The sequence below is a fragment of the Schleiferia thermophila genome (assembly GCF_003337435.1).
GTDB lineage: Bacteria > Bacteroidota > Bacteroidia > Flavobacteriales > Schleiferiaceae > Schleiferia > Schleiferia thermophila.
In genome coordinates this window covers 1-115343 of sequence record NZ_QPJS01000001.1, presented here as the reverse complement: position 1 = coordinate 115343, position 115343 = coordinate 1, and the positions used below count along the sequence as shown (strand labels likewise).

The following is a 115343-nucleotide window of genomic DNA, read 5'->3' as shown; positions in this document are numbered from 1 at the left end:
GATATGTAGGCCTTCATTAATGTCAATGAGCCAAAAGTACTAAAAATTGAAAGGAAATCACAACTTCCGGCAACTATATCATCCCTACCAATTGAATGTCAATGAGCCAAAAATACTAAAAATTGAAAGGAAATCACAACACAGCGATAATGCCGCTATGTTCTTTTAAAATGTCAATGAGCCAAAAATACTAAAAATTGAAAGGAAATCACAACAGAACTATGAGTGCACTTGAAAAAAAATGGAATGTCAATGAGCCAAAAATACTAAAAATTGAAAGGAAGTAATTACTTTAACAATCCAAGTACCTTATAGAATATTGTGACAATAACATTTTAACATTTTATACAATAGATTTGATGTTTAATTAATCCCTTAAGAAAACAAATATGTTTTAAAATTTCCATATTAATTCACCATCAGGTTTAATTTCAAAATCAATTCGTTCGAAAACACAATTTAATTTTCGTGCTTTTAATTTTAAACGATATTGATATTTTGATACATCAAATTCAGTATAACCATCTTTTCCATGTGAAAGTTTTTGAAATTCGTCATCTATTCTTGCGTCAATGTGATTTTGTAAATAAATATAAGGTGAACCTATTTCATTAAATTTATAAACAATGAAAACTCTATTTTGCAATTCGTTTGATTTAAGTTCTTTCAATTCCTCCTTGTTTTTTTCATAAAATATTACCTTGTAACCTACTTTTATTATAGCCCTTAAAGGTAAACCAAGTAATTGATTTAGTTCATTTTCCTTCCAAATTTTTTTTATTGAAATACCGTCACGTAATAGCTGTTGCATTTCAAATAAACTGACAATACGGGCTTCACGACATATTTTCTTAGAATCAACGTTATTTTCATATAATAAATACAAATAGTTTTCCTCATTTTGCGTCAATACAAATTGTTTATGTAATTTTTTAGGATTACTTGAATTTTTTTTCAACTCAATTGTTTTTTTCTTTGTTAAATATCCTCTGCCTGCTTTTGCTCTACATCTCAAATGTCGAATAAGCTTACCCCGAAAGTCCTTAACCGCTGTAATCTTCACACCTTTATTAATTTGATTTTGTATATGTTTTTTGAGTAACTCATCAACAATAATATCCTCATTAATATCAATATTTTGAATTGGTTTCCTATATACTATCCATACTTCATTTTCTTTCAATTTAACTTTATCATTTTCCTTAATGATGTATCCATTTTCATTTCTTTCCGGTACTAAAACCGCACCGTAAAAAGTTTCTTTATGCAACTGTCCACGTATACTATTACCTTGCATGATCATAGGTTTGCCCTCCGAAGTATATTGAACCAATCCTCTTTTACGAACTTTTTTCTTTGTTCGGACTAGTGTCTTATCTTTAACAATATGATTGACGATTATATTTTTTTCTATTTGCAAAATATGGTTAGTATCAAAATTTTGATAGGGCAGCATGTGAAATTTGTTTTTTGATTTATTTTCTTTAAAATATTGCTTTATTATTTCCTCTCGTTTTGTTGAACTTGGAATTAATGTGAGTACAGCTGCATCTATTGCATGATGACTGTGCCGGCCTCGATCTTTTTGTTCATCGCCTTTTATTCCATATATTTTTTTGAAAATGTTTACTGTCCCATCTTGTATGTCTTCAGAATTTCGTCTTGCTCTGACAACATCTACTTTAGTAAACAATGATTTCAAATATGCAGAAGAATATTTAGTAATAATTTGTGTATCGATAAGTTGACTATTCTTCCACCAATTAGGAATTTCTTTTAGTGTAAAGGTTTTTAACTTTTTATCCCAATAATCAAATTCGAACTGCAACAAATGACGCTCCCTTATCAGATAGTTTTTGCGCTCAATATTACCAATTCTAATTGCTTTTTTTGTTTCGACTTTATTATTTTCAATTCGTTCTTTCAATGTATCTCTTTTGATAAACCATTTCTTGAGGCGTGGTTTAATGGCTGAATATCCAATGGCATCCTTGTTGTAATTTTCTAACTGTGTAGGAATGCGATCTTGCTTAACATTCATATTATAGTGTGCATCACAAACGGTAAGATTTGCAAGAGAATTATCAAAGGAATCACTTAATGGAAAAGTATGTTCAAACTGAACTTTTGTACCATCAAATAAATCCGTTATGTTAATCCATTTTCCTGTATATATACATTGGCATTTTTGTTCTTTCCACAACCGATATTTCAATACATAATCTTTTAATTCTTTTACCTGCCTATAAATTTCTTCTCCATTTGGAAGTTGCTCCCACCACAAGCGAACTTTATTAATATTATCAACATCATTTTCATTTAAATTGGGATATTTCTCTTGAGCCAATCCCAATATAATTTTTGCAAATTCTTTATTTTCTTCTTCTCTTTGTTTTTGATATGTTTTTATGGCCCAACGTAAATTTGCATCATTTAATTCGCGTGCCATTTCGACTACAATTTTTGTTTGTTCATCAATCTTGCCAATTTCTAATAAATAATTGATCAGTTTTTTCAATTCATGCATTGTACGCATAGCCATTGGGTTTTTCCAACCCTTGCTCGGAGGGACCGGATCGCCTAGGCGCTTATTCTTTGCTTTTGGATATACATCAATATCTGATGGATGGTATAAATGTTTCAACCCCTCATCAGATGCAGAAAATTTTTCTGATAAAATATTCTTTACACACTCATCAAGTCGGGGTAATAAATAATAATCTATTTCTGGATTCCTTCTTAAACGTGTAGATGCTTTTTCTTCAGGTTTTTGTTTTCCATCTAAAAAGGTTAAGTATTTATCAAGTACAAATTCATAATATTCTTTTTTTTCTGTTTCGGATTTTATGTTCCAATTTTTTTCACCAAAGTACTCTTTCAATTTATTTATCACTTCGTGTTCTGCACTTTTTATTATTGTTTCATCTAAACCTTTTGCATTTTTAAATTCAACTTCACCAAAATATTTTTGTATAAGTGAATTTACTATGTGCAATTTTTCTTTATATATATCAACACCTTTAATTGTTTCGGCGATAGTTTTTAAAATGTCTTCTTTATTTGAGACAAATTTTTCTTGCCCTAGTACTTTTTCAAGATTTGCAAATAGTACCGCTTCTGAATAGATAAAACCTTGTTGTAAATAAGGGATTATTTTCTTGATTGCGTTTTTGCTCAATGACCCATAGCCCTGAGATAAGCCAATATCAACGAATAGGTCTATTCTCTCTTTATTCCACCCAAGTACATCATTACAAAATATCCTTAGTTTATCAATGTCATCTTTTGTTAATATATAATCAAAGAGTAAATGCCAGATACTTTCGTAGTCAAGCTGTCTTTTCTCTCCTTTTTTTCTTCCGTATTTAACTGTATAGTCTAACTTTAATCCACTCCAATCAATTCCAAACTTATTGTCATCAGTAATGAATTTATTTTTCCAACTTTCCCAAAATACATTCATCAAGCCCGCAATAACAGGGCAAGCAGTAATATTTGGATTTGCTTTAAGTAGGTCGGATATTTTTTTATTTTCAGAAAGTTCCGGATTATTATCCTTATATTTGGCATAATTAAACTCATATTTAAAATTTTCAGAAAATTCTTTTATGATTTCATCAAATCTAAAATAACCTCTTGTATCAATTTCACCATTCCTTTTTTTTCTAAAAAAAAGTTGTTCAAGAATTTTCTTTTTAAGTTCTATAGGTATTGGTTCAAAGGGCTTATTGCTTCCGGTTACCCTCCATTGAATCGTGTTTATATATGCCAATGCTCTAAATTCCTCAAAAACAGGATGACTGATTGGAATACGAGTTTTATTTTTTTCAAGAGTACATTTACCAACCAATCCTTTCTGACTTCTTAAAGGACGCACATAATAGACCGCATTGAACAATTTTTTAGTTAATTCTTCTTCCAATCCTTGTGTTTTACAAATACATAAAAATTCCTCTTCATAATATTTTCTTTGAATTACACCGCTTGCGCGAAATCTTCCTGACTGAATTTTTTCTATTGCATACTTTGAAATACTGTAGCTAGAATCAAGATTTTTCTTTTGTTCAATTTCTTTATTTTCTGCGTACGTTGACATCCCGCTTTTGCGACTTGACTTGAATCCCCTTCGTTGAGCAAGGTGATACAAAGCCCGACCTATCTGATATTTAGTCTTTTGATTATCATCTCGTTTCCTTTCCAACAAAAAACACCTAAGCGTATAAGGATTTTCAAATTCGGGTTTAAGTTTTTCTCCGTCAGTAAATTCAGTTCCAATTTTATCAAAATCCATTGCCAGCCATCTTAAAAAATCAGCCGACATCGGATACTTTCTCCCTTTATTACGCTTTTTTCCGTTTTCTACAACCCATTCCCCAACACTCCATAGTTTTAATTCGTCAATAGTAAGCGGACACAAATTATTATCAATGAGAACTTTAAGTAACTCCCATTTCCTGTATCGCTTAGCATTGTATAATCTTCGCTTACTTCGGTTTTTTCTTCTTTCTGCAGCCAGCGAAAATTCGCCTGATTTACCATTACCAACCCCTTTTTTAAACACAATCACTCCATAATCTACAATTTCATTTTCCAAGTCTAATAAATTATTTTTGAATAAATTAGAATATTCTTTTCGGCATACCCTGTCAGTTTCACGGATTGCCCAACCGATAGAATTGGTCCCAAGGTCAAGTCCTAAAATTTTCATTTTACTTAATTTTAAATTTTATATTATATTTGCGCTTAGGAATCACAACAAGGCTATAAGCCGAAGAGTGACACACTCTTAAGCCCCGCATACTTCTGTGGGGCTTTATTGTTTAACTATCTTTATTTGCTTCATTCTTATTGTATCTTCAATCATCAGTTTAAAACCATGAATCAGTATTTTTATATACTGCCTCAAAAATAAACGAAAATTTTTAACTTTAAAAAGTCATTAAATAATTATTTCTAAAAGCACTGTAAAGGTTAGTAAGTTGACATTCAAATATTATTATAATCTGAGGTTTACGTAATGTTATAGAAAAAAACTTTTTACTTTTAAATTTTAATTCGATATACCTAAAAGAACTAACCGCCTGGGAAAGTACAGTACCTTTTGACAGTATAAATGCAAATACATGTGCTTAGAGTAATTATGATATATTTATCCGGTAAGGATGCATTAAGATATTTAATCTAAGTAATTTTTCTTAAGCTTTAAATTTTGTTGTTTTGCCTTTGGTATTGGAGGCATAAGAAAAATGTACTGCTAGATTATTGGTATGACAAAGAAGGTGCTACTAAAGCTTCTTCGGAGGTAAACAATTAAGATGTTATGATGTCAAACACAATTTTTAAATAACCATAGCAATAGCCTTCCTTAAGGGGTTATATACCAAAAATTAATACCTTTTTTCAACTTTTTAATTTAAGACAATTTATTAATAGCATGAATTTAATCCGAAACGAGAAGCAGTAAAGAAATATGAAGTATGAGTAATCTATATCCTATTTCACTTATTTTTTTGGATAATAGATATACCAGTAGAAAAAAATTAGGAGAAATTAACTGTTTTAAAAAAATCAACTAGAAAAATGGAATGTAATAATTGTAACTAATGTTGCAAAAACATTAAAGTTGACTACCAGGAAATTCCAAAACTTTACAATTATTGATAGCAGTATACCATTATTTTTGACTTGTAATCCATCCCTCATGCTCAACCTATCACAAGTATCCAAGTCCTTCAAAAAAGGTGAATACGCCGTCAAGGAATTGAGTTTTGAACTTGACAGCGGCCAGACTGCCGGGTTGATTGGTCCTAACGGAGCCGGAAAGAGCACTACCATCAAATGCATAGCCGGACTCCTGCGACTCGACACCGGCTCCATCACCATTGCCGGATACGATCACACCTCTATCGAAGCCAAGCGAAGAATGGCCTATGTGCCGGAAATGCCGGAACCTTACCCTCTGCTGACTGCCTGGGAACACATGCAGTTCATTGCGCAGGCCTATGGCCTGAACAATTGGAAACCCAGGGCTGAAGAGCTTTTCGAACGGTTTGAGCTGACAGAGCACCGCAACAAACTCGGCCGTGAGCTCTCCAAAGGAATGCGCCAAAAAGTAAGCATCTGTACGGCATTCCTTCACAATCCTGACTTTATTATGCTCGACGAACCGCTCATTGGGCTCGATCCAAAAGCCATCAGAGAAGTCAAACTGTTAATGGCAGAAGAAAAGCAAAAAGGAAAAACCTTGCTGATTTCTACCCATATACTGGATACAGTTGAGCGCTTTGCTGACCGCTTGTTGATCATGCGCACCGGAACTTTACTGTGGAATGGTACACCAGCCGAACTGAAAACCCACTTTGGAAACGAGGTCCACACGCTTGAAGACATCTTTTTCACATTAACCCAATCTTCCCCCGTCGATGAAGCATCCATGGAAGGTTCTGCTGATTAAAGATTTATTGATCTTGAAAAACAACCTCAAGATGGCTCTGAAAAAGCCATGGAGGTGGCTTGTAGTGGTTGTGTTTTTCGGATTTTTTATCTACAGACGGGTGGTCATGGTCACCGCACCGGAAAGTGGCTATCCGGACATAGACAGCTTGTATCCCGTTTCTAATGAGGCTTTTGATAAGCTTGTGGTGGTACTAAGTGCTGTCTCAGGAATTGGGGCACTGGTGGCGCTGCTCATTGTGCTCAACAGAGCAGTGAAAAAAAATACTACCTTTTTTATCAATGCCGATACCCACTTTTTATTTCCCGGACCTTTCAGGCCACAGTCCATCCTTCTCTACCAAATGGTCAAGAGTTTGCTGCCGGCCTTATTCTCTGCTTTGGTTGTTTTGCTCTATTTTTTTGTGTTTCTAACTCCGGAACAGCTGCCTTTTGATACCGTTAAGTTGTTTGCTCTGGCATTGCCGGTTGGTCTTTTTTTCTTCAGCTTGCGGCCTATCCAGTTTTTGATCTTCAGCTATGTGGCCGGCGGGCAGTCCCAAAGGGCTGTCCGGCACATTCGGTGGGTGCGGAATCTTCTTCTGATTTCAGCACTGTTGGCTATTGCAGTAAAAATATCCGACTTCCGGGGGGTGAAGGAATTAGTGCGTGCAGTATTTGTACACGGGAGTTTTCAATTCGTTCCGTATGTCGGGTGGTTTCAGGCCAGTGTAACATCCATATTGGAAGGTCAATTGTTCAGTTTAAATTTACTGCTGTTTGCAGCAACTTCGGCTGCGCTACCAGCAGGTGTTTATGTACTTGGCAAGAATTATTACGAAGACGTACTGGCTTCCACAGAATTGCAGACCAGAGCTGAACAAATCCGCTCTGGCGAATCCCAATTGTCGGACGATGTAGAGTACAGCTGGGCGATCAATACGCGCACCATACGGCACCACAAGGAATTTGGCAGGGGCGCTGTAGCGCTCTTCTGGAAAAATTGGGTAATGAGCTTCCGACAATCGGGCCTTCCGGTTGTCGACCCTACTACGCTGGTAATGGGTGTATTGGGCGTTCTTCTTGGCTTGTTGTATGGACTAGGAGTAGTAGATGCTGACAACCTCTCAGAAATCGCCACTGTAAGCTTTATCCTGCTGATGTTCCTCTCCTTTTTTGCCGGATGGATGCGTGTGCGCATTGGTGACCTTGCCAGGCCAATATTTGCATTGATCCCTGACACCACCGCAAGGAAATTTTTCTTTTTTATTTTGTTGGATTTACTTCAGATAGGACTTTTAACCACTGTGTTTTATCTGCCAGTATGGATAGCCGGAGGCATAGATTTTTACTTCGTACTGGGCTGTGTAATTGCATCGGAAGTGGTATATCTGACGGGGTTTCTATACCAGCTCAATGTAAAATTGAGAGTTCGCAACGCGCTGGATCGCTACCTTTTTTTGCCGCTGGGCTACGTCGCAATGCTTACCTTTTGTGTTGCTCCATCTGTGTTGGTAGTGATAGCGGGCAGCGGATATTTCAACTCACTTGCTGCTGGCATTTTTTGCGGTGCATTGGTTTGGGCAGCCTGGTCTGTATTGCTTTACTTTTTTGCTGAGGAGGAAATCGCTCAGTTGGAGTTTTGAGACATCTGTAGCACCTAAATAGCTTCAGACTTCGGGTCTAACAGTGCTCATCACCAGTAAAGGTACCTTTTTTATCCAATAGCTTCTTTTGTCTTCGCCCGTTATCAGGCCATATCCGTTCGTCCCATGATACACAATTTCCAACTGTTTCTAATCCATTGAGGATTTTTCTCTGCTTTCGAAATCAATGGCGGTACACCATCCTATCTTAATGCGCCAGGCCCCTCCTGAGAAGGCATCTGAGATGTAAACCTTTTTTTCCAGTTGTATAAAAGAAAATCTAAAAATCCCTCATTACCCTGTAGCAATGCATTGGTAATGAATGTATTATCTCTTATAAATATCATTTTAACCGGAGGCACAGACGCAGATATATCTCCGACAATGATGTATGCTCAATGGCTCATATTATGGAAATCACCTCTGTGGAAAATAATCAGCGTGATGTAGGTGATCACCTTCATTGCTGATAACTCTTTGGCTGTAACATCCAGCAGAATTACGTTAGATGACGAAATACAACAGTGAAGAGAAATGTGAGTTCCGTCGTAATTCACCGGGTTATCCGCACTAAATTCTTGATGCAAAATCTGAAACTCTCTTTGACCTAGAGAAATTTCCACCAATAGGGAAAGCAAAAAAAAAGGTAAAGCAGTTGGCTTTACCTTTTTGTTAAAAATTACAACTGGAATGCTCAGGCTTTATCCTCGTTCTCGGAAGTCGAGGTGGCCTCATTGGCCGGCGAATCAGCAGGTGAAATGGTGGGAGCCTCTGCTTCAGGGGCAGCTGATTGTACCTCAACTGGAGCAGTCCCCTCTGCCTTTGATTTACTTCTCCTGCTTCTGCGGGTCTTTTTGGCCGATTTTTCATTTGTGTAAGTCGTATTGTAATCGACCAATTCAATTAATGCCATTTCCGCATTGTCACCGAGTCGATTGCCCAACTTGATAATGCGGGTATATCCTCCGGGGCGGTCAGCTACTTTTACCGAAATTTCTCTGAAAAGTTCCGTTACGGCATACTTATTTTTGAGATTGGCAAAAGCGATTCTTCGGTTGTGAGTGCTGTCTTCTTTAGAGCGGGTTATGAGAGGTTCTACAAATTTTCTCAATTCCCGGGCTTTGGCAAGTGTGGTGGTGATTCGTTTATGTAGTAACAGAGAGCTGGCCATATTGGAAAGCATGCTCTTTCTATGACCTGTTTTTCTGCCAAGGTGGTTTACTTTACGTCCGTGTCTCATTTTTATTCCTTATCTAGTTTGTATTTGGAAAGGTCCATTCCGAAGTGCAATCCTTTGGACTCTATCAGTTCATCGAGTTCGGTCAGGGATTTTTTACCGAAATTTCTGAATTTCATCAGGTCCTGTTTGGTATACGTCACCAGGTCACCAAGTGTTTCAACTTCAGCAGCTTTCAGACAGTTGAGAGCTCTTACGGAAAGGTCTAGGTCTGTGAGCTTGGTTTTGAGCAGATTGCGCATTCTGATGATTTCTTCATCAAATGTATCCGGTTCTTCCTCTTTTTTCACTGGTTCTACATTTACCAGTTTGTCGGAGAAGAGCATAAAATGTTCAATCAATATTTTGGCTGCTTCTGTCAGAGCATCTTGAGGAGATATGCTACCGTCGGTGGTGATTTCTATGATGAGTTTTTCATAGTCTGTTTTCTGCTCGACACGGTAGTTTTCGATGCTGTATTTTACATTTTTTATCGGTGTATAGATGGTATCGATAAAAATGGTGCCGAGTGGTGCATTGCTTTTTTTGTTATCTTCTGCGGGCACATAACCCCTTCCTTTATCGATCGTAAACTCTAAAGACAGAGAAACAGATGGATCGAGGTTACAGATGACCAGCTCGGGATTTAACACTTTGAAAGCTGAAATAAAACTGCCCAGGTCGCCTGCAGTAATGCGGTCCTTACCAGAAAAGTTGGCTTTTACAAGTTCATTCTCTTGCGAAGGAATTTGGTTCTTCAGTCTTACTTGTTTAAGATTGAGAACGATTTCAGTGACATCTTCCACCACGCCTTTGATGGTAGAAAATTCATGTTCTACTCCTTCGATACGGACAGAGGAAATAGCATAGCCTTCGAGACTTGAGAGCAAAACACGTCTGAGTGCATTTCCGATGGTAAGGCCATACCCTGGTTCGAGGGGTCTGAATTCGAATTGACCCTCGAAGTCGTCGCTATGGATCAATATTACTTTGTCAGGCTTTTGGAAACTTAAAATAGCCATAAAATCAGTTGTTTGAGGTGATTATTTAGAATACAACTCTACGATAAGTTGCTCTTTGATGTTTTCCGGAATTTGCTCCCTTTGAGGTACATTGAGAAGACGTCCGGATGCTGTGGCACTATTCCATTCAAGCCAATCCATTTGAGTGCCTTTTGTAAGGTTAATGGCATCCATTGAGCGTGATTTTTGGCGTACTGAAATCACATCACCTGGTTTAAGCTGATAAGAGGGAATGTTGACTATTTCTCCGTTTACTTCAATGTGACGATGAGATACCAACTGGCGAGCTGCCCTTCTGGTGGGAGCGATGCCAAGGCGATATACTACGTTGTCGAGTCTTGTCTCACAGAGTTGGAGTAGGGTTTCACCGGTAATACCTTTCAGGCGATTTGCTTTTTGAAAGAGGTTTTCAAATTGCCTTTCAAGGATTCCATAGGTGTATTTGGCCTTCTGCTTTTCTGCGAGCTGAACGGCATATTCTGATTTTTTTCCTCTTTTTCGAGCAAAACCGTGCTGACCCGGAGGATAGTTTTTTCTCTCAAGTGCCTTGTCCGGACCAAAAATTGGTTCGCCGAATTTTCTGGCTATTTTGGATAAAGGACCTCTGTATCTTGCCATTTTTTGTTTGATCTAGATAATTACAATAATTAAACTCTTCTTTTCTTTGGTGGTCTGCATCCGTTATGTGGTATGGGGGTAATATCGAGGATTTCAGTTACCTCAATACCGGTGTTGTGAATTGTTCGGATGGCCGCTTCTCTTCCCGCCCCTGGGCCTTTTACATAGACCTTCACCTTTTTCAGGCCGGCTTCCAATGCAGCTTTGGCAGCGTCTTCAGCGGCCATTTGAGCTGCATAGGGGGTGTTCTTTTTTGACCCACGAAAACCCATTTTTCCGGCTGATGACCAGCTGATAACCTGTCCGTTTAAATTGGTAAGGGAAATGATGATGTTGTTAAAAGTAGCATTTATATGCGCTTCACCAGCAGCTTCTACTTTTACAATGCGCTTCTTTACGGTTTTTGTATTTTTAGCCATAGGAGTACTTAATTATTTGGTGGCTTTCTTCTTGTTCGCTACGGTTTTTCTCTTGCCTTTGCGGGTACGTGAATTGGTTTTGGTTCTCTGTCCTCTTACCGGCAGGCCATTTCTATGTCTGATTCCTCTGTAGCATCCAATGTCCATGAGCCTTTTGATATTGAGTTGGATTTCTGATCTCAGTTCACCTTCTACTTTGAAGTTTTCTGAAATAGCACGGCGAATGGCCTGGATCTGTTCATCGGTCCAGTTTTGTACTTTGGTATCGTAGTCGACACCTGCCATATCGAGGATGGTACGGGCACGGCTCCTGCCTATTCCAAAAATATAGGTCAGACCTATTTCACCTCTTTTGTTTTTTGGTAAATCAATACCTGCAATTCTTGCCATAGCTTACGTATTATCCTTGTCTTTGTTTGTATTTAGGATTCTTTTTGTTGATGACATAAAGACGTCCTTTTCTGCGAACGATTTTGCATTCAGGACTTCTTTTTTTTAGTGATGCTCTTACTTTCATGACTGTATTAATATCTGTAAATAATTCTTGCTTTGGTTAAATCATAGGGAGATATCTCCATTTTCACTTTGTCACCGGGCAAGAGTCTGATGTAATTCATACGCATTTTGCCCGATATGTGTGCGGTCACAACGTGGCCATTTTCAAGTTCCACCCTAAAGATAGCATTTGAAAGGGCCTCGATAATGGTTCCGTCTTGTTCGATTAAGGACTGTTTCGCCATTCCTGATTTTTGTTTATTCTACTGATACCGACGATCTACCCCTGATTCTTCCGCTTTGTATCAATCCATCGTAGTGCCGTGCAAGCAAATAACTTTCAATCTGCTGCAAGGTATCGATGATCACACCTACCATTATGACCAAGGAAGTACCGCCATAGAAGTAAGCAAACTGAGTGGTAACTCCAGCGCTCATCGCAAAGGCTGGTAGGATAGCTATCAAGGCTAGAAATATAGAGCCGGGAAGTGTGATTCTGGACAAAATCAGGTCGATGTATTCAGCAGTAGGTTTTCCTGGCTTGATGCCGGGAATAAAACCTCCATTTCTCTTTAAATCTTCGGCCATCTGATTGGTGTTGATCTGGATAGCCGTATAAAAATATGTAAAGAGGATGATCAGCACTGCGAAGAGAAAGTTGTACCAAAATCCACTGATGTTGCCAAAGAGTGTTACGATCCAGCCGGTGCTTTCGGTACTGCCGGCGTAGGTCAGCACAGTGATGGGAATAAACATGATGGCCTGAGCAAAGATGATGGGCATTACTCCAGCTGCATTGACTTTGAGGGGAATATAGCTTCTGGTAATCTGATTGTCGGCCAATCTTCCACCAGCTACTCTGCGAGCATATTGGACAGGAATTTTTCTCGTAGCAGATACAAGTGCTACTGAAAGCAGAATTACAACAAACAAGGCTGCAATCTCGACCAGAAAGATGGGTAATCCTCCGGTTTGATTTTCGAGTTTGGTAATGAGCTCTTGTAGGAAAGCCTGAGGCAAGGTTGCTATGATTCCAATCATAATGAGCAGTGAGATTCCATTTCCAATGCCCTTATCGGTAATGCGCTCGCCGAGCCACATTGCGAAAATGGTACCTGTGACCAATACAATGATTCCTAAAAACCAAAAGGTGGACGGACTGATGGTGATTTCTACCTGTTGGGCTATCAGATTGGCCAGATAACCGGGCGCCTGAGCAAGAGTGATGAATATGGTAAGAAAACGTGTATAATTGTTTTTCTTTCTCCTGCCACTCTCTCCTTCTTTATCGAGTTTCTGGATGCTGGGCACTGCAATGCCCAGCAGCTGAATAACGATACTTGCAGAAATATAGGGCATAATGCCCAATGCCATTATACTGGCATTTGCAAATGCTCCACCCGTGAAAGCATTTAATATGCCCAGGAGGTTGTTGTCATCAGTTTGCTGCTGAAGTGCTGAAAGGCTTTCGGGGTTAATACCCGGCAAGACCACATTGGAGCCCAGACGGTAAACAAACAGCAATCCAAGCGTGAGCAGGAGCTTGTTTTTCAGCTCTTCGATACTCCATATATTTTTCAGTACTTCAAGAAACTTTTTCATTGGGCTGAAATTAAATGGTCACAACTTCTCCACCGGCATTTTTTATGGCCTCAATGGCAGAATTGGAGAATTTGTGTGCTACAACTTCGATTTTAGTCTTCAACTCTCCCCGGCCAAGAATTTTAATCAAGTCATTTTTTCCGGCAAGTCCCAATTTTACCAAGTCATCAGGTGCAATACGCCCTTCCACTTTTTGTTGGTCAATCAGTGATTGAATGACATCCAAATTTATGGCCCTGTATTCTACTCTATTGAAGTTTTTAAATCCAAATTTTGGAATTCTTCTTTGAAGAGGCATCTGACCTCCTTCAAATCCTCTTTTAATTCTGTAGCCAGAATGTTGCTTATCACCTTTGTGACCACGAGTAGAAGTACCGCCATGCCCGCTGCCTTCTCCCCTGCCTATTCTTTTTTCTTTGTGAGTAGATCCTTCTACAGGTTTTAGATCTTGTAATTTCATTGTTTAAATTTTTTCAACTTTGACCAGATGTTTGACTCTTTCGATGATTCCGGCAATTTGTGGTGTCAATTCAAGTTCATTGCTTGAGTTGATCCTCTTCAACCCTAAAGCTTTCATATTGAGCTTTTGGTTTTTGGAAGCTTTAATGGTGCTTCGTATCTTGGTTACTTTTATTTTTTCCACCACTGATAACGTTTAGGAGTTGAACATTTTCTCTACAGAAATTCCGCGATCTTTGGCCACCGTGTAGGCATCGCGCATTTCGGTCAGTGCTTTGAAAGTGGCTTTGACCACATTGTGCGGATTGGAACTGCCTTTGGATTTAGCGAGCACATCGTGGATGCCAAAGGATTCGAGCACAGCCCGCATAGCACCACCGGCTATTACACCTGTACCGTGGCTGGCTGGCCGTAAGAACACTCTGGCTCCACCGTATTTTGATTCCTGCTCGTGAGGTACTGTGTGATTGACAATTGGAATTTTCACCAAATTCTTTTTGGCGTCTTCCACTCCTTTGGCAATGGCTTCACTTACATCATTACTTTTGCCCAATCCATAACCGGCTACCCCATTTTCATTTCCAACTACCACAAGAGCTGAGAAGCGAAAATGACGACCTCCTTTTGTTACTTTGGTTACCCTATTAACAGCTACGAGCCGATCTACGAGTTCAAGACCACTGGGTTTTACTCTTTGAATATTGTTTTTCAGTTTCATTGTCTGTTAAAATTTTAGTCCAGCTTCACGAGCACCTTCTGCCAACGCTTTAACTCTACCGTGATAGAGATTGCCGCCTCTGTCAAAAGCACAGTGTTCAATACCTTTTTCAAGAGCTTTTGCGGCCAAGGCTTTTCCTACTTCTCTGGCTGCATCAGTTTTGGTGAGGCCATTTATCTTGTCTTTTACATCTTTTTGAAGGCTAGACGCTGCCACTAAAGTAGTTCCGTTGTCATCGTTAATCAATTGGGCATAGATCTCTTTATTGCTTCTAAAGACTGAGAGTCTGGGTCGGTCGGCTGTACCGCTGACCACTTTTCGTATTCTTTTACGAATTCGTGTTTTTCTTTCAATTTTACTCAGAGCCATGGCTTATTTTTTACCTTTACTTGCAGTTTTACCAGCTTTTCTACGTATTATTTCGCCCACGAAACGGATACCTTTACCATTATAAGGTTCAGGTTTTCGAAATGAACGGATCTTTGCACATACCATTCCCAATAATTGTTTGTCAAAAGAAGACAATTTAATAATTGGGTTTTTTCCCTTTTCGTTGATGGTCTCAACTTTGATTTCTTTTGGCAGTTCTATGACGATATTGTGAGAATACCCGAGCGAGAGGTCAAGCACCTGACCAGTCGCATTTGCTCTGTAACCGACGCCTACCAGTTCAAGTTGTTTTTCAAATCCTTGGGAAACACCGGTCACCATATTGGCCAGTAAAGCTCTGTAAAGTCCGTGAAGTGCCCTTGTGTTTTTATCATCAGAAGTTCTGGTCAAAGAAATGATATCTCCTTGTTTTTCAATTTTAACGACAGGGTTGTATTTAGTTGTAAGAGTTCCCAGTTTACCTTTTACAGTGATTTGGTCGGAACCGATGTTTACCTCTACACCGGCCGGCACTGTGATGGGAAGTTTACCTATTCTTGACATTTCGTTAGTAATTTTTAATATACATAGCAGATAATCTCTCCTCCGGTATTTTCTTTCCGGGCTTGTTTGTCGGTCATTACCCCTTTATTGGTAGATACGATGGCAATACCAAGTGAATTCAATACCCGAGGCAAATCGTTGACTCCTTTGTAAATTCTGAGACCTGGTGTACTTACTCTTTTGATACTTCTGATGGCAGGCATTCGGGTTACTGAATCGTACTTAAGCGCTATTTTAATGATTTCCGGTCCTTTATCCGGTTTCACTACTTTGAAGCTGTGAATGTAACCGTTGTCTTTGAGTATTCTGGCTATTTCCAGCTTCATTTTTGATACAGGAGCTTCTACTACTTTGTGTCCTGCTGCTACTGCATTTCGGATTCTGGTTAGAAAATCAGCTATTGGATCGCTGTACATAGAGATTGTTATTTTTTTAATTTAAAATTTACCAACTGGCTTTTTTGACACCCGGAATCAATCCATTATTGGCCATTTCGCGAAAGAGTACACGAGAAATTCCGAATTGACGCATATACCCACGTGGCCTGCCGGTGAGTTTGCATCGGTTGTGTAATCTTACCGGAGAGGCATTTTTGGGTAATTTTTGCAGAGCCTCATAGTCACCGGCTTTTTTTAAGGCCTCGCGTTTGGCGGCATATTTGGCTACAAGTTTTTCGCGCTTTCTTTCGCGCGCTTTCATAGATTCCTTTGCCATTTTTTATTTTTTAAAGGGTAATCCAAAATAAGTTAATAGTGATTTTGCTTCTTTATCGGTCTTAGCTGTAGTCACGATGGTGATATCCATTCCCCAGATCTGATTTACTTTATCAATGTCAATTTCGGGGAAGATAATTTGTTCGGTGATTCCCATATTGTAATTCCCTCTGCCATCAAATCCAGTGGTCTTAACTCCGTTAAAATCCCGGATGCGGGGTAAAGCGGCCACCATCAGGCGCTCAAGGAATTCGTACATCCGGTCTCCTCTGAGGGTAACTTTTACCCCGATCGGCATTCCTTTGCGCAGTTTAAAGTTTGCAATATCTTTTCTAGATCTTGTAGGCACAGCTTTCTGTCCGGCTATTCTGCTGATTTCATCTACAGCATATTCTATCAGCTTTTTATCGGCTGTAGCTTTACCCAGACCTTGGGATATTACAATCTTTTCGATTCGAGGCACTTGCATGATGCTTTTGTATGCATATTCTTGCATCAAAGCAGGTACCACTTTTTCTTTATATAGTTTTTTCAGTGTTGGAATGTATGTAGCTTCCATCTTAGATTATTTCATTGGATTTTTTGGATATTCGGATGGGATTTCCGTTTTCGTCGCGCTTTCTGGCGATTCGAGTTGGTTGACCGGTTTTGGGATCAATCAGCATTAAGTTAGAAATGTGAATAGGCGCCTCCATCTCTACAATTCGACCTTCAGGGTTCTGAGCTGTGGGTTTTACATGTTTTTTAACCATATTTATTCCCTTGACAACGGCTCTGTTTTTATCGCGGATAATACGCAATACTTCGCCTTCAGCTCCCTTCTCATCTCCGGCTATTACTTTTACTTTATCGCCTTTTTTTATGTGAAACTTTACCATGTTCTTTGATTTTAAAGCACTTCAGGTGCAAGTGAAATTATTTTCATGTATTGCTTATCCCTGAGCTCCCTGGCTACAGGCCCAAATACACGGGTACCTCTCATCTCGCCGGCGGCATTCAGCAGCACGCAGGCGTTGTCATCAAATCGTATGTAAGAACCGTCTGGTCTTCTGATTTCTTTTTTTGTTCTGACTACTACGGCCGTAGCTACTTGTCCTTTTTTAACGTTTCCGGAGGGTGTTGCATCTTTTACGGTGACTACTATTTTATCGCCTACGGATGCATAGCGCCTGCCTGTTCCTCCTATTACACGTATCACGAGTACTTCTTTTGCTCCGGTGTTATCAGCTACGGTCAATCTGGATTCTTGCTGTACCATGTTACTTAGCTCTTTCGATTATTTCTACCAATCTCCATCTTTTAGTCTTGCTCAGCGGACGGGTTTCCATAATTCTAACGACATCACCCACTTTACACTCATTCTTTTCGTCGTGAGCATGGTATTTCTTGGAAGTTTTCATAAACTTACCATATTTGGGGTGCTTTACCTTGCGCTCTACCAAAACCGAAATGGTTTTTTGCATTGCGGTGGAGGTTACTACACCAACTCTTTCTTTGCGAACATTTCTATTTGTAGCTACGGATTCCATTGTTTAAAAATTATGCGACTACTTCTCTTTTTCTTTTGTTTAATTCTGTGAGCATTCTGGCGATCGCTCTTCTTTTGCTCCTGATATCGGTTGGATTTTCAAGCGGTGTCAGAGCATGGGTAGTTTTAAGCTTAGCCAGAGTCCTCTTCATTTCGTAGATCTGCTCTTTAAGCTCTTCAGTAGTCATTTGGGATACCACAGATTGTTTCATGGTCATTAATTTTGTTCTAGTTGTAGATCTCTGCGTACTACGAAGGAGGTTTTTACGGGTAATTTTTGAGCAGCAAGGCGCAGCGCTTCTTTAGCTACTTCAAACGGAACCCCATCAATTTCGAACATTACTCTACCTGGCTTGACTACAGCCGCCCAGAATTCTACATTACCTTTTCCTTTACCCATACGTACTTCCAGCGGTTTTTTGGTCACGGGCTTATCGGGAAAAATTCTGATCCACAGCTGTCCTTCACGTTTCATGTATCTGGTGGCTGCTATACGAGCTGCTTCTATTTGTCGGGCGGTAATCCAGGCAGCTTCCAGCGATTTTATACCATAGCTACCAAAGGAGATTGTAGCGCCTCTGTGGGAGGCTCCTTTCATTCTGCCTTTGAATTGCTTTCTGTATTTTGTTTTTTTGGGCTGTAACATCTCTTACGCTTTTAGACTTTTGATTTTTTTCTTCCTTTTCCGGACTTTGGGGAGATAGTGGGTTTGTCAGCTGTTTTGGTCTTTTTGCTGGTTACGCCGAGGAAGTTTGACAAATCTCTTTTTCCGTATACTTCCCCTTTCATGATCCAAACTTTCACTCCTATAAGACCATAAGTAGTAAGTGCTTCACCAAGGGCATAGTCGATGTCTGCTCTAAATGTATGGAGTGGAATGCGTCCATCTTTATAGATTTCACTGCGCGCCATTTCGGCTCCGTTGAGTCGACCGCTGATTTGTATTTTAACTCCTTCGGCTCCCATCCGCATGGTGGAAGCTATTGCCATTTTAACAGCGCGTTTATAGCTGACTCTACCTTCAATCTGTCTGGCTATGTTGTCAGCAACGAGTTTGGCATCTAGTTCGGGGCGCTTGATTTCGAAAATGTTGATTTGAACTTCTTTGTCTGTAAGTTTTTTCAGTTCCTCACGTAGTTTATCGACTTCCTGCCCGTTTTTACCTATAATGACACCGGGCTTAGCCGTTGTGATGGTTACGGTTATTACTTTAAGGGTGCGCTCAATGATAATTCTCGAAACATTAGCTCTGCTGAGGCGCGCGTAGAGGTATTTGCGTATATGATAATCTTCGGCGATTTTGTCACCATATTCTCTGCCTCCATACCAGGCGGATTCCCAACCTCTAATATAACCTAACCTGTTGCCTATCGGATTAGTTTTTTGTCCCATGAGTTTGTCTTCTTAATTTAGGGCTTCAACTTCAATAAATACGTGATTTGAGCGCTTTCTTATCCGGTGTGCTCTGCCTTGTGGTGCAGGCTGAATGCGTTTAAGCATTGGACCTCCACCTACTGTTACCGTCTTCACTACCAGATTCTGTTCATCGATATTCGCATTCTGGTTTTTTTGCTGCCAGGCATTTATGGCATTTAGCAGCACTTTTTCCATGTCACGAGCCGAATGTTTTCCGGTATTTCTAAGGACAAAAAGTGCCTTTTCAACGCTCATTCCTCTAATCACATCGGCTACTAAGCGCATTTTGCGAGGAGAGGTCGGGCAGTTTCTCAATGTAGCAGTCGCCTTGGATGCTTTTTGCTGCTTTCTTGCCTCAGCACTTAATCTTTTTCGTACTCCCATGATTCGAAATCTTATCTTTTACCTTTATCTTTTCTGTTTCCGGCGTGACCTCTGAAAGTTCTGGTCGGAGCAAATTCCCCAAGTTTATGTCCTACCATATTGTCGGTAATATATACGGGTATAAATGCCTTGCCATTGTGAACAGCAATTGTTTGACCTATAAAATCCGGTGAGATCATCGAGGCACGTGACCAGGTCTTAATCACGGTTTTCTTGCCGGTGGCTTTATTATCCTGTACTCGTTTTTCCAGTTTATAGTGGATAAAAGGTCCTTTTTTTAATGAACGAGCCATGTATTTTATTTTTTACGACGTTCGATGATAAATGTATTGGAATATTTCTTCGCGCTTCTGGTTTTGTACCCCTTGGCTGGAATGCCTTTTCTTGATCTGGGATGACCTCCTGAGGCGCGACCCTCACCACCACCCATTGGGTGATCTACAGGGTTCATAGCTACTCCGCGAGTACGTGGACGGCGACCCAACCAGCGGCTTCTGCCCGCTTTTCCGCTTACAACCAGAGAATGGTCGCTATTGGATACGGAGCCGATCATGGCTTTGCAGGTGACCAGTACCTGACGAGTCTCTCCGCTCGGCATTTTGATCACAGCATATTTACCATCACGCGCTAATAGTTGGGCAAACGAACCGGCCGAACGAACCATCTTGGCTCCCTGTCCGGGCTTAAGCTCGATGCAACTGATGATGGTACCTAACGGTATATCGGAGAGAAACAAAGCGTTTCCAATGTCTGGGGTTGCTTTCGGTCCACTCATCACCTGCATTCCTACTGTCAATCCGTTAGGGGCAATGATGTAACGTTTCTCTCCATCGGCGTAATGGAGAAGAGCGATAAAGGCACTCCTGTTGGGATCGTATTCAATGGTGGCAACTTTAGCAGGGATACCATCTTTGTCTCTTTTAAAATCAATGATTCTATATTTCCTTTTATGACCACCACCGATATAACGCATGGTCATTTTTCCGTCACTATTCCTTCCGCCTGATTTCTTTAACGGCGCAATCAATGATTTTTCAGGCTCTGAAGCCGTGATGACATCAAAACCATTTATCACTCTGAATCTGGTCCCTGGTGTTACGGGTTTTAATTTTTTAAGCCCCATTGTTAAATGTTTTCGTAGATATTGATAATCTCTCCACTTCTCACTTGCACATAAGCCTTTTTGTACTTAGGCTTTTTTCCTTCAATCATCCCGGCCTTGGTATATTTTACAATTCTTTTTGCCGGCATTATTACGGTATTTACGTTTTCCACGGTGACTCCATAAGCATCTTCAATGGCCTTTTTAATTTGAATTTTATTGGCGTCAACCTGGACATGAAAACAGTATACACCGCTCTTCTCGGAGAGCAGGTTTGCTTTTTCAGTGATGATCGGCTTTATGATGATGCTCATGGTTAATTATTTAACTGGTCTTTTATTTTTCCCAAAGCACTCTCAGATATCAGCAATACTTGAGAGCTTATAATCTGATAAGTGTTTAATTCAGAGGCAATTACGACTTTAGAGCGCTCCAAATTTCGGGACGACAAATATACGTTGCTATTTTTCTCGCTAAGCACCACAAGTGATTTTTTATCAGCGATTTGCAGATTTTTTAAAATATTAAGAAAATCTTTTGTTTTTGGTTTCTCAAAAGTGAAATCCTCAACGATCTTGATAGCGCTTTCAGCTGCTTTGGTGGATAGTGCAGATTTCCTGGCCAGTCGTATAGTTTTGGCATTGAGGTTTACGACATAGTCATGGGGTCTGGGTCCAAAAACAGTTCCTCCACCTCTGTGAATAGGGCTTTTAAGGGATCCATGTCGGGCTCCACCCGTTCCTTTTTGGCGGTGGTGTTTTTTGGTGGTTCTGGCGATTTCTGCCCTTTCTTTGGTCTTATGGGTACCTTGACGCTTATGAGCGAGAATTCTCTTTACATCCAGATATAATGCCTGTCTGCTTGGTTGAATGCCAAAGATGCTCTCATCGAGGGCGACCGTTCTTCCGGTCTCTTTCCCTTCTATTGTATATACAGCGACTTCCATTACTTTTCAATAATTACGAATGAATTTTTATGACCTGGCACAGCTCCTTTTACAAGAAGGAGGTTCTTTTCAGTATCGATTTTCACGATTTTCAGATTCTGAACGGTGACGCGAGAACCTCCCATTCTTCCGGCCATTCTAAGACCTTTGAGAACATGACCTGGAAAAGAACCGGGACCTATAGAACCTGGGTGACGTGCTCTGTTATGCTGACCATGTGTGGTCTCTCCTACTCCACCGAAACCGTGGCGTTTTACTACACCTTGAAAACCCTTTCCCTTGGATGTGCCAACTACATCTACCAAATCGCCTTCTTGAAAAATTTCAACGGTGATGGTTTGTCCCAATTCATATTTCTGACCATTTACTTTAAACTCGGCCAATTTCTCTTTGGGTGATGTGTTTGCTTTTTCGAAGTGTCCCTGGAGAGGTTGAGGGGTGTTTTTAGGCTTGCGTTCGCCGAAACCAAGCTGAACAGCCTCATATCCATCAACGTCCTTTGTTTTGACCTGCGTCACAACGCAGGGGCCAGCCTCTATCACTGTACAGGGGATCATTTTTCCGTCTGCACTGAAAATGCTGGTCATTCCAACTTTTTTTCCAATTAATCCGGGCATGGTTATGCGGTACTCTTAAATTGTTACACTTTTATTTCTACTTCTACTCCGCTCGGCAATTCCAATTTCATCAGCGCATCAATGGTTTTGGCCGATGAACTGTAAATGTCGAGAAGTCGTTTGTAGGAACTTAATTCGAACTGCTCGCGGCTTTTCTTATTGACATGTGGTGAGCGGAGCACAGTGTAAATCCTTTTGTCAGTAGGCAGAGGAATAGGTCCATTGACTAGGGCACCTGTGCTCTTCACGGTTTTAACGATCTTTTCCGCAGACTTATCTACCAGATTGTGATCGTAACTTTTTAGTTTGATTCTTATTCTTTGGCTCATTGTTGAGTAATGTATTAAACTGTCTGTCCTTTTACTTTTGCAACTACTTCATCTGCAATGTTTTTTGGAGTCTCAGCATAGTGGCTGAATTCCATTGAAGAAGTAGCTCTTCCTGATGAAAGGGTTCTGAGAGTGGTCACATATCCGAACATTTCGGACAGGGGGACTAAGGCTTTGATCACCTTGGAGCCGGCCCGATCGTCCATTGATACGACCTGACCTCTTCTGCGGTTGAGGTCACCGACGATGTCACCCATGTAATCTTCGGGTGTTACTACTTCGAGTTTCATGATGGGCTCCAGAATTACAGGATTGGCCTTTCTGGCAGCTTCTTTGAAGCCAAGCTTAGCTGCAAGCTCAAATGAGAGAGAGTCAGAGTCAACCGCGTGGTAAGAACCATCGATCAGGGTTACTTTCATTGACTCTACTTCGTAGCCTGCCAACGGACCATTTTTCATGGCCTCTTTAAAGCCTTTTTCTACGGAAGGTATATACTCTTTAGGAATATTTCCACCTTTTACTTCATTGACAAAATCAAGACCGTGTTTACCGGCCTCTCCAGGTTCTAACCTGAAAATAATATCGGCATATTTACCGCGACCACCGGTTTGTTTTTTGTAAAGTTCACGGTGTTCGACAGGTGCAGTAAGGGCTTCTTTGTACTCAACCTGCGGTTGACCTACATTAACCTCGACTTTAAATTCTCTCTTCAGACGATCAACGATAATTTCCAGGTGCAGCTCACCCATCCCGCTGATAATGGTTTGGCCTGAAGCTTCATCTGTTTTTACCTGAAATGTGGGATCTTCTTCGGCCAGTTTGGAAAGCGCCATGCCGAGCTTATCCACATCGGCTTTGGTTTTGGGCTCCACTGCGATACCGATGACAGGCTCTGGAAACACCATGCTTTCCAATACGATTGGGTGTTTTTCGTCGCATAGGGTATCGCCGGTTTTTATGTCTTTAAAACCTACTCCTGCGCCAATATCTCCAGCTTCTATGAATTCGATAGGATTTTGTTTATTGGCATGCATTTGGAAGATTCTGGAGATACGCTCCTTATTTCCGGTGCGGGTGTTAAAAACATAGGATCCGGCGTCCAGTTTACCGGAATATACGCGGAAAAAGGCCAGACGACCCACATAGGGGTCAGTAGCAATTTTAAAGGCTAAGGCAGCAAAGGGTTCGGTCGGGAGAGGTTTTCTGAAAATTTCATCTCCAGTTCTGGGATCGGTACCTTTAATTGTCTCCTTGTCGAGAGGAGAGGGCAAATACATGCACACAGCATCGAGCAAAAACTGAACCCCCTTGTTTTTAAATGAACTTCCGCAAAGCATGGGCACAATTTTCATTTCAATAGTTGCCTTACGGAGTGCAGCGTTGATTTCATCTTCGGTGATGGAATCCGGGTCTTCAAAGAATTTTTCCATGATGCGGTCGTCCACTTCGGCGACGGCTTCGATGAGTTCTGCCCTGTATTTTTTTACATCTTCCACCATATCATCTGGTATGGGCACCACATCGAAGGTAGCACCCTGGGTATGATCGTGCCAGATAATGGCGCGCATTTTCACCAGGTCCACAATGCCTTTAAATGTCTCTTCGGCGCCTATGGGCAGTACAATAGGGACTGCTCTGGACTTGAGCATCTCTCTTACCTGACGGCACACATTGAGAAAGTCTGCCCCTTGACGGTCCATTTTATTGACAAAGCCCATACGAGGTACTTTGTAGTTGTCCGCAAGCCTCCAGTTGGTTTCTGACTGGGGCTCTACTCCATCTACTGCCGAGAAGAGAAATACAAGACCATCCAGCACTCTGAGCGAGCGGTTTACTTCAACAGTAAAATCAACGTGACCCGGAGTATCGATGATGTTAAAGTGGTATTCTTTGGACTCGGGAATATTTCTGCCTTGTTCGGTGGGGAAATTCCATCGGCAGGTAGTAGCAGCAGATGTGATGGTAATACCTCTCTCCTGCTCCTGTGCCATCCAGTCCATAGTGGCAGCGCCATCGTGTACTTCACCGATTTTATGCGTTTTACCGGTGTAATACAAAATGCGCTCAGTTGTGGTGGTTTTGCCAGCATCAATATGGGCGGCAATTCCGATATTTCGAGTGTAGTTGAGATCTCTTGCCATGGATATAGTTAGACTTTGAAGTGTGCAAATGCTTTGTTGGCTTCAGCCATTTTATGTGTATCAATTCTTTTTTTCACGGCAGCACCTTCTTCTTTGGCTGCAGCGAGAATTTCATTGGCCAGTCTCTGGGACATGGTTTTTTCATTTCTTTTTCTAGAGAATTGAATCAGCCATTTAATGGCAAGCGAAACCTTTCTTTCGGGACGGATAGGTACCGGAATCTGAAAGTTAGCACCACCCACGCGACGACTTCTGACTTCTACGTGTGGCATCACATTGGTAAGTGCCTGTTTCCAGACCTCAAGTCCATTGGGTTTTTCGGATTTTCGCTGTACTATATCGATGGCTTCGTAGAATATTTTAAATGCTTTTTCCTTTTTGCCTTCGTGCATCAGGTTGTTGACAAATCTTGTGACCAGTGGGTCGCCGTACACCGGATCAGGAAGTAATATTCTTTTTTTAGCTCTGCCTTTTCTCATGATTTCTAAGCATAATTATTTTTTACCTTTTCCCTTAGCTGCTGGTGCGGCTGCTGCTCCTTTCTTCGGTCGCTTCGCTCCGTACTTGCTTCTTCTCTGTCTGCGCCCTTCTACACCGGCGGTATCTAGTGCTCCTCTGACTATATGGTAGCGAACACCCGGAAGATCTTTTACACGACCTCCTCTGACCAGCACAATAGAGTGTTCCTGAAGGTTGTGGCCTTCGCCCGGAATATATGCGTTGACTTCATTGCCGTTGGTCAGTCTGACCCGAGCCACCTTACGCATAGCTGAATTGGGCTTTTTAGGGGTAGTGGTATACACACGTGTACATACCCCTCTTCTCTGCGGGCAAGCCGTTAGCGCTATCGACTTGCTCTTTTTCTTAATTTTGGTTCTTCCTTTTCTAACCAGTTGTTGAATGGTTGGCATATAGTTGTAAAAAATAAATTTCTTGTTTTACAATAAAGTATACCCCCTTTATTTGGGGCTGCAAATGTAAATAATTTTTTTTGTTGACAAATAGGTGTTTATGCTTTTTTAATCAATTGATGTTTTCTGTGAATATCCCCGGCTGAATATGACGCATTAGCAAGCTATTTTTTGCTTGATTTGTCCTTGTTGTTGTCTTTTTTTTAAGTGTTAATTAACGGAGATTGTTATCTGAACAGCGATATGATTTCTTCCTGAATAGACCGATTCACAGCAATGGCCATTAAAACTGAAATCACCAGTCCGATTAATGCAAATAATGCGTCGCGACCAACAAGCCTAAATACAAATCCGAGCTTTCTCTTTTTCACTGTTGTGTATTTTGGCGAGAGGTTCATAGCAATTTCACGACCTGCCAACAGTCCAAGAAATACCCAGGTGGTACTCATAGGCACTTTGCTGAGATTTTGGAAGAATATCAAAATCATAGAATACACAAAATCAATAACGGTAGCACCCCTTACGTCTTTTACTGCAGATTTTTCGTTTATGATGTTTTGAATTTTACCTCCGCGGAAATAGAGAAGAAGACCAAGGCCTAAAAAAATGTAAAGACTAAAAGCCAAAAACTCTCCTACCGAAAGTTTTCTGGGTAAAAAGACCGCAATATTGGCTGCATCCTGCATGAGCCATACTGCCCATAGAAGACCAGAGGTTATCCATTGAATGGCTGTCCAGACTCCATGGGCTTTTCCCTTATTCAAATTGTTAATGCCCTTAGCAAAAATCAGCCAAACCAAAATGGAAACCACAAAAGCGATCAAATATCCGAAAAGACTCTTCTGCGCTACGCCTATGATACCAGTACTGGTAGCCGAAAATGTGCTGAGCAGCAGGAAGGTGGTAGATACAGGCATTCGCAGTCTGGTCAAAATAAGTAACACGAGAGGCGAGGCAACTTGTAAAAAGTTAAAACTTTCAGGTGCCTTGTCAAAGCCTTTGGATTGAAGACGCTGAAACGATACATCTCCATCGTAAATGATCCAGCCGACCGTCATCGTTATCAGGAAAATTCCTCCAATGTAAATCCAAAGCACCCACCATTTCTTATCAAAGTTTGACGCCAGAAAAGTCCCGATGGTTTGTATCGAATCATTGGCTATGGCACTATACCCCGCAAAAGCAAATCCTAGCCACATGGCCACTGTTGGATATGGATAAAAGATACCTGCAATGATAAAAAAGATGATAATGGTCTGCAGAAATTGTCGTTCTTTCCATAAAAAAAGCCTGAGAATCCGGTATCTTCTGCCTATAAGTACCGAGCTGAAATCCATGTTCAGCAGATTGATAAGTAATGAATTTTCTTTAGGGCTTTTCTTTTGTTTTTTACTACTCTTGCCGGTGGGCATAAGTTAAAAATTTCGCGGCTAAATTATCCTGAAGAGCAACTTTCCAATGTTAAGTTTTTTAGTAGACAAAGCTCCATTGGCTTTCGATTGCCAGAAAACAAATTCCTATAAATATCAAAAGTCGAAAAGCATTATGCCAGATAGAGATCAACGTATAGCTGGCACGAACAAATGTGGATACCAAAAGCATCACTAATACCAATGCCACGCATAGCGCATAAGTTCCAGCGGAAGGTAGTGCATGATATGTATGGCGGTAAAAAAGTACAAAAACCACACAATCAACAGCCAATACAAATCTCAGGTATTTCAATGAATTCAGCTTGCCGATGACTACAGGCAGTGTTTTGTATCCGAGCAATAAATCGCCCTTCAAGGATTCGAGATCTTTGACAAGTTCCCGTGTATATAAGAGTGTCCATATCAGAAAGGTATAAAGTGCCACATAGACATTGTGCAGTTTGTAGTAAATAAATACTGCAAAAAATGGATAGATGGCCAGAAAACTCGCCATCAGATTTCCGGCCATAGGTTTTTTCTTAATTTTATGAGAATACATCCACAGCAGAAATACGAAGACCAAATAGTATACAAACGCTCTGACAGATATTGCCAGACTAATGACAAGGGCCACAGCATTGAGCAGCAGGTACAACATTACAGCCAGATCTTTGTCGAGATAGGCTTCGAATAATGTACGGTTGGGTCGGTTGATCAAATCTTTTTCTCTGTCATAAAAATTATTGATCAAGAAGCCGGCAGCCACAATCAACAGACCGGATAGTACTATCAGATGGAGGACCCAGTCGGTGATCACGGTTTTCCAGTTGCTTATATCGTTGAGTACAAAAAAGACAGCCAGATACTGCGACAAGGCCAAAACACTTATGTTATGCCAGCGAGCCTGGCTCAGCAGTGCAAGTATTTTTACAAAAGAAGGGTGCTTAGGTATGTGCGTGCGTTCACCGCGGTCCGAAGTCATCAAAATCGGTATATCACTTCCGGGTTGTAGGGTTTCAGCAGATGATGGGCCTTGTCAAAGTCAGGCGAAAAGCCAAGAATAAATCCCCCTCCACCACTGCCACAGAGCTTCAGATAGAACTGATTGGTTTCCAGACCTTGAAGCCATAGGGAATGAAGATGTTCAGGAATCATGGGGTTAAAATGAGTAAATACCCAGCGGGATAGCTTTTTGAGATTTTTAAACAGGCCGGAGATTTCACCATTTAGAAAAGCTTCTATACAGGCATCGTTGTACTTGACAAATTGATTTTTGAGCAATTTGCGGAAACCTTCGTTTTTCATTTTTTCCATAAAAAGTGTGACCATGGAATGCGTTTTTCCGGGCATACCACTATTGATGAGGAAGATGGCAGAACTGCCGGCCTTGCTTTCCGGCAATGTGATCGGGTTTAGAGAATGCCCCGATTGCAGTATCACCGGAATTTTCAAATAACAGATCAGTGGATCCATACCGCTGCTTTTGCCATGGAAGTAGCTCTCCATGACAGCCAGTTGATGCCTGAGTTTTGGCAAATTATTGATGTTGAGTGTGGTATCCGGATCTATCTTGTTTGTGGAATAGTTGTCGTAGACGGCTGCGACCAAAGCGCCGGAGCTACCCACTCCGAATCCCTGAGGTATGGAGGAGTCGAAATACAGTCCTCTAGCTATGTCTGCATCCAGACGTTCGAAATCAAAAGTTGTAAAAAATTCTTCGGTAACAGGCATTTTTTTTAAATAATCGGTAAACTGCCTGAGGTGTTGATTGGAGGTGAGTTGTTCCTCTGTGGCGCTGTCAGATGGAAAGAATTTGAAACTACCGAAAAAATTGCCATAAGGTATCGAAAGCGCACTGGAATCGTTGATGATGCCGTATTCGCCGAAAAGGAGAATTTTGGCATAGTACAGGGGTGAAGAGCTCATTTTATCCTTCGGTGATTTTACGTGGACCGTCGCCTATACAATCGCGTATGATTCGGTTTTGTTCGCAAAGGTATTGTATTTCAGGTAAAAAATCTCTTTCTACTATATGGGTCAGAGATGCAGGAAAGATGAGATGTAGGTTGGCGCCGGCATCGAGGGTAAACCCAATCTGGTAGCCTGTATCTGACCTGAATTGCCAGAGTTTTTCGATTACTGCCAATGTGTTAGGTTTCATAAGGATATATGGAGGGTCGGATGTCATCATCATGGCATGGAGGGTGAGCGCCTCTGATTCCATAAGTCGGATAAACATCTCCCAGTCACCTGAAGTCAGAATGTCTCTCAGGGCAAGAGCCCGTTGTTTTGCCTGCTGAAACCTCGGCTCTGCATAGGAATGGTCTTTCATCAGTCCATGGCCGGCACTGCTGGAAACGGTCTTTTTACCGGAGTGGAGTATCAGTATGTAATCTTTTACGTCTAAAAAGGCTGTATGGACCTGTTCCACCGGTATTGCAAAATGGTCAGACCCTGCGCCATCGGCCGTACTTCCCCACTGAACAAAACCTCCGTATATACTCCTGCAAGCACTGCCCGAGCCGAGGCGTGCCATGTGGCTTACTCTCTGCCGATCAAAAGGTGTGAAGGTCAACAGTGAATGTATATCTTCAATACAGCAGGCCAAGGCGGCCATAGCGCTGGCAGATGAAGCTATTCCGGAACTGTGAGGGAAGGTGTTTCGCGTCTCAATTTTCAGGTGCTTGCTCGCCAGCCAGGGATAAAATGCCATCGCATGGTCCAGAAATTTCAGGACTTTTGGCAAAAAATCGGGCTTTTCAACCCCTTCGTAGAAAACATCAGCTGTGGGCAATTGCTCCTTAGCTTCGGTAAGGGTGACTTTGGTATCGGTATACGATAAAGTAAGGGTAAAGCTGATCGAGGGATTGGCGGGTATTTGGTTGTGGAACTTCCCCCAGTACTTTACGATGGCAATGTTGCTGGGGGCATGCCAATGAGCGGTGATGGGTTCTGACATCGGTGGAGTGGGTTAAAAGTATTTAAGACTATCGGCGGCAGTGGGCAGATAAGTGCTTGGAGCGCCGATCAGATCCCTTTTGTCCGTATCTACTTGGATTACTTCGAGCAGCTCACCGGTGTAAGTAATCCTGAGGGCACTCAATCTTTGGCCGAGATAGGCACCTGTGTCGATGTGCCAGGCATTTTCCCTTGGTACATAGGTTGGGGTAAAGGCAGGCTGAACTACATGACCGACGACTTGTAGTTTGCTCATGAGCTTAAGTGGCTGGCGGTTGGTAAGTACATTGTGGTCGGCATATGGATTAAAGGGGTCTGTGGTTCCTCTGGCTACACCGGCATGTGTGATGAGAATGTGTCTGTTTTCCCATTTTACGGGCATTCCTTTGAGCCAGTTTTTTATGCGCGGGACCTGGAGTTTTGGATGGTTTTTAATTTGCTGATAGGTGTCACGGGTGATCAGGTTGTGCGAATTGGCCTTCATGGCGTCGTAGAGCATCTGCTCGTGATTTCCACGTATGAAATACACCAAGTACGGAAATTTCTCCAAAAGTTTAAAGGCATATCGGATCACCTTTGCCGAATATTGCCCTTTGTTTACCAGATCGCCTACTTGTATGAGGAATTCCGAATCAGGATTCCACCGTTCTTTTACCAGTGTTTTGAAGGTGTAGTAGCACCCGTGTACATCACCTACGACCAGCAGATTCATCAGAAAGAGAACTTCCGGATCAGACCAATTGTTTATGAGATCATCAGCGGAAGGATGAGCATCAGTATTTCTTCTCCCTCAGAGAGTCCGTCTTCCGGAAGAATCAGCACCGGTCTGCTGCTGGTAGATAATTCAAAGCGCACGAATTCGGAATCGTAAATGGAGAGAATCTCAATCAGATGTTTGGAATTAAACCCGACGGTCATGTCTGTTCCATTGTATTCGCAGGGAATGCTTTCTTGTGCTTTGTTTGAAAATTCGTAATCTTCGGCGGTGATGGTGAGCATATTGCCGTTGATGTTGTATTTAACCAGATTGGACGATTTGCTGGCTACGATGGAAACCCTACGCAGTGAGGCGATCAGCGACTGCCGGAGTATGTGCAAATGGTTGGGGTTGTCTTTGGGTATTACGTTTTCGTAATTGGGAAATTTTGCATCGATCAGCTTGGTGATAAAGACCTGATGCTCACCGACGAATTTAACATTAGAACTCGTAGCGTGGATTTCTACCTGTTCTGTTTCTGTGAGTAGTGATTTTAGTGTGTTTAAGGGTTTTTTTGGCACGATGAATTCTGAAGTAACTTCACTGGTAATATCTCTTCGGACGTATTTAGCCAATTTGTGTCCGTCGGTAGCGACAAAGGTGCAACCGGAGGGGGTGAGCTGAAAAAAGACGCCCATTAGAGCCAAACGAAGTTCATCCGTGCCGGTGGCAAAGAGCGTTTTGGCGATGGCGTTCAGAAGTGCTTCAGAAGACATTTTTACCACGCTATCAGGCTCTATTTCAGGCAGCCGTGGAAATTCTGCAGCATCGGCCACTGCCAGTGATGCCTTTCCGGACTCGTAAATAATGTCAAGGGTATTGGTCTCTTCTACCAGTGTACAGGTGATGGGTTGGTCGGGCAGGCTTTTAATCAGGTCCATGAAAGTTCGCCCTATTACACAGATACTGCCTTGGCTCTCCGACTCTACTTCTATTGTAGAGGTCATGGTTGACTCTGTATCGGTAGCGGTGATTTTGAGTTTGCCGTTGCTGAGCTCAAGGAGGAAATACTGGGTGAATTGGATCATCTGGCTGGTGCTGAGCAGGCCGGCTGAGCTTTGTAAGTATCTGAGTAATTTATGGCTGCTGACGATGAATTTCATTACTTCTTTTTATTAAATCGTTACTACGGCCGCAAATGTATGCTGTAATGTTTTGAAAATCGCAGTATGAGCACAAAGTGGATTTATTGTTTTGATACTTCCGCGCGTTCGATTACCCCGTCGCGGAGGCGTACAATGCGTCGTGCATGACGGGCGATGTCTTCTTCATGGGTCACCAGGATGACGGTATTGCCTTGACGGTGTATTTCGTCGAAGAGTTCCATGATGTCGTAGGAGGTTTTGGTATCGAGGTTTCCGGTAGGTTCGTCGGCCAGGATGATGGAGGGATTGTTGACCAAGGCTCTGGCAATGGCAACTCGCTGGCGCTGTCCGCCGGAGAGTTGATTTGGCTTGTGGTCCATGCGGTCGGCCAGACCTACTTTTTCGAGTACTTCGCGCGCACGTTCCAACCGCTCAGCCCTGGAAACTCCGGCGTAGATAAGGGGTTGACTGACATTTTCAAGGGCTGTGATGCGGGGCAGAAGATTGAAGGTCTGAAAGACAAATCCAATTTCCTTGTTTCGGATTTGGGCGAGTTGGTCGTCGTCCATTTTACTGACATCTTTTCCATTGAGGATGTAGGTGCCGGAGGTTGGGGTGTCCAGACAACCGAGTATGTTCATGAGCGTCGATTTGCCACTTCCTGAGGGTCCCATCAGGGCGGTGTATTCATTTCGGGCAATGGTGAGGTCTATTTTTTTGAGTGCCTCAACGAGTGTGGTTCCCATTTGAAAGACCCGCCTGATCTGGTATAGTTCGATTACATTTTCGCTCATGAAAGTTTGAGAAATAGCTGGTTGTAGGATTTTAGAGGTTGAGTTTGGCTCTGATGTCTCGTGGGAGGGCATCTTTGTGCAGCAGTATGGCAATGGTCTTGTAGCGTACGTATGCTTCGGAAGCCATCAGATAGCCATCGCGGTGCGCGTTGGGGATGAGGCCCCAGCTGTTTTTGGTGATGTAGTAGAGGGTACCGTTTTGATCGCGGGCGATTCCGGTGATGTGCATTCCGTGATCGTCGGTGGTTTCAAAATTGTCGAATGCCTGCTGTCGCTGCTCCTGGGTGACGATCATCTCCGGACGGGGGCCATCGAACATGGTTTTCTTCTCGTCATCGGTCATTTGTTCGTATGGTTTCTGTGGGACGATGGCTATTCCGTTTTTGATGGAAAAGCCTTTTTCGCTTACGTCGGTGGCCCAGGCTGCTGTAAAGCCATTGTCGATGGCATGTCGGAGGGTGCGCATCATCTCGTCGAGCGGCAGGTTGTAGCTGAGGCCCCAGGCCCAATTGTCGGGGACCTCTACGTACATGGGCTTGTAAAAGGGTTCGTGGCTAAAGGAGGTGATCTGTATGTAATCGTCGGGGTTTATGCGGAGGTAATCGGTCAGAAACGTACGTGGTGTGTATTTTTTTCCTTCCCACACAAATTCGGACGGATAGCTGCCCAGATAGGCTGTGATGATGGATTCATAGGCCGATAGCCAGGCTGTGGAAAGGCGTCCGTTGGGATTTTTTACGATGGCATCGAGGAAGTTTTTTAGTGCGGCTTCGAGTTCGGAGTGTTTGTTTTTGGTTTCGCCGTAGTTGAGTCCTTGAAATACTGCTGCTGGTACGGCTCCGTACTTTTTCATCACGTAGAGCAGGTCGGGTAGCTGACCTCCCTGGGCAAAGTTGAGGTAGCCGTTGAGACGGACGTATTTGATGCCCTTGTCGAGATAAACCTGGCGAACGGTAAACATTTCCGACAGGTCGACTACCGGACGTCCGAGTCGGCGAAGTTCGGACTCGATAAAGGAGGTGGCCGAATAGCTCCAGCAGGTGCCCGAGGAAGCCTGGTCTTTTACGGGCAGTGCTTCATGGTTTTTGATGATGGTAAATTGATACTGTTGCCCGGCTCCGGCCTGGTCGTGGCGTTTGATTTTATTAATTAGATCGTCCTGAGCACTGAGGGTGGCGGTGAATAGAAATAAAAGAATCAGGTATCGGAATTCTCTGAAGGTCATACTGAATGGCAAATTTTTGCAGATGCAATTTTAGGTTGGAAATTGAAATTTTTGGGGAGGAAATGTGGGAAAAACCAAATTCCGTAAAGGTATGCTGCGATACGGATGTGAGACCTGTGTATGGCTACTTTGCGTGAGGGATGCGAAGGGCGCCCGCAGGGCGGTGCGCAGCACGGGAGCGAAGCGTACCCCGCAGCAGCCCGACCCCGCGCGGTAAGGCCGAACGGCCGGCGCGCGGGGGCACGCCCAAATAAAATAAAAAAGCCGGCGCTAAAGGCTCCGGCAAGTAATGTGGGTATAAAATGGGGGTTCAGAGCGTATATTTTGAGTTCCAGAGCTTGTCCGAAAAGTCTTTCATACGGGAGTAACCGTAGAGCGCGCCCAGACCGCTGAGGGCGATGACCAGGTAGAAGAAGAAAATGACCCGTATGGGCAGGGCCGAAGTATCGTAAGGGCCCTTCATCAGTGAATCGGAGGGCAGCAATGCTCCTATCAGTGCCAGGGTGAGAAGGGTGGCCAGAAATGTCTCAAAACTGCGAAGGGGATACACCAGCCATTTGCGCCATATCTTCAGGTCGCGACCCCACCGGTGAATCAGGTAATACCAACCCTGGCCCAGATCGAGGAAAAGCATGGGGTCTTTGTCTTTTTGTATCAGGTGAAACATGGAGGCCGGCGCTATGATTTTAAAGCCTTCAAGGACTATATTTTCGGATTGTTGGATTTTGCGAATTTCGTCGAATGCTTCTTTTGGTATTTCGTTGGCAAATCGGGAGGCATCCAGAAATCTGAGACGATAGCTGATGCATAGCTTTCGGATTTCGTCGATGGTGTATAGGCGATCGGCATCGAGGTGATTGAGTTGGGTGTGTCTGCCGTCGGTAGTTAATATCCGCCGGAGAATGGTGGCATCGGATTCCTGGCCTGGCCCTGGTGTCGACTTGCGGCTTTTGCTGCGTATGGCTTTAAGCTCGTTTTCAAGACTTACATCTAATAGCATAGTCAATCAATTTTATGCAAATATAACTAAGCATTAGCGCAATTGTTTATTGCTCAATTCACAGAGAATTGATTTTTTGCCAGCGGTGCCAATGGCCATCGGGGTGGACAGAAGGGCTGCCAAGACTGTCGGACGGGCGTTGGGGTCTTCTCATCGCTCATCGCTTTGGTAGACAGGTTTTCCTCTCTTAAAGGTCATTTGCACACGCGTGGCTGGTATTTCGTAGGCCTGACAGGTAAGCCAATTTTTGTCGAGCACTACCAGGTCTGCCAGCATTCCGGTCCTGAGGTCGCCACGTGTATGCTCCTGATGCATGGCATAGGCTGCCCAGCGGGTCATACCTCGGATGGCGTCGAGGCGGCTGATGGCTTGGTCGCCGAAAAATCCGCCCTGAGGCTCATGGTTTTCATTTTTTCGATAAGTGGCTGCGTAAAAAGTATAGATGGGCGAGATTTTTTCGACCGGAAAATCGGTGCCCAGGGCCAGCAATCCTGCTGCTTCGAGCAGAGACTTGTAGGCGTAGGCGGTTTTCAATCGCTCTCCCAGACGACGGGGAGCCCAGGTCATGTCGCTGGTGGCGTGTGTGGGTTGTACCGAGGGGATAATTCTGAATTCTTTGAAATACTCGATGTCGACGGGGTGTAGTACCTGGCAGTGCTCAATGCGCCAGCGCAGCTGGTCTTGGTCATATCCCTTCAGCAGGTCGGCGTAAATCCGGAGAATCAAACGGTTGGCACTGTCGCCAATGGCATGGGTAGCTACTTGCAGGCCATAGGAACGAAGCTTGTCAAAGCGCGATATGAAATATTCAGGGGATCTGAGCAATAGCCCGTAATGGTCGGGCTTGTCGGTGTAGGGCTTCAGCAAACATGCACCGTACGAACCCAATGCTCCATCGCTGTAAAACTTCATGCCCCGGACGGTCAGCTCACCTTCCTCAATGGGCCCGTGGGTCAGCAGCCATTCAAAGGTCTCATCGTCGTCGGCAGCCAGGATATTGAGTCCGATTCGGAGCTGGTTACTTCGATACAGGTCCCGAAGACCCTCAATCACAGCGCGCGGTAAGCCGGCATCGGTGAGCGAAGTGACGCCTGCAGCAAAGAGCTCCTGCTCGGCCTTCTGCAACTGAGGCAGCAGATCGCCTACCGACGGACTTGGGATTTGCACCAGCTTCATGGCCTCGTCTACGAGTACACCGGCAAATCGTCCGTTGCGCACTTCGATTTTTCCGCCGGACACTTGCTCCCGGCCGGTGATCCCGTGCTGCCGTGCTGCTGCACTGTTGATCCAAAGCGCATGACCGTCGATACGCATCAGATACACCGGCACTTCTGGAAAGGCCGAATCCAGCGCTTCCACACCCGGATACTGTCCATCAGCCCAGAGGTTTTGGTCCCAACCTCTCCCCGTAATCCATGGACCGGGATTCTGGGAATGAAACACCATCAGACGCTCCACCACCTCTTCCGGTGATTCACATCCCCTCAAATCGGCCGAGAGCATATTGACAGCCAATCCATAGAAGTGCGCATGAGCATCGATCCATCCGGGCATCACAGCCGATCCCTTGACATCGATGACCTCAGCTGCCTTCCAGTACTTTTTCAACTCCCTGTACCAGCCGATAGCAGCCAGCGTATCGCCAGCCATCACCACACAATCACCGTCCAACTGCCCATCTGCCGAAATCAGCACAGCATTGGTAAGTATGTATCCGGCCTGTTCTTTACGGCCACAGGCAATCATCAGTGGAGCCACCAGCAGCAGCCAGTTAAAGCGCTTCCAATGCAGCAGCAAGTTGTGCATCTCTGATAAAAAGTTTTGAATCCGACTGCGAAAATATCATCCTCAGGTAATACGGCGTCAGTACACCAGGTTTCAACCTGTGCAGGTACGAGACACCGGGCATACCGCCCCTGCAAAGAGCATAGCCCACCAACAGCCCGCTGTAAAAAGCCAGGTACGCCTGCACTCGGTCATCCGTATCGGTGAGTCTGAGCCATCCGGTCAGGTCTCTGTCTTGTTTTTTGGCAGTGCTCAGCTCATCCAACATTGCCTTGCAACGGGTATTGTGCACTTCATCATATACTGTCAGCCGGTCGGGCGATGCCCCGCAAAGGGAAGCATTCAGTTCGTATTGTCGCACCTTGCTGAGCAAAAACTGCCTGGCCTCCTGAAAACTGAAGAACTCAGCCAATGCCACCTGATGCTTTTGCAACTTATCGATGGCAAGGCGGATGTTGCCACGGCCATCCGTGTAGCTCAGCAGACCATACCGTGTCGGCAGTTTTCTCTGTGCACTGTTAAGCCGGGGCCAGAGACGCTGGATTTCCGCATCTTCTACGATCAATGCCAGCCATTCGCTGTATGTGACCTTCCAGTGCACTCTACTGGTCACCCGTCCTTTTTCGGTATCGTTAAAGTGCTGTTTCACCCGCTGAGCAAGATTTTTTGCCTTGCCTACATATTCGATTGTGCCCACCTCATTGACGAGGTAATACACCCCTGTGGCCGCCGGCAATTCATCGCCGGAACCATCCAATCGAAACCTCTTCAGATCGCCTGCTACCGGCATCCGGCCAAGTCGCTTGCCCAGGTCGCCAAACATTCGGATAAAAGCCCTTGCCGTAGCCAGTGCATCGGGCAGCGCCCGGTGCGGCCTTTCATTTTTGACTCCAAGCGCCGAACATATATACGCCAGCGATGACCGCTTTTCGCCATAGAGCCCTTTAAACAGTCTTGAGGTACACACGCGTTCGGCTCTCAGATGCAATCCTTGCCCTCTGAGAGCCTCTTTCACAAAACCGTAGTCAAACTCCACATGATGCGCCACAAAAATTTTGTCCTTCAGCATTTCAAAGATCCTCCCTGCCACAGCGCCAAAATCAGGCGCCACCGCCACCATCTCATGCGTAATGCCCGTCAGCCGCGCAATATCCGGAGGTATGGGTTCCGTCGGTTTCAGCAGCGAGCACCACCGTTCCAGCACCGAATGCCCGTCGGTCACCACAATGGCAATTTCGGTCATTGACGCCTTGCCCGGTTTAAGCCCGGTAGTCTCCACATCCACCACTGCATACAGCACAGTTTGTCAAAATTTTTGCCTGCTAAGGTATCAAAAGATAAAGTTTAAATTTGGGCGTGCCCCCGCGCGCCGGCTACCTGACGGCAGCCTTACCGCGCGGGGTCGGGCTGCTGCGGGGTGCGCTCCGCTCCCGTGCTGCGCACCGCCCTGCGGGCGCCCTCCGCATCCCTCACGCAGGTGCCTGTAGCTTAGGCACGCACGGCACTTCACAATGGTTCTCTGATTGCTGATGATTACTTTTTTATTATTCATCACCTGCAGCGTCATTCTTAGCTAAAAAATCTGGCCGATACCGTGGCGCAAAGACCGACCCCCTTTGGCTCCTACAGAGCTATTAACGTACCGCTCTCACAGAATGCTGACTGCGTCCCTTGTCCTGATAACAGCAAGCAAATCCCATAACAATAAACCAAGGACAAGATCGTGAAAAAAGGGAGGTCTATCGTTTTTTTGATGTTTTATTTTAATCACTGCTATTGCAAAAACCTCTTACCTTTACCTACATCATGGCTGCAGAGAAAATCGAAAAGAAAGTCTCCATCCAAAACCGCAGAGCTCGGTTTGAGTACGAAATACTGGACCGCTATACCGCAGGAATTCAGCTGCTCGGAACGGAAATCAAATCCATACGGCAGGGGAAGGTTAACCTTTCGGACAGTTATTGCTATTTCAAAGGCGATGAACTCTTTGTCAAAAACATGCACATAGCCGAATATTCGCACGGCAATATCATGAATCACGAACCTCTGAGGGAGCGCAAACTCCTGCTGACTCGTAGGGAGCTGCACAAGCTACGCGAACTCATTAAAAACCAGGGGCTGACCATCGTACCACTCTCCCTTTTTATCAACGACAGGGGCCTTGCGAAGATGGACATCGCTCTGGTGAGAGGCAAAAAGCTGTACGACAAACGCGAATCCATCAAAGAACGGGACCAAAAACGCGAAATGGACCGATTGAGACTATGACCCGCCTTCATCCCCTTCAGGTCCTTATTACAGCAGGTAATGAGGAAGCAAATATTGCCCGTGTGTTACAGTCAGTACATGGATGGGCAGATTCTATTTATTTGATGCTCGATGCCAGGTCCACGGATCGCACAGAAAGCATCGCCTCTGCCTATCCCGTCACCATTTTCAGACATCCCTACGATACGCCGGCCCGCCAAAAAAACCGGGCACTCGACCAAATGCCTTCTCAATGGACGCTCATTCTCGATGCCGACGAGGAGGTAACACAGCACCTCAGACAAGCTATCGACAGCCTACTTTCCCGTCCGGCTCCTCAGCACAAAGCCTACTGGATTCGCAGAAAAAATCAATTCATGGGTCGGTGGATCCGCTACAGTGGCTGGCAAGGCGACAGTGTCGTGCGCTTAATCCTCAATGATGGTACCTGCAGATACCCTGATGTTTTGGTCCACGAGGAAATGGAATGTCCTACCCCTATCGGCAGACTCGATGGCCATATATTACATTACACCTATCAGGGACTGGATCAATACATGAAAAAAATCCATCGCTACGCCTCATGGCAAAGCCAGGAACTTTACCGCAAAGGCACAAATCCTAGTATGTTTCACTTTGTTGTGAAACCCATGTTCAGATTTATAAAACACTACTTCATTCAATTAGGTATATTAGATGGTATTCCCGGGCTGGCCATCAGCACCATACAGGCCTGGGCAGTATTTGAGAGATATTTGAAATTGCGAGATCTTTACAATCAAACCAACGCTTCATGACGGCCATTTTTATTGCCTTGTTTCTATTCATTGTCACCACTTTTTCTCTGTTTGTACTGTATTTCTTCAAAGTGTACTGGCACTTGAAACTGCTGCAGCATCAGCAAAGCCAAAAGAAGCAATACAAAACCAAACCCGTATTCAGTCCTATAGATTTGGTGATCTTCGATTGGAAAAATCCAGAGGAAAGGGCAATCCGCTCAGAAGCATTGCTGATGTATCCATTGCTATTTCCGGTAGATATGGCCGAAAGCGACGATGAAAAAAGTATCCGAATAAAAAAAACCATTAAGCACTGGAATATTGCCATATATCTGGCTCTCATTGCATTATTTCTCTCCTATATATACCTGCAGAAGTCTGGGAAGGCGTGAATATGCCGGACTCCTTTTTCACGGCAATAAGTGCTCACAGCCTTGGTCATTTTTGGTTAGGGAGCTGAAATATTCAAACGTCTGAGCTCCAAAAGATTAATCGAGTTAATAGGTAGTTCGGCCGCTCTGCGGTGTACCAATCGCACCACCTGGTCGTACATCAGTGGTATCACCACTGCTTGTTCCATCAGCAGGCTATCCATGCGACTGATCAAATACAATCGGCGGTCAGCATCTGTAGTACGAGCCAATTCGTCATACCAGCGATCGAAATTTACATCGGTAAAGCGGGCATAATTTGGGCCGGCTGGCGGAAGGTTTTTGCTGTAAAACAAACTGAGATAATTCTCTCCGTCGGCATAATCCGCTATCCAACTACCTCTGTAAAACGTTACTGCCCCGGAAGCCATATTCTGACGTAAGTTGGATGGAGGTTGTACGTCTATCTGCAGCTGTATGCCCACTTTGGCAAGGTCTTGCTGAATGAGTTCGGCCATGTCTGCATAGGCCGCAGTAGTGTTTAATATCAGCCTTAAATCATCGGCAGGAATACCGGACGAGGATATAAGCTGCCTGGCCAATTCGGGGTTAAAGGATTCTCGATAGACAACTTGTGGATTAAGTGCCGGTGGTACAAAACCTTGCCTGGCAGGTATGCCCGCTCCATTACGCAAGTAAAGTACAATTGCTTCTTTGTTGATTGCCAGATTTATCGCTTTTCTAAGTCGCACATCGCTCCACGGATTGCTTTGTTCGGTTACTTTGGCATAGTTAAATGCCAAATACTCTGTATTCAGGTAATCAGCCTTTTGCAAGACAAAGCGCTTTTGATATCTGGGATTGAGCTGACCGAGTTCATTTAAAATTTCATCTTTGTAAGAAGCATCCAGTCCGCTGATCATATCAAGTCGTTCGTTGAGCAATTCCAGGAAAGCGCTTTGTTTTTCGGTTATAAAGCTAATACGTACGGCATCGAGATAGGGCAAGTGGTGACCATATTCATCGAGTTCGAAGTATTTTGGATTTTTTCGAAGGATCATTATTTCGTTGTCTTGCCAAAGTTTCAGATAAAAAGGACCCGTACCCACGGGGTTTTTACTCAACCATCCGGAAGGCTTATTACCTACTTCTGCCGGCACGATGCTGCAATATTTCATGGTGAGAATTCCGAGAAAAGGTGGAAAAGGCTTTTTCAGGGTAATGGTCAGACTGTCTTCGGTTACGGCTTCGATCTTGTCCACATAGTTCATAGTCCAGGAACCCGGAGCAGCTAGTCTGCTGTCGCTGAGACGACGCAGTGAATACACGACATCATAAGCATTGACCATTCTCGTGGATAGTGGATGAAAGAGATGGCTTTCGTGAAAATAGACTTCCCTCCTCAACTTGAAATGGTATTGAAGTCCATCATCGCTCATGGAATATTGTATTGCAAGCGAGGGCTTAATTTGAAGCTGGTCATCATATTCCACGAGCGTGTTGTAGAGTTGATGTACGACCCAAATGTTGTTTTGTGCCCTGGCAAAGGCCGGGTCGAGCGAACTGATTCCCGCTGACTCGTTGTAGCGAAATACGGAGTAGCTGCGTGTATTAGTATCCGTTTTTTGACAATTCGTTAAAGCACTTAAAAAGAGCAAAGCTGTGAAAAACAACCAACTGCATCTAAATGTTACCTTTGCGCTCATGAATACTACCGGATTAAAAGTTGCATTTCACACCTTAGGCTGCAAACTTAATTTCGCTGAAACTTCTACGATTGCCCGAAATTTTGTAGAAAGCGGTTTTGAGAAAGTAGGATTTGATCAGCCGGCAGATGTTTTTGTAATCAACACCTGCTCTGTCACTCAAAATGCGGACAATGAAACCAGGCAAATCGTACACCGCGCTCTCAGAGCAAATCCGGAAGGTGTGATAATAGTCATCGGCTGCTATGCTCAGCTGAAACCCGAAGAAATCGCCAACATTCCGGGAGTTGACCTCGTGCTTGGTGCTACCGAAAAATTCAATATTCTCAACTATCTGACCTCCCTCAAGAAAAGCGACAAAGGAAAAGTGCATTCCTGTGAGATATCAGAGGCCAATGTTTTTGTAAGCTCTTACAGCATAGGCGACCGTACAAGGGCATTTCTGAAAGTACAAGACGGATGCGACTACAAATGCTCCTATTGCACCATCCCTCTGGCCAGAGGCATATCCCGAAGCGACACATTGGACAACATCCTGACAAAAGCCCGTGAAATAGCAGGGCAAGGCATTCGCGAAATTGTGCTCACTGGAGTGAATACAGGAGATTTTGGCAAAGGAGAATTTGGCAACAAAAAACACGAGCACACCTTCATGGATCTCATCGCAGCCCTTGATGAAGTAGATGGCATTGACAGAATCCGGATTTCGAGCATTGAACCCAATCTGCTATCGGATGAAATTATACAATTTGTAGCCCAAAGCAAGCGTTTTGTGCCTCACTTCCACATTCCCCTGCAAAGCGGAAGTGACTACATCCTCGGCCTTATGCGCCGGCGCTACAAGCGCGCACTATATGCCGACCGGGTAGCACTCATTACCTCTCTGATGCCTGATGCCTGTATAGGGGCGGATGTAATTGTAGGATTTCCAGGTGAAACAGAAGCGCATTTCATGGAAACCTATGAGTTTATTAAAAGTCTTCCCATCTCGTACTTGCATGTGTTTACATACTCAGAGCGCGACAATACCCCTGCTGCAATGATGCCGGGCAAAGTTCCGGTTTCAGAGCGCAAAGGTCGAAACAAAATGCTGCGAACCCTGTCAGCTAAGCTGCAAAGGGCTTATTATGAAAGTCAGCTGGGTAAAATTCACACCGTGCTCTGGGAAACCGAAAACAAGCAGGGGTATATCCAAGGATATACGGAAAACTACATTCGCTGTAAGACCTTTTGGAATCCTCATCTGGTCAACTCTACTCAGCGCGTAGTGCTCAACTCTATAGATGAATCAGGGATTGTAAGAGTTGTTCCGGTGGATTCTCCCAGCTACCCACCTTCTCAAAAGGACAATCCAGTGTTTCAACCATTGGATGAAACATTGAGAGTGTAGATGGCCTTAGCTACTCTTCTCTCGGTTTTTTTTCCTGTTGAGTGTACAAAAATTCGTATTTCAATATCGCCTTTTTTGTCCTTGCGGTACACATAACTTCGTACGACGAGTTTCTGATTCCGAGGGGCAGGTTCCTGATTTTGGAGCTCCACATCCCTCAGCGTAAGAGGCTTTTGATACCTGTGGTGAAGCTCTGAGAGTTGATTTCTGTATTCACACTCGACGATCTTCAGAAGCTCAAGTAGTGAATACTGTTGATCAGCCGAAATTGGCCCTGAAGTCTCAGGTGGATAGATGCTGATTTTTTCGGTCTGGTGAATCATAGGCCCGTAAAATTGCGAAGGGCGCCTTTTTGGGGCGCCCTTCTGGTTAACTCTTCGATTTAAGTCTTGTAATTATGTGCCAAAATCCATCAACCGGGCGCCAAACAGTGGGTACAGGTGATTCATCATCACCTTATTATACCTGATATTTGGACACCAGATTGTTTGCATGGGACAAATGAAAATAAAATTCTTGAATATGACAATAGTAAATCAAAAATATTTTACCGATTACACATACGCTATGCTCCAATACGAAGGAAGGACTTTTAAAAATAAAAAGACCGGCCCATAGGCCGGTCAGAGTGTCGAATTCTCTATTGTATCATTACTTTACTTTTTCCACTACAGCTCTGAAAGCTTCTGGATGATTCATCGCCAGATCTGCGAGCACCTTCCGATTGAGGTCGATGTTGGCATTTTTCAGCTTATTGATAAAAACGGAATATGACATACCGTGCTGCCTCGCTCCAGCGTTGATTCTCATGATCCAAAGAGAGCGGAAATTTCTCTTTTTGGCTTTGCGGTCGCGATATTGATAGCTGAGTGCTTTTTCAACGGCGTTTTTGGCTACTGTCCATACATTTTTTCTACGGCCGTAATATCCTTTGGCGAGTTTAAGAATCTTTTTTCTCCTGGCTCTTGAGGCTACGTGATTTACTGCTCTTGACATGTGGATTGCGTTTTTTTGTGATAGGCGGCTTGATTTTCAAGCTCTTTAAAGGCCATGCACAGGGTTTTGAAACCGTGTTGGAAGTATTTAGATGCAGAGCATCAATTTGACATTGGGAAGGTCAGCCTTGTGCACAAAAGCGTCTTTGGTGAGCGCTCTTTTGCGGTCGGTGGCCTTTTTGGTCAGGATATGGCGTTTTCCTGATTGTTTTCTCTTGATCTTGCCTGTGGCCGTGATCGAGAAGCGCTTCTTGGCGCTTGATTTTGTTTTCATCTTTGGCATAACCAATCAGTTTTTATATGAGAATTCGACGGTTTATTTTTTCTTTTTAGGGGCTATAATCATTATCATTCTCTTACCTTCGAGCTTAGGCAATGACTCAACTTTTCCTACATCTTCAAGCTCCTGCGCAAGGCGAAGCAAAAGTATCTCTCCTTGTTCCTTATACACAATACTTCTGCCCTTAAAGAAAACATAAGCTTTAACTTTAGCGCCTTCTTCGAGAAAAGTTTTTGCATGTTTCTTTTTAAATTCGAAATCGTGGTCGTCGGTCTGTGGTCCGAATCGGATTTCTTTTACAATGATTTTAGCTGCATTTTGCTGAATTTCCTTTTGTTTTTTCTTTTGCTCGTACAGAAATTTCTTGTAATCGATGATTTTGCAGACCGGTGGATTTGCTTTTTCGGTAATCATCACTAGGTCAAGGCCTTGGTCTTCGGCCATCGACAATGCTTTTTGAGTGCTGTACACGCCGTTTTCTACGTTATCACCTACTAATCGTACTTGTGGCACAGTGATTTGTTCGTTAATTCTGAAGTTAAATGCGTCTTTCGACATTCGTATTGGATTGGGTTTTTAATTATTAAATTCGGGTATGAGTTTTTTAATTTCTTCTTCTATGTATTGGACAAAAGTAATCACGTCCATTGGTCCCAGATTGTAGCCTCCGTGTTTACGGATGTTCAGGTTGTTCTGTTCTTGTTCTATTTCACCTGCAATGGCCATGTAGGGTACTTTTGCTACTTCTGCATCGCGAATTTTTCGTCCGATTTTTTCATTTCGCTCGTCTATGGAGGCTCTTATGTTATGAGCTTCCAGTTGCTGCAATACCTGGGATGCATAATTGTGATATTTTTCGCTAACGGGAAGTATTCGGACCTGCTCCGGAGTGAGCCAAATCGGAAAATTGCCTGCACAGTGCTCAAGCAAGACTGCGACAAAACGTTCCAGAGAGCCAAAAGGTGCTCTGTGTATCATCACAGGTCGGTGCATTTGGTTGTCGGCTCCTTTGTATTCCAGCTCAAAACGTTCCGGCAGATTGTAGTCGACCTGAATGGTGCCTAACTGCCACATTCTGCCCAGAGCATCTTTTACCATAAAATCGAGTTTAGGGCCATAAAAAGCGGCCTCACCATATTCCATTATTGTGGGAAGACCTTTTTCTGCTGCAGCTTCGATAATGGCATGTTCTGCTTTTTTCCAGTTTTCTTCGGAGCCAATGTATTTGTCAGGATTTTCGGGATCACGAAGTGAAATCTGGGCTTTGTAGTCATTGAAATCCAATGCCTTGAAGATGTAGAGCACCAGGTCAATTACTTTCTTAAACTCGTCTTTCAGCTGGTCTGCTGTGCAGAAGATGTGCGCATCATCCTGGGTAAATCCCCTTACACGGGTTAGGCCGTGAAGCTCACCGCTTTGTTCGTATCGGTACACGGTGCCAAACTCTGCAAGCCGGAGTGGTAAATCTTTGTAAGAGCGAGGTTTTACTTTGTAAATTTCGCAATGATGAGGACAGTTCATCGGTTTCAGGAGAAATTCTTCTCCTTCTTCCGGTGTTGTGATGGGTTGAAAACTGTCCTTGCCGTATTTGGCATAGTGTCCGGAGCACACATAGAGATCTTTATGCCCGATATGTGGAGTAATGACCTGGAGGTATCCGGCTTTTTTTTGTGCATCCTGGAGAAATTTTACCAATCGCTCTCTCAAAGCAGCGCCTTTCGGAAGCCATAAAGGCAAGCCCTTTCCGACCCGTTGACTAAAGGCAAACAATTCCAGCTCGGCACCAAGTTTTCTATGGTCGCGCTTTTTAGCTTCTTCGAGTTTTTGGAGGTATTCGTCGAGCATTGATTGTTTGGGGAAGGATATTCCATAGACCCTGGTGAGCTGTTTGTTTTTTTCATTACCTCTCCAGTAGGCGCCTGCTGCGTTGAGTATTTTTACTGCTTTTACCAATCCGGTATTGGGAATATGTCCTCCCCGGCACAAATCGGTGAAATCGCTGTGGTCACAAAAAGTAATTGAGCCGTCTTCCAGATTTTCGATGAGCTCGGTTTTATATGGATTGTCTTTGTAGAAGGCCAATGCATCGGTTTTGGAGACTTTGCGCATTTTGAACTCAGCTTTTTCCTGAGCACGCCTGAGAATTTGTTTTTCAATTTTTTCAAAATCAGACTCTCCGAAGTCTTCCTCCCCAAAATCTATGTCGTAGTAAAAACCGTTTTCGATCGGGGGACCGATGGTCAGTTTAGCCTTTGGATAAAAATCCAAAATGGCCTGTGCCAGCAGGTGGGCTGAAGAATGCCAGAAGGCTCTTTTTCCCGCATCGTCATCCCAGGTAAAAAATTTTATCTGTCCACCCTCGTACAGCGGTTCATTCAATTCTATAGTTTTTCCATTAAGCTGTGCGGAAAGCACTTTTTTAGCCAATTGGTTGCTGATGTTTTCAGCGATTTGCAGCGCTGTGATGCCTTGTTCAAATGTTTTTTTGTTTCCGTCGGGGAATATTATTTCTATCATTTGCTCATTTAAGCGGCTGCAAAAGTATAGAAAATCATACAATTAAATGCGCAGAAACAGTCCATCACTGAAACAAATATTGCCATCCGAGCCGGACTTGCGAAGTCCATCTGAGTGGGTCCAGAGGATCTTCCTGGTCGATGAGCCAATATTGCACTTTAATCATGGATTTCCAACCGTTTAGCTGAAAGGCATAAGCTCCACCAAAGCGAACCATTTTACCTGCAATCAAATCGTTGAGCATTAGCTCTTCATAGCGCACTGAGAATATGGATTTCAGGGGTTTGGAAAAATAGTTTAACTGTCCGTACATCCCACCGCCCTGAAAGAACCCTCCAGTCTGCCATTTGGGCAAGCCCATGAGCATAAAGTTGTTTGAATCACGGGGTGTGGCCCTGTAATAATGAAATTCATATTGAGCCGAGAATCCCATCCACTGAAAGGCAAGGTCAAATCCATACACATATTTCTTTCCGTCAATGACTTTAACATTGTACTCTCCACCGGCTCCTCCGGGAAGGGTTCTGTTGCCTACCGGTTGCGACTTATCGGTATATCGGGCATTAAATCCCGCTGCAAACATGGGTACAGGAGTAATTCGATCGTCTATATCCCGATAGCGGAATCTGGAGGGATATGCAACTTCAGCCCTTCCGATATATTCCAGATTGCCCGAAGGGTCATTATCGCCTCGTAAACTGAGCTCTCCCAGACCGTTGTAGATGCCACCTTCAATTTTGACTCTTTGCCTCCAGAAGGTCTTGCTGAGAGAAACCCCGATATCCCTTCTTGAAAAAATATCTCCTCTTACAATTTCGGCCCGCTGCCAATAGGGGGTATATACAAAAGGCACCAGAGAGGAGCGCGAATAGGGCAGTTTTGTGTATCCAAACGTAAGATCAACAATACCAAGTCCTTTATAATGCACGTAGGCATCCATAATTCCAGGGTTTTCAGGATCTATTACTCCAGTGAGCGATTGGCCAATGTCCGAAAAGTCTACTTGCAGTTCGTATTCTATCGTTTTTTTATAGCGGCCTTCGATCTGCAATTGGGCATCGCGCAACCTAAATCTGTTTTTTCGAAGGTTGAGTTCCCCCTCCTTCATAAACCTGTGATTGTAATAGGTGGATATCGATCCTGTAATCTCTATGGTATGGTCGCCGTTGGTCATGGTAATCTGACCTGAGCTCAATCCGGGGAACCACAAAACGCAAATGCCAAAGAAGCGTAGAAATACCTTCATCAGTCGGGATTTTTGAAATAATACATTTTCTCACGGTCATCGCTGAGAATCCGAAAGGTGTGATCAGGCATCACTACGATCCCTTCTGGATTAATAACAGGAATTTTCCACGCTTTTAAGATATCGTAGTTGGTTGGTTTTATTTTAAAAATAGTGCGGTCTTCATCGCTGAGAAAATACAAGTAGCCCAAATGATACGTAGCTGAGGAGATATCGCGGGCACCTGTAAATCTTGTCATGTTTATTTTATTGAAATTTTGGTCAAATTCCATGATGATGATGGGATCTTTTTCAGTAATCAGAATAAATTTTTCCATATCGGGTATATATGCGATGGATTCGAAACTCTTGTTTCTGCCCCCGGCATAGGGGATATAGATTGTTTGAACCACTTCAAGGGATTTGGGGTCAATTTTCAGCACATTCCTATGGCGCTCTTCCACCACATACAGGTAATTGTCCACTAAAGTTATAGCTTCAAAATCAACTCCATCTATAGGGGCTTTTCTCAAAATTTTACCGTTGAGCGATGTCTCATACAGCTCCCCGTTATCACTTACGATGAAGAAACTGTTGTTCTCCGGGTAATAGACTAAATCGCTGGGTTCTGAAACTTCAATATAATGCGAAAGGAAAGGTTTGATTTTAACTGCATTAATTTTTTGCCCTGTACAAATCAGTATTGCAATCCACGCAATGGCTATTGATAGAAATTTTTTTCCGTTCATTTACCTATTATTAATAGAAATACTTATTGGTTGGGTGCACCTGGTGTCATGATCATCTCAAAATATGTAGTACCTACTCCATCGGGTCGTAGACCAATAGACCGGGTAAAATCATACGGTGTATAAGTCATCTGATCCACTATTACCAAGGTTTCTCCCGGATTGCTGCGGTAGGCAATAACAAAGTCTTCACCGGAAGAAGAAAGTCCAAATGAAGTATTGATGGACTGATTTTCAACACCTCTTGAATTGCAGAAAAGTATTAAAAACCCACGTGGAGGAATATACCAGTCCTTTTGTACTGCATATTTGGTCGGATTATTTTTACTGTCGCTTAGAAACGTTTTCCCTCCTTCCAGCATGACCCATTTGTTGAATGCCGGATTAAAAATTTCAACCCAGTCGTTGTTTTGACCAAATTCATCGGGCAGGGTACTTCCGCTGGCCACCAACTCATTGATGCGCAGTACGCCTTCAGTCAGCACTTTGACGGTATCGGCTAACGGCGGAGGTGGCGGATCACCTCCCGGGGCCAAAGGAAGTATTCTGTCTTTCAGACAGGATACCATTACAATAGACAATACGATTAGTCCAATTTTGATTTTCATCGAATGGATTTTCTACAAATGTATTTTTTCTTTGTTACCAAATCATTAAAAATCTACTCGATTATAAAAATCTGACTTATTTTCAAAAGTTGTCAAATTTTTTTGTGGAAAAAGCTCCCAAAATATGCAGATGTAATAGCTCATTCTCAATGATGATGACTTATGTAAAAGAGCAAAATAAACCTGCTTTTAGGCTAGTTTTTTGTTCAGGTGTAAATCATCTCCCACTACAATGAGATCTATTTTTTTAGAATTGGCTTGCAATCTGAAATCTTCTATTGATTCAAGCACATCTTGATGAATATATTTTGATCTGGATAAATCAATGATTACAGAAGCATTTTCGGGCATTTTTGCCAATAGATTTTTTACAGATGCTTTGTTTAAAAATGTTACTTGTTCGGCCATTTCAATATGAAACTTATCATCGTCGCCAATGACGATTGTAAATGGATTTTTATAGTCATTGTTCAATAAATAAAACATTGATACCAGCACCCCAAGTGCCACACCAATAAGCAGGTCAAAGAATACAACACCCATCACAGTAGCCATAAACGGAACAAAATGTTCCTTTCCTTTTTTATACATTTCCGTAAAGGCGGAAGGCTCTGCAAGCTTGTATCCGATGCGCATTAAAACAACTGCCAGCGAAGCCAAGGGGATCATGTTGAGCATATCGGCCAAAAATACCACAGCTAAAAGCAACCAAAATCCATGTAGTATCGCCGACAATTTAGTTTTTGCGCCAAATTCAATGTTGGCAGAGCTTCTTATAATCACTTGAGTAATGGGTAAAGCACCTACCAGACCTGCCACAATGTTACCTGCTCCTTGAGCTATCAGTTCTCTGTTTGGATTGGTCATCCTCCTGAGTGGATCCAGCTTATCGGTGGCTTCTACACATAGCAATGTTTCCACACTGGCTATCAAGGCCAGAAAAAATCCAATCGAAATGGTTTCCTTTTTGAAAAACGAAGAGAAATCCGGAGGAATAAAAATGGAAGGCAAATCATATAGTCCGTTTATTGATGGAATAGATACCAACTCACCAGGGTTCAATGTAAATGGTAATGCGCCTTTTTTAGAAAGAAAATGTATAAATACACTCAATATAATGACAAATAAAGGGCCCTGTATATAGGTAAAAATAAAGTGTTTTTTCAAGAGATATTTATCCCAAATCACCAATACGAATAGACTGATGATAGAAATAAAAATTGAGCCGAAACTGACAAATTCAAATGCATGTAAAAGATCCGAAAATGAGATTTCGCCAGTGAACTGAAAAAAGTTTTCATTTCCTTGTACATCTGCTGCCCAACCAACGGCATAGGGCAATTCTTTACATATGATAATGATTCCTATAGCTGCCAACATTCCTTTTATCACAGCGTTGGGAATAAAATATACCAAACTGCCGAGCTTAAATACCCCCAAAACAATCTGCAGACCACCTGCAATCAATACGCTAATCAAAAAGGATTCAAATGACCCCAAAGAAGCTACACCACTGAGTATGATCGCTACAAGACCAGCAGCAGGACCACTAACCCCAACCTTGCTATCGCTTAGCAGTCCTACGAGAACACCTCCGACCACACCCGACAAAATCCCCGACATCAAAGGTACTCCGGAGGCCATGGCAATACCCAGACAAATGGGTAGCGCGACGAAAAAAACGACTATGCTGGCCGATATATCAGCTTTCAAAGCATTGGTACGAGTACTCATCGTTTGGTGGAATAAAAGTATATACTGACTTCTCTTACTCAATACACAAAAGTCAGTTGTAAATCAGATTTTATTTATTGGTTAACTTCAGTAAGAAGGCAGACATTCCTGGCATCGTGGTGTTGACCGGGGAAATTCTGTAATACATCCCCACACCCAGATTGGACAGTACACGGTTGAGCTCCAATCCCACCTCCTGAAATATCCCCCTGGGAGCTGAAGTGTTTACCAGGAAGTGCACATCTGCCTGAGATTGCAATCCATACAAAACTCTATACACAACTTCAAGATGCGGCCGATTGGGTTTTCTTCCGAAGAGCATATTCCGGGTATCATACCTCAGAAAAGTCTGAAGGTATGTGTCCATCAGATACTCATTAAACAGCATGGTTTCAAAACTGCTACGGTCGGCAAGTGAAAATCGCCTGAATCTGTCGCTTTCACCATTGTAGAGATTAGCTCGCCCGGTGTAGAGGTATCCGTAAGGCGCCCCGCCCGATACATGACCGCCCGACACTTCGGCATACAGATATCCCGTTCGCATTCTTCCCCAGCGATGCAATATTTTGAAATCCAACTTTGCAAACTGAAGCTCTCCAGGGATAGAAGTTATCGATTGCATCCAGGTAAAGTAGTAGCGTGGATAGGTGAATCGTATGGTTTGTCGCCCAAGAAAGGTTTCGGTAACTACATCGTTTGGAGCAAACTCCATAGAAGATTCCAGAAAATGTATAGCAAGACCGTTGGTAAATTGTGCAATGTCCTTTTCGGGATAGTAAAAGTAGTAGTCCTGACCATGCTTTCTAAATTCTCTAACGTACCGTATTTGATTTTTAAATCTCGGCGTCCACTCCCATGCTGCATAGCCAAAGGCTGATGAAACATAATCCCAGCCGGTCGCATAAAATTTTCTGGCAGCTGACTCCAACACATTTCTACGGGTAGAAAAGGCAAAAAATGGCTGGCCGGCTTCCATCATATCATATGAATATCCTGCACCGATTACCACATTGTAAGGCTGATATAGCTGATATGATGCTTTGTAGCCAAATTTCCAAATGCGATCCCCCCATCCATAGCCGGCAAAACCTCCGGCTGTAAATCGCGGATGAAAGCGTTCGTTGGTCGATAGACCGATTCCTGTTCTTAATCCTTCAAAAAGATTGAAGCTGAGTATCCTATCCAATTCAAGATCGATAAATTTTACCCTTATCTTACCCTCTGTAAAAGCCTTTAGCCAGAGCAATCTTCTATCCAGGTTCAGCGCATCTCCCAGTGAATCAATGACTTCGTATGTGCGTTGTTCCATTTCTGTGAGTGGGTGAACGCGAAATTGACTCCAAAATACCGAATCCTTTTCAGCAGCATCCGGATTTATTCGGATATCGATGCTTCTGAAATCTTTAAACTTGAGCCCTGGGGAGAGATTCACGTAGCTGTGATAGGAGCGCATTCGACCATACAAATGCAACCCATTGACTGCCACATTTAAAATTTTAAAATCGCTGTTCAATTGCATAGGAAACCATCTTCCCTCTATCTTTTCGTACAATTGCTGTATGGATACGTTGAAATTTTGCTCCTTGCCCGGAGATGCTATTACATTGGATATTGCATAATCGGGAGTAGCAATGTAGAGAAGTCCTTTCATTCCTTTATGCTCGTGACTAGGACGCGGTCTGAATGAAATAATGAAGGTAGTATCCGCATTGGGCAAGTTGTACAAGGTATCTTCAATTAAATAGAAGTATTGTCTTTCAGCTTTTGGCGACAGGGGATTGTCCAGTGTGATGTTAAAGAGCTCAAATTCATCCTTGTAAAATGTAAAGCTCTGCAGTTGAGTAGCTAAGATGCTAAAGAGTGGGTTTTTTAGGCCAGAAATCCTGGAAGCAATAACTGTTTCATTTACTTTATTTGGCCTGAGATAGCGTCTTTCGGATACAGATTCCGAAAGAAAAAGGTACTGTTTTCCGGCTAATTCGATAGCTTTTAATGCAAATGAATCTATTTTATCAGGTGTAAGTGAATCGGTAATAGTTTTTAGATCATTGGTGTCAAATGACATTATGAACTTGTTGTACGCCTTGTAGCTAAACGATTCAAGGTTCTCCGGATCATTTTCTTTTCTGCGAGAAGAGGCTTGTCGAATGATACGAAGGGCAGGATTTTCACCTGGAAAAACATTCACCTCACCTAATACTTGGGGTGTAGGTTTAAGAGAAATAACACAATTGGATGAACATGTATAGTGCCGGATGTCAATTTCCTTACGCTGATACCCGGCATACGATATAATCAACACTGTATCTTGCGGAAGAAGTTTGAAGGCAAAACGACCTTCAATATCGCTTGTAACCCCCCTTTTGAAATCGCTGCTACTGATATGGCCAAATGGCAGCCTTTCGCCTGTAGATGCATCGACAAGCGTCCCCGAAAAATATTGGGAAGCTCCTTTTAAAACAACAAAACAAAAACAAGTAAGTAATACAAAAGCACGACGCATCTCAATGCTGCTGACCATTCAAAAATGGTATTAGCAGCGGCAGTTTTTCTTTAGTCATAGGCTTGTCCAGAAACATTTTTACCATTTTTGCGGCAGCGGCTTTTTCCCTGTCCTCCTCGTCTACTGAAGCTGTAAACATCACAATAGGAAACTCTAATCCCTTTTCTTTGAGCCGCTCGATAAAATCCCATCCACTCATGCCTGGCATATTCACGTCCAGCAAAATAAATCTCGGAGCAGCTTTTTGTTCGACAATAGCGTTGAATGCTTCCGCTGGATCGACAAAATCAATGACTTCAGTATCTGGAATGTTCATTGTAAAAACCTTTCGGCAAATGAGATTTTGAATCTGATCATCGTTGACGACCATGATTTGTTTTTTATTTGTCATAGCTAAGCAACTACCAGCGTCAAATTTAATTTTTTTATACAAAGTACCAATTGTCAGCTATTATTTTTTCAATAAAAAGAATTCTTTTAATACCGCTTGTTTTGCCAATTTATTTGGTAATCAAATTAAGGCACATTCTTTTTAACCTTGAAATTCTTTTATCAGAAAAGCCTGAAGAAATCCGCACAATTGCTGTCGGGAATCTCTCTTTTGGGGGTACTGGCAAAACTCCCATGGTGCAACTCTTAATTCAACTGCTTTCATCAGAATACCAAATTGCTGTATTGTCGCGAGGTTATGGTCGGACTACCAAAGGATTTCGAATCGTGGAGCCTGAGGACGATTACCAGGATGTAGGTGACGAACCTTTACTCATCAAACAAAACTTTCCCGATGTCCCTGTAGCCGTATGCGAAGATCGATTGGAAGGCATACGCAAACTAAAAGGTATGTATCCAGATCTGAACCTCATTATCCTGGATGATGCACTTCAGCATCGGAAAGTACATCCGGATGTTTCTGTATTGCTCACCACCTGGGACAAACCTTATTTTTCTGACTGTCTTTTTCCGGCAGGCACCCTCAGAGACCTCAAAGAACGCGCGAAAAATGTAGATGTTACAGTCATCACCAAGACGCCTGCCGATGCTTCAATACAGCGAAAAAAAGCATTGCAATCCATACACTCCAAATACTCCGGGTCTCCGGTATTTTTTTGTACCTTTATCAATACAATAGCTGCTCTACCGCACCCAACGCATCAAAAAGTTGCAGTAGTGAGCACAATAGCCAACCCCGATCAGATGGTCCAATCCGTTCGATTGCTTGGATTTTGCGTAAAAAAAATTTATCGATTCAAAGATCATCAGACAATCGATCCGGCAAAGTGGATTGAAATTTTGGAATATTGCATGAGATTTAATCTATTTTGCATTGTTACACAAAAAGAAAAAGTAAAATTGCCAAAAGAACTTTATCAGGCCTACAGGCACTTGATCGGAATTCTTGAGATAGAATTCGTAATTGAAAACAAAACTGAGTTTATAAACATTATAAAGAAAAAACTAATGCTATGAAGAACACATACTTCGTGGTTTTTTCAGTTCTTTTCGCACTGATTTTCTCGGTACATCTCAACTCAAATTCGAATGGAGCCTTTTCTGCAGGTTACACCGGAGCTCCTATAGACAATGGGTTGAATTGTTCGAGCTGCCACAGCGAACAGCCTGTGACAGGAACCAATTTAATTCAAACCAACATTCCAGCCAGCGGATATGAACCAGGATCCACCTACACCATCACCCTCAGCGCATCTCACCCGACTTTTAATCGGTTTGGATTTATGCTCACTTCCCAGACCAATACTACAGCAAATCCATCTTTTACAGGCACGTGGACATTGACAAACAATCAGACTCAGCTGAGAATCAACAACAGATACGTATCGCATACTTTTCAAGGTACTCAGGGCTCCAACAACAGCCGCACCTGGCAAGTTGACTGGACCGCTCCTCCGGCCGGAAGCGGAGAAGTGGCTTTCTACACGGCAATTAATGCGGTAAACGACAATGGCACAACCTCTGGAGATCAAACTATACTGGGCAGCCTGATTGTGCAGGAAGCGTCTCTCGGTCAGAGAGATTATAGGCCACCATTCCAGGTAAAGTTGTTTCCCAACCCTGCAACAAACGAGTTTGTCAATATCGTGTCGGATATACCTTTTACCGATGTGGAGATTTTTACCCTCGATGGACGCAGGATTCTGGAAAAGTACTTTAATAACCAAACAGAAATTAGTGTGCAGTTAAGTGGTCTGAAAACCGGAGTCTACTTGCTGAGGGTAAAAGGTCTAAATGGCAAAGAGGTCGTCCAAAAACTATGGATCCTGTAATTTTAGGTGAAAAGTATTGGACAGAAAGATGGAGCATCGGTCAAACCGGGTGGGATATTGGATATCCGTCGCCCGCCATTGTGGAATTTGTCTTTAACAACATTTCCAAAGATTCAAAAATACTCATCCCCGGCGCCGGCAATGCCTATGAAGCTGAGGCTCTTTATAAAGCCGGATACGCTGATGTAACCGTAGTGGATATATCCAAAGTGCCTTTGGAAAATTTGAAGAAAAGATTTCCAGGTTTTCCGGAGCATCGGCTTGTTCATTCTGACTTTTTTAATCTTCCAGAAGAGCAATATGACCTGATTCTGGAACAAACATTTTTCTGCGCTCTTAATCCATCGCTCAGAGACCATTATGTCAAAAAATCGTGGTCACTGCTCAGAAAAGGCGGCCAACTGGCCGGTTTGCTCTTTGATTTTCCACTCTCGAATGAAGGTCCACCTTTCGGAGGCAGTTATGAAGAATACATGAGCCGATTTTCTAAATTTTTCAAAATTCTTTCGCTTGAGAAAACTGATAAAAGTATTCCACAAAGGGCAGGAAAAGAGTTTTTTATTCATTTGCAAAAAATTTAGTTGAACAAACTAGCCATTCCAGCCTGTAGCGATACCATCAAGTGAAGGCCTCAAATTACCTTCGCGATGGTTTTTTATTGCCAAAGATGAAGGGATTTATAAGTATAGGTTTGCTTATTTTGAGCAATACATTTATGACACTGGCCTGGTATGGACATCTGAAATTTAAAGACCTGAAAGGATTTGAAAACCTTGGTATTATCTCGGTAGTCTTGATCAGTTGGGGAATTGCTCTTTTTGAATATTTCCTGCAGGTACCTGCCAATCGGATTGGATTCAGGGAATACGGCGGCCCCTTTTCGCTTCTTCAACTTAAAGTAATTCAGGAAGTAATTTCTATTACAGTCTTTCTGATTTTTGCTTTGTTGTTTTTCAAATCCGAACACCTCAGACTCAATCATGTAATTGCTTTTATTCTACTAGTGATTGCAGTATATTTGGTGTTTAAGAAATAACCTGGTCCATGAGAGCCTATTACAAGTCGCTATTTTTTTCGCTTTGGATTTTAGGATGTACATCGGTCACCGAGCCAGGTGAAGTATATGTTTTAGATAAATCAAAGTTTGATAAAATAAGACAATCGCCAAATGTATTGATATTGGATGTCCGTACCTTGGACGAATATAAAGCTGGTCATATTCCGGGTGCTGTCAACATTGATTTTTACAGTGATGATTTTGAGCAGAAAGTGAAGCAAATCAGAGGGTACGATAGCGTATTGGTGTATTGCGCCAGCGGTCGCAGAAGCACAGCGAGCATAGACGTATTGAAAAAAGCTGGATTTTCGTACATCGGAAATCTCGATGGTGGATACAACAAATGGTCAAGGAGATGAAAAAATTTGCTGTTGTAGTAATCGGAGCAATCGTACTTCTCTGCAACCAATGTGGTCAGAGAGCCGAGAAAGAGGAGACTAGCCAACTGTTTACCGGGCAGCCGAGGACAGATGCCCGGAAAATAGTGGGTATCATGCAGGAAGCACTGCTCAACGAATTGATGAAGGGGATGAAAGATGGAGACGCTTCAAAGGCGGTCGGGTATTGCAATGAAAGGGCATTGTTTGTCACGGATTCTCTTTCAAAACACTATGGCGTATTAGTCAGAAGAGTGGCACTGAGATACCGCAATCCCGCCAACAAACCTGATTCAATTGAATCTGCTGTACTCCAGCATATGGCAGAACTTTCGGCCAAGGGTCAGATACCACCGGCTCAGACCTTGGATTTATTCGATGGTTACATCCGTCATTTTGAACCGATCATCATGAAACCTTTATGTCTGAATTGCCACGGGATCCGGGAGCGCGGTGACATCGCCGATGCAACCATGGCAGAGATACAAAAGCGATATCCCGACGACAGGGCGTATGATTTTAACTTGAACGAACTCAGGGGAGCCTGGGTTGTATATTTATCTGCAGCTCCATCAGGCTCTGCATCAAGCTCTGAATGATCAATTTGCCATCTTTTCTCGCTTGCTTACCACGATGCTTTTCAGGTCGGGAAGGTCGATGTCGTCCAGGTCTAAGGAATTGAGAGATCTTCTCAGAAGATTAAGTGCAGCAAGGGCTGTTTTGCGAATATTGCGCATTCGATCGTTTCCAAAGCGAAACAGATATGCTCGAGTTTCGGTAGGTGTAGCAATCCCAATCCATACAGTGCCTACAGGCTTTTCAGGTGTGCCTCCATCAGGACCGGCAATACCGGAAGCACTCAAGGCATAGTCTGTGTTGAATACGGAACGTGCACCGTCAGCCATCTGAATCACTACCTGACTGCTCACTGCTCCAAAATTGACAATATCGTCGTGATTAACTCCCAGCGCAACTTCTTTGGCCATATAGTCATAGGCCACTACTCCACCCATGTAATAAGCCGAACTTCCTGGAACGCTTGTTATCAGATGTGAGATATACCCGCCGGTGCAGCTTTCAGCCAGTGCAAGGGTTTTGTGGTTGGTTTTGAGTAATTTGCCTACCACTACTTCCAGTGGCTCATCGCCCTCAGCGTACAAATCAGCCCCTAGCAATTCGCGTAATTTTTTGCTTTGAGCATCCAGTATTGCCTTCAGGTCTTCATTTTTTTTGCCTCTGGCGGTGAGTCTCAGCCGTACAGCGCCAGCCGATGGCAAATAGGCTAATTTCAGCTGTGGTGGCAGATTGAGTTCCCAGTTTTCAAGTCTTTTTGCGAGTATGCTTTCCGGAATTCCCTGTGTGTGAAAAACGGCATGGACAATCTGATAATCGGGTGTCAATTTCTCCCTGATAAAAGGCTGAATGTAGGATTCAAACAGGGCTTTCATTTCGTAAGGCACACCCGGAAGGGAAAAATAGTAAACTCCATTTTTTTCAAATTGCATGCCCGGTGCAGTGCCGTACATATTTTTCAACGGGGTACAACCCGATGGAAGCCAGGCCTGGGAAGCATTCAGTTCGTTGACTTCCCTATCCAGCTTGGTAAAAATGTTGGTAATATGTCGAAGGGTCTCTTCGTGAAAGATCAACTCCTGGCCGAAGTATTCAGCAAGGGTTTTTTTTGTGATGTCATCGCGCGTTGGTCCCAGACCTCCGGTCAATATTACCAGCTTTGTATCTGGATGAATGGAGTCAAGCGCTCTGAAAATTTCATCTCTGTTATCACCTATGGCTCTGCGTTGTATCACTTCGACTCCTGACTCATTGAGCTTTTGAGCTATCCAAGCCGAGTTGGTATCGATGACCTGTCCTATGAGCAGCTCATCGCCAATGGTTATGATTTCGGCCAACATCAGCGGACAATTAGTTTTTTGGAAATTCCTGAACCAGTTACGAGAAAATATACACCCGGGGACAAAGATGCCGGAATTTGAAGTTCCTGAGTTGTTTGGTTGTTTAAATTTTCAAATTCTGCTACAACTTGTCCTGTTATGCTGAGAAGTTTCACCTTCTGTCCCAGCTCCAAAGGAGCTTCGAAAATCACGATTCCACCGCGAAATACAGGGTTTGGATACACAGAAATCTCGGATGGGGTATTCCACTCATCCTGTCCGACCACCACATCCAAATTGATATCATCTAGATAAAAATTGTTGCCTCCACCGGATGTAAATTCCCATTTAAACATGATGTCCTCCGGAAAATTTGAATAGATCCCCAAAGGAACTGTTACTTCTTTCCACTCGCTGTTGTTGGTCGGCACGAAGGAGCCGGTAGGCATATCCGGTGCCGTGATGATTTGATTGCCTAAAACGGCTCTTCTCAGAATCCATGTGCGGCCGCAATTCAGTGAAATGTAAAACCGTAAGGCATCGTTGTTAGATGGATCTCGACGGGCGTAAGCATATCTGAAGCGCATCGTCAGATTAGTGGAAAACCTTACATCGACGGTAGGTGAAATCAGATTGTGCACAGTGCCTGCCATTGTGTCCGCATTGAGTATCCGGGCAGAGCGCAAATCATTGTAGCCTGCATTGGTGGCAGTAGTCCATGAATTTCCGGTGTTGTTTACGTCTTCAACAAACCAGTTAAAACTGGGCAACCAGGTGACTGAAAAATCTTCTTTCAGGAAGTTGCCGAAATTTGCTGGTTTGGGTCTTACTGTTATGTACTCATAATTCTTGAAAGTACTTGTGCCTGCGGCATTGGTCAGTGTGAGCTCTACTTTGTGCAAGCCTGGTTGATTGAAAATGACACTCGGGTTTTCATCACTGCTGGTAGAGGGGGTGCCTCCTGCAAAAGACCACGTACGCGATAAAGCCGGTCCACCGGCTGAGATGTCGATAAATTGTAATGTGTCCCCCAGACAAGCTACTCTGCGAGGAGCAAATCCAAATGCCTTCGGAGGGCATTGAGTGTTGTTGATAAGACCCACTCGCTGCAGATTGGCCTGTGAAACAAGTTCTGCTCTGTGAGCAAAGGTTGAAAGTACATTTCGCATGTAATTGCGCTGGCCAATGGTGAAAATGTTCATACAGTTGTCATTGGCATAATCCATGTAATTTTCTATCATATCGGGCAAATCGGGAACATCATTGGTGCAAGTATTCTTTTGTAAGTCGCATCCAAAGCTTTCATTAGCAACCGGAGGCGTGTCAGCGATATCGTCACCGCCAAAGCATCCGCCGTCAAAAGGGTGCTTGAGCCCGAGGAAATGCCCTACCTCATGGGTCAGGGTTCTGCCTCTGGTATTGGAAGTGCCGATGGTTCCTACTCGGTCGTGCCTGATGACAATTCCGTCATTTATACCGGGCTGATTAAAAAAGGGTCTGTAAGCATACCCCAGAACCGTACCTTGAGCGGGCTGATTGGGCAGTTGTATGTTTTTTACGACCCATATGTTCAGATACCTGCGGTTATTCCACATAGAGAGGTTCTTGACATTGTCATTGGCATTGTTAGTTAGATTGCTAAATATTCTATTGATCCCATCTGTACAATTGCCGAATGGATCGATGCTGGCCAACCTGAATTCTATCTCAACATCTGCTCCTAGAGGCTTGAAGATCGGTCTGGTATTTACAGTATCATTATTTCTTCGGCGAAAATCATCATTTAGTGCTCTTATGGCGTCCATGATTTGCTCCCTGGAGATGTTGCTGACAGCATCATCATAAATTACGTGAAATACTACAGGAATGATGATCAAATTATTTTGTGTGCGCTTGTGGATCATTTCATATTCCTGAGCTCCCTTGGCCAATATTTGGTCGTATTCTTCGATGAGTTCTTTCAGAGAAGGATTGTTGAGTACCAATTGTTCGGTCATATGATTGGTGCCACAGCGGTGAGGAAAATTTACCTGAGCACTTATCAGTACTGGCAAAAAGAGGAAACAAGAAACTATTTTCTTCATTATAAGTGTTAAATAATCTTATCTTTTTTACAAATTTAGAAACTTAGAAAGGATAGAAATCATTTTGTTTAAAGTGTTAACTGATTTTAGCATAGTGTGAATTGTGTGCATAAAGGTGCTGGTAGTAAAGTTTGGTATTTTTGTGTTCGGGCTTTGATAGCTCGGGATCAACTTTATAGAGATTGAAAGCAGCCTCGCGCGTAATCTGAATAATATCCTGGTCGGTAGCGAGATTGGCAATCTTTAACCTTGCCAATCCACTCTGTCGGGTGCCTGAGATTTCACCCGGGCCTCGAAGCTTAAGGTCTATTTCTGCAATTTTAAATCCATCATTGGTCTGGCACATGGTTTCAATTCGCACTTTGGCATCTGATGAGATTTTATTTCCCGTCATCAGAAAGCAATATGATTTTTCAGCCCCTCGTCCAACTCTGCCTCTCAGTTGATGTAGCTGAGAAAGTCCAAAGCGTTCGGCATTTTCAATGACCATAATGGTAGCATTAGGGACATTGACACCTACTTCAATGACGGTTGTGGAGACCATAATGTTGCTAATTCCTTTGACAAATCGGTCCATTTCATGTGCCTTTACATCAGGAGGCATTTTGCCGTGTACAACGCTGAACTGGTAGTCTGGTAGGGGAAATATGCGTTGAAGGCTTTCGATACCCTCTTCCAGGGCTAGTAAGTCGAGTTTTTCCGATTCTTCGATTAGCGGATAAACGATATACACCTGACGTCCTTTGGCTATTTGCTGCTTAATGAATCCATAGAGTTTAAGCCGATGAGCTTCAGTGATGTGATAAGTGGCCACCGGAGTGCGCCCGGGCGGCATTTCATCTATGATGGACACATCCAGATCCCCGTACAGAGTCATAGCCAAAGTACGAGGTATTGGGGTGGCCGTCATCACCAAAATGTGAGGAGGCAGTCTGTTTTTGCTCCAAAGTTTAGCCCGCTGCTCCACACCGAATCTGTGTTGTTCATCAATGACTGCCAGCCCGAGGTTTTTAAATCGTACAGAGTCTTCGATCAATGCGTGGGTGCCGATTAATATTTTCAAAGATCCATCGGAGAGCATCTGACTGATTTCTTTTCTTAAGGAAGCTTTGGTATTGCCGGTGAGTAGTCTGACCTGAACTGGAAGTCCATCAAGCAACTCCGAAATGGTTTGAAAATGCTGCTGGGCCAAAATTTCAGTAGGAGCCATCAGACAGGCCTGATGCCCTGCGTCTACCGCCATAAGCATACTAATCAATGCGACTAAAGTCTTACCACTTCCTACATCGCCTTGAAGTAAGCGATTCATCTGATGACCTGAGGTGACATCAGCTCTTATTTCCCGTAGCACTTTGATTTGTGCATTAGTGAGGTTAAACGGGAGCTTTTCTCGATAAAACCTTTTGAGAAAGTTTGTTTTTTCATGGAAAACAAACCCTTTTTGGTTGTGCTTTATAAACATTTTTTGCCAAACCACTGAAACCTGGATAAAAAATAATTCTTCAAATTTTAACCGAAGTTTCGCCTGATGCAGGTGTTCCTGAGTAGTTGGAAAGTGAATCTGAGTAAATGCTTCCTCCCTATCAATTAAATTAAATTGTTCGATCACACTTTGAGGTAAAATTTCATTCCATTTGCCCTTGACGATTTCAAGGGCATTTTGAAGTATTTTTGAGATTCCTTTTGAGTGGAGCCCAATGGCAGAGAGCTTTTCAGTAGTGGAATAAATCGGTTGAAGCTTGCCAAAGGAAACTGATACCTGTTCACCTTTGACCTCCAACTCCGGGTGAATAAAAGAATAGCTTCCGTTGAAGTAATTTGGCTTTCCAAACAAAACATACTCTAGATCGGGTTTTATAAATTCTTTAATCCACTTAAATCCGTGAAACCAGGTAACTTCAACCGTTCCTGTAGCATCGTAAAAGAATGCAGAAAGTAATTTTCGTCCGTTCTTGGTTTTATTTTCTGAAAGCCCCCTAAATTTACCAATTACCTGATAATCAATATCATTACTTCTTATTTCTGATATGGTATTGAAGTTGGTGCGATCTACATATCTAAACGGATAGTACATCAGAAGATGTTCCAAGGTGTGGATATCAAGCTCTTTTCGGAGCAATTCCCCCTTTTTAGGACCGACACCTTTGATATACTCAACGGGCGTTTTAGCAAGGTCAAAGTTCAAATTCTGCTGATTTTTGCAAAATTGTGTTTTTCAACTTCGATTGATTAGAAATTGTTTTAGTTTTGGAAGATATTACAAATTAAGTTGCAATCTAATCAGAAAACAATTGTGAGATATCTACTGGCAAGTATTTTTTTTAAGGTCTCAGGATGGAAGTTGAAAGTATCTGACTATAATATGATAAAAGGGACCGTAATGGTGGCAGCTCCACACACTTCCAACTGGGATTTTCCCATTGCTTTATTTGCTTTCTGGAAGATGAAGATTCCTTTCAGGTATTTTATAAAAGACACCTACACCAAATCGATAATCGGTTGGTTTTTCCGATGGACAGGTGCTATTGGTGTAAATAGAAAAAAAATGAAGAACAATCTGGTGGAATACGCTGCCAACCTTTTGAAACAAAACCACGATATGGTGATTTTAGTGCCGGCTGAAGGAACGCGTAAACGAGTTGATCGATGGAAAACAGGTTTTTACCATATTGCTCAGCTGGCCTCTTGCAATATAACGCTGGGATTTGCTGACTATGAAAAAAAAGAAACCGGAGTACTGAAAGTTCTCAAACCCACCGGCAACTTTGAACAAGATATGAAAATCATTGAGGAGACGTATAAAGACGTTAAAGGGAAATATCCGGAACTTTATAATCCCAAGATTTACTGAGTTTTTTGTTTTCCTTAAGAACTTCTCTCTGATATAAAAGGACCCCTTCGGAATTTGAAAATTTCGGTTTTTCATCAGCATTTTCAGGGGACAGATTAATAGAAAATACCACAGAGAATTACCCGACGGATGATGTACTTTTATCATAAAATTTTTCTCCCCAAAATCCAATGCCTTTTTCTGCAATGGAGTCAGAGAGAATTCTGGTCTGGCAAGAAAGGCGAAATCCGGCTTGTAGGCCGTTTTTAAAGGGAGGAAAGTTTAAACGCCATTTTTCTTGTCGGGTGGGTGGAGTATATAGTCCGTCCACAATTTTTATAGCACAGGTACCACAGGTCCCTATTCCACGGCAATTAATGATTTCAGCTGCATAATTGTGCGGGGACACCCCATGTTTGATGAGCTGATTTCTCAAGGTTTTGGATTGGTCAATTTCAATTTTTTTGCCTTTAAAGATCAGAGTGGGCATTGTAATTTTTTTATTTACGACGCTGGCAAAAAAGGAATTGTTCATCTGTATAAAGGACGGAAAGCATTTTTAAAAAATTCTACAGAATCGGCTTTGAGCTTTTAAAGAGAATTTTTGATAAAGCTTACCGCATAAAGCTGTTTCTTGTCAGCTGGTACACCCAATGAATAAAACATAATCACATTTGACCGGGCCGTAAGGCGCTTGCAGTGCCCAATAAATGAATACGCTATCTTGTAACACTTCATCTAAGCCACGTCCGATCGGGCTATTCCATCGCGTAGCTTCCTGACTCTTAAACCGACAAAGGCTACGCCCGGCAAGAAAACTATCTCGACCGGCAATCCCTGCATAATCAGGATGCCAATAGCCTCCTGATCGAAGGGCAGTAGTCCTCAGAGGCCGGACGGAGCCTGCGGGCCTCAACCAGTGCCAAAGGCCTGTGAGGGTGGGAGCCTGTTTCCGGAATATGTGCCGGTGAAGGGCAGCCCGTCTGAAGACCGCGCAGAAGTGTGAAAAAAGAGAAAAGTGAATAAAGGGAGATGTTCAGGTGCATGAAAAGGGAAGAGATGAAAGGGAAAGGCAAGCTATAGGCAATGGGTCCGGGATGGCATTGGATAGGCCGGAAATTGGGGGATTGGCGGGCTTGCGGAGCTGAGCGAGCCGGTAGTTTTAGCACAGGGAGGCCTGATGCAGGCGTGGTTTTGTGGCTAATGAAGCAATTGGAAAGCGGGTGTGTGCGGGATATGGAAGTTCAATAAGGAGTGGTTACGCGGAGGATTGTAAGGGAGTGGGAGCCGGATTATGGGTCGGATTGGTCGGTTGAAAGGTTGGAATGTGGTGGGGGTGTGGACTTGCAGGGGGGAGTACTGCGTGAGGGATGCGGAGGGCGCCCGCAGGGCGGTGCGCAGCGCAGCGGAGCACGGGAGCGAAGCGCACCCCGGAGCAGCCCGACCCCGCGCGGAAAGGCCATCAGGCCGGCGCGCGGGGGCACGCCCAAGGGAATGAATAGGAGATGAAAGAAAAAACCCGGCTTTGGTGCCGGGTGTGTAGTAAAGGATTTGCTGATGTGCTATACATGCCAGTCATCGGGTTTGCGCCAGATGCTGGAGAGGATGAGTTCGCGCATGTAAAAGAACTCTTTCGGCATTTTGTCGTACATGGTTTCGAAGAGTTCCTGGTGGGAGAGGATTTCGGCTTTCCATTCTTTGGTGTCGATGCGCATGACTTCTTCGAATTGTTCTGGGGTGTAGTCCAGTCCGGTCCAGTCGATGTCTTTGTAGCGGGGCATCCAGCCGATGGGACTTTCTACGGCTGAGGTCTGTCCGCTGGCGCGCTGGAAGATCCACTTCAGGACGCGCATGTTTTCGCCGAAGCCGGGCCAGAGGAATTTTCCGTCTTTATCTTTTCGAAACCAGTTGACGGCGAAGATGCGGGGTGGGTTTTTGAGTTTTCGGCCGAAATTGAGCCAGTGGTTGAAGTAGTCGGCCATATGGTAACCGGCGAAGGGGAGCATGGCGAAGGGATCACGGCGGACTTTACCGATCTGACCAAAGGCGGCTGCGGTCATTTCGGAGCCCATGGTGGCTGCGGAGTAGACGCCGAAGTTCCAGTTAAAGGCCTGGTAGACGAGGGGGACGGTGGTGCTGCGCCGGCCGCCGAAGATAAAGGCTGAGATGGGTACGCCGGAGGGGTTTTCCCATTCGCTGTCGATGGCCGGATTTTGGCTGGCCGATACGGTAAAGCGTGCATTGGGGTGGGCGCAGGGTTCGCCTGAATTGGGGTCATGGACTTGTCCTTTCCAGTTGATGGTGCCTTCGGGCATGGGCCAGCCGATGCCTTCCCACCAAACATCCCCATCAGGGGTAACGCCTACGTTGGTAAAGATGGTATTCCGGCTGATGGTAGCCATGGCGTTGGGGTTGGTGTGGGCACTGGTTCCGGGGGCTACACCGAAATAGCCTGACTCGGGGTTGATGGCATAGAGGCGGCCGTCCTCGCCTTCGCGTATCCAGGCGATGTCATCGCCTACGGTGGTGACTTCCCAGCCTTCCAGTCCTTTTGGTGGGATCAGCATGGCGAAGTTGGTCTTGCCACAGGCGCTCGGGAAGGCAGCGGCTACGTACTTTTTGGAGCCTCCCGGGCTTTTGACGCCGAGTATGAGCATGTGTTCAGCGAGCCAGCCTTCGTCGCGACCCATAACGGAGGCGATGCGCAGGGCGAAGCATTTTTTGCCAAGGAGGGCATTGCCGCCGTAGCCTGATCCATAGGACCAGATGCTGCGTTCTTCGGGGTAGTGGACTATGTATTTGACTGTGGGGTTACAGGGCCACTTGGTATCCTGCTGGCCGGGTTTCAGGGGTGCTCCGACGGTATGTACGGCCTCTACGAATTCGCCATCGGCTCCTAGTTTGTCGATCACGGCTTTGCCCATGCGGGTCATGATGCGCATATTGATAACGACGTATTCGCTGTCGGTGATCTGCACACCAAACTGTGAGAGGGGTGAGTCAAGCGGACCCATACAGAAGGGTATGACGTACATGGTGCGGCCCTGCATACTGCCATCGAAGAGGGGCTGCAGTATGGCTTTCATTTTTTCAGGGGCCATCCAGTTGTTGGTCGGGCCGGCGTCTTCTTCCCGGAGACTGCATATAAAGGTGCGATCTTCTACGCGAGCTACATCTGAGGGATCGGAAAAACACGCATAACTCCCGGGTCTTTTTTCCGGGTTCAGCGGTATGAAAGTACCTTTTTTGACAAGGGCATTGCACATAGCCTGGTACTCATCTTCCGTTCCGTCACACCAGTGAACTCTATCGGGTTTGAGCAATTCCTGCATTTGGTGAACCCAGTTGAGCAGTTTCTTGTGTTTTACGTCTTTGGAATAATCGCTCATTTTAAAAGTGTTTGGTTACTAATCCGTGTGATGAAAGCTGAAGCCGGAGCTTCAAATTTCGCGGCTAAGGTAAAATTGAAACCTGCTGGTAGTGCTGATAATTGTCAATTAAGAGGGATAGGTGCATGCAGAAATTTCCAAAACTTGCTGAAATGTAGGGAAATAAAAAATCCCATGGCTCAATCAGAGCTACGGGATTTTTAGTGGTGATGTGTTGTGACAGATTAAGCTTTTTGCTTGAGCAGCTCCTGGTCGATGGCTTTTTTAAATACATTTTTTGGAAGGGCTCCCGGTTGCATCATGGGCAAGCCTTCCATAGGGATAAAAAGGAAGGTTGGGATGCTTTGGATGCCAAATACTGCGGAGAGTTCTTCTTCGGCTTCTGTATCTACTTTGTAGATATCGATTTGATTTTTGTATTCCTCGGAGAGCTCTTCCAGGATGGGTGCTACCATGCGGCAGGGGGCGCACCAGTCTGCATAGAAATCAATAAGTGCGGGACGTTGACCTTTGTATTTCCACTCTTTTTCTTTTGTATAGTCAAAGATTTTTTCTTTAAAATCTTCGGTGGTTAGTTTTATGGTTGCCATTTAGTTTGATAGATTAAAATTTAGTGTAAAGAAACGATGCTTATAACAAGGATTGCGTAACTTTTGTTGCACACCTGCCTAAGGAATATTTAATTTCATTTTTTGGTACAAATGTTCCGGGCGGTATTTAGGCTGTTATTCAGGGATTAAAGGCAAAGGGGAAATGGCGGATAATGGGGTCTTTTCCGGGAATGAGCCATACGACGATAAAATCGAAACGGACTTCGTGATCGAGGTTTTTCCATTCGAGATAGGCTTCGGAAGCCTCGGCATAGTGGGTCATTTTTGATTCGTTAAGGGTTTCGTAGGCCTCAGGGACCGGATAGCCTGAGCGTGTTTTGACTTCGGTAAATACCAGAAAGTTTGCATCGAGGGATATGATATCGATTTCGGCTTTGTCCCAGCGCCAGTTTCGCTCGAGAATTTTGTGGCCTTTTTTAAGGAGGTATTCGGCTGCTAATTGTTCTCCTCCTTTTCCTGTTTTGTGATGTAGTGCCATTGCAGTGACCAGGTTTGTTGCGGGGAAACGTCGAGGGTAGCCATAGCTCCGTGAATGAAGGCTCGCTGATCGCGATGATGGCCTATATTGGCACCGAATGCTACCGGAATGCCCATGGAGGCGAAGTGATGGAGAAATATTTCGTGTACGGTGTAGCCGAAAGAAACATCGTGGTCGCGAATGGATGTAAAGGAGCCTACTACCAGACCTGCCAAGTGTTGAAAAGCACCTGCTCTCCGAAGGGCATAGAGCATGCGGTCAATGTGATACGAGTATTCGTCAACATCTTCGAGGATTAGTATGCTGTTTTTGAGGTCCGGGAAGGAGACAGAGCCCAGGAGTGAATAAAGAACAGAAAGGTTGCCACCGATCAGGTGACCTACGGCAGTGCCCGGGATACCATCGTCTCCGAAAAGTTCACCACGGCCCGTAATCAGTTGTTGAAAGATGGAATGGATGCTTTCCGGAGTGTTGTCTTTGAAATTGATAAGCATTGGTGCGTGTAGGGAAGGCATTTTCTGGCTTTGCCATAGATGAGCCAATATACAAGTGATATCGCTAAATCCGACCAGCCACTTTGGATACTTATGCAATGGGCTGAAGTCGACATGGTCGATGATACGGACACATCCGTAACCTCCTCGTGCCATAAAAATGGCTTTGATATCAGGCCGGGCAATCGCATTGGTAAGTTCTTTTGCACGGTCAATGTCTGGTGCTGACCACTGAAGGTATTTGGTAGTGAGGGTGTTTCCAGATTCTACTTTCAAACCATGTGATGTCATGATTTCGACGGCTGCTTGAGCTATGGATGTATCTATGGCCCTGGCCGGAGCATGAAGAAATACTTTATCCCCTGGCTTAAGCAGAGGGATTATTGGTATTGTCATGGCAGTATAGGTGTGCTAAAGGGATATGATACCTTCGATTTCTGAGGCTTTTTTATACCTTTCGACAACGCTTTCGGCAGAGAGCATCATTTCTTTAGCTGATATGGTGATGTATTTGCCTTTGGAAGACCTGCGCATGCTGATGTTTGCTTCTTGTGAGTTAAACAGGGATTGCACTCTTGCGATAAGTTTGTTATCGGCTGGTACGATAAATTTGAAGTAATACACCTGAGGCCAAGGCTCTTTGCTAAGCAGTTCCATGAGTTTATCGAAATTGTATTGTTTTTTGGCCATTCTCAGGAATAATTTATCTTGCAAAAATAAAAAAGACCTTCTGAACTGAAGGTCTGGAGATAGTGTGATGTAGCGGGGCTTATTTTCTCTTTTGTTTGGTTGATTGCTGATTTTGAGCGGGAGCTTGTTGCTGGTTGTTTTGAGCTGGCTGGGCTGAGCCTGCACTGGGTGCTGAAGGACCAGTACCTCGGATATCGATAGCTGGCATTGATTCCAGTTGTTTTTTTACCAGGGGTAAGATGTCTTCTCCATTTTTGAAAAAGAGCAATCCATTGCCTTGACTTGAATCAAATACATAGGTATATCCGTTGCGATTGGCCACTTCTTCAATGGCTTTTTGAGCTTTTTGGGTGAGTGGCTGGAGGAGTTCTTGCTGACGTCGAGCGAGATTTTCCTGATTTTCCTCGGCATATTCCTGGATTTTTTGTTGCATTTCCTGGATTTCGCGGATTTTTCTTTGTCGTACAAGGTCGGTATAGCTGGCAGCTTCTTTTTCGAATTTTTGGGCTTTTTCTCTGAGCTCGGTTTGCAATTCGATGAGTTCGTCTTCCATCTCTTTTCGCATTTTTTCCATTTCTTCCTGAGCCAGTTTGTACTCAGGCATGGAGCGGACGAGCTCTGTGAAATCCAGGTGTGCAAATTTTTGTGCGTTTAGTCCGGCAAGAGAAAAAATGCAGACTATTGCGGCTGATAGGGTTTTTCTGATCATGACAATTGGTATTTATGGTTTTTGTTTATAAAATTCATCTGTAGCCTAATTTATTGAGCACCTCGTCTGAAATATCAATTTTGTCGCTGAAATACAAAACGATCAAGGCATTGGATCGGTCTATCACCAGGTCAAATTTTTTTTGGCGGCTTACTTCCTGAATGGCGTTGTATACCTGGTCTTGAATGGGTTTCACAAGGCTTTTGCGCTTTTTAAAGAGCTCGCCTTCCACACCGAAATATTTGCGTTGGGTATCGATGATTTGTTTTTCTTTTTTGGCGATAGCTTCTTCGCGTTCGCGGATCATATCGTCGGTGAGGAGAACTTTTTCGGCGTTAAGAGTGCGCTGCAGGGCCAGAAGTTCGCTTTTCAGCGCCTCTATTTCGCCTTCAAACTGGGCTGAAAGTCGGTCAAGCTCCATTTGAGCCTGATTGTATTCGGGAATTTTTTTTAGGATGTATTCTGTATCGACAATGGCAATTCGCTGAGTCTGACCGAGGAGACCGCCGATTGTCGCAAAGAATATTGCTATAAAACTAAATTTCAGCAGTTTACCGTTTTTCACAAGGCAAAGTTACTCAGATTAAAATTGCTGTCCAATGATAAAGTGTGTTCTCCAGCCGGAGGGTGAGGAAAACCCGGGCATCGGATCAAATCCGTAGCCAATATCTATACCAAGCAGCCCAAACATGGGCATAAAAATTCTGATTCCGGCACCTGTACTTCGGTACAATTGGAAAGGCCTGTATTCGTTGAACGAACCGAAATTGTTGCCGGCTTCAGCAAACAACAGGGGCCAGATCTGAGCACTGGGGTTGGGAGAAATCAAAAATCGCAGCTCGGCAGTGTATTTGCTGTAGAGCACACCTCCGTTGCCCAACTGGTTGGATCCGGCTACTCCTGAGGGAACTATGGAATTGTTCATATATCCTCTGAGGCCGATAATTTCTCTGCCGTCGAGTACGAAATTCTGCAAACCATCACCCCCGACGAAGAAGCGCTCAAAAGGACTCAAACCTATGGTACGGTTGTAGGCTCCCATAAAACCCATTTCAGCGTGGGATGAAAGGACGAGGTTTTTGTAAATTTCGGTGTACCAGGTGGTATTAAACTTAAACTTGTAATATTCAAGAAGAAAGAATTTTTCCTGAGGTGTTGCATCTGTAAAGTCGCGGCCCGACAAAAGTGAGTACGGTGGGGTAAGTTTTAGCGTAAAGATGGTGTTAGAGCCTCTGGTGGGGAAGATGGGCACATCGGTATTGTTTCTGGTCAGCACAATTCTGTAGGAGAAGTTGTTGGAAAATCCGTTTCGGAAGTTGGGAATGCCAAGCTCGAAATTGTCAAGGCGGTAGTGCTGGAATTCCAAAGCTTGATAGAGGGTGAAGTAGTCGTCGGGCCAGCGGAGGCGTCTGCCAAGTCCTACTGTTAGTCCGGTAATGTTTAATGCCTGTCGGAGGGGGTCGCCGATACGGCGGCCTCCGAAGTTTTGCACAGAGTGATAGCCTGATATGGTGAGAGAATTGGGTCGCTTACCTCCGAGCCATGGCTCGGTAAAAGAGAAGGAGTAATTCTGGAAATATCTGCCTGTACTCTGTGCTCTCAAATTGAGTGTTTGCCCGTCGCCTGAGGGTAAAGGTGTCCATGCTTTTTTGTTAAAAATGTTCCTTGCGGAGAAGTTGTTGAAGCTAAGTCCCAGAGTACCGACAATTCCAAGACCACCTCCCCATCCTCCCTGAAGTTCCAGCTGACTTGTACTTCTCTCAACGACAGTATACTCAACGTCTACAGTGCCAGTTTCGGGATTTGGTACGGGATTGACATTTAGCTGCTGAGGGTCAAAAAAGCCTAGTTGGGAGAGCTCTCTCATGGTGCGTTGAATGTCGCTTTTTCTGAAGAGGTCGCCTGGTCGGGTTCGGATTTCGCGCATGATCACGTGATCGTTTGTGCGCTCATTACCTGATACCGTCACACGATTGATGGTGGCTTGTCTACCTTCCCGAATTCGCATTTCCAAATCGATGGAGTCATTTTCGATCAGTACTTCTACGGGAGTCAGATTAAAAAACAGATACCCGTTGTCCATGTAGAGCGAGTTTACGTCGTTGCCGTTGGGGTCGGCATAAAGTCTTTCGCTAAGTCGTTTAGCATCGTAGGGGTCGCCCTTTTTGATTTTGAGTACAGAATTGAGCACCTCTGATGGATATTTGGTATTGCCTATCCAAGTGATGTTTCTGAAATAAAATTTATTGCCTTCCTCTATGGCGATGTAGATATTGATGAAGTTTTCTCCTGGTATTTTGTAGATGGAGTCCTTGATAATGCGTGCATCTCTGTGGCCAATTTCCTGGTATTTATCAATTATTTTTTCCAGGTCTTCCCTAAACTTTTCATCAATGAATTTAGAGGTTCGGAAAATATTGAAGCTTCGATGTCTTTTGGTTTCTTTCATGGTTTTGCGCAGCTGACGATCGGTGAGTGCATTATTTCCGATTAAGTAAATGTCGCGTATTTTGATTCGCTCCCCTTCGGTAATGTTAAATCCTAATATCACGGCATTGGACTCAGCGGTGTCTTTTTCGGTGACAATTTCTACTGAGGCATCGAAATATCCTTTCTCTTCGTAGTATTTTAGGATTTTATTTTTTGATGTGAGTATCAGATTGTCAGTTACTACAATGCCGCGATTGAGTTTGAGTTCTTCGCGCAGTTCGTCTCTGCGGCTTTTTTTTATTCCGGTGATGTAATATTTGCTCAGTCTTGGGAGGTCTTTCAGATAAATTTCGAGATAAATAATGCGACCGCTTTTTCCGGTTACATAGATTTGGATGTCCTCAAAAAGTTTTTGTTTCCATAGATTTTTGATGGCGCGTGTTATTTTATCGCTAGGAAATGTAACGCGGTCGCCTACATTGATTCCTGCGATGAGCAGCACCAGATTATAATCCAGGTTTTCGGCACCGGCAAGTGTAATTCCGCCAATTTCATATTCTAAACCTTCGATGATGTCCACAGGCTCGCCTGACTGTGCGCGCAAAACGTTGAATTGTAAGATGTTAAAGATTAAAAAAAGCAGTGGTAAAGTCAGATTATGAGCCCGCTTATATTTATGTATTTTCATTTAGTTGTTCTGATGTTAGTCCAAACCTTCGTTCGCGCTTTTGATATTCTGCGATTGCCTGGTAGAGGTCTTCTTTCGTAAAATCAGGCCAAAGTTTTGGAGAAAAATACAATTCCGTATATGCTAACTGCCAGAGCAGATAATTGCTGATACGATACTCTCCGCTGGTTCTGATCAACAAATCAGGGTGAGGCATTCCTCTGGTATAGAGATAGTTTTCGAACACTTCTTCGGTTATATTTTCTGGCAACAAAAAGCCTCTTTGCACATCTTCGGCGAGTAATCGGGTTGCTCTCAGAATTTCTTCTTTTGAAGAATAGCTGAGCGCCAGGGTAAGCGCCATTCGGTCGCCTTCTGATGTAAGCTGAATGACTTCTCTAAGCTGCTTTTGAATCTCGTTGGGAAGCAGTGCAATTTCTCCTATGGCTTGCAGTCTGATGTTATTGTCCAGTAAAGTAGAGAGCTCTTTTCGGAGCGCTCTGACGAGAATTGACATCAGGGCTTTTACTTCGGATTTCGGGCGATGCCAGTTCTCTGTGCTAAACGCATATACGGTAAGGTATTCGATACCAATCTCTGCGGAAGCTGTGGCTATTCGCCTTAATGCATCAACGCCATTTTCATGGCCAAGGGTGCGAACCAATCCTTTGGACCTTGCCCAGCGCCCATTGCCATCCATAATGATGGCTATGTGTCTTGGAAGACGATTTTTATCAAGTGAGATAATGGTAGAATCTGATGTTTTCTTTACTGTCTTGTTTACCAACCCCGGGTGCATTTTTCGCGCGACGAAGATAGTTTGAATATTATTTTAAAATTTGAAAAGACATACCAATCGTTGTTGTTTGGATTTCCCCTAAGTCTATCTGTTGTATCATATCTGATAATGGATCTATTGCTCAATTCAGCTGCCACTGGTCCTCTGATTTCCGCAAGCTCACCAGCATCGACATAAAATCCGCTTACATCATCGAGGTAATCCGTAGCAGTACGTCGGAATCCTGTTTCCAAATACACATTGACGATGGGAGATAGCGCAATGGTGTAACCAAAGCCAAAGAGGATAAAACTACTGGTCTCTGGATAGATCCCAGTATTGCTGAGGAGAGTTCCCTGTCCTTCTGTACCGAGGGGTCTCAATTTGACCCAGCGGTTTTGGTACCAGGCTTCCGGATAAAAGGCAAAGATTCCATATCCTAGAAAGATAAATGGGCTGTGGTTTTCTCCCTTTTTGAGCGTGACCGGGAAAAAATTGAAGTTTACTCTTCCACTGGCTTCGTACACAAAGCTTCGGAAGCTGAGATTTCTATTTTGCCTCCATTGGATGCTGCTGAGAGCATCATCATTTGAAACAACTCCGTAAATACCTGACAGCTCAATGGAATAATGAGGGTCAATGCCGTAAATGGCACTTGCACCGATGTTGTAACCTTGCGGTACATGGATGCCATAATGCCCCACATCTCCGATGAAATGCGACATTCCACCGGTAAAACCCGCACCTATAAATTGCCCAATGGAGGCTTTTGAAATCGATAAAAACAGTGTAAAAGTCTGAATAAATTTTTTCATCAAATGCTATGATAACGATGTCATTTGCCAGCTTATTTTATGTTTAATTGCGCTTATCAATGCCCCAGTAGAGTTTTTCCCTCAGAATTCGGTAGTAAGGATAACCTTCAATCTGAACCAACGAAAAGGTAACTCTGGCCTTTTGGATAATGATGTCTTTGCCACATTCAAAATTTTGAGTCCTGGAGTCGGTTGCTACCAGAAAGTGTTTTTCCCGGGCTTCGATCTGCAAACGGATCTGCGATGCATCCGAAAGTATTACCGGGCGGACATTCAAATTGTGAGGTGCAATGGGTGTGATTACAAAAACTTCACTTTGAGGGTTTACTATCGGACCCCCGCAGCTCAGGTTATAGCCAGTAGATCCGGTCGGTGTGCTTATGATAAGCCCATCAGCCCAGTAACTGGTTAGAAACTCTCCGTCGATCCATGCGTGAATGTTTATCATCGAGGCGGTATCTTTTCGGCTAACGGTGACTTCATTCAGTGCAAGATGGTCTGCTGCAAGTGAGTTAGAAGCATGCCTCACAGCCAGCATTGATCGCTCTGAAATTGAGTATTTTCCGGTGATCAACGCCCTGAGTGCCGGCTCGATTTCATTTTTCGATACGCTCGACAAGAATCCCAACCTTCCCAGGTTGATCCCGAGTACAGCTATACCACTTCCTGCTGTAAGGGTAGAAGCCTCGAGTATGGTTCCATCGCCACCAAGGCTTATCAAAAAGTCTGGCCTTTTAAGTATGAGCTCTTCTTCGTTTTCAAAAACTTCTTTGGTGTAGGATTCAATTTTCAGGTCCCTGAGAACTTTCATCAGAGGTAAGTAGATACTAAATTTAATGTCAAACATCTGCAAAAGGTCAAAAAACCTCTGCACATAGCCCCTGGCATCGCCTGGAATGTTGATCCCAAATACAGCTGCTCTCAAGAATAAACAAGTAGGCCGCGAAATTACATTTTATCCATTAATGAAATAGGCGAAAAAACTTATCGATCTTCAAACCACTCGTACCAATCCCCGCAATTACAAAAGGTTATTTATTCATTTATTGGAAAATATATGTACAATTGGAGACAATTCAGAAATTTTTTTATCTGTGACCCTTCATAGCTGCTTCATAATCCGGGGCTTCCAATGCCTCCCACCAACCGTGTACATGTTGGGTTTTCAAAAAATGTAACCAATAGGATTTTCTTGTATTCGAATCAAAATGGATTAAATAGTTTTTATACTGCCATATGTGAAACACATTGAGACTAATCAACGCCAAAAGAACGAAAATCAAACCCAGTCTAATTGGTGTTATAAACCTAAACAGTAAGTACCAAGTAGCTGCCATGGGCACCGCCAGTAGAGGCAGCATATCAATAAGTGACCGTTGACTGTAGCCTCCCCCATACCACCAGCACCACCAGCTAAAAGTGATGTACAAAAACGACAACACTACCGTCGAAAACACCAAAGACGCACCGGGATATCTGTGCCACAGCCATGTAAAACCCGGAATGACGGCTACCAGTGCAGGTGAATACACAAGCCAACCCTTCCTCCAGCTCAACAAACCATCGATTATTTTAGGGTCGTTGAAGAAAAACTTCTCTTCGCCATAAGAATATACAAGCAGTCGACCCTCAGTCGTATACCAATAGTACATCTGTGGGATCAATACGATGATAACCATCAGAACAACGACCATCGAATGCATGGGCAACTTTCTCATCACCATAGAAACTTTTTTCGGTCCCTGATTAGCGAACAAAAAACCCAATCCGGCCGGAAGTAGAACCAAGTTCACTGGTCTTACCCAGATAATCAAACCAGCAATTAGGCCCATAGCTACTGAAAGCTTTTGTGAGGGTCTGTCAATCCACTTCATACTCAAATAGAGCCACAGGGAGAATAGCGAGAAGGTATACGCGTGTGACATGGCATTTTCGACTGCAGCATAGTAGAAAAGATTGGTTCCAAAAAACACTGTAAGCAAGGAGAGAAAAGTTGCCAGGTGATTTTTTACCAGGCGGAAAACCACCTTGTAAAGCACAAAAAAACCTATCCAGAGATAAATAAGCACATTGTACTGAAGCCCGATTCTGTAGGGCAAGCTCAAGCCGTCGGGGCTAAAATCATTGCTTATCGAAGCAAATATGTGTGAAACAATAATTCCAGGCAGGTATAAAAAGGCCAGACCTCCGGTCATTTTTTCACTTTTCTCACCTTTGTATGTAAAAATCTCCATACGGTTGGAATCTACGTTCCAAACCCTTAGATATGGGTCCCCTTCAAAAAGCACTCCTTTGATGTAACTGTAATAATTGCATACATCCCATTCGATAATGGGGCTATATGTCCATCGCCTGTCGTATGTAATGTACACAATTAGGAAAACAGCAATCAGACTGGCAGGCCATGCCGGATGATGGCGCAGTTTTTCGAGCATCAGAAAGCCTGATTAAATCTCCATAGTTTTAATATCGCCTTCTACAATCAAGGTGCCCTCTGTGGCTTTGCGAACTGTTTCCACACTCACACCAGGCGCCAGCTCGCGCAGCTCGAAGCCTCGCTCTGTGATATCGAGAACAGCCAGATTGGTGACGACTTTTTTTACACATTGCAGACCTGTGATGGGAAGTGTACACTCTTTCAGCAGTTTTGAATTGCCATATTTGTCCGTATGCATCATGGCTACTATGATGTTTTTGGCACTCGCAACCAGGTCCATTGCTCCTCCCATACCTTTTACCATTTTTCCGGGAATTTTCCAATTGGCGATGTCTCCTTTTTCAGACACTTCCATTGCTCCGAGCACTGTAAGATGGACATGGCGGCCTCGGATCATAGCAAAAGAGGTGCTGCTATCGAAGAATACTCCTCCCGGAAGCACTGTCACTGTTTGTTTACCAGCGTTTATTACATCCGGGTCTTCTTCTCCTTCATAGGGAAAAGGTCCCATTCCTAGCAAGCCATTTTCGCTCTGAAAAACCACTTCAATATCTTCTGGCACATAGTTGGCCACTAAGGTTGGAATCCCGATTCCCAGATTAACATAATATCCATCTCTGAGTTCACGAGCTATGCGTTTGGCAATCTGTTCTTTTGAGAGCATCTTAATATAATATTTTTCAGGGGTAAAGATACTTTTTCTGTTTTTGAAGCTCAGAGGTCCGGGTAATTTTCTATGAGTTAAAAAGGATCCGTTTGTAGCCCGAAGATATAACTGTACAAGTGATCAACGGTCTGTGTTAGGTCGTACATCTCGGTATCCAATGTAAGGTCGGGAGCCGCAGGCGGATCAAATGGCGCTGATACTCCCGTGAAATTACTGATGAATCCTTTTTTCGCTTTTTGATAAAGTCCTTTTGGGTCTCGTTTGCTGCATGTTTCTACCGAGGCTTTTACATGGACAAGGACACAGTGTTCGGTACCAATAATCCTGGTGGCCAGCTGTCTCATTGGCTCGCGCGGGGTGATAAGTGCTGCTATAGCCCAAATGCCTTGCCGCCTGAGTAAGTCTGCCACATGGGCTGCGCGCCTTACGTTTTCCAGTCGGTCTTCATCAGTATAGCCAAGGTTGCTGTTAAGACCCTGGCGTAGATCATCTCCATCGAGTACCACAGCTGGTATGCCTTTTTCTGACAATCGGTTTTGAAGAGCAAGGGCAATCGTGCTTTTTCCAGAACCGGGCAGTCCGGTCAGCCATATTACCTTGGCCCTCGACGCCTTGGAAATTTCAGACATTTGCCATCATGTGATTGAGAAGGCTTTCAAAAATCAATCTGCCATCGGTATTGCCAAGCTCTTCATCGGCAGCCCTTTCCGGATGTGGCATCATACCAAATACATTTCTATGTATATTGGTCACCCCGGCAATGTTGTTCACCGAGCCATTTGGATTGGCATCCTCTGTGATATGACCCTCAGGATTGCAGTATCTAAAGAGCACCTGGGCATTGTCTTCTATTTCTTTTATTGTTTCAACATCTGCATAGTAACAGCCTTCACCATGTGCAATAGGAATGTTCAATACTCTGTCCAAAGGAATTGAAGCGTTGATAGGTGAAACGTTGTTATCCGCTACAATAAATTGATTTTTACATATAAAGCGGTGAGAAGTATTGTGAATCAATGTACCTGGCAGCAATTGGGCCTCGCAAAGTATTTGAAAACCATTGCACACTCCCAACACATAACCTCCTTTTTTAGCAAATTCTGTCACCTCGTTCATGATGGGGGAAAATTTGGCAATGGCACCACTGCGCAAGTAATCGCCATACGAAAATCCTCCCGGCAGAACAATCATATCCACACCCTGTAGGTTATGGTCTTTGTGCCAAAGCTTAACGACTTGCTGACCGAGAATATTCTTAAGCACATACACCATGTCTTCATCACAATTGCTTCCTGGGAATACTACTACTCCGAATTTCATTGGAAAAAATTTCAATGGCCAAAAGTAAGCAGCAGTCCAATTATCTGCACTCATTTCAAAAGTCACCGGTAGATACAATCATGTTCCCGGATAAAGACAAAAAACAATTCCTGTGATGCAAGCATATATAAATATGAGACTATTTGTAAAATGGCACATCTGCTAAAATTTACTGAAAGAGGTATTTATTGCCCAGCAGGAGATTTTTACATCGACCCCTGGCTTCCGGTGACAAGAGCTTTCATCACCCATGCACATAGTGATCACGCAAGGCAAGGAATGGGATGCTACATCAGTACCCCTATCACCGCTGCACTTATGAAGGCCAGGATTTCAGAGGATATTTCCGTTACGGCCTTGAATTATGGGGAAAAATTGACCATCAATGGAGTATCGGTAAGCCTACATCCTGCGGGTCACATTCCCGGAAGTGCGCAGATACGCATAGAAAAAAATGGGTATGTGGCCGTGGTGAGCGGAGATTATAAAACTGAGCCAGACGGATTATCAATCCCTATCGAACCTATCAGATGTCATGAATTTGTAAGCGAATGTACTTTTGGCTTGCCCATCTTTCGGTGGAAGCCATCTGAAATTTCTATTCAAGAAATAACAGACTGGTGGATGACCAATCAATCCCAGAACAAAAATTCTGTTTTAATTGCATATGCCCTGGGTAAGGCCCAGAGATTACTCAATGACCTTGCCGGGGATGGACGCATAGTGGTGCACGGATCGATTTACCGCATGAATGAGATACTCAAACATGCTGGACTTCCGATTGCATCTTGTGAAAAGATTTCCGAACTGAACAACAGGGTAAAAGACAAAAGCTTACTAGTACTGGCACCTCCCTCAGCGATAGGAAGCACGTGGATCAGGCGATTTTCACCCTTTAGCCTTGGAATTGTATCAGGTTGGATGGCCATAAGAGGAATCAGGCGAAGAAGGGCGGCCGATGCAGGATTTGTGATCTCCGATCATGCCGATTGGGACGGACTCATTCAGGTAATTCGATGTACAGGAGCCGAAAAAGTTTATCTCACCCATGGATACTCAGACCCATTTGCCAGATATTTACCCAAAATAGGAATACAGGCCGAACCCGTTCAGAGCCAGTTCTATGGAGAGGGTGAAGATCTAGAAGTTAGGGAGCCAAAGGTTGATACATGAAATTTTTTATTCTTACCTTCAGCACATTCTTTTTGTTCAGTTTCATGGGTTTTTCCCCCTTAAAAAGCCAAAGATTGATGTGAATCCTGTAAGAACCGGAACTATGCGTAAGATTTGAATATCTCTGGAATGCTTTGGCCTTTGACACGTCCGGCAACTTCAGACCATGCTTTCGGTCAAGGTAGTAAAAACTCACTTCGCCCCTGTGTTTGGCCAATATAAATGTGTGAAGGTTTGACTTTTTACTCAATTCAAAACGGTGTAATTCAGGAGTATCGGCCAAGCTATAATGGGCAAACTGAGCGTTTGGGTTATCTGGCTGACCCCATCTGGAGACTTCCACATCCGACTCATTAAAATGGGATTCCTCGTTTTCGTTGAAGGTAAACATTCCTAGTACTGCCTGCGGATGTAGTTCTCTAGCCAGGCCTTCAACTTCAAATAAGAGAAGGCCGTTTCCAAAAATGGTAAGGGAAAAAACTTCTGCACAGCTCCACAAAGAATCAACTTCTTCGATCGAAAGTACCAGATCGCCTGATTTGGAAATCGATACATTCCGATGATCCATGCCAAAGTAGTTTGGACCCGGTCCTACAGGATTTTCTTTTCGCTTCACCTGCCAGATAAATCCCTTCCAATCAAGCCATAGGCCATCAAATCCACCGGCCTTCTCTTTTCTACTGGCAGCAGTGATCAATACCATCAGATAAAAGCAGCTCGTCAGTAGATGACCTTTCATTTCGGAGTATTGTAAAGCCGATTGCAGCTCTCAATTTGAGATAAAATTTCATTGCGACCTCTACCATCCAGAGATGAGGTGACAATATGGGAGGGCAGTTCTTCCCAAAATTGCAACATAGCAGAATGATACTGTATCAAATTGGTATTGAGCTGATTTTTGCTTAGTTTATCAGCTTTTGTAAATATCATTGTAAAGGGGAGCTGATTCAAAGCCATCCACTCCATGAATTCCAGGTCAATGTTTTGGGGTGGTAATCTGGAGTCAATTAAGACATAGGTATTAACCAGGGATTCCCTTGAAAGCAAGTATTCATGGACAAGGCCGGAGAATTTATTTCTCATACTTCTGGATACCCTGGCAAACCCATAGCCCGGCAGATCTACCAGATACCAGGCATTGTTGATAAGAAAATGATTAATAAGCCTGGTTTTTCCAGGAGTGGATGAGGTTTTAGCCAGATTTTTTCGCTGGCATAAACTGTTGATTAGGGAAGATTTGCCCACATTACTCCTGCCGATAAAGGCATATTCCGGATAGTTTGACTTGGGAAGTTGCTTTACACTTTCACTGCTTTTGATGAATATGGCTGAATTGATGGTCATTTCATCAGCCGGCATTGGATCTGACGATTACCTTTTCGAGCCATTTTTCCAATATTTGGTTGAATTCCAATGGCCTTTCCATCATGGCTGCATGTCCACATTCGGGAATCCAATACAGATCGCTGTTTGGAAGCAAGTCATGAAATCTTTTGGCTACATCAGGAGGAGTTACATTGTCGTTTTCACCCCAAATAATACAGACCGGAAGTTTCATATTTACCAGATCTTTGGCCATATTGTGGCGAATGGCTGATTTGGAAATAGATAGCGTACGCAGCACTTTATTTCTGTCGTTTACAATAGAGTATACCTCATCGATAAGCTCCTTGGTTGCGACCTCTTTGTTGTAAAAAACGTCCTTTGTTTTATTGGCAACATATTGATAATCACCTCGTCTGGGAAAAGAATCACCCATCGCATTTTCATAGAGACCTGAGCTGCCTGTAAGTACCAGGGAATGTACTAATTCAGGATGATTTTTAGTAATGATCAAGCTGATATGCCCCCCCAAAGAATTACCAATGAGGGTGACCGGGGCTATCTTCAATTCTTTAATAAAATTTACTACATAGGATGCCAAAGAGCTGACATTGGTATTGAGTAGTGGTAGGGTGTACAGAGGTAATTTTGGTATCAAAACCCTGTATCCTCGCCGGCTGAAATAGTGAAATACATCGTCAAAGTTGCTCAACCCCCCCATCAAACCATGTAGCAAAACAAGCGGATGACCTTCGCCGGCTTCAGCATATTCAAATTTACCGGAATTTTTTGTTTCTATCGACATTTTGTGTATATCGCTTTGAGGCTGCAAAAATAGAATTTTGTTTTTCACAGATTATCTCCTGCTTATGCCATCGAAATAAATATATTAAAAAAATGTTAGTCTTCATCGTCCTTCGCTTCCTGCATAATACTTTTTTGCCGTTTAAGAAGTTCCAATCCTTGATACAATCCTAAAAAACAAAGTTCCTTGAAGTTTAGAATCAATTTAAATAACAAAAAGCATCGAAAATTGTGATAAAGGTTAGATTTTTCGAAATTCGGGTCATTTTAGTTTTGCCGGTGTAAAGGAAATGAAATCTGAAGATGCAATGAAGTATCTGGCAGAAGAGAAGTCATGTCAGGGATTAAACGACTTTTTTGTTTTTGGTATTAACTATCATAAAGCCTCTGCTGAGATCAGAGGCACGTTTGCCATCGGTGCTCAGCAAGCGGAAGAAATTCTATCGGAATCATTTACAAATGAAGCCGGCGATATCATTATCCTCAGTACTTGTAACAGAACGGAAATATACGGTCTGGGCAATCCTCACGTCCTGCTAAGGCAGGTCGCTTCTTATTTAGGACAGGCCGAAGAGACCTTTTACAAGTATGGGTATATCCTTACTGCTAAAGCAGCGGTAGCCCATTTATTTAAGGTTGCTTCGGGACTGGATTCTCAAATTCTCGGTGACTTTGAAATCGCCGGACAGCTCAAACAAGCTGCGAAATTTTCAAAAAAATACGGTAGATTAAGCAGTCTGACCGAAAGATTGGTAAATTATGCTCTGCAAGCCTCAAAAGAAGTAAAATCGCAGACACAGCTATCGACGGGGACTGTTTCGGCTTCTTATGCAGCCATTGAATTAATTCAGGATCGCTGCCAAAAAACAAACCCATCCATCTTATTGATAGGTCTTGGGTCTTTTGGAGAAAATGTGGCCAAAAACATTCTTCATTATCTTCCAAAAGCAGAACTTACCATCTCCAACAGGACTCAGACAAAAGCTGAGCATTTTTCCCGGTATCACCCCTGTTCAGTGCTTTCGTTTGAAAAAATCAATGAACAACTCAACCGCTTTGATATCGTAATCAACACAGCTGCAGTAGAAAAACCCATCCTCAGCCGGGAAGAAGTGAGCAGAAGTGGTATTTTCTTCTTGGATATGAGCGTTCCTGCTGGTATCTCTTCGAATGTAGTTGAAAAGGGTTGTCAATATTTTAATATTGATGACATATCACAAATTTTGGATAAAACGCTCGAAAAACGCAAAGCCGAAGTGCCTAAAGCCATGCAAATTATCCACAAGCACATCATGGAGTTTGTGGAGTGGCACAAAATATATCTTCAGAGATGGCTGATTCATAGGGTAAAAGATTTTCTGTACCAGCTCGATTGCGCAGAATCCTACGTATCAAAAGAAAAAAAGGTACAGAATGCGGTAAATCACCTGGTGATTAATTTGAAAAAAAATGACTTCAAAGGATGTCACTTTCTGGGCGCTATTAATGAATATCTTAAAAACTAATTCCACCGGAACCTACTCTTCTGATTAAAAAAGGAAAAAGCCATCCCCTGGAGAAAATGGATGGCTTATTCAGCTTTTTACGGAGTCTTCAATCTACATTAATCCACATTATCATGGAGAAATGAATTATTGGTCTTAAGTTCTGTTGAATTTCCAGTACCGCTTACAGAAAATCTGCTTTCGTCTGATTTTCGGGAGTAGAGTTCTTCATCGATACTGATACCTCTGCGCTTGTAGGCTGGCTCTACTTCTAACTCTCTCAACTTCTGTTTTTGAGTTCCAAATCGGAAATTATAAGCTCGCACTGCTTCGGATTTGATTTTATTCATTCTTTTGAATCCCTCTTCTATAGACATTTCAAATACACTGGCTTTGGTGGTATCTGAGGCATTTTGGAGAGGCTCTGATTTTTTATCTACTTTTTTCAGTTCGATACCAAAGTGTATTTCTGTATCTTCCTTAGATGAGACATAAGAGCTGTTTTGACTACTTACCTCCTCTGCATCTTCTAAAGTATATCTTTGAATGCCGGGCCTTTCAGTGGCATCAGAATCTGGAGCATGCACTTCTTTTTTACCCTCTACGGCCATCACCTTGCTGATGGGTACTTCGAAATCAAACTCAACGATTTGGGTATCGGTCCCTTGTTCGGTGGTATAGAGCAAATCAACTTGTTCCGCATCTTCTTTCAGTTCAAAAATTACTTCTTCGTCACTTTCTGTATTGAGCACTATCTGATTAGTAGGAGAGGGTTGCTGTGGTTGATTGGCTGTTGGTGAATTTTTTTGATCCTCCGCTGGAATTTTTTCTTCAAAATCCAACAAAGTGGGTTGTACGTCTTCTTTTGAGCTAGATGATTTTTGATTGATCCCGCCGGGTTTTTTGTTTACTTCAGTTAAATTTTTAGGTTTTTCATTTTCATCATCATTTAGTACAAATATGGTTTTTTTCTCTTCTTTTGGTACTATAGAAGTATATGTATCTCTTGAGAATCCAGTTGCAATGACTGTAACGGAGATGTCCTGTCCCAGACTTTCATCCTCGCCCAGTCCCATGATGATGTTGGCACTGCCGCCTGCCTGCTGTTGTATGTAGTCGTTGATATCGGCAATTTCATCTATTGTAACATCGCTGGAGCCATTGATAAGCAACAGTACATTGGTAGCTCCCTTTATGTGATTGTCGTTGAGAAGTGGAGAGTCGAGAGCTGCCCTTACGGCTTTTGCTGCCCGGTCAGTACCACTTGCTCTTCCGCTACCCATGATGGCGGTACCGCTATCTGAAAGCACGGTCCGAACGTCGCGCAGGTCTATGTTGATATTGAAATTTCGGGTTATGACCTCTGCTATCGACCGTGCTGCAGTGGCCACTACTTCATCCGCTTTGGCAAATCCTTCCTTCCAACTCAGGTTGCCGTATATCTCACGCAATTTATTGTTGTTGATAATGATTAGTGAGTCCACGTATTTTTTCATTTCCTCAATGCCGGCTTCGGCTTGCTGGAGTCGCACCCTGCCTTCGAATTGAAATGGAGTGGTGACGATTCCTACGGTTAATATTCCAAGACTTTTTGAGACTTCGGCAATCACTGGTGCAGCACCTGTGCCAGTGCCACCTCCCATGCCTGCAGTGATGAAAACCATCTTTGTATCCTGAGACAGGAGTTTTTCGATTTCAGCGCGACTCTCTTCAGCAGCAGCTTTTCCTACCTGAGGATTAGCACCTGCACCCAATCCCTCGGTTATATTGGCGCCAAGCTGCAATTTGATAGGAATGGGGCTGTTTTCTAGATGTTGCTGGTCAGTATTGCATACGGCGTAGTCAATTCCCTTGATGCCCAGTGAATACATATAATTGACGGCATTTCCACCGCCCCCACCTACTCCAATTACCTTGATGATGGAGGATTTATTTTTGGGTAGGTCAAAGTTGAAGGCTTCATTTAGTTCCATATCTTTCTGTTTTTAAGCTTTTACATCGTTATTCAAAAAGTCCATGAGTTTTTTTACCCAGCCGTCAAAGACACTAGCTCTTTTCGTTTGTCTGTCTTCTGCTTTGGGAGGGTGGGGAGCATCAGAAACTTCTTGAGTTTCTGACTCTTCTTTTTTGCCGGTCATTTCCTCGGTAGAGGTGACAGTGGGATGTTGCGCTTCCCGCTGGCGCTTTTTTTCTTCAACCTCTTGATATTCAAGGCCTTTCATTACCAGACCGATGGCGGTAGCGTAAGCTGGAGAGGCCAACTCCGGATAGTTGTTTTGAGCCAGGTGCTCGTTGGGATAACCGATGCGTGTATCCAGACCTGTGATGTAGGAAGTAAGCTGCTTCAGATGTGCAAGTTGAGAGCCACCACCAGTGAGCACGATGCCGGCAATCAAGCGTTTTCGTTGCTCATTGAAACCGTAATTTTTGATTTCAACAAATACCTGCTCGATAATCTCGCTTACCCGGGCGTGAATGATTTTCGAAAGGGTGCGACGAGAAATTTCCTTGGGATCACGACCTCTAAGTCCAGGAATGGAGATGATTTCATTTTCACTATTTTCGCCAGGCCAGGCCGAGCCAAACCGAATTTTCAGCAATTCGGCTTGTTTTTCTATTATGGAGCATCCCTCTTTGATATCTTCAGTAATGATGTTGCCTCCGAAGGGAATTACAGCAGTATGGCGTATGATGCCGTTTTTGAAGATGGCTACATCTGTGGTACCCCCACCGATGTCGACCAATACTACACCAGCTTCTTTTTCTTCTGCTGTAAGCACGGCCTCTGCACTGGCCAAGGGTTCCAGTGTAATCTGCTGAAGGGTAAGACCGGCACTGACGATGCAGCGTCCTATGTTTTTTATTGAGGCCATGTCGCCGATTACAATGTGGAAGTTTGCCTCCAGTCGTGAACCATACATTCCTCTGGGCTCTGTAGTTTCAATATTGCCATCGATTTTGAATTCCTGAGGGATGATGTGAATTATTTCATCGCCTGGAAGCATGTTCATTTTTTGAACGTTGGAGATCAGATTATCGATATCACTTTCTCCTATTACCTCATCGGGATTATTGCGGACAATGTAGTCTCTGTGCTGCTGCGAGCGAATGTGCTGACCTGCAACTCCAGCCACTATCTCAGAAATTTTTAATCCTGAACGAGCTTCGGCTTCGCTCACTGCTTGTTTTATGGATTCTATTGTTTGCGTAATGTTGGTGACTACCCCGCGACTTACTCCCAGCGATTTGGCCCGTCCCATGCCGAGAATCTCAATTTTTCCATGTGGATTCTTACGGCCAATCACTGCTACAATTTTTGTAGTTCCGATATCGAGTCCTACTGATATTTTTTCATTATTCATACTCACAGACAACTTGTTTTTCGAAGTTTAAATTGATCTTCTTTATTTTTTTATTTGAAATAGTGGGATAGAAATATTGATAAAATGCTTTTAGTCGCAAGAGTTTTTGTTCTATATTAACAGCCTTTCCAAATTCTATCGACTCAGTTGTTTCATAACTGTAGGCTGTAATATTGTCATTTGGACTTATGTAAAAGCCGCTGAAAAAATCTGCATGAAACAATTGCAATTTCCACGTTTTTAAAATAGCAAGAACATCCTGTATGTTTTGGTCATTTACTTTGCCAGAAAGAATAGGAACTACCGGTGTATAATGTGGCGATAAGGGGAATTTATCCCCATTGTAATCAATATAATATGAATGATTATCTGCTTGAACTCGCATTATTGGTATTTTTGGTAATACACGTATATACAACTCGCCACTTAACGTGAAAAATACCTCTGATTTTTCTACCATTTTGTGATTGTCAATTAAATCTTCTAACAACTGAATGTTGAAAGATTTTTTGTAAAACGGATGTTTTAAAGGCACCTGGTTATTCACCACTGAAAGAATATCTTCACGGATAAGAAGAAAGTTGTTTTCAAATTGTTGGATATCGATGGTAGTTTTTACACATTGAATTTCATCCAATTTATCGGACGAGAATGCCGAAATGGTCAAATAGACTCCGGTCATTACAAGTATCAAAAACCATTTTGCCTTTACTTTAGTGACCTTCATCGAGTATTAGTTTTATTGTATTTACATAATCACTGATATTTCCTGCTCCTGCCAGTATGACTACATCGTTTGTAAAGTGAAAATTTTTTATCTCACTTTCAATACGGGTCAATTGAATCAGATGCTTATCCGTTATGGTCATATTGTCATAAATTAACTTTTCGGAAATACCCTCAATTTTTTCTTCTCTTGCCGGATATATTTCAGTGAGCAAGACTCGGTCTGCAAGGCATAGGCTAGTCGCAAAATCGAGATAAAAATCCCTGGTACGGCTATAGAGGTGTGGCTGAAAGACAATGGTGATTTTTCGGCCAGGATAGAATGCCCGGGCCGAGGTGAGTAAAGCCCTGATTTCTGCAGGATGATGGGCATAGTCGTCGATTAGTATAACTTCTGGTCGGGAAAGCACAATTTCAAATCTGCGTTTTACGCCTTTAAATGTTTTAATTCCAGTAGAAATTTCAGCTGTTTTTATGCCATAGAGATAACATAAAGCCGCGGCTGCCACCGCATTTTCCACATTGTGAAAGCCTGGAACTTGAAGGTAAGTTTCCAAAACCGGCTCATCAAGGAGATGAAGAGAAAAGTGAAATTTTCCGTCATAAATTTTGATCTGGTCAGCATAGAAATGGGCTGACGGTTCGCTTATGCTATAGGTATAATCACCTGCTACGGGTAAAGTGGCCTTTACCACCAGTTTTCCATGTTTTCTGGCCACTTTGGCAAACTCAATAAACGCCTGTCGGACACCATCTTGATTGCCATATACATCGAGATGATCGGGATCTGTAGATGTAATGACCGACCAATCTGGAGTAAGCTGCAGAAACGATCTGTCAAATTCATCTGCTTCGACCACAACCGTATCTTCAGTGCCGACTAAAAAATTTGTGTTGTAATTGGCCGAAATACCCCCTATGAACGCACTGATATGCCTTCCGCTGCGCTTGAGGATATGAGCCACCAGGGCTGTGGTGGTTGTTTTACCATGCGTTCCGGCTATTGCGATGCTTTCAGATGATCTGGTGATCCAACCGAGCAAATGCGCCCTTTTCACAAGCGTATATCCTCTTGTTTCGAACCAATTGAGCTGTGGATGAGTGGATGGAATAGCCGGTGTATACACCACAAGGGTATCATTTGCATTTCCTATTTTATTCATTGGAATATCTTCTACCCGGTCCGAATAGGTAATGGAAATACCTTCCTGCTCGAGTTCCTGTGTTAGGTTAGATTTTTCGCGGTCGTATCCTGATACCACAGCCTTCCGGGTATTGAAATACCTGGCAATTGCACTCATGCCAATGCCGCCGATACCAATGAAATAACAGTATTTGAAATCGTCGAGGGGAAGGTTCATGTCTGAAGGTATTTTGCGATGTAGTCTACAATTTGTTTGGTTGCATCAGGACGGGCAAATTGACGAATGTTCTTTTCAAGATTTTTTCGTTTTTCCGGGTTTTTGATCAGATCATCGATTACCGACGGCAGCGAATCCAGCTGATCTTCGGTCACCACCACAGCAGCACCGCTGTTGCCAAAGGCCATAGCATTTTTGTATTGATGATTTTCGGCTACATTAGGCGAAGGTATCAAGATACAGGCTTTTTGCGCCACTGCCAGCTCTGAAAGAGTACCTGCACCAGCTCTTGAAATTACCAAGTCAGCTACAGGATACAGCTGGTAAAGGTCAGGTATGAAGTCAGTGAGGTAAAAACCTTCCATATTGTCAGTATACTTGATGCGATACCGGTTGTAGTAGAGCTTCCCGCAAACCCAAATCAGGTTGGCTATCGGCAGAATGGAGTCTGTAAAGCGATCGATGGTTTCGTTGATTTTGGCTGCGCCGAGACTACCTCCAACCACCAGTAAGGTGGGCTTTTGTACATTAAGCCGGTAGCGCTCAGCAATACCCGATGGTATTTCATTGGTTTTGAGAATTTCCTGGCGTACGGGATTGCCTGTTACAACAACCTTTTGAGGAGGAAACTGTCTGTCCATGCCTTCAAAAGCAACGAAGACTTTTTTAGCAAATCGTCCGGCAAGCCTGTTGGAAAGGCCAGCAAATGAATTTTGCTCCTGAACAAAAACCGGTAATCTCATCAAACCTGCTGCAATCACTACGGGCGCGCTGGCAAAGCCCCCTGTACCAATGACTGCGCTGGGTTTAAACTTCAAAAGAATGCTGAAACATCTAAGCAGGCTGTAAATCAGTTTAATAGGTAAAATCAGATTTTTAACGCTTAGCGATCTCCTAAGTCCGGTAATGGGTAAACCAATGATATCAAAACCTGCTGCCGGCACCTGTGTCATCTCCATGCGATTTTTTGCACCAACAAACAGAATGCGTGCATCAGGCCATCTGTGTTTGATTTCTCCGGCAATTGAAATGGCCGGGAAAATGTGACCACCAGTGCCACCTCCACTAAGCAGGAACCTCTTCTCTTTCATTTGCATCATCATTGGAAATAGCAATGGTTGAATGCGGCTGTTCAGACCCTTCCTCTTCGGCCTCATCAGATGAAAACCTACTTACTGACTGCACTATACCTATGGCTGCACAAGTGGTCCAGATACTGCTGCCCCCGGCACTGATCAATGGCAATGTTTGCCCGGTAACTGGCAATAAATTTACCGCAACTCCTACGTTGATCAACGCCTGAATGACGATGCCAAAGCCTGCCGACACGACCAACAGGCTGCCAAAAACTGAACGACTTCGGGTGGCTATCAGCAGGAAGCGAATCAGCAGAACAAAGTAGAGAAATAGCAGTATAAATGCACCAACAAAACCATATTCTTCGGTAACTATGCTAAATATAAAATCGCTGGATGACTGTGGCAGAAAATACTTCTGAGTACTCTTGCCGGGGCCTGTACCTATCAAACCACCATTGGCAATAGCCATTTTTGAACGTTGGACCTGATAACTCTCCTCAGCATCGCCAGATACAAAATTTTCAATCCTCGATTTCCAGGTATCCACCCTATTGGGCATCAGCTCAGGAAAGGTGACTACAGCAGAAACAAAAAGTCCAAAGGACACTACTCCAAATCCGATCAATGAAACTACATACCTGCCCGGAAAGGGTGAAATCATCATCAACAAGATGCACTGAATAAAAATCAAAGCCGCCGTAGAGAAATTCGCTGGAAACACCAATCCTACAACCAGAAATACCGGAGCAAATACCTGAGCAATTGCGCTTTTCAGATTCCAGTCTTTTGGGTCTTCTTTCTTTGAAAGTGTACGGGACAAATACACCAGAAGGATAAGCCCTGCAATGACACTGCTCTGCAAGGTGATCCCAAGCATGGGTATCTGAATCCATCGGCTTGCATTTGCATTGCCTATGGTATATCCTTGGGAGAGGGTGTAAATCAGCAATACAATAGCCGGGAGTATCAGTAGTACTGAAATAGGAGCAAAATACCGGTAGTGAATGGTATGAAGCATCCAAATAATTAACCAGCCCATAACTATGTGCATAGCGTGACGCAACAACAGCGAAAGAGCCGTGATTTTATTGTTCCACTGCAAATTGCTGCCAGCGCTGTATATGCTCAGAAAGGAAAAAATGGACAGCAGAAATACCACTATCCAAATAACCTTATCCCCTTTTAGTTTAAGCCGATTGAAGGAAATCATGGGCTTTTCTTACTTACAATTGCCGAACCCAGAATTTGAATTGATTGCCACGGTCTTCATAATTTTCAAACAAGTCAAAACTGGCACATGCCGGAGAGAGCAATACAGCATCACCTTTGGAGGCGAGACTATAGGCAGTTTTTACGGCTTGCTCCATATTGTGAGTATCGGCTATTACATCTACCATACCTGTAAACTCATCGAGCAGTTTTGAATTGTCTTTACCCAGGCATACGATTGCTTTTACATATGTTTTTACCAGGTCGTGCAGTGCAGAATAGTCATTGCCCTTATCCACTCCACCCGCGATCCAGACGATTGGTCGTTTTATGCTGCTGAGCGCGTAAATCACAGAATTTACATTCGTAGCTTTTGAATCGTTAATAAACTCAATACCTCCAATGGTAGCTACGCTCTCCAGGCGGTGCTCCACTCCTCTAAAGTCTGAAAAAGCTTCTTTGATTTTTTCCTGCCTGATTTCGTGAATGCGCGCTGCGATGGCTGCTGCCATGCTATTGTAGGCATTGTGAGTGCCTTTGAGCTTGAAGTCTTTGATGATCATAGTGTCCATGGTATTAATTTTTACGATGAATTCGTTTTCATTAAGTAGATATGCTCCTTCTTCCGGCTCTTTGAGAGCGCTAAAGGCAATTTTCCGGGATTGTATGGCAAATTTTGGCAAGTTGGTCACAGTAGCCTCATCATCAGCACAATACACAAATACCTGATCAGGTTTTTGAGACTGAGCGATTCGGAATTTTGAAGCGATGTAGTTTTCGAATTTGTAATCGTAGCGATCGAGGTGATCGGGTGTAATGTTGGTGAGAATTGCGATATCTGGTGCAAACGTATAACAGCCATCCAGCTGAAAACTACTCACTTCCAAGACATATGTCTCGTACTGCTCGTCATGCATCACCAGCTCGGCAAAGCTGCGACCTATATTGCCTCCAATGCCTGTACGGATACCAGCTGTTGTGAAGATATGACCTGTAAGAGCCGTGGTTGTGGTTTTTCCATTGGTACCAGTGATGGCCACGATGGGTTTTGTAGTATACCAGGAAGCAAATTCAATTTCGGAAATCACCGATACGCCAGATTCCAGTGCCTTTTGGACCACGGGGCTTTTATCTGGTACTCCGGGACTTTTTATCACCACATCAGTTTCTAGGATTTTTTCCAGTTGGTGAGTACCCTCTTGGCAGGCAATCCCATTCTGCAAGAGTTTTTCTTTGTACTTGTCCGATATGCGCCCTGCATCGCTCAGATACACAGTCATGCCTAGATGACGGGCCAGCAGTGCAGCACCGGTGCCGCTTTCCCCGGCTCCTATTATGGCTATATTTTGGATTTCGCGCGGTGCTTTCATCTGATTTTCAGTGTTACAAAGGCAATGACTGCGAGCATGATTCCTACTATCCAGAATCTTGTTACGATTTTAGCTTCGTGATATCCCTTTTTCTGGAAATGGTGATGCAGAGGTGCCATCAAAAAAATCCGACGTCCTTCCCCAAACTTTCTTCGGGTGTATTTGAAATAACTGACCTGCAAGACCACAGAGAGATTTTCGACCAAAAAGATTCCGCAAACGATTGGAATCAGGAGCTCCTTGCGCACCGCTATGGCCAGTGTAGCAAGAATTCCTCCCAATGCCAGACTCCCGGTATCACCCATAAAAACCTGCGCCGGATAGGTATTGTACCACAAAAAGCCTATACACGCTCCTATCAAAGCAGCCACAAAGACTACCATCTCACCGGAATTGGGAATATACATAATGTTGAGATAATCAGCGAAGATGATCGAACCTGACACATAGGCGAAGATGCCCAGAGCTACAGCGCTGATGGCAGATGTACCTGTAGCGAGCCCATCCAGACCGTCGGTAAGATTGGCCCCGTTGGATACTGCCGTGATGATAAATATGACAATGGGGATAAATACCACCCACCCCCAGGTCTCTCCATTCAGACCGGTCCATTCGATTATTTTGGAATAATCCAGTTCATTATTCTTAAGAAAGGGAATGGTTGTTTTAATGCTTTTTTTCGCATCACCAAAAACCGGCTTTTTACCCTGGTCGATTTGAGCGGTGAGGGTTTCAATTTTGGAATTGACTGTTTTCTCTTTGATAGTCACCTCCGGGTGAAAGTAGAGGGTAGTTCCAACGATGAGGCCAAGGACGACCTGACCGAGCACTTTAAATTTTCCCCTGAGACCCTTTTTGTCCTTTTTGAATACTTTGATGTAATCGTCTATAAATCCTATAATACCCATCCACACGGTAGAAACCAACAGCAAAATGACATACACATTGTCGAGCCGGGCAAATAGCAGCACAGGAATCATTATCCCACCAAGAATAATCAATCCACCCATGGTTGGAGTACCGGCCTTTAGATTCTCACCTGCCAAACCGAGGTTTCTAACGGTTTCTCCAACTTGTTTTCGCCTAAGAATCAATATGATGCGTTTTCCAAAAATCATTGTTATAAACAGTGCTCCAATCACAGACATCGAGGCTCTGAACGTAATGTATTGAAACACCCCTGCTCCTGGCAGGTCGTACACATCATTGAGATAGTCAAAGAGATAGTAAAGCATCGCCTTATTCGTTGAAGTATTGTAGAATGACTTCCTTGTCGTCAAAGGGGTGTTTTACCCCTTTGATTTCCTGAAATTTTTCATGACCCTTTCCGGCTACAAGCACCACATCACCCGGATTAGCCATGCTCAGCGCAAGCCGAATAGCCTCCTTACGGTCGGCGATCTTGTGGCATTTTTTGCGGAGATGGTAATCGATGCCTTGTTCGATTTCATCGATGATGGCCTGAGGATTTTCAGACCGGGGATTGTCGGATGTAATGATGACTTTGTCACTCCAGTCAGCTGCGACTTTGCCCATCAGAGGTCTCTTGGCTTTGTCGCGGTCGCCACCACATCCCATCACTGTGATAATCTGCTGGCTTGTTTTTATGGATTCCCGGAGGGTTTGAAGCACATTGAGCAATGCGTCGGGAGTATGTGCATAATCTACAATGGCCACTATACCGTTTGGACCGGTAATGGTTTCAAATCTACCGGCTACCGGGCTTAGCGAACTGATAGCCATCAGTGCAAGGCTATCGTCGGCACCGAGCAGAACAGCTGTCGCATATACCGCCAATAGATTATAGGCGTTAAATACTCCTGTGAGAGTGGTATATACATCAGCTCCACCAATGCGGATGGTCAGTCCCCCAATGTTGTTTTCAATTACTTTGCAGTGGAAGTCAGCCATTTGCTTTATGGCATAAGAATACCTGCGGGCGCGGGTATTTTGTACCATGATGGCTCCATTTCTGTCGTCGGCATTGTAGAGGGCAAAGGCTTTGGAAGGAAGCTCATTAAAAAGCTTTTGCTTGGCAGCTAAATAGTTGGCAAAAGTTTTATGATAATCCAGGTGGTCGTGTGTGATGTTGGTAAAAACTGCCCCGGTAAGGTGAGTACCAACCAGACGTTCCTGATGAATGCCGTGACTACTGGCCTCCATAAAGCAGTATTCAATGCCCTGTTTGTGCATCTCGGCTAAATGTTTTTGCAGAGAAAGAGCATCCGGAGTGGTATGGGTGGCCGGTTGTTCATCGTGACCGATCATCACCTTTACCGTAGAAATCAATCCGCATTTATACCCCATCTTTTTGAAAACCTCATAGAGCTGAGTGGTAACGGTGGTTTTACCATTTGTGCCCGTCACAGCAACTATTTTGATGCTTTCTGATGGATTGTCGTAGAAATTGGAGGCTATAAGCCCCAGAGCGCGTGCGCTGTTTTCGACAAAAAAGAAGGAAGTATTCGGATATTTTTCAGTATACCCGTAATCACTTTCGCAAACAATGGCAGTCGCTCCGGCCTGAATGGCTTGTTCGATAAACAAATGTCCGTCGGATTGGCTTCCTCTGATGGCCACAAACATGCTTCCAGGACTTACCAGTCTCGAATCTGAGGCGATGTCGGCTATGGTATGATGAACATTGCCTTTTACTCCTTTGAGATTCACTTTGTAGAGCAAGTCTTTGATAATCTTCACGGATTAAAACTTTTTAATTCGATTAAAACTGATCTTGACAACTGGGAACCTTGTGGCGGATATTGCCAGTTCACAGGCCCTGAACCGGTAGAGCTGACCTTAAAACCTTTGTTTTCCATAAGGGCGACGGCCTGAGCCATTGTCAGACCTACCAGATTTGGCATGACTTGCTTCCGGACATGATCTTCGAGTTCATGAGGGTCCTTTTTTGATTTTGAAAGCGCCAGGATTCGCTCAGCCGGTCTCGAGTCCACCGGCATTGAAGCCGGAGTGAGCCCCATAATGGCCGATGCCGACCGGGCTGCCACAGGTGCTGCCACCTTGCTGCCGTAATAAGCCTTATCCGGATTGGGCCTATCGACCACTACAATAATGCTGTATTGTGGTTGATCAGCTGGAAAGTATCCGGCAAAAGATGCTCTGTATTTACGACTGTTTTTCTCTTTCCAGTAGTCAAGCTTTGCAGTTCCGGTTTTACCGGCCAGAGGTACAGCTGGGTTGTATAAATGTTTTGCTGTTCCTTGCCTCACTACATTGGCGAGCAGCACCTTGAGTTTCTCCAGTGTCTGCCGGCTGCAGACTGACGAATTAAGAACAGTCGTGCCAAATCGTTTAATGACTCTTTTGCTGTTTCGTATCTCTTCTACTATGTACGGTCGTACCATCACTCCGTCATTGGCAATGGCATTGTAAACAGTGAGAAGTTGTAAAGGCGTAAAACTGGTCTGATAGCCAAAAGCCATCCAGGGCAGGGTAATACCGCTCCACTGAGTCTTATCTTCAGGGTGTGGAATCATGGGGGCAGTTTCGCCTTTTATTTCGAAATTTACCGATTTGTGGAGGCCCATTTTGTAGAGCTTATCCACAAAAGCTGATGGCTGATCTTTGTAATGCTCAAATACCAGACGCGCAAAGGCAACATTGGACGACTGTTCAAATGCTTTGGCCAATGTGATTTGGCCTGAGGACTCCAATGAGCCTTTTTCGCTGAAATTTGATTCTGTAACTATCCGGTCGTAGAAGACCCATGAACCATTGCCAATGTCGATGAGAGTATTGGTATCGGCCTTTTTGTCTTCGAGCAGAATCATAGCGGTCAGCAGCTTAAAAGTGCTTCCAGGCTCACTGCTCTCCCATATAGCATAGTTGAGTCGTTCTGCATAGTAGCCTCCTTCGGTGCGCCCCAGGTTGACCATTGCTTTTATCTTACCGGTCTTTACCTCCATCACTACGGCCGTACCATGGTCTGCTTCAAAATTTATTAATGTCTGGAGCAATTCGTGGTGTAGGATATCCTGAATCCTTGAATCCAATGTACTTACGACGTCATAGCCATTTACGGGGTCTTCATCCCATCCATTGTTGATGGGTTTCCAATGACCTTTGGCCATGCGTTGCATCCATCGCTTACCTTCTTTTCCCTTGAGCCATATATCACAGGCACCTTCGAGTCCGGTCTGTCCTCTATTGGCGCTGCTGTAGCCAATGGTACGCTCAGCGATGGTGCCCATTGGCATCCGGCGGTGCGCTTTCTGCTCCACAATCAATCCGCCTTTGAACTTGCCATGTCTGAAAATCGGAAATTGCTTAATCTGCTGGAGCTCAGAAAAAGTGAGATTTTCAAGCAATTTTATGTATCGATTTCCAGATTGCCTTCCCGCGGACAGTATTCGAGTCCATTCACCTTTGGTCTTTGAAAATTGGGCTAGTTTTGCAGCAAGTGCATCAAGCTCATTGCTCCAGATATCCCGACTTACTGCTATCGGATCGAAGTATACATCAAATGTAGGGACAGATGTAGCCAGCAGTTTGCGGTCAGCACTGTAAATATTGCCGCGTATAGGAGGAATTGTATGGTATTTTATAATTTGCTCTTCAACCTTGGCTTTAAGCTCGGGTCCCTCTACCCATTGAAGGATCACCAGCTTGTAAACGATGGCAATAAATGGCAAAACAAGCATTATTGCAAGCAGATAGATGCGCTTTTGTATTTTTTTCTGCAGGTCTCTCACTTGTTTTCTTTTAACAGGTTGCCTTTTTTGTCTATGAGTATTCTGGCAGGTGGTTCTTTACTCTCTTTAAGTCCGAGCGCTTCAGCGCGTTGTCGTACTTTACTTGGAGTGCTCAATCTCATCAACCGGCTTCGGACTTCGGTAAACTCTGCACTCAGGTCTTTTGCCTCAGCCTGCAGTTGAGCCAGCTGCTGAACTCTTTTTTCAACCAAGTGCCCACTGTAAATGCTGATCAGAGCCAAAAGGGCGAGCCAAAGCACAAAAAACCTGTGTCTGTTCCATTTGGAATCGGCCAGAAAACTGCCTTTCAACACCTCGGCTATTTTTGTTCCGCTTTTGCTCATGAACAATGGGTTCTGGTTGCTGCTCTCAGTTTGGCACTTCTCGACCTGGGGTTGGCTTTAATTTCCTCTTCTTCCGGTTCCAGTGGTTTGCGCGTCAGCGGCTTCCAGGGCGAGAGGTCGTTGCCGTAAAAATCTTTTTCCGTGCGATTTTCAAAATTTCCAGAGCGCATAAAGACTTTTACCAATCGGTCCTCGATGGAATGATAGGATATCACTACCAGCCTGCCACCGGGCACTACCAGGGCAGTGGTTTGTAGCAGCATCTCTTTAAGGGCCGCTATTTCCTGATTGACCTCTATCCTGAGTGCCTGATAAATCCGGGCCAGGGAATGATGCTCAAATCCCTTTTTACAGAAGGGAGCACAGATTTGGTTGAGCTGTTCGGTGGTCGTGATTGGGGTTTGCTGCCGAGCTCTGACGATTGCTTTAGCTATCCGGCGACTGTGAGGAAGCTCCCCATATTGATAAAAGAGAATTGCCAGCTGATCTTCGGGCCAGTCATTGATGAGGTCGGCTGCTGATCTGGGAATACCGGGGTTCATCCGCATGTCCAGCGGCCCTGAATACCGCAGTGAAAATCCCCTCTCAGCTGTATCAAACTGATGTGACGATACCCCCAGATCGGCCAGTACGCCATCTACTTGCCTGATCCCTTCCAGGCGGAGATATTTGCCCATATACCTGAAATTAGCCTGTATGAGTGTAAAGCGCGGGTCTTCTATTTCATTGACTACCGCATCAGGATCCTGATCGAAGGCAATAAGCCGACCTTCATCGCCCAACCTGGAGAGAATACCCCTACTGTGTCCTCCTCCACCGAATGTGCAGTCTACATAAACGCCGTCTGGCTTCACGGACAGTAGCTCCAGCGAAGCCCTCAACATCACCGGTGTATGATAGAGTTGAGGTTTCATGCGGTTAATTTTGAAGGTCATCTCCCAGACTTCCCATCACCTCTTCAGCCAGCGATGCAAAGTCCACTCTGGGATCGTTTATAGTCGATTCATATGCCTCCCTGTCCCAGATTTCAATCCAGGCCCCCATGGCATTGAGCACAATCTCACCCTGAATTCCGGCGTAGTTTACAAGGTCTTTTGGTATCAGCAATCTGCCGTTTGCATCGATCTCCACGATTCGCACACCGGCAGTGTACATCCGGATGAAGTCATTGTTTTTCTTTACAAACCGATTCAGCTTGTTGAGCTTTGCCATGATTTTATCCCATTCCTTCATCGGATACAGCTCAAGGCACTTCTGAAACACACTTCGCTTCAATATAAATCCATCCTCCAGATAGGGCAAGAGCTGCTTCTTAAGCGCGGATGGCAACAGAATGCGCGCTTTTTCATCAGCCTTTAGTTCATGTACCCCTATCAAATTCAAGGATTTTCGCTTTTATTTTTCTGATGCTCAAAGGTAAAAACACTTTTCCCACATTTTTCCACTTATTTTCAAATTGTTGAAAAAATTTTTGAAAGAGAGCTTTGTTTAGTAATTTAAATAGCTGCTTATACAATACTTTGTCTAGTGGTAAAAAGTGGAAAGAATATAAGAAAAAGCAGCCAGGAATTCGCTCTACATCTTTAGTTTGGCTTTATTCAGCCTCATTTCCCGGCAAAAACTTGAGCCCCTGAAAAAAGCCATGGTATAAAACATTTCTGCTCCGAATCGATTATGCACCAACGTGCCACCCGCTCTCATCACAAGCACTATGGGTTTGTGGCAGAATACCTGATTTTATTTGAAAAGATGCATCTAAGGAAACAGGCTTGACATTTAAGTTCGATGTCATACATCAGAAATCAAACCTGCCGGTTCTCCATGAGTCTTAAGATTACATCTGCGAATTTTTGATAAAAAAAAAACCCGGCGACAGGCCGGGGAAACAATTCTGGTGAGAAAAAATCAAACAACTCCCTGTTCAATCATTGCATCTGCCACCTTAACAAAGCCAGCAATGTTGGCTCCTTTTACATAGTTGATAAATCCATTGGATTCTTTTCCAAATTCTACGCAAGATTTGTGAATATTGACCATAATGCTATGCAGCCGCTGGTCCACCTCTTCTCTGCTCCAGGATAGCCTTAGGGAATTTTGAGACATTTCCAGTCCACTGGTAGCCACTCCCCCGGCATTGGATGCCTTGCCCGGAGAAAAGAGTATTTTGGCTTCTAGAAAAGCTTCTATCGCCTCAGGTGTCGATGGCATATTGGCTCCTTCGGCTACACATATTACGCCATTGGAAAGGAGGGTTTTTGCATCCTCTCCGTTTAGTTCATTTTGTGTAGCACAGGGCAATGCAATATGGCATTTTACCCCCCAGGGGTTTTTTCCTTCGTAAAAATGAGCCCCCACTTTATCGGCATATTCTTTAATTCTTCCGCGTTGTACATTTTTCACTTCCATCAAGATGGCCAGCTTTTCTGGTGTAAAACCTTCAGCATCATAAACAAAGCCTGAAGAGTCAGATGCCGTTACCACCTTAGCACCCAACTGCATGGCCTTTTGAATAGCATATTGAGCCACATTGCCAGAGCCTGACACGGCCACAATTTTTCCTTCGAAGGAATGGCCTCTTGTAGCCAACATTTCTTGGGCAAAATACACCGTGCCATATCCTGTCGCTTCCGGACGGATGAGCGATCCCCCCCATTTGATGCCCTTACCGGTGAGCACACCGGTAAATTCATTTTTAATCCTTTTGTACTGGCCAAACATGTAACCAATCTCTCTGGCGCCTACACCAATATCGCCGGCTGGTACATCGGTATCTGCCGAAATATGGCGAGCCAACTCCGTCATAAAGGACTGGCAGAAGCGCATGACTTCGTTATCGCTTTTTCCTTTAGGATCGAAATCGCTACCACCTTTTCCACCACCCATCGGTAAGGTAGTCAGTGCATTTTTAAAAATCTGCTCAAACCCCAAAAATTTCAATACAGAAAGATTGACCGTAGGGTGAAATCTGATTCCTCCTTTGTAAGGGCCAATGGCCGAGTTAAACTGTACACGGTAGCCTCTGTTTACCTGCACCTCACCTTGATCATCGATCCAGGGAACGCGAAACATAATAACGCGCTCAGGTTCTACTATTCGTTCCAGAATTTTGTGTCTTTTGTATTTGGGATTGTCCTCTATAAAAGGTATAACCGTTTCGGCTACCTCTTGTACTGCCTGAAGAAACTCGGGTTCGTGTGGATTCCTGGCCCTGACCTGCGCCATAAAGGACTCTATTTGTCCATGAAGATTAGATGACATATCTGACTATCGTTTTTTGAAAATTGGCGCAAATGTATTGTCATCCTCAGAATACAAAATCATAATTTTTTTCGCTGAAACTTTGTGTAAAATCTACACTTTCAGGACTTTTAAGCTTTTGCAAATGCACTGAGAAAAGACGAATTCACAGGACGATACTTTTTATAGCAATTACTTTACTGCTGACTTGCCTTGTGTCCCTCTCTATTTCGCTTAAACTCCTCAATTTCATCCTGTGTAGGGGCCGGATTTCCTTTGCCAGTGGCCATAAACCACACTAGAAACACACCGGCAAGTAGCGGCAGGGTCAATACCGCCAACATCAACAGAGTTTCGTAAACCATACGAAGTACAATAAAACTTCAGGACTGTACAAAGGACAAATTTAAAAATTTTATATGTTTTAAAAATTCATTATGATTGCATCTAAAATTAGATGAAGGTTGAAAATATTTAAAATGCTGCATTTCAGCTCCATTACATTCTTGTCAATGCTATTGATCAATGCAGTATCGCTAAATATTATGCATGCACAAGAAGTGATAACAGGTGTAGTGCGAGATGCCAAAGACCGAGAACCTATACCAGGAGCCAATGTGGTCATCAGAGAAACAAAAAAAGGCACCTCCACAGATATGAGTGGTTTCTTCGTTTTAGAACATAAAGGCTCTATGCCCATCACCCTTGAAATTAGTTTTGTGGGCTACCGGACCAGGAAAGTTGAAATAAGAAAAGGCGGAAAATACACCTTCGACCTCGAAGAAGACAAAGTGATGCTCGGAGAGGTAAGTGTAGTCGAACAACGACTTTCTGACAAACAAAAAGAAAGCGCCTTGACGGTAGAAGCCATGGATATGCTCGCCATAAAAGAAACTCCTGCTGCATCCTTTTATGATGGCCTTGCTTCGTTAAAGGGTGTAGACCTGACCGCTGCTTCACTTGGATTTAAGATAATCAACACCCGGGGATTCAACAGTACATCACCAGTCCGGTCCCTCCAAATCATCGATGGCGTGGACAATCAGGCACCGGGTCTTAACTTTTCCCTTGGAAATTTTCTCGGTGCCCCTGATCTGGATGTAATGAACGTGGACATCATAGCCGGTGCCTCATCGGCTTTTTATGGTCCAAATGCATTTAATGGGGTCATCTCCATGACCACAAAAGACCCCTTTCTCTTTCCGGGAACTACAGCCTCCTACAAAATAGGAGAAAGAGCACTACACGAATTGGCGCTCAGGCATGCACAGGTGTTCAGGGATTCAAAAGGAAATGACAAGGTGGCCATAAAGTTCAATTTGTTTTATCTGCAAGCTTTTGACTGGGTAGCCGACAATTATGAACCCACAGAAGAATCCAAAGTGGGCAAAGACAACCCTGGATGGTATGATGGGGTAAACCGATATGGAGACGAAATAATGTTTGACGACGGTCAGCTACCCAGAACATATCCTGGACTCTACAGATTTCACCGTACAGGGATTGAAGAAATTCATTTGGTGGACTACAACACCCGAAATTTGAAACTGGCTTTCTCTTTACATCACAAATTCAGCAACGACCGCGAAGTGATCCTGGCTTCCAATTTTGGATACGGAACCACTGTATACCAGGGAGACAACAGATATTCACTTAAAGATATCAAATTCTTCCAAAACCGCATCGAATTCAGGAAAAAAAACAAATTTTTCTTACGCGCATACGCAACCAACGAAGACGCCGGCAATTCGTATGATGCGTACTTTACCGCTCTAAGAATGCAAAATGCCCTCGCAGAAGACCTTGCCTGGCAAAATACATATCGTTCGTTTTGGAACAGTTTTGAAAAATCAACCGCTGAAAACCTTCCGGGATACCCCACGGCCAACTGGTTTACAGAAAGGGAGCTTTGGATGCAACAATATCAGGAATATCTCTTGATCAACCGAGACACCCTGCGATATATGCACAACCGAAATCGCCGAAGAGTAGAAGAACGCTATGGAGGTCCTTTGATCCCCGGAACAGCGCTTTTCGACTCGCTCTTTACCTATTTTACTTCAAGAACCTTTTCAGAAGGAGGAACAAAATTTTTTGACAGATCAGCTCTCTACCACATACATGGTCAATATGAGTGGGACTGGAAAGGATTTCACTGGACTTCAGGCGGAAATATGAGGCTTTACGTCCCCAACTCAAGAGGCAACATATTCAGTGATTCCATGCGCTATGACCGATTTGTAGTAGATACCCTCCCCAACGGGAGATTGGTCTATGACAGCCTAGCTCTCGGATATGCCCGTATTACAAATTTTGAATTTGGAATCTATGGAGGCATAGAAAAGAAACTTCTCAATGACAAGCACAAATTCAATCTGACCGTCCGGCTGGACAAAAATCAAAACTTCCCCTATCTGGTAAGCCCGGCCCTATCATGGATTTATCAGCTTGACAAGCTCAACACCTTAAGAATAAGCCTCTCCTCTGCTATCAGAAATCCTACTCTCCAGGACCAATACCTGTATTACAATGTCGGAAGAGCTATCTTGCTGGGCAATCTCAACGGGGTAGACAGCCTGGTATCGCCGGAAAATTTGAGTGAATATCTGGCAAAAAACTCACAAGGCAGACTCGATCACGTATTTGACTACTACAATATTGACCCCATTCGCCCGGAAAGAGTACAGACAGCAGAAATCGGATATCGGACTACGCTTTTCAAGCGCCTTTTTCTCGATATGAATTACTACTACTCCTGGTATCGTGATTTTATAGGATTCAACATAGGTCTGGACATAGAAGAGGGCGGACAGACATCCTTTGACAGGGTTACAAAAGTGACGGTTTATCGCGTCTCTACCAATGCACGCGACAGAGTTACCACACAAGGTTTTTCGATAGGTGCCAACTATTACTTTTTGGATAATTATACCCTCACCGGAAATTACACCTGGAATGTCCTGAATACCGCCACCGACGATCCCATCATCCCGGCCTTTAATACACCGGAAAACAAGTTCAATATCGGCATCAACGGACGGGACCTAAAGTTCAAAAGCACCTCTGACAACCTATTTGGTTTCAGTGTAAATTATCGTTGGATTCAGGGGTTTTTATTCGAAGGTTCACCTCAGTTTACAGGAAGTGTCGACACCTATGACATGCTGGATGCCCAGGTCAATTATTACATAAAACGATGGAATACAAATTTCAAATTAGGAGGTACTAACTTGCTGAACAATAAGGTCTTTATGGTGTATGGTGGTCCCAGAGTAGGAAGATTGGCATATGTATCAGGAGTTGTAGATTTTTAAAATTTAATGTACATTCGTAATTGTTTAACTTTAAATAAAGTCTCTATGAGAAAACCACTACAACTGCTAACCGCCATTGTGGCGACGGCATATGCACTACAGGCACAGGTACGATATCTTGAGCCTGTTTTTACTGATGCGCAAATAGTAAAGATGGCCGATGTAAACTACGGCATCAACTTCTTTGCCTATGCGCCCGCTTCCATCGGAGGTCCCCAACTCCTGCCCTTGAGGTGCGATATTTACATGCCCGATACCAATGTCGACAATGTATCCAACAGGCCTGTAATTGTCTATTTCCATACCGGAAGTTTTTTGCCCAAAGGTCTTGCTAGCCCAATGGGAGAAAAAACAGATAGTGCTGCTGTAGAAATTTGCAAGAGATTTGCCAGAATGGGGTTCGTGGCGGTCTCCGCTTCCTATCGAGTCGGATGGCTTGCCAACAGTACCGACCTGGACTTAAGACGAGGTACCAACTTGCTTGCGGTTTACAATGCCATACAAGATGCCAAAACAATGGTAAGGTATCTAAGAGTTACAGCATCTCAAGGCAATCCCTTAAAAATCAATACAAATGCCATAACGCTGATAGGACAGGGATCCGGAGGGTACATAACCTTAGCGTACGCAACGCTTAATAAATATTCTGAACTTCAGTTAGATAAGTTTAAATACGACAACTCAAGCTCTACCGGTCTTTTTGGATACCCCGTTCAAGCAGGCGATATGTATGTTGATACTTCCGTGGTAGGCGACTGGAATGGATTCGGAGGAAAAGTCACTCTCACAGGTCAGCAGACTCCTCTGGGACTTCCACAAATAGACATGTCGCAAAGAGGCAGAAACTTCGAAAATTACGTAGGCGTGCCCTCGGATGTGGCGATGACTGTAAATTTAGGAGGCGCATTGGGAGATTCCACATGGCTAGAGGCCGGTGACCCCCCTATCGTATCCGTACACGTAGTTCAGGATTTCTTTGCCCCATACATTCAAGGTATGGTAAATGTACCTATTGCCGGACAATTTTATCCGGTAGTAGAAGTAGCAGGTAGTCACACCGCTGTACGACTTTCAAATTCCATCGGCAACAACAACGTACTTACCACCAACTGGAACGATCCCATCAGCGTAAAAGCCAGAGCCAATGCCACCATCAACCCGGGACAAATCCACCATATTTTGCCTTTTGACATTCCACCTCCCAATCCCGCCATGCCTTTCCGCGTGAATTCCAATCCATGGGATTGGTGGGATCCAAATGACCCATTGTCACAAAACGAAACAAATCCAAACATTAAAGCCCAAAGCATCGCATACATCGATACGGTAATGGGCTTTATTGCCCCCAGAATAGCAAAAATGCTAACTACCAAAGGATACCAAATCCCAGTAAGCGTATCAGAAAATCAATTGGATGCAAAAATTATTATGTATCCCAATCCAGCAACTACCCACTTCAGCCTCAGCACACACAAACCGATAGAAAAACTCGAGCTGGTAGACATAACAGGTCGTGTGGTACTCAACTCTACACCCAACGAGTCCTTTCACACAGTACACACCGAACACTTACCCAGAGGTGTATACATGGTCAGAATTTTAATGGAAAACGAATGGTTTGTAAAAAAAGCTATTTTGCGATAGTACCCAAACAACATACGCAAAGCCGCCCCTTGCGGGCGGTTTTTTTTTAGTCGTACTTTGGCTCAGTTATTGACTTAATCCTAATTAAACCCTTAACCTAATGAAACCACTGTCTGCTTATAGCTCTTTTGGAATATTGCTTTCGTTGCTGCTGATCACCTCTTGCTCAGGTTTTAAAAAACCAGGCAAAGAAGTTACGGGGCCTTTTTCTTCATCACGATATCAGACTAACAGCCGATATTTTCGAGGTACTGGGAGTGGCACCAGTATGGATTTAAACACTTCAAAGAGCAAAGCCATGATAACGGCCAAGCAACGCCTTGCGTCATCTGTTAATACTACCATGCGCACGGTGGCTGACCGCTATGTAAAGGAAAATAGCACTTTGAATGCCAGCGATTTTATGTCAAAATACGAAGAGCTCAACAGAGAAGTGACCAATACCATGCTGGCCGACATTAGGGTGATAGGTGAACGTACGTTCAAACTGCCAAACAATCAATACGAAACTCATATTGCCTTGGAGATACGCAAAAGATCTATGTACAACCACTTGCGTCGGCAAGCCAGACTTATGAAGCAATGGAACGAAGCTGAACGCGCAGCGATGGAAGATTTAATCGACAGATTACTGGCAGAATTAAAAGATTAGCGAATTAGGGTTTTTTCAAAACTTTTAAATTTACAACTCATGCACTTGTCATACGTGCATTAGCAAGATTTTGAAAAGCAAACTTTTTGTTGACAAGGCTCAGACTTTCTATAGGATGATGAGAAATGCCGGATTTATTAAAATTATTATTCCACCTTTTTTACATCGAGAGCGCTTAAGACATCCTCAAGCACTATATCAGGAGAGTTGTTGGCGTCTATCGTATAATGAGCCTGCTGATAATAAGGATTTCTTTCAAACAGATGCTTTGCTATAAACTCTGTCATAAAGTCATCCTCGATATCGGCAATCAATGGCCTGTTTTGCTTTTCTGGCACCAAACGTTCTGCAAGAGTGCCGGGATTACACTGAAGATATATGCTGGTGGATGAATTTTTGATTACCTCCAGATTGTTGTAATAACACGGAGTGCCTCCGCCGGTGGCCAAAATGTAGGCCTGATTTGAAATCACTACTTTCAGAGCCTTTTGTTCACATTCTCTAAAATAGAGTTCCCCTTTTCTGGTTATCATGTACTGCACACTCATTCCGAACATCTGGCCAATCACCTCATCCAAATCCCAAAAGGGCAATTTCAATTCATTGGCAAGTCGGTGACCTATGGTTGTTTTACCAGATCCCATGTATCCAAGCAAAACAATTTTGGTGTGCATTATCAAAATTTTTGTGCAAATTTCAGAAATATCAACGCTTTATCAAAACGGACAGACATTTTTTAAGCTTGCATTGTCATTCCATACAAATACTCGGTATGCTTGAATGGCCTGAATATCCCACTTTAAAAATTTTGACCAATGTTGCAATCCGCATGAAAATATTTGAACAACAAATCGTAGAAAACACTGACATCGACAATGGTCATAATGGTATAATTTCGAGAACTTACCAGGAGCAACTCAAAACAACTGATTAGCATTGAAGTTGCAATACCGAGCAGATCTCATTCATCCAATGACATGATCGGTTCATATGCAAGGCGCCGGTATTCCGGCCTTAAAAAAATCAAGACAAAAAATTTAAGATATGTACCAATCAACCATAAGCTATCATAATATTCATTGGATTAAGAGGTTGCTGAAAACGGTATCCTAAATCTCTGTTGAAGTTGCACTTGTACTAGCGATGAAAACCTCTTTGATCCATAAAAACAATCAAATTACCTTGACCTACATTGTGAGTCCAATCTGCTGGACCGACAATTTCAGATAGGAAACTGAAATTTGCAGGAAAATTTTTTAAACCAATTTTATACATACACCGCAAGCATTTTTTAAGACCATTCATGCAAGTAGGGAATCTTCACACATATTTATACAAAAAGTATTGCTCCATCCAGTTAACCATCTGACTCACCATCCGATCTACGACTTACCCAAGTGAGCATTAAAAATGCATGTAAACAGTAAGAATATAATAAATTTCATTCATTATTTAATACTTCTTCCTGGACTCTATCAGATATCATATGCTTGGCAGCACCATCCGAAAGATACCGATTTAAGGAAAATCGACCTTAACTACCAGCAAGCCTGAGAAAAAAGACTACTTCTTATAAAAAAAAGCCTTATTCACAAAAAAATCTTAATATAAATGAAAATGTATTTACTTTTGAGACAAATACTAAAACATCAGACATGACACTCGAGTCACCTGACAAAACAATAAGATGCGGAATTTGTGGATATGCAAACGATCCCAGGAATAAGCGCTGCAAAAGGTGCAATCACCCTATGTCATCGTCGACAGAGCCCTCCCCAGATCCTAAAATTGATTAATGCAAATACCTATGGCCAACAAACCTGTAAGATGCCCCTATTGCGGGTACGCCAATGAGCCTAAAGACCTACGCTGTCGTAGGTGCAATTATCCATTGAATGAAGCCAATAACAATAATTCGCTATCCGACACAGCTAAAGCAAACCCGCCAAATATAACTGCAGGAAGGCACGATCACTGTAGTTGATTTGTATGATACGGGTCCCAGTAGACCCCTTAGTTAACACTTCCTTTCTTATAATCAATGAGTAACCACCGCCCCAACTTCTTAGTACATCACATAGATCACCTTAAATCAAACTATTGATGTACTGAAGACCTTTGGTCCATGTTTGAGTTCGTTACATTGAAAAGCCAGTAGTGCCTGATGCTTGCATCCCATAAAGATGACACTGTCCTAGTCCTCAAGCAGTCACTATCGTATAACCGCATCTAACCAGAGTATCTCAATAGAAATTTTGTCTCAATAGTAAAGGGTAATTTTCACTACTTAAGTCAAGGTTGCTTTGCCAGACAAATGTTGTATGAATACTAGAGGTGTAGGGATCAGATGTGTAACCTTCATCAATAAGGGTAAATTTAATCCCTTGTCAATCGCTCCTTACAAGTTGGAAAGAGGTGTTATTTTCAAAAAGGCTTAGGCTGAAAATTTCAGGTTAAACTTTCCGGATGCTGATGTTGTGTTTCTTCTACTTTTAATCTTTGGAGAAATTCTTCAGGGCTTTCAAGCTGTTGGAGATATTCAAAATGCTCTCTTTTCATAATCTTCTTTTGAATCAATAGTTGTATACCGGGGATCATAAGCATTGCAATAAAAATATAATACATCGGCAGTCCAGGTTCATATTGTATACTTTTCAGGATATTTTTAAGAGCTTCTTTTTTGTTATTGAGATAAAAGGCATGTATTCGTGCCAAAATGTAATAATGATTGGCCATTCTGATTTTCTGAGATGTCGTGATGAAATTGAATCTCCGGGATGAAGTGATGGATTGAAGTGCTATCCTGTATTCAACCAGCACAACGGGTAAATTTTCAGCATTTCCATATTTGATAAAGTTTTTTATCATCTGATAATCCTCAGCATAGTCCTTTTGCATCGAAACAGGATATCCGCCTATTCGCTCAGCTATGGAGGCATCATACACTAAGGAACTGTGTGTAAATACATTTCTTTGCGAAATAACTTTCTGAATTGTAAGCCAATCCGTCACTTTAGGCTCTACATGCAGTTTATTACCCTGGTCATCAATGACCTGAGCAAAAGTGCCCAACATTTTGCACTCCGGATGCATTCTGAGATATCGAAGCTGAATTTCCAGTTTAAGCGGATGCCAGATATCATCCGCATCGATGATGGCAATCCAATCACCTTTGGCATTTTTTAGTAGAAAATTTTTGGCGCGTGCTACTCCTGAATTATCTATTTTGAAACTTCTGATTCGTTTGTCGCGAAACCTTGATATAATCTCCCAAGTACGGTCCTTTGAGCCGTCATCTACTATCAAAAATTCAAAATTTTTGTACGATTGTGCCAAAACACTTTCAATAGACTTTTTGATATATCTTTCTGCATTATAAGCACTTAATAAAACTGATACCTCAGGTTTCAACTTCTTACTCTTTATCTCGTAAAATCAAATGTACCCATCTCCAGGCCAATAGCACATATCCTGCATCCATTACCGACCGAAAAACTGCCCCCCCATACGCGCCAAAATTTCTAATGGCAAAATAATTTCCAACTACTGAAATGACCATCATTACCAGCAGAATCTTAAGGTGTGCATCATCTTTTTTGAGATGAATAAATGCCTGATAAACAAACATATGAATGAACAGACCTGCTACCAGCGACGGAATAAACCATCTGAATAGTTCAATAGATTCACGATATTCCAACCCAAACAATAACTTAACCACAAGTTCAGAAACCAGAAAAAGCAACACTCCTGCACCTGTAAAGGGGACAACAAGCCATTTAATGTATTTGAAGAGCACTTTTTTATACATGGTTATTCCCTCAGAGGCCTTCTGAGCAAGATGAGGAAGCAATGTCATGTGCAGAGGGTAAAACATCATGCTCTGAGCTACCAGATACAATTTGTGAGCAGCCCCATAAAAACCAAGTGTAGCACCACTTAACAAAAGACCAGCCCAATACATTCCACCTAAAGCATACACTTTGTTGGCCATGCCACCTGCAAATACATAAAAACCACTGGTCAGATTTTTCAATACCAAACGGATTCCGGGGAAGCGCAACCGAAGCTCAGGCATTAACCTGAAACTATACCTAAAGACGAAAGCTGATACAATCAGATATCCTAAGGAAGTGCTCACTGCCACCAGATAATAATCACTTTCATTTTTTACCAGTGAAAAAAGCAATAGTGCAAATATTAACTTAATGGCTACATTGGCCAGAGCCACTGCTCCCAGCTTTTGCAATCCCTGGAAAAACCAGTTTTGTGTAAATACAAAAGAAATCGTCATAGCAAAATAACCCAATAAGGCCGGCATGTATGGATGTAACTGCCTCTTTAAAACCATCATCGCAGCAAATACCAATGCACCCATTACCCAAAGAAAAATTTTGCTCCAGAAAACCGTGCTATAAAGCCTCGAAACCAAAACTGGCCTGTGAGCAATCACCGCCATACGGCGGGTAGCAGTGATGTCGAAGCTGTACTCGACTATTTGAATAAAGTATAAAGTAAGCGTGTACGAATATTCGAGAATTCCAAACTTATCCACACCAACCGTACGGCTGATGTAAGGAATAGTGAAAAGCGGAATCAAATAGTTAGCGGCCTGCGAAAGTGTGATGTAGGAAAAATTTCTAAACAGGTATGCCGGCATGGGGCCAAAGATACCATGCCGGCAACCTGAATTTATTTTTTGATGAGTTTGAATCTTTTTATGTGCCCGTAGTGGTCAATGATTTCAACAATGTAAGGACCAGCCATAAGATGTCCGATGGCAATATCGCTCCCTGGATATTCCACAGAACAAATAAGGTGACCGAGTAAATTGTACACATTCATCCGAGCAATTGAAGAAGCGCTTTGTATTGAAACCCAATCAGATGCTGGGTTTGGAAAGAGTGAGTAAAGTGGATGGTCTGATTCAAATTGGCCAAGACCTGACACTACAGCGATGGACTTTGTATAAGTAAAATCACAAGTTTCCTCAAAAAGCGTAACCTGAACAGTCATGTTGCCGGTAGCTCCGGGAGTAAAGGAATAATCGGAAGTAGTGATTACATTAACAAACTGCCCTAGGGTAGAGTGATATACTACTACATGCATGGAATCTGCATTTCCTATTGGGATGGTTACCATTGTGGGTGGATTTATGGTATCGGAAATGGATAGTAATGGATTCGCTGGCTGAGCCACTTGATGTACCACTACCGAATCCGTCTCTGAGCAATTTCCCTCCTGAAAAGTGACGTAATAGGTGCCGGGTTGAGCAATCTGTATTGATGATTGATTGGATAAAAGTATGCCTCCGAGTGTCCATTGTATCGAAATGCCCGCTGGGGCTGATAGACTTACTGTGATGGTATCAGGGCCGCATAGGGTATATCGAGCGCCATTTGTGCCTGGAACAGCCTGCATAAAGCTGTAAATAAACGATGCAGCATGGTTGGTGGCTGACTGATCCCATGCATTTATTTGAGCATATAAACTATCGCCATTGGAAACAGGAATTGGAGATGGTACGAGATTTACTGCATAGTCGCTGAATGGTGGAGCTACTTCTGAAATAGTGCGTTGTATCGTTCCGCTGTTTGTCCACAGGGTTGTTAAAATCGGAAAATGGTCAATTTGCGAATTGTTAAACACGACAGCTTGTGGTAAATCGCTATTCACCGGGCTGCAACCAGTGTGATGAATGACCGAATCAAGCTGTACATCGTAAGAGGAATTGGTCACACGAATATCATCAATCAGCCAAAAGCCGCCGGTGGAATTCGAAGATGATATGATAAATCGCAACTGTACGCCGGTCATGTTTGGCAATGGTAAAACTGCTGCTCTACGTGCAGTGTTTTTTAACCGAGGTGAGGCTGCCAAGGCTGTAGGTGCGGCACCATCAAAAAATCCGTTGGATTCATAAATAGTACTCCACTGACTTCCATTGAAAGCCTGAATCCGCATGGTCATGGTACCAGAGAGGGGTGGCTGTACAAATTCATTCCATTGGACCAATGGGAACAATGCTCCAGTGGTATTGAATGGAGGGGTGGTCAATATAGCACTGTCTTGTCCGGGTCCATAGAATCCCGGTTGATAAACTGCAAACGGGGGAACGAACAAAGAGGCTGCAGCAGACGTGGTGGGAAATGGATTGTCAAATCTCCACAATCTGTTGGGTAAAGGTGACTGATTTGACCAACCGGAAGGGGGCTGAATGCTATCGGTAAAACTACAAAAATTTTCCTGGAATATGGTAGGAAAGTCGCCGTCGAATGGGACAGTGAATACCAAACCCTGATTACCAGCGATGTATATACGGTCTCTATATCTGATAATAACCCGCATAGCCTGAGTTGTACTAAGACCTACTGAATGCGATGTACCGGAGGAATCTGCCTGAAGTGCCACTCCTGAGTTGCCGACCAACAGATATCGCCAGGGTTTTAATACAAGCCCTCCGTTAAAAAACGCACTGGAATTGTAGTTGACCTGCGACCAGGTCAGTCCACCGTCTTTTGTCTTATATACAGCCCCATTCTGACCACATATCATTCCATTTGCATGATCGAAAAAATCAACTGAGGAAAGAGTGCCCGCAAAAGGCCCAGTTACAGCAGTCCAGGTAAGACCCTTATCGGTAGAGCGAAACACAGTACCTTGCACACCACACAAAACAAAGGTATTATCGGTTACCTTGGCGATGCTGAAAGGTGAAGCCGGCAGAGTACTGACAACCGTAGTCCACGTTTGTCCGTAATCACCGGATCTGATCACTACATTTCCGCTGGCAGCCCCTCCGCCGACAGCTATCACAATCGAATCATCAGCTATAACATCGAGAAGACCCGCAGTTGTGCCAGAAAAAACAGTTGACCAAGAGTTGCCGTGATTTGTACTTCGCAGCAAAGTGCCGCTTACACCTACAATAATTCCGATGCTATCCCCTGTAAAGGTAATGGCACGAAGGCCAGAAGTTGTCGGTGCCGTTATGCTGCTCCACTGTGCTACACAACCGGCATTCCGACGGATGATGGTTCCATTGTTGCCCACCATAAAAAGTTGGCCAATTCCGCTTTCTGCAGCACCCCACAAGCCTTGTGTGGTGGGTGTTGTCTCATTGGATACCTGGGACAAAGAATGTAAGCTGTAAATCAGTAAAATAAACGATAAAGCTTGTTTCATTTTTATTTAGATTAATTCTAAACAAATATTTTGGTAATTCAGTCAGTAACAAAGTTAAGTTTTTATAAAATTCTAAAAGAAATAAAAAATGTCGGAATTAAAAGGTTTAATGATGCTATTTCTCATTGTATATCTATTATTTACAAATATTTAAGTTGTGGAAATATCAGTACGGCACCTCTACTCTATCAGTCACATACTCTATATGCAGTCACATACTCTATATGACCAAGATGAACCCTCCATTGCGCCCCAGGGCTCACAAAAAGCAGATTGTAATGCCGGCTGATTCTTGCAACTGCAGACTCTGTATTCACATCTAAGTGGAACAGTTACGATATCGGTAATTGATTTTTATTAGCGATTGTGCTACAGATAAAGATTGTCTGTAAAAGTATAAAAGCCTTAAGCCATGTGGTCCAATTAAAAACCACCTACAGAAAGAAACAATTTACGTATCGGCAATTTCCCAAACGGGCCCTATGTCGCTCTCCAATTATTCTAGGGTAGAGACAGGTGAGTGAAATTTGTCTTTGGATGCCGTGAACAAAATCTCAAGGTATTTCGGATTAACCATTGATGAGCTGGTC

Annotated in this window: 114 protein-coding genes and 1 pseudogene; 18 read left to right on the top strand and 97 right to left on the bottom strand. The window is 43.4% G+C overall.

Annotation, left to right across the window (positions count from 1 at the left end; translation table 11 throughout):
- Window positions 1-394: 394 nt before the first annotated feature.
- Window positions 395-4708 (bottom strand): type II CRISPR RNA-guided endonuclease Cas9, encoded by a 4314-nt coding sequence (cas9, locus tag DES35_RS00580; RefSeq protein ID WP_114365512.1) that lies wholly within the window; start codon window positions 4706-4708, stop codon window positions 395-397.
- 993 nt (window positions 4709-5701) lie between these two features.
- On the opposite strand from cas9, the gene DES35_RS00575 reads away from it, so the two are divergent.
- A complete protein-coding gene (locus DES35_RS00575; RefSeq protein ID WP_051889450.1) occupies window positions 5702-6454 on the top strand; it encodes an ABC transporter ATP-binding protein in 753 nt (250 codons plus the stop codon).
- 31 nt (window positions 6455-6485) lie between these two features.
- Window positions 6486-8078, top strand: coding sequence for a putative ABC exporter domain-containing protein (locus DES35_RS00570; protein WP_235183095.1), 1593 nt, complete (start codon window positions 6486-6488; stop codon window positions 8076-8078).
- A 694-nt stretch (window positions 8079-8772) separates the two neighbouring features.
- Here the strand turns inward: DES35_RS00570 and rplQ are convergent.
- From rplQ to DES35_RS00355, 43 genes are all read right to left on the bottom strand, one after another.
- Complete coding sequence (gene rplQ / locus DES35_RS00565) at window positions 8773-9318, bottom strand: 50S ribosomal protein L17 (protein ID WP_051889451.1); 546 nt, start codon at window positions 9316-9318, stop codon at window positions 8773-8775.
- Between the two features lie 2 nt (window positions 9319-9320).
- Entirely contained in the window at window positions 9321-10316 is a 996-nt protein-coding gene (locus DES35_RS00560) for a DNA-directed RNA polymerase subunit alpha (protein WP_037360634.1), read from the bottom strand.
- Between the two features lie 21 nt (window positions 10317-10337).
- Window positions 10338-10934 carry a 30S ribosomal protein S4 gene (rpsD, locus tag DES35_RS00555; protein WP_037360637.1) on the bottom strand — a complete coding sequence of 199 codons (597 nt, stop codon included), beginning with the start codon at window positions 10932-10934 and terminating at the stop codon, window positions 10338-10340.
- Window positions 10935-10963: 29 nt separating this feature from the next.
- Window positions 10964-11353 carry a 30S ribosomal protein S11 gene (rpsK, locus tag DES35_RS00550; protein WP_037360640.1) on the bottom strand — a complete coding sequence of 130 codons (390 nt, stop codon included), beginning with the start codon at window positions 11351-11353 and terminating at the stop codon, window positions 10964-10966.
- A gap of 12 nt (window positions 11354-11365) precedes the next feature.
- Window positions 11366-11743 carry a 30S ribosomal protein S13 gene (rpsM, locus tag DES35_RS00545; protein WP_037360643.1) on the bottom strand — a complete coding sequence of 126 codons (378 nt, stop codon included), beginning with the start codon at window positions 11741-11743 and terminating at the stop codon, window positions 11366-11368.
- 10 nt (window positions 11744-11753) lie between these two features.
- Complete coding sequence (gene ykgO, locus DES35_RS00540) at window positions 11754-11870, bottom strand: type B 50S ribosomal protein L36 (protein ID WP_037360644.1); 117 nt, start codon at window positions 11868-11870, stop codon at window positions 11754-11756.
- Between the two features lie 7 nt (window positions 11871-11877).
- Entirely contained in the window at window positions 11878-12093 is a 216-nt protein-coding gene (infA, locus tag DES35_RS00535) for a translation initiation factor IF-1 (protein WP_037360645.1), read from the bottom strand.
- A 13-nt stretch (window positions 12094-12106) separates the two neighbouring features.
- Window positions 12107-13450, bottom strand: a complete 1344-nt coding sequence (gene secY / locus DES35_RS00530; RefSeq protein ID WP_037360646.1) for a preprotein translocase subunit SecY — start codon at window positions 13448-13450, stop codon at window positions 12107-12109.
- 10 nt (window positions 13451-13460) lie between these two features.
- Window positions 13461-13910, bottom strand: coding sequence for a 50S ribosomal protein L15 (gene rplO, locus DES35_RS00525; RefSeq protein ID WP_037360647.1), 450 nt, complete (start codon window positions 13908-13910; stop codon window positions 13461-13463).
- Between the two features lie 3 nt (window positions 13911-13913).
- Window positions 13914-14093 carry a 50S ribosomal protein L30 gene (rpmD, locus tag DES35_RS00520; RefSeq protein WP_037360761.1) on the bottom strand — a complete coding sequence of 60 codons (180 nt, stop codon included), beginning with the start codon at window positions 14091-14093 and terminating at the stop codon, window positions 13914-13916.
- 12 nt (window positions 14094-14105) lie between these two features.
- Window positions 14106-14627 (bottom strand): 30S ribosomal protein S5, encoded by a 522-nt coding sequence (gene rpsE, locus DES35_RS00515; RefSeq protein WP_037360649.1) that lies wholly within the window; start codon window positions 14625-14627, stop codon window positions 14106-14108.
- Between the two features lie 6 nt (window positions 14628-14633).
- Window positions 14634-14996, bottom strand: coding sequence for a 50S ribosomal protein L18 (rplR, locus tag DES35_RS00510; protein ID WP_114365511.1), 363 nt, complete (start codon window positions 14994-14996; stop codon window positions 14634-14636).
- A gap of 3 nt (window positions 14997-14999) precedes the next feature.
- Entirely contained in the window at window positions 15000-15560 is a 561-nt protein-coding gene (rplF, locus tag DES35_RS00505) for a 50S ribosomal protein L6 (protein WP_114365510.1), read from the bottom strand.
- A 14-nt stretch (window positions 15561-15574) separates the two neighbouring features.
- Entirely contained in the window at window positions 15575-15976 is a 402-nt protein-coding gene (rpsH, locus tag DES35_RS00500; RefSeq protein ID WP_051889452.1) for a 30S ribosomal protein S8, read from the bottom strand.
- Window positions 15977-16004: 28 nt separating this feature from the next.
- Complete coding sequence (rpsN, locus tag DES35_RS00495) at window positions 16005-16274, bottom strand: 30S ribosomal protein S14 (protein WP_037360660.1); 270 nt, start codon at window positions 16272-16274, stop codon at window positions 16005-16007.
- A gap of 3 nt (window positions 16275-16277) precedes the next feature.
- On the bottom strand, window positions 16278-16832 hold the full coding sequence (gene rplE / locus DES35_RS00490) for a 50S ribosomal protein L5 (protein WP_037360662.1): 555 nt from the start codon (window positions 16830-16832) through the stop codon (window positions 16278-16280).
- A 1-nt stretch (window position 16833) separates the two neighbouring features.
- Window positions 16834-17151, bottom strand: coding sequence for a 50S ribosomal protein L24 (gene rplX, locus DES35_RS00485; protein WP_037360664.1), 318 nt, complete (start codon window positions 17149-17151; stop codon window positions 16834-16836).
- Window positions 17152-17162: 11 nt separating this feature from the next.
- A complete protein-coding gene (gene rplN, locus DES35_RS00480) occupies window positions 17163-17531 on the bottom strand; it encodes a 50S ribosomal protein L14 (RefSeq protein ID WP_037360667.1) in 369 nt (122 codons plus the stop codon).
- Window position 17532: 1 nt separating this feature from the next.
- Window positions 17533-17802 carry a 30S ribosomal protein S17 gene (rpsQ, locus tag DES35_RS00475; RefSeq protein WP_037360676.1) on the bottom strand — a complete coding sequence of 90 codons (270 nt, stop codon included), beginning with the start codon at window positions 17800-17802 and terminating at the stop codon, window positions 17533-17535.
- A 10-nt stretch (window positions 17803-17812) separates the two neighbouring features.
- Entirely contained in the window at window positions 17813-18013 is a 201-nt protein-coding gene (gene rpmC, locus DES35_RS00470; protein ID WP_037360767.1) for a 50S ribosomal protein L29, read from the bottom strand.
- 5 nt (window positions 18014-18018) lie between these two features.
- Window positions 18019-18447: a 50S ribosomal protein L16 gene (gene rplP, locus DES35_RS00465; protein WP_037360678.1), complete on the bottom strand. Its 429-nt coding sequence runs from the start codon at window positions 18445-18447 to the stop codon at window positions 18019-18021.
- A gap of 11 nt (window positions 18448-18458) precedes the next feature.
- The gene (rpsC, locus tag DES35_RS00460) at window positions 18459-19193 is read right to left on the bottom strand and encodes a 30S ribosomal protein S3 (protein WP_037360681.1); all 735 of its coding nucleotides are present in this window, start codon (window positions 19191-19193) and stop codon (window positions 18459-18461) included.
- A 12-nt stretch (window positions 19194-19205) separates the two neighbouring features.
- Window positions 19206-19601 (bottom strand): 50S ribosomal protein L22, encoded by a 396-nt coding sequence (gene rplV / locus DES35_RS00455; RefSeq protein ID WP_037360685.1) that lies wholly within the window; start codon window positions 19599-19601, stop codon window positions 19206-19208.
- Between the two features lie 11 nt (window positions 19602-19612).
- The gene (rpsS, locus tag DES35_RS00450; protein WP_037360689.1) at window positions 19613-19894 is read right to left on the bottom strand and encodes a 30S ribosomal protein S19; all 282 of its coding nucleotides are present in this window, start codon (window positions 19892-19894) and stop codon (window positions 19613-19615) included.
- Window positions 19895-19899: 5 nt separating this feature from the next.
- Window positions 19900-20724, bottom strand: coding sequence for a 50S ribosomal protein L2 (gene rplB / locus DES35_RS00445; protein ID WP_037360691.1), 825 nt, complete (start codon window positions 20722-20724; stop codon window positions 19900-19902).
- Between the two features lie 2 nt (window positions 20725-20726).
- Window positions 20727-21017, bottom strand: a complete 291-nt coding sequence (gene rplW, locus DES35_RS00440) for a 50S ribosomal protein L23 (RefSeq protein WP_037360695.1) — start codon at window positions 21015-21017, stop codon at window positions 20727-20729.
- 2 nt (window positions 21018-21019) lie between these two features.
- Entirely contained in the window at window positions 21020-21649 is a 630-nt protein-coding gene (rplD, locus tag DES35_RS00435; protein ID WP_037360699.1) for a 50S ribosomal protein L4, read from the bottom strand.
- Window positions 21649-22266, bottom strand: coding sequence for a 50S ribosomal protein L3 (gene rplC, locus DES35_RS00430; protein ID WP_114365509.1), 618 nt, complete (start codon window positions 22264-22266; stop codon window positions 21649-21651). Before rplC ends, rplD begins: the two co-directional genes overlap by 1 nt.
- 23 nt (window positions 22267-22289) lie before the next feature.
- On the bottom strand, window positions 22290-22595 hold the full coding sequence (rpsJ, locus tag DES35_RS00425) for a 30S ribosomal protein S10 (protein WP_037360704.1): 306 nt from the start codon (window positions 22593-22595) through the stop codon (window positions 22290-22292).
- Between the two features lie 14 nt (window positions 22596-22609).
- The gene (fusA, locus tag DES35_RS00420) at window positions 22610-24736 is read right to left on the bottom strand and encodes an elongation factor G (protein ID WP_114365508.1); all 2127 of its coding nucleotides are present in this window, start codon (window positions 24734-24736) and stop codon (window positions 22610-22612) included.
- Between the two features lie 8 nt (window positions 24737-24744).
- Window positions 24745-25215 (bottom strand): 30S ribosomal protein S7, encoded by a 471-nt coding sequence (gene rpsG / locus DES35_RS00415; RefSeq protein ID WP_037360706.1) that lies wholly within the window; start codon window positions 25213-25215, stop codon window positions 24745-24747.
- A 15-nt stretch (window positions 25216-25230) separates the two neighbouring features.
- Window positions 25231-25647 carry a 30S ribosomal protein S12 gene (rpsL, locus tag DES35_RS00410; RefSeq protein ID WP_037360707.1) on the bottom strand — a complete coding sequence of 139 codons (417 nt, stop codon included), beginning with the start codon at window positions 25645-25647 and terminating at the stop codon, window positions 25231-25233.
- A gap of 227 nt (window positions 25648-25874) precedes the next feature.
- Complete coding sequence (locus DES35_RS00405; protein ID WP_244906303.1) at window positions 25875-27059, bottom strand: hypothetical protein; 1185 nt, start codon at window positions 27057-27059, stop codon at window positions 25875-25877.
- Between the two features lie 58 nt (window positions 27060-27117).
- Window positions 27118-28041, bottom strand: a complete 924-nt coding sequence (locus DES35_RS00400; protein WP_051889453.1) for a geranylgeranylglycerol-phosphate geranylgeranyltransferase — start codon at window positions 28039-28041, stop codon at window positions 27118-27120.
- The gene (locus DES35_RS00395; protein WP_037360708.1) at window positions 28041-28985 is read right to left on the bottom strand and encodes a mevalonate kinase family protein; all 945 of its coding nucleotides are present in this window, start codon (window positions 28983-28985) and stop codon (window positions 28041-28043) included. The genes DES35_RS00400 and DES35_RS00395 overlap by 1 nt, the downstream gene beginning before the upstream one ends.
- A gap of 1 nt (window position 28986) precedes the next feature.
- Complete coding sequence (gene mvaD / locus DES35_RS00390; protein ID WP_037360710.1) at window positions 28987-30018, bottom strand: diphosphomevalonate decarboxylase; 1032 nt, start codon at window positions 30016-30018, stop codon at window positions 28987-28989.
- A gap of 12 nt (window positions 30019-30030) precedes the next feature.
- Complete coding sequence (locus DES35_RS00385) at window positions 30031-30729, bottom strand: metallophosphoesterase (RefSeq protein WP_051889454.1); 699 nt, start codon at window positions 30727-30729, stop codon at window positions 30031-30033.
- Between the two features lie 32 nt (window positions 30730-30761).
- Window positions 30762-31877 carry a DNA polymerase III subunit beta gene (gene dnaN, locus DES35_RS00380; protein WP_037360712.1) on the bottom strand — a complete coding sequence of 372 codons (1116 nt, stop codon included), beginning with the start codon at window positions 31875-31877 and terminating at the stop codon, window positions 30762-30764.
- Window positions 31878-31960: 83 nt separating this feature from the next.
- Window positions 31961-32653 (bottom strand): ABC transporter ATP-binding protein, encoded by a 693-nt coding sequence (locus DES35_RS00375; protein ID WP_037360714.1) that lies wholly within the window; start codon window positions 32651-32653, stop codon window positions 31961-31963.
- Window positions 32654-32684: 31 nt separating this feature from the next.
- Window positions 32685-33878, bottom strand: coding sequence for a C1 family peptidase (locus DES35_RS00370; RefSeq protein WP_037360717.1), 1194 nt, complete (start codon window positions 33876-33878; stop codon window positions 32685-32687).
- A 310-nt stretch (window positions 33879-34188) separates the two neighbouring features.
- A complete protein-coding gene (locus tag DES35_RS00365) occupies window positions 34189-34878 on the bottom strand; it encodes a hypothetical protein (RefSeq protein ID WP_114365507.1) in 690 nt (229 codons plus the stop codon).
- Window positions 34879-35028: 150 nt separating this feature from the next.
- Complete coding sequence (locus DES35_RS00360; protein ID WP_051889456.1) at window positions 35029-36684, bottom strand: amidohydrolase; 1656 nt, start codon at window positions 36682-36684, stop codon at window positions 35029-35031.
- Window positions 36650-37963, bottom strand: a complete 1314-nt coding sequence (locus tag DES35_RS00355; RefSeq protein ID WP_114365506.1) for an exonuclease domain-containing protein — start codon at window positions 37961-37963, stop codon at window positions 36650-36652. Before DES35_RS00355 ends, DES35_RS00360 begins: the two co-directional genes overlap by 35 nt.
- Before the next feature lie 506 nt (window positions 37964-38469).
- Between DES35_RS00355 and smpB the strand changes: the two genes are divergently transcribed.
- Genes smpB through DES35_RS00340 form a run of 3 tightly spaced genes read left to right on the top strand, consistent with a single transcriptional unit; the run spans window position 38470 to window position 40081 of the window.
- Window positions 38470-38931: an SsrA-binding protein SmpB gene (gene smpB / locus DES35_RS00350; RefSeq protein ID WP_037360792.1), complete on the top strand. Its 462-nt coding sequence runs from the start codon at window positions 38470-38472 to the stop codon at window positions 38929-38931.
- The gene (locus tag DES35_RS00345; protein ID WP_037360720.1) at window positions 38928-39707 is read left to right on the top strand and encodes a glycosyltransferase family 2 protein; all 780 of its coding nucleotides are present in this window, start codon (window positions 38928-38930) and stop codon (window positions 39705-39707) included. The genes smpB and DES35_RS00345 overlap by 4 nt, the downstream gene beginning before the upstream one ends.
- On the top strand, window positions 39704-40081 hold the full coding sequence (locus DES35_RS00340; protein WP_037360722.1) for a hypothetical protein: 378 nt from the start codon (window positions 39704-39706) through the stop codon (window positions 40079-40081). The genes DES35_RS00345 and DES35_RS00340 overlap by 4 nt, the downstream gene beginning before the upstream one ends.
- Before the next feature lie 56 nt (window positions 40082-40137).
- Here DES35_RS00340 and DES35_RS00335 read toward each other — a convergent pair whose 3' ends face one another.
- The gene (locus DES35_RS00335; RefSeq protein ID WP_114365505.1) at window positions 40138-41766 is read right to left on the bottom strand and encodes an ABC transporter substrate-binding protein; all 1629 of its coding nucleotides are present in this window, start codon (window positions 41764-41766) and stop codon (window positions 40138-40140) included.
- Between DES35_RS00335 and mtaB the strand changes: the two genes are divergently transcribed.
- On the top strand, window positions 41765-43156 hold the full coding sequence (gene mtaB / locus DES35_RS00330) for a tRNA (N(6)-L-threonylcarbamoyladenosine(37)-C(2))-methylthiotransferase MtaB (RefSeq protein WP_114365504.1): 1392 nt from the start codon (window positions 41765-41767) through the stop codon (window positions 43154-43156). The two genes, DES35_RS00335 and mtaB, sit on opposite strands and share 2 nt — an antisense overlap.
- On the opposite strand, the gene DES35_RS00325 is transcribed toward mtaB, so the two are convergent.
- The 11 genes from DES35_RS00325 to DES35_RS00275 all read right to left on the bottom strand — a co-directional run bounded on the left by DES35_RS00325 (window position 43126) and on the right by DES35_RS00275 (window position 54200).
- Entirely contained in the window at window positions 43126-43479 is a 354-nt protein-coding gene (locus DES35_RS00325; RefSeq protein ID WP_037360727.1) for a hypothetical protein, read from the bottom strand. The genes mtaB and DES35_RS00325 overlap by 31 nt on opposite strands.
- Before the next feature lie 328 nt (window positions 43480-43807).
- Window positions 43808-44152, bottom strand: coding sequence for a 50S ribosomal protein L20 (gene rplT / locus DES35_RS00320; RefSeq protein WP_037360730.1), 345 nt, complete (start codon window positions 44150-44152; stop codon window positions 43808-43810).
- 87 nt (window positions 44153-44239) lie between these two features.
- Window positions 44240-44434 carry a 50S ribosomal protein L35 gene (gene rpmI / locus DES35_RS00315; RefSeq protein WP_037360733.1) on the bottom strand — a complete coding sequence of 65 codons (195 nt, stop codon included), beginning with the start codon at window positions 44432-44434 and terminating at the stop codon, window positions 44240-44242.
- Window positions 44435-44467: 33 nt separating this feature from the next.
- The gene (gene infC / locus DES35_RS00310; protein WP_051889458.1) at window positions 44468-44989 is read right to left on the bottom strand and encodes a translation initiation factor IF-3; all 522 of its coding nucleotides are present in this window, start codon (window positions 44987-44989) and stop codon (window positions 44468-44470) included.
- An 18-nt stretch (window positions 44990-45007) separates the two neighbouring features.
- Window positions 45008-46948 carry a threonine--tRNA ligase gene (thrS, locus tag DES35_RS00305; protein ID WP_037360736.1) on the bottom strand — a complete coding sequence of 647 codons (1941 nt, stop codon included), beginning with the start codon at window positions 46946-46948 and terminating at the stop codon, window positions 45008-45010.
- Between the two features lie 64 nt (window positions 46949-47012).
- Window positions 47013-48194 carry a porin gene (locus DES35_RS00300; protein ID WP_084180228.1) on the bottom strand — a complete coding sequence of 394 codons (1182 nt, stop codon included), beginning with the start codon at window positions 48192-48194 and terminating at the stop codon, window positions 47013-47015.
- Window positions 48194-48922, bottom strand: a complete 729-nt coding sequence (locus tag DES35_RS00295) for an SdiA-regulated domain-containing protein (protein ID WP_037360743.1) — start codon at window positions 48920-48922, stop codon at window positions 48194-48196. Before DES35_RS00295 ends, DES35_RS00300 begins: the two co-directional genes overlap by 1 nt.
- Window positions 48923-48945: 23 nt before the next feature.
- A complete protein-coding gene (locus DES35_RS00290) occupies window positions 48946-49530 on the bottom strand; it encodes a hypothetical protein (RefSeq protein ID WP_037360746.1) in 585 nt (194 codons plus the stop codon).
- A gap of 189 nt (window positions 49531-49719) precedes the next feature.
- On the bottom strand, window positions 49720-51264 hold the full coding sequence (locus DES35_RS00285) for a SulP family inorganic anion transporter (RefSeq protein WP_037360749.1): 1545 nt from the start codon (window positions 51262-51264) through the stop codon (window positions 49720-49722).
- A 70-nt stretch (window positions 51265-51334) separates the two neighbouring features.
- Window positions 51335-53785 carry a DUF5686 family protein gene (locus DES35_RS00280; RefSeq protein ID WP_114365503.1) on the bottom strand — a complete coding sequence of 817 codons (2451 nt, stop codon included), beginning with the start codon at window positions 53783-53785 and terminating at the stop codon, window positions 51335-51337.
- Window positions 53769-54200, bottom strand: a complete 432-nt coding sequence (locus tag DES35_RS00275; RefSeq protein WP_125039384.1) for a response regulator — start codon at window positions 54198-54200, stop codon at window positions 53769-53771. Before DES35_RS00275 ends, DES35_RS00280 begins: the two co-directional genes overlap by 17 nt.
- A gap of 8 nt (window positions 54201-54208) precedes the next feature.
- Here DES35_RS00275 and lpxK point away from each other — a divergent pair, with 8 nt between their 5' ends.
- The 6 genes from lpxK to DES35_RS00245 all read left to right on the top strand — a co-directional run bounded on the left by lpxK (window position 54209) and on the right by DES35_RS00245 (window position 58082).
- Window positions 54209-55234 carry a tetraacyldisaccharide 4'-kinase gene (gene lpxK / locus DES35_RS00270; RefSeq protein ID WP_114365502.1) on the top strand — a complete coding sequence of 342 codons (1026 nt, stop codon included), beginning with the start codon at window positions 54209-54211 and terminating at the stop codon, window positions 55232-55234.
- Window positions 55231-56049, top strand: a complete 819-nt coding sequence (locus tag DES35_RS00265; protein ID WP_037359571.1) for a choice-of-anchor V domain-containing protein — start codon at window positions 55231-55233, stop codon at window positions 56047-56049. Before lpxK ends, DES35_RS00265 begins: the two co-directional genes overlap by 4 nt.
- Window positions 56037-56630 (top strand): methyltransferase domain-containing protein, encoded by a 594-nt coding sequence (locus tag DES35_RS00260; protein ID WP_037359573.1) that lies wholly within the window; start codon window positions 56037-56039, stop codon window positions 56628-56630. The genes DES35_RS00265 and DES35_RS00260 overlap by 13 nt, the downstream gene beginning before the upstream one ends.
- 86 nt (window positions 56631-56716) lie before the next feature.
- Window positions 56717-57085 carry a DMT family protein gene (locus DES35_RS00255; RefSeq protein ID WP_037359576.1) on the top strand — a complete coding sequence of 123 codons (369 nt, stop codon included), beginning with the start codon at window positions 56717-56719 and terminating at the stop codon, window positions 57083-57085.
- Window positions 57086-57093: 8 nt separating this feature from the next.
- Window positions 57094-57465 (top strand): rhodanese-like domain-containing protein, encoded by a 372-nt coding sequence (locus tag DES35_RS00250; protein WP_114365501.1) that lies wholly within the window; start codon window positions 57094-57096, stop codon window positions 57463-57465.
- Window positions 57462-58082 carry a Tll0287-like domain-containing protein gene (locus DES35_RS00245; RefSeq protein ID WP_160171988.1) on the top strand — a complete coding sequence of 207 codons (621 nt, stop codon included), beginning with the start codon at window positions 57462-57464 and terminating at the stop codon, window positions 58080-58082. Before DES35_RS00250 ends, DES35_RS00245 begins: the two co-directional genes overlap by 4 nt.
- Here DES35_RS00245 and DES35_RS00240 read toward each other — a convergent pair whose 3' ends face one another.
- The 3 genes and pseudogenes from DES35_RS00240 to recG form a co-directional block, all read right to left on the bottom strand.
- Window positions 58083-59396: a competence/damage-inducible protein A gene (locus DES35_RS00240; protein ID WP_084180185.1), complete on the bottom strand. Its 1314-nt coding sequence runs from the start codon at window positions 59394-59396 to the stop codon at window positions 58083-58085.
- On the bottom strand, window positions 59396-61459 hold the full coding sequence (locus DES35_RS00235; RefSeq protein ID WP_114365500.1) for a M43 family zinc metalloprotease: 2064 nt from the start codon (window positions 61457-61459) through the stop codon (window positions 59396-59398). The genes DES35_RS00240 and DES35_RS00235 overlap by 1 nt, the downstream gene beginning before the upstream one ends.
- Before the next feature lie 76 nt (window positions 61460-61535).
- Window positions 61536-63647: pseudogene (gene recG / locus DES35_RS00230) on the bottom strand (ATP-dependent DNA helicase RecG); the annotation flags it as partial.
- Between the two features lie 174 nt (window positions 63648-63821).
- Between recG and DES35_RS00225 the strand changes: the two are divergent.
- Window positions 63822-64310 (top strand): 1-acyl-sn-glycerol-3-phosphate acyltransferase, encoded by a 489-nt coding sequence (locus tag DES35_RS00225; protein WP_125039385.1) that lies wholly within the window; start codon window positions 63822-63824, stop codon window positions 64308-64310.
- Window positions 64311-64428: 118 nt separating this feature from the next.
- On the opposite strand, the gene DES35_RS00220 is transcribed toward DES35_RS00225, so the two are convergent.
- The 16 genes from DES35_RS00220 to purQ all read right to left on the bottom strand — a co-directional run bounded on the left by DES35_RS00220 (window position 64429) and on the right by purQ (window position 79774).
- Window positions 64429-64779, bottom strand: a complete 351-nt coding sequence (locus tag DES35_RS00220; protein WP_037359791.1) for a 2Fe-2S iron-sulfur cluster-binding protein — start codon at window positions 64777-64779, stop codon at window positions 64429-64431.
- A 1072-nt stretch (window positions 64780-65851) separates the two neighbouring features.
- Window positions 65852-67678: a phosphoenolpyruvate carboxykinase (GTP) gene (locus tag DES35_RS00210; protein WP_114365497.1), complete on the bottom strand. Its 1827-nt coding sequence runs from the start codon at window positions 67676-67678 to the stop codon at window positions 65852-65854.
- 224 nt (window positions 67679-67902) lie between these two features.
- A complete protein-coding gene (trxA, locus tag DES35_RS00205) occupies window positions 67903-68268 on the bottom strand; it encodes a thioredoxin (protein WP_037359591.1) in 366 nt (121 codons plus the stop codon).
- Window positions 68269-68407: 139 nt separating this feature from the next.
- Window positions 68408-68767 carry a YraN family protein gene (locus DES35_RS00200; RefSeq protein WP_037359594.1) on the bottom strand — a complete coding sequence of 120 codons (360 nt, stop codon included), beginning with the start codon at window positions 68765-68767 and terminating at the stop codon, window positions 68408-68410.
- Window positions 68725-69657, bottom strand: a complete 933-nt coding sequence (locus tag DES35_RS00195) for a S66 peptidase family protein (RefSeq protein WP_037359596.1) — start codon at window positions 69655-69657, stop codon at window positions 68725-68727. Before DES35_RS00195 ends, DES35_RS00200 begins: the two co-directional genes overlap by 43 nt.
- Window positions 69658-69672: 15 nt before the next feature.
- Window positions 69673-69951, bottom strand: coding sequence for a DUF493 family protein (locus tag DES35_RS00190; protein ID WP_037359600.1), 279 nt, complete (start codon window positions 69949-69951; stop codon window positions 69673-69675).
- A 79-nt stretch (window positions 69952-70030) separates the two neighbouring features.
- Window positions 70031-70660, bottom strand: a complete 630-nt coding sequence (locus tag DES35_RS00185) for an OmpH family outer membrane protein (RefSeq protein ID WP_037359603.1) — start codon at window positions 70658-70660, stop codon at window positions 70031-70033.
- Between the two features lie 34 nt (window positions 70661-70694).
- Complete coding sequence (locus DES35_RS00180) at window positions 70695-71225, bottom strand: OmpH family outer membrane protein (RefSeq protein WP_037359606.1); 531 nt, start codon at window positions 71223-71225, stop codon at window positions 70695-70697.
- A gap of 18 nt (window positions 71226-71243) precedes the next feature.
- Window positions 71244-73778, bottom strand: a complete 2535-nt coding sequence (gene bamA, locus DES35_RS00175) for an outer membrane protein assembly factor BamA (protein WP_114365496.1) — start codon at window positions 73776-73778, stop codon at window positions 71244-71246.
- The gene (locus tag DES35_RS00170) at window positions 73765-74544 is read right to left on the bottom strand and encodes an isoprenyl transferase (RefSeq protein WP_235183081.1); all 780 of its coding nucleotides are present in this window, start codon (window positions 74542-74544) and stop codon (window positions 73765-73767) included. Before DES35_RS00170 ends, bamA begins: the two co-directional genes overlap by 14 nt.
- Window positions 74538-75350, bottom strand: a complete 813-nt coding sequence (locus tag DES35_RS00165) for a DUF6089 family protein (protein WP_051889362.1) — start codon at window positions 75348-75350, stop codon at window positions 74538-74540. The genes DES35_RS00170 and DES35_RS00165 overlap by 7 nt, the downstream gene beginning before the upstream one ends.
- Window positions 75351-75393: 43 nt before the next feature.
- Complete coding sequence (locus tag DES35_RS00160; protein WP_051889363.1) at window positions 75394-76275, bottom strand: NAD kinase; 882 nt, start codon at window positions 76273-76275, stop codon at window positions 75394-75396.
- 163 nt (window positions 76276-76438) lie between these two features.
- Window positions 76439-77785, bottom strand: a complete 1347-nt coding sequence (locus tag DES35_RS00155; RefSeq protein WP_114365495.1) for a hypothetical protein — start codon at window positions 77783-77785, stop codon at window positions 76439-76441.
- A gap of 12 nt (window positions 77786-77797) precedes the next feature.
- Window positions 77798-78451 (bottom strand): CoA transferase subunit B, encoded by a 654-nt coding sequence (locus DES35_RS00150; protein WP_037359615.1) that lies wholly within the window; start codon window positions 78449-78451, stop codon window positions 77798-77800.
- Window positions 78452-78528: 77 nt separating this feature from the next.
- Complete coding sequence (gene cysC / locus DES35_RS00145) at window positions 78529-79083, bottom strand: adenylyl-sulfate kinase (RefSeq protein WP_051889364.1); 555 nt, start codon at window positions 79081-79083, stop codon at window positions 78529-78531.
- A complete protein-coding gene (gene purQ, locus DES35_RS00140) occupies window positions 79076-79774 on the bottom strand; it encodes a phosphoribosylformylglycinamidine synthase subunit PurQ (protein ID WP_114365494.1) in 699 nt (232 codons plus the stop codon). The genes cysC and purQ overlap by 8 nt, the downstream gene beginning before the upstream one ends.
- 150 nt (window positions 79775-79924) lie before the next feature.
- Between purQ and DES35_RS00135 the strand changes: the two genes are divergently transcribed.
- Window positions 79925-80947: a ligase-associated DNA damage response exonuclease gene (locus tag DES35_RS00135; protein WP_114365493.1), complete on the top strand. Its 1023-nt coding sequence runs from the start codon at window positions 79925-79927 to the stop codon at window positions 80945-80947.
- On the opposite strand, the gene DES35_RS00130 is transcribed toward DES35_RS00135, so the two are convergent.
- Genes DES35_RS00130 through DES35_RS00120 form a run of 3 tightly spaced genes read right to left on the bottom strand, consistent with a single transcriptional unit; the run spans window position 80922 to window position 83075 of the window.
- Window positions 80922-81686 (bottom strand): hypothetical protein, encoded by a 765-nt coding sequence (locus DES35_RS00130; protein ID WP_114365492.1) that lies wholly within the window; start codon window positions 81684-81686, stop codon window positions 80922-80924. The two genes, DES35_RS00135 and DES35_RS00130, sit on opposite strands and share 26 nt — an antisense overlap.
- Window positions 81683-82306 carry a ribosome biogenesis GTP-binding protein YihA/YsxC gene (yihA, locus tag DES35_RS00125; protein WP_262510112.1) on the bottom strand — a complete coding sequence of 208 codons (624 nt, stop codon included), beginning with the start codon at window positions 82304-82306 and terminating at the stop codon, window positions 81683-81685. Before yihA ends, DES35_RS00130 begins: the two co-directional genes overlap by 4 nt.
- Complete coding sequence (locus DES35_RS00120; RefSeq protein WP_037359624.1) at window positions 82296-83075, bottom strand: alpha/beta fold hydrolase; 780 nt, start codon at window positions 83073-83075, stop codon at window positions 82296-82298. The genes yihA and DES35_RS00120 overlap by 11 nt, the downstream gene beginning before the upstream one ends.
- Before the next feature lie 289 nt (window positions 83076-83364).
- Between DES35_RS00120 and hemA the strand changes: the two genes are divergently transcribed.
- The gene (gene hemA, locus DES35_RS00115) at window positions 83365-84579 is read left to right on the top strand and encodes a glutamyl-tRNA reductase (protein ID WP_037359627.1); all 1215 of its coding nucleotides are present in this window, start codon (window positions 83365-83367) and stop codon (window positions 84577-84579) included.
- 98 nt (window positions 84580-84677) lie between these two features.
- Here hemA and ftsZ read toward each other — a convergent pair whose 3' ends face one another.
- From ftsZ to DES35_RS11460, 15 genes are all read right to left on the bottom strand, one after another.
- Window positions 84678-86531, bottom strand: a complete 1854-nt coding sequence (gene ftsZ, locus DES35_RS00110) for a cell division protein FtsZ (protein WP_037359630.1) — start codon at window positions 86529-86531, stop codon at window positions 84678-84680.
- 12 nt (window positions 86532-86543) lie between these two features.
- Entirely contained in the window at window positions 86544-87920 is a 1377-nt protein-coding gene (gene ftsA, locus DES35_RS00105) for a cell division protein FtsA (protein WP_114365491.1), read from the bottom strand.
- On the bottom strand, window positions 87913-88647 hold the full coding sequence (locus tag DES35_RS00100) for a cell division protein FtsQ/DivIB (protein ID WP_114365490.1): 735 nt from the start codon (window positions 88645-88647) through the stop codon (window positions 87913-87915). Before DES35_RS00100 ends, ftsA begins: the two co-directional genes overlap by 8 nt.
- Window positions 88634-90007: a UDP-N-acetylmuramate--L-alanine ligase gene (gene murC, locus DES35_RS00095; protein ID WP_037359637.1), complete on the bottom strand. Its 1374-nt coding sequence runs from the start codon at window positions 90005-90007 to the stop codon at window positions 88634-88636. Before murC ends, DES35_RS00100 begins: the two co-directional genes overlap by 14 nt.
- The gene (gene murG, locus DES35_RS00090; RefSeq protein WP_037359640.1) at window positions 90004-91098 is read right to left on the bottom strand and encodes an undecaprenyldiphospho-muramoylpentapeptide beta-N-acetylglucosaminyltransferase; all 1095 of its coding nucleotides are present in this window, start codon (window positions 91096-91098) and stop codon (window positions 90004-90006) included. The genes murC and murG overlap by 4 nt, the downstream gene beginning before the upstream one ends.
- Window positions 91073-92296 carry an FtsW/RodA/SpoVE family cell cycle protein gene (locus tag DES35_RS00085; RefSeq protein WP_037359643.1) on the bottom strand — a complete coding sequence of 408 codons (1224 nt, stop codon included), beginning with the start codon at window positions 92294-92296 and terminating at the stop codon, window positions 91073-91075. Before DES35_RS00085 ends, murG begins: the two co-directional genes overlap by 26 nt.
- 13 nt (window positions 92297-92309) lie before the next feature.
- Entirely contained in the window at window positions 92310-93647 is a 1338-nt protein-coding gene (gene murD / locus DES35_RS00080) for a UDP-N-acetylmuramoyl-L-alanine--D-glutamate ligase (protein ID WP_037359809.1), read from the bottom strand.
- A 14-nt stretch (window positions 93648-93661) separates the two neighbouring features.
- On the bottom strand, window positions 93662-94900 hold the full coding sequence (gene mraY, locus DES35_RS00075; RefSeq protein ID WP_037359647.1) for a phospho-N-acetylmuramoyl-pentapeptide-transferase: 1239 nt from the start codon (window positions 94898-94900) through the stop codon (window positions 93662-93664).
- Between the two features lie 4 nt (window positions 94901-94904).
- Window positions 94905-96365, bottom strand: coding sequence for a UDP-N-acetylmuramoyl-L-alanyl-D-glutamate--2,6-diaminopimelate ligase (locus DES35_RS00070; protein WP_114365489.1), 1461 nt, complete (start codon window positions 96363-96365; stop codon window positions 94905-94907).
- Window positions 96362-98377: a penicillin-binding transpeptidase domain-containing protein gene (locus DES35_RS00065; protein ID WP_114365488.1), complete on the bottom strand. Its 2016-nt coding sequence runs from the start codon at window positions 98375-98377 to the stop codon at window positions 96362-96364. The genes DES35_RS00070 and DES35_RS00065 overlap by 4 nt, the downstream gene beginning before the upstream one ends.
- Window positions 98374-98721 (bottom strand): FtsL-like putative cell division protein, encoded by a 348-nt coding sequence (locus DES35_RS00060; protein ID WP_051889366.1) that lies wholly within the window; start codon window positions 98719-98721, stop codon window positions 98374-98376. The genes DES35_RS00065 and DES35_RS00060 overlap by 4 nt, the downstream gene beginning before the upstream one ends.
- Window positions 98718-99635 (bottom strand): 16S rRNA (cytosine(1402)-N(4))-methyltransferase RsmH, encoded by a 918-nt coding sequence (gene rsmH / locus DES35_RS00055; protein ID WP_114365998.1) that lies wholly within the window; start codon window positions 99633-99635, stop codon window positions 98718-98720. The genes DES35_RS00060 and rsmH overlap by 4 nt, the downstream gene beginning before the upstream one ends.
- A gap of 4 nt (window positions 99636-99639) precedes the next feature.
- A complete protein-coding gene (locus tag DES35_RS00050) occupies window positions 99640-100104 on the bottom strand; it encodes a division/cell wall cluster transcriptional repressor MraZ (protein ID WP_037359653.1) in 465 nt (154 codons plus the stop codon).
- Window positions 100105-100626: 522 nt separating this feature from the next.
- Entirely contained in the window at window positions 100627-101979 is a 1353-nt protein-coding gene (gene gdhA, locus DES35_RS00045) for an NADP-specific glutamate dehydrogenase (RefSeq protein ID WP_037359657.1), read from the bottom strand.
- Between the two features lie 176 nt (window positions 101980-102155).
- Window positions 102156-102323, bottom strand: a complete 168-nt coding sequence (locus tag DES35_RS11460; RefSeq protein ID WP_160171989.1) for a hypothetical protein — start codon at window positions 102321-102323, stop codon at window positions 102156-102158.
- Between the two features lie 99 nt (window positions 102324-102422).
- On the opposite strand from DES35_RS11460, the gene DES35_RS00040 reads away from it, so the two are divergent.
- From DES35_RS00040 to DES35_RS00030, 3 genes are all read left to right on the top strand, one after another.
- On the top strand, window positions 102423-105272 hold the full coding sequence (locus DES35_RS00040; protein WP_244906302.1) for a TonB-dependent receptor domain-containing protein: 2850 nt from the start codon (window positions 102423-102425) through the stop codon (window positions 105270-105272).
- 45 nt (window positions 105273-105317) lie between these two features.
- On the top strand, window positions 105318-106916 hold the full coding sequence (locus tag DES35_RS00035; RefSeq protein WP_037359659.1) for a T9SS type A sorting domain-containing protein: 1599 nt from the start codon (window positions 105318-105320) through the stop codon (window positions 106914-106916).
- 100 nt (window positions 106917-107016) lie between these two features.
- Window positions 107017-107568, top strand: coding sequence for a hypothetical protein (locus tag DES35_RS00030; protein WP_037359662.1), 552 nt, complete (start codon window positions 107017-107019; stop codon window positions 107566-107568).
- A 146-nt stretch (window positions 107569-107714) separates the two neighbouring features.
- On the opposite strand, the gene DES35_RS00025 is transcribed toward DES35_RS00030, so the two are convergent.
- From DES35_RS00025 to DES35_RS00005, 4 genes are all read right to left on the bottom strand, one after another.
- Complete coding sequence (locus DES35_RS00025; RefSeq protein WP_037359665.1) at window positions 107715-108242, bottom strand: shikimate kinase; 528 nt, start codon at window positions 108240-108242, stop codon at window positions 107715-107717.
- Between the two features lie 1774 nt (window positions 108243-110016).
- Entirely contained in the window at window positions 110017-110979 is a 963-nt protein-coding gene (locus tag DES35_RS00015; protein WP_170125662.1) for a glycosyltransferase family 2 protein, read from the bottom strand.
- A 4-nt stretch (window positions 110980-110983) separates the two neighbouring features.
- Window positions 110984-112228 carry an oligosaccharide flippase family protein gene (locus tag DES35_RS00010; RefSeq protein ID WP_114365486.1) on the bottom strand — a complete coding sequence of 415 codons (1245 nt, stop codon included), beginning with the start codon at window positions 112226-112228 and terminating at the stop codon, window positions 110984-110986.
- 32 nt (window positions 112229-112260) lie between these two features.
- Entirely contained in the window at window positions 112261-114753 is a 2493-nt protein-coding gene (locus tag DES35_RS00005; RefSeq protein WP_114365485.1) for a YCF48-related protein, read from the bottom strand.
- Between the last annotated feature and the right edge of the window lie 590 nt (window positions 114754-115343).

Bases quoted from the DNA above. Each gene is read 5' to 3' on its own strand.
- cas9 (WP_114365512.1), bottom strand. From the start codon at position 4,708: ATGAAAATTTTAGGACTTGACCTTGGGACCAATTCTATCGGTTGGGCA.
- DES35_RS00575 (WP_051889450.1), top strand. From the start codon at position 5,702: ATGCTCAACCTATCACAAGTATCCAAGTCCTTCAAAAAAGGTGAATAC.
- DES35_RS00570 (WP_235183095.1), top strand. From the start codon at position 6,486: ATGGCTCTGAAAAAGCCATGGAGGTGGCTTGTAGTGGTTGTGTTTTTC.
- rplQ (WP_051889451.1), bottom strand. From the start codon at position 9,318: ATGAGACACGGACGTAAAGTAAACCACCTTGGCAGAAAAACAGGTCAT.
- DES35_RS00560 (WP_037360634.1), bottom strand. From the start codon at position 10,316: ATGGCTATTTTAAGTTTCCAAAAGCCTGACAAAGTAATATTGATCCAT.
- rpsD (WP_037360637.1), bottom strand. From the start codon at position 10,934: ATGGCAAGATACAGAGGTCCTTTATCCAAAATAGCCAGAAAATTCGGC.
- rpsK (WP_037360640.1), bottom strand. From the start codon at position 11,353: ATGGCTAAAAATACAAAAACCGTAAAGAAGCGCATTGTAAAAGTAGAA.
- rpsM (WP_037360643.1), bottom strand. From the start codon at position 11,743: ATGGCAAGAATTGCAGGTATTGATTTACCAAAAAACAAAAGAGGTGAA.
- ykgO (WP_037360644.1), bottom strand. From the start codon at position 11,870: ATGAAAGTAAGAGCATCACTAAAAAAAAGAAGTCCTGAATGCAAAATC.
- infA (WP_037360645.1), bottom strand. From the start codon at position 12,093: ATGGCGAAACAGTCCTTAATCGAACAAGACGGAACCATTATCGAGGCC.
- secY (WP_037360646.1), bottom strand. From the start codon at position 13,450: ATGAAAAAGTTTCTTGAAGTACTGAAAAATATATGGAGTATCGAAGAG.
- rplO (WP_037360647.1), bottom strand. From the start codon at position 13,910: ATGAAATTACAAGATCTAAAACCTGTAGAAGGATCTACTCACAAAGAA.
- rpsE (WP_037360649.1), bottom strand. From the start codon at position 14,627: ATGAAACTGAAAAACAATATTCAAAGAGTAAAACCCAGTGGTCTTGAA.
- rplR (WP_114365511.1), bottom strand. From the start codon at position 14,996: ATGGCTCTGAGTAAAATTGAAAGAAAAACACGAATTCGTAAAAGAATA.
- rplF (WP_114365510.1), bottom strand. From the start codon at position 15,560: ATGTCAAGAATAGGTAAACTTCCCATCACAGTGCCGGCCGGTGTAGAG.
- rpsH (WP_051889452.1), bottom strand. From the start codon at position 15,976: ATGTACAGCGATCCAATAGCTGATTTTCTAACCAGAATCCGAAATGCA.
- rpsN (WP_037360660.1), bottom strand. From the start codon at position 16,274: ATGGCAAAGGAATCTATGAAAGCGCGCGAAAGAAAGCGCGAAAAACTT.
- rplE (WP_037360662.1), bottom strand. From the start codon at position 16,832: ATGGAAGCTACATACATTCCAACACTGAAAAAACTATATAAAGAAAAA.
- rplX (WP_037360664.1), bottom strand. From the start codon at position 17,151: ATGGTAAAGTTTCACATAAAAAAAGGCGATAAAGTAAAAGTAATAGCC.
- rplN (WP_037360667.1), bottom strand. From the start codon at position 17,531: ATGGTACAGCAAGAATCCAGATTGACCGTAGCTGATAACACCGGAGCA.
- rpsQ (WP_037360676.1), bottom strand. From the start codon at position 17,802: ATGGAATCCGTAGCTACAAATAGAAATGTTCGCAAAGAAAGAGTTGGT.
- rpmC (WP_037360767.1), bottom strand. From the start codon at position 18,013: ATGAAACAATCTGTGGTATCCCAAATGACTACTGAAGAGCTTAAAGAG.
- rplP (WP_037360678.1), bottom strand. From the start codon at position 18,447: ATGTTACAGCCCAAAAAAACAAAATACAGAAAGCAATTCAAAGGCAGA.
- rpsC (WP_037360681.1), bottom strand. From the start codon at position 19,193: ATGGGACAAAAAACTAATCCGATAGGCAACAGGTTAGGTTATATTAGA.
- rplV (WP_037360685.1), bottom strand. From the start codon at position 19,601: ATGGGAGTACGAAAAAGATTAAGTGCTGAGGCAAGAAAGCAGCAAAAA.
- rpsS (WP_037360689.1), bottom strand. From the start codon at position 19,894: ATGGCTCGTTCATTAAAAAAAGGACCTTTTATCCACTATAAACTGGAA.
- rplB (WP_037360691.1), bottom strand. From the start codon at position 20,724: ATGGGGCTTAAAAAATTAAAACCCGTAACACCAGGGACCAGATTCAGA.
- rplW (WP_037360695.1), bottom strand. From the start codon at position 21,017: ATGAGCATCATCATAAAGCCGATCATCACTGAAAAAGCAAACCTGCTC.
- rplD (WP_037360699.1), bottom strand. From the start codon at position 21,649: ATGGAAGTCGCTGTATATACAATAGAAGGGAAAGAGACCGGAAGAACG.
- rplC (WP_114365509.1), bottom strand. From the start codon at position 22,266: ATGCCCGGATTAATTGGAAAAAAAGTTGGAATGACCAGCATTTTCAGT.
- rpsJ (WP_037360704.1), bottom strand. From the start codon at position 22,595: ATGAGCCAAAGAATAAGAATCAAACTAAAAAGTTACGATCACAATCTG.
- fusA (WP_114365508.1), bottom strand. From the start codon at position 24,736: ATGGCAAGAGATCTCAACTACACTCGAAATATCGGAATTGCCGCCCAT.
- rpsG (WP_037360706.1), bottom strand. From the start codon at position 25,215: ATGAGAAAAGGCAGAGCTAAAAAAAGAATATTACTTCCTGATCCGGTG.
- rpsL (WP_037360707.1), bottom strand. From the start codon at position 25,647: ATGCCAACCATTCAACAACTGGTTAGAAAAGGAAGAACCAAAATTAAG.
- DES35_RS00405 (WP_244906303.1), bottom strand. From the start codon at position 27,059: ATGCCCACCGGCAAGAGTAGTAAAAAACAAAAGAAAAGCCCTAAAGAA.
- DES35_RS00400 (WP_051889453.1), bottom strand. From the start codon at position 28,041: ATGACTTCGGACCGCGGTGAACGCACGCACATACCTAAGCACCCTTCT.
- DES35_RS00395 (WP_037360708.1), bottom strand. From the start codon at position 28,985: ATGAGCTCTTCACCCCTGTACTATGCCAAAATTCTCCTTTTCGGCGAA.
- mvaD (WP_037360710.1), bottom strand. From the start codon at position 30,018: ATGTCAGAACCCATCACCGCTCATTGGCATGCCCCCAGCAACATTGCC.
- DES35_RS00385 (WP_051889454.1), bottom strand. From the start codon at position 30,729: ATGAATCTGCTGGTCGTAGGTGATGTACACGGGTGCTACTACACCTTC.
- dnaN (WP_037360712.1), bottom strand. From the start codon at position 31,877: ATGAAATTCATCGTCAGCAGCCATAAATTACTCAGATACTTACAAAGC.
- DES35_RS00375 (WP_037360714.1), bottom strand. From the start codon at position 32,653: ATGAGCGAAAATGTAATCGAACTATACCAGATCAGGCGGGTCTTTCAA.
- DES35_RS00370 (WP_037360717.1), bottom strand. From the start codon at position 33,878: ATGACCTTCAGAGAATTCCGATACCTGATTCTTTTATTTCTATTCACC.
- DES35_RS00365 (WP_114365507.1), bottom strand. From the start codon at position 34,878: ATGCTATTAGATGTAAGTCTTGAAAACGAGCTTAAAGCCATACGCAGC.
- DES35_RS00360 (WP_051889456.1), bottom strand. From the start codon at position 36,684: ATGCACAACTTGCTGCTGCATTGGAAGCGCTTTAACTGGCTGCTGCTG.
- smpB (WP_037360792.1), top strand. From the start codon at position 38,470: ATGGCTGCAGAGAAAATCGAAAAGAAAGTCTCCATCCAAAACCGCAGA.
- DES35_RS00345 (WP_037360720.1), top strand. From the start codon at position 38,928: ATGACCCGCCTTCATCCCCTTCAGGTCCTTATTACAGCAGGTAATGAG.
- DES35_RS00340 (WP_037360722.1), top strand. From the start codon at position 39,704: ATGACGGCCATTTTTATTGCCTTGTTTCTATTCATTGTCACCACTTTT.
- mtaB (WP_114365504.1), top strand. From the start codon at position 41,765: ATGAATACTACCGGATTAAAAGTTGCATTTCACACCTTAGGCTGCAAA.
- DES35_RS00335 (WP_114365505.1), bottom strand. From the start codon at position 41,766: ATGAGCGCAAAGGTAACATTTAGATGCAGTTGGTTGTTTTTCACAGCT.
- DES35_RS00325 (WP_037360727.1), bottom strand. From the start codon at position 43,479: ATGATTCACCAGACCGAAAAAATCAGCATCTATCCACCTGAGACTTCA.
- rplT (WP_037360730.1), bottom strand. From the start codon at position 44,152: ATGTCAAGAGCAGTAAATCACGTAGCCTCAAGAGCCAGGAGAAAAAAG.
- rpmI (WP_037360733.1), bottom strand. From the start codon at position 44,434: ATGCCAAAGATGAAAACAAAATCAAGCGCCAAGAAGCGCTTCTCGATC.
- infC (WP_051889458.1), bottom strand. From the start codon at position 44,989: ATGTCGAAAGACGCATTTAACTTCAGAATTAACGAACAAATCACTGTG.
- thrS (WP_037360736.1), bottom strand. From the start codon at position 46,948: ATGATAGAAATAATATTCCCCGACGGAAACAAAAAAACATTTGAACAA.
- DES35_RS00300 (WP_084180228.1), bottom strand. From the start codon at position 48,194: ATGAAGGTATTTCTACGCTTCTTTGGCATTTGCGTTTTGTGGTTCCCC.
- DES35_RS00295 (WP_037360743.1), bottom strand. From the start codon at position 48,922: ATGAACGGAAAAAAATTTCTATCAATAGCCATTGCGTGGATTGCAATA.
- DES35_RS00290 (WP_037360746.1), bottom strand. From the start codon at position 49,530: ATGAAAATCAAAATTGGACTAATCGTATTGTCTATTGTAATGGTATCC.
- DES35_RS00285 (WP_037360749.1), bottom strand. From the start codon at position 51,264: ATGAGTACTCGTACCAATGCTTTGAAAGCTGATATATCGGCCAGCATA.
- DES35_RS00280 (WP_114365503.1), bottom strand. From the start codon at position 53,785: ATGGTCAGCAGCATTGAGATGCGTCGTGCTTTTGTATTACTTACTTGT.
- DES35_RS00265 (WP_037359571.1), top strand. From the start codon at position 55,231: ATGAAGAACACATACTTCGTGGTTTTTTCAGTTCTTTTCGCACTGATT.
- DES35_RS00260 (WP_037359573.1), top strand. From the start codon at position 56,037: ATGGATCCTGTAATTTTAGGTGAAAAGTATTGGACAGAAAGATGGAGC.
- DES35_RS00255 (WP_037359576.1), top strand. From the start codon at position 56,717: ATGAAGGGATTTATAAGTATAGGTTTGCTTATTTTGAGCAATACATTT.
- DES35_RS00250 (WP_114365501.1), top strand. From the start codon at position 57,094: ATGAGAGCCTATTACAAGTCGCTATTTTTTTCGCTTTGGATTTTAGGA.
- DES35_RS00245 (WP_160171988.1), top strand. From the start codon at position 57,462: ATGAAAAAATTTGCTGTTGTAGTAATCGGAGCAATCGTACTTCTCTGC.
- DES35_RS00240 (WP_084180185.1), bottom strand. From the start codon at position 59,396: ATGTTGGCCGAAATCATAACCATTGGCGATGAGCTGCTCATAGGACAG.
- DES35_RS00235 (WP_114365500.1), bottom strand. From the start codon at position 61,459: ATGAAGAAAATAGTTTCTTGTTTCCTCTTTTTGCCAGTACTGATAAGT.
- DES35_RS00225 (WP_125039385.1), top strand. From the start codon at position 63,822: ATGATAAAAGGGACCGTAATGGTGGCAGCTCCACACACTTCCAACTGG.
- DES35_RS00220 (WP_037359791.1), bottom strand. From the start codon at position 64,779: ATGCCCACTCTGATCTTTAAAGGCAAAAAAATTGAAATTGACCAATCC.
- DES35_RS00210 (WP_114365497.1), bottom strand. From the start codon at position 67,678: ATGAGCGATTATTCCAAAGACGTAAAACACAAGAAACTGCTCAACTGG.
- trxA (WP_037359591.1), bottom strand. From the start codon at position 68,268: ATGGCAACCATAAAACTAACCACCGAAGATTTTAAAGAAAAAATCTTT.
- DES35_RS00200 (WP_037359594.1), bottom strand. From the start codon at position 68,767: ATGGCACTACATCACAAAACAGGAAAAGGAGGAGAACAATTAGCAGCC.
- DES35_RS00195 (WP_037359596.1), bottom strand. From the start codon at position 69,657: ATGACAATACCAATAATCCCTCTGCTTAAGCCAGGGGATAAAGTATTT.
- DES35_RS00190 (WP_037359600.1), bottom strand. From the start codon at position 69,951: ATGGCCAAAAAACAATACAATTTCGATAAACTCATGGAACTGCTTAGC.
- DES35_RS00185 (WP_037359603.1), bottom strand. From the start codon at position 70,660: ATGATCAGAAAAACCCTATCAGCCGCAATAGTCTGCATTTTTTCTCTT.
- bamA (WP_114365496.1), bottom strand. From the start codon at position 73,778: ATGAAAATACATAAATATAAGCGGGCTCATAATCTGACTTTACCACTG.
- DES35_RS00165 (WP_051889362.1), bottom strand. From the start codon at position 75,350: ATGAAAAAATTTATTCAGACTTTTACACTGTTTTTATCGATTTCAAAA.
- DES35_RS00155 (WP_114365495.1), bottom strand. From the start codon at position 77,785: ATGCTCGAAAAACTGCGCCATCATCCGGCATGGCCTGCCAGTCTGATT.
- DES35_RS00150 (WP_037359615.1), bottom strand. From the start codon at position 78,451: ATGCTCTCAAAAGAACAGATTGCCAAACGCATAGCTCGTGAACTCAGA.
- cysC (WP_051889364.1), bottom strand. From the start codon at position 79,083: ATGTCTGAAATTTCCAAGGCGTCGAGGGCCAAGGTAATATGGCTGACC.
- purQ (WP_114365494.1), bottom strand. From the start codon at position 79,774: ATGAAATTCGGAGTAGTAGTATTCCCAGGAAGCAATTGTGATGAAGAC.
- DES35_RS00135 (WP_114365493.1), top strand. From the start codon at position 79,925: ATGGCACATCTGCTAAAATTTACTGAAAGAGGTATTTATTGCCCAGCA.
- DES35_RS00130 (WP_114365492.1), bottom strand. From the start codon at position 81,686: ATGAAAGGTCATCTACTGACGAGCTGCTTTTATCTGATGGTATTGATC.
- yihA (WP_262510112.1), bottom strand. From the start codon at position 82,306: ATGCCGGCTGATGAAATGACCATCAATTCAGCCATATTCATCAAAAGC.
- DES35_RS00120 (WP_037359624.1), bottom strand. From the start codon at position 83,075: ATGTCGATAGAAACAAAAAATTCCGGTAAATTTGAATATGCTGAAGCC.
- hemA (WP_037359627.1), top strand. From the start codon at position 83,365: ATGAAATCTGAAGATGCAATGAAGTATCTGGCAGAAGAGAAGTCATGT.
- ftsZ (WP_037359630.1), bottom strand. From the start codon at position 86,531: ATGGAACTAAATGAAGCCTTCAACTTTGACCTACCCAAAAATAAATCC.
- ftsA (WP_114365491.1), bottom strand. From the start codon at position 87,920: ATGAATAATGAAAAAATATCAGTAGGACTCGATATCGGAACTACAAAA.
- DES35_RS00100 (WP_114365490.1), bottom strand. From the start codon at position 88,647: ATGAAGGTCACTAAAGTAAAGGCAAAATGGTTTTTGATACTTGTAATG.
- murC (WP_037359637.1), bottom strand. From the start codon at position 90,007: ATGAACCTTCCCCTCGACGATTTCAAATACTGTTATTTCATTGGTATC.
- murG (WP_037359640.1), bottom strand. From the start codon at position 91,098: ATGAAAGAGAAGAGGTTCCTGCTTAGTGGAGGTGGCACTGGTGGTCAC.
- DES35_RS00085 (WP_037359643.1), bottom strand. From the start codon at position 92,296: ATGATTTCCTTCAATCGGCTTAAACTAAAAGGGGATAAGGTTATTTGG.
- mraY (WP_037359647.1), bottom strand. From the start codon at position 94,900: ATGCTTTACTATCTCTTTGACTATCTCAATGATGTGTACGACCTGCCA.
- DES35_RS00060 (WP_051889366.1), bottom strand. From the start codon at position 98,721: ATGAGCAAAAGCGGAACAAAAATAGCCGAGGTGTTGAAAGGCAGTTTT.
- rsmH (WP_114365998.1), bottom strand. From the start codon at position 99,635: ATGAAACCTCAACTCTATCATACACCGGTGATGTTGAGGGCTTCGCTG.
- gdhA (WP_037359657.1), bottom strand. From the start codon at position 101,979: ATGTCATCTAATCTTCATGGACAAATAGAGTCCTTTATGGCGCAGGTC.
- DES35_RS11460 (WP_160171989.1), bottom strand. From the start codon at position 102,323: ATGGTTTACGAAACTCTGTTGATGTTGGCGGTATTGACCCTGCCGCTA.
- DES35_RS00035 (WP_037359659.1), top strand. From the start codon at position 105,318: ATGAGAAAACCACTACAACTGCTAACCGCCATTGTGGCGACGGCATAT.
- DES35_RS00030 (WP_037359662.1), top strand. From the start codon at position 107,017: ATGAAACCACTGTCTGCTTATAGCTCTTTTGGAATATTGCTTTCGTTG.
- DES35_RS00025 (WP_037359665.1), bottom strand. From the start codon at position 108,242: ATGCACACCAAAATTGTTTTGCTTGGATACATGGGATCTGGTAAAACA.
- DES35_RS00010 (WP_114365486.1), bottom strand. From the start codon at position 112,228: ATGCCGGCATACCTGTTTAGAAATTTTTCCTACATCACACTTTCGCAG.
- DES35_RS00005 (WP_114365485.1), bottom strand. From the start codon at position 114,753: ATGAAACAAGCTTTATCGTTTATTTTACTGATTTACAGCTTACATTCT.